The sequence below is a fragment of the Delftia sp. PE138 genome, from assembly GCF_018320755.1.
Taxonomy (GTDB): Bacteria; Pseudomonadota; Gammaproteobacteria; order Burkholderiales; family Burkholderiaceae_C; genus Comamonas; species Comamonas tsuruhatensis.
The window spans coordinates 1,628,830-1,739,077 of record NZ_JABEPN010000001.1; the positions used below are offsets into that span (position 1 = coordinate 1,628,830).

107 protein-coding genes, 1 tRNA gene and 1 pseudogene (1 of these 109 cut by a window edge) are annotated in these 110,248 nt (G+C 67.9%); 43 read left to right on the top strand and 66 right to left on the bottom strand.

All coding sequences use genetic code 11. From position 1 onward, the window contains the following. Positions 1-810: the 5' portion of a siderophore ABC transporter substrate-binding protein gene (locus HFGMBDPB_RS07305; protein ID WP_126311206.1), read on the bottom strand. Its footprint begins 135 nt before the window's first position; only the first 810 of its 945 coding nucleotides appear in the window; it begins with the start codon at positions 808-810; its stop codon lies beyond the left edge, outside the window. A gap of 121 nt (positions 811-931) precedes the next feature. Further along, positions 932-2,959, bottom strand: coding sequence for a ligand-gated channel protein (locus HFGMBDPB_RS07310; protein ID WP_046988412.1), 2,028 nt, complete (start codon positions 2,957-2,959; stop codon positions 932-934). Between HFGMBDPB_RS07310 and HFGMBDPB_RS07315 the strand changes: the two genes are divergently transcribed. Beyond that, a complete protein-coding gene (locus HFGMBDPB_RS07315) occupies positions 2,958-3,125 on the top strand; it encodes a hypothetical protein (protein ID WP_156815065.1) in 168 nt (55 codons plus the stop codon). The genes HFGMBDPB_RS07310 and HFGMBDPB_RS07315 overlap by 2 nt on opposite strands. A 166-nt stretch (positions 3,126-3,291) precedes the next feature. On the opposite strand, the gene HFGMBDPB_RS07320 is transcribed toward HFGMBDPB_RS07315, so the two are convergent. After that, entirely contained in the window at positions 3,292-4,596 is a 1,305-nt protein-coding gene (locus HFGMBDPB_RS07320; protein WP_212645140.1) for a DUF445 domain-containing protein, read from the bottom strand. 120 nt (positions 4,597-4,716) lie between these two features. Here HFGMBDPB_RS07320 and HFGMBDPB_RS07325 point away from each other — a divergent pair, with 120 nt between their 5' ends. Then, positions 4,717-4,974: a DUF3297 family protein gene (locus HFGMBDPB_RS07325; RefSeq protein ID WP_016446670.1), complete on the top strand. Its 258-nt coding sequence runs from the start codon at positions 4,717-4,719 to the stop codon at positions 4,972-4,974. A 123-nt stretch (positions 4,975-5,097) separates the two neighbouring features. On the opposite strand, the gene hmpA is transcribed toward HFGMBDPB_RS07325, so the two are convergent. Further along, complete coding sequence (hmpA, locus tag HFGMBDPB_RS07330; RefSeq protein ID WP_017407870.1) at positions 5,098-6,324, bottom strand: NO-inducible flavohemoprotein; 1,227 nt, start codon at positions 6,322-6,324, stop codon at positions 5,098-5,100. A 120-nt stretch (positions 6,325-6,444) separates the two neighbouring features. On the opposite strand from hmpA, the gene norR reads away from it, so the two are divergent. Next, complete coding sequence (gene norR / locus HFGMBDPB_RS07335; RefSeq protein WP_212645141.1) at positions 6,445-8,016, top strand: nitric oxide reductase transcriptional regulator NorR; 1,572 nt, start codon at positions 6,445-6,447, stop codon at positions 8,014-8,016. Between the two features lie 125 nt (positions 8,017-8,141). Then, positions 8,142-9,323, top strand: a complete 1,182-nt coding sequence (locus HFGMBDPB_RS07340; RefSeq protein ID WP_212645142.1) for a Fic family protein — start codon at positions 8,142-8,144, stop codon at positions 9,321-9,323. A gap of 9 nt (positions 9,324-9,332) precedes the next feature. On the opposite strand, the gene HFGMBDPB_RS07345 is transcribed toward HFGMBDPB_RS07340, so the two are convergent. The 5 genes from HFGMBDPB_RS07345 to HFGMBDPB_RS07365 all read right to left on the bottom strand — a co-directional run bounded on the left by HFGMBDPB_RS07345 (position 9,333) and on the right by HFGMBDPB_RS07365 (position 16,944). Then, positions 9,333-10,247, bottom strand: a complete 915-nt coding sequence (locus tag HFGMBDPB_RS07345) for a DMT family transporter (protein WP_212645143.1) — start codon at positions 10,245-10,247, stop codon at positions 9,333-9,335. 88 nt (positions 10,248-10,335) lie between these two features. Further along, complete coding sequence (locus tag HFGMBDPB_RS07350) at positions 10,336-10,755, bottom strand: FKBP-type peptidyl-prolyl cis-trans isomerase (RefSeq protein ID WP_047219586.1); 420 nt, start codon at positions 10,753-10,755, stop codon at positions 10,336-10,338. A 38-nt stretch (positions 10,756-10,793) separates the two neighbouring features. Beyond that, a complete protein-coding gene (locus HFGMBDPB_RS07355; protein WP_012203005.1) occupies positions 10,794-11,936 on the bottom strand; it encodes a pyridoxal-phosphate-dependent aminotransferase family protein in 1,143 nt (380 codons plus the stop codon). Positions 11,937-12,038: 102 nt separating this feature from the next. Next, positions 12,039-15,332: a carboxyl transferase domain-containing protein gene (locus HFGMBDPB_RS07360; protein ID WP_212645144.1), complete on the bottom strand. Its 3,294-nt coding sequence runs from the start codon at positions 15,330-15,332 to the stop codon at positions 12,039-12,041. Positions 15,333-15,348: 16 nt separating this feature from the next. Then, complete coding sequence (locus HFGMBDPB_RS07365) at positions 15,349-16,944, bottom strand: AMP-binding protein (protein WP_133072604.1); 1,596 nt, start codon at positions 16,942-16,944, stop codon at positions 15,349-15,351. Positions 16,945-17,103: 159 nt separating this feature from the next. Here HFGMBDPB_RS07365 and HFGMBDPB_RS07370 point away from each other — a divergent pair, with 159 nt between their 5' ends. Together HFGMBDPB_RS07370 and HFGMBDPB_RS07375 are read left to right on the top strand one after the other, a co-directional pair. Further along, positions 17,104-17,826 carry a TetR/AcrR family transcriptional regulator gene (locus tag HFGMBDPB_RS07370; RefSeq protein ID WP_016446678.1) on the top strand — a complete coding sequence of 241 codons (723 nt, stop codon included), beginning with the start codon at positions 17,104-17,106 and terminating at the stop codon, positions 17,824-17,826. Between the two features lie 26 nt (positions 17,827-17,852). Next, positions 17,853-19,136, top strand: a complete 1,284-nt coding sequence (locus tag HFGMBDPB_RS07375; RefSeq protein ID WP_212645145.1) for a branched-chain amino acid ABC transporter substrate-binding protein — start codon at positions 17,853-17,855, stop codon at positions 19,134-19,136. A 59-nt stretch (positions 19,137-19,195) separates the two neighbouring features. On the opposite strand, the gene HFGMBDPB_RS07380 is transcribed toward HFGMBDPB_RS07375, so the two are convergent. Beyond that, entirely contained in the window at positions 19,196-19,921 is a 726-nt protein-coding gene (locus HFGMBDPB_RS07380) for a YggS family pyridoxal phosphate-dependent enzyme (protein WP_212645146.1), read from the bottom strand. Positions 19,922-19,958: 37 nt separating this feature from the next. Here HFGMBDPB_RS07380 and HFGMBDPB_RS07385 point away from each other — a divergent pair, with 37 nt between their 5' ends. The 4 genes from HFGMBDPB_RS07385 to HFGMBDPB_RS07400 all read left to right on the top strand — a co-directional run bounded on the left by HFGMBDPB_RS07385 (position 19,959) and on the right by HFGMBDPB_RS07400 (position 23,944). Continuing rightward, positions 19,959-21,002, top strand: a complete 1,044-nt coding sequence (locus HFGMBDPB_RS07385) for a type IV pilus twitching motility protein PilT (protein WP_016450723.1) — start codon at positions 19,959-19,961, stop codon at positions 21,000-21,002. Between the two features lie 31 nt (positions 21,003-21,033). Next, positions 21,034-21,666, top strand: a complete 633-nt coding sequence (locus HFGMBDPB_RS07390) for a cyclic nucleotide-binding domain-containing protein (RefSeq protein WP_016450724.1) — start codon at positions 21,034-21,036, stop codon at positions 21,664-21,666. A gap of 129 nt (positions 21,667-21,795) precedes the next feature. Next, positions 21,796-22,932: a PilT/PilU family type 4a pilus ATPase gene (locus tag HFGMBDPB_RS07395; protein WP_016450725.1), complete on the top strand. Its 1,137-nt coding sequence runs from the start codon at positions 21,796-21,798 to the stop codon at positions 22,930-22,932. Between the two features lie 100 nt (positions 22,933-23,032). Next, on the top strand, positions 23,033-23,944 hold the full coding sequence (locus tag HFGMBDPB_RS07400; RefSeq protein WP_016450726.1) for an NAD(P)-dependent oxidoreductase: 912 nt from the start codon (positions 23,033-23,035) through the stop codon (positions 23,942-23,944). A 199-nt stretch (positions 23,945-24,143) separates the two neighbouring features. Here HFGMBDPB_RS07400 and HFGMBDPB_RS07405 read toward each other — a convergent pair whose 3' ends face one another. From HFGMBDPB_RS07405 to HFGMBDPB_RS07415, 3 genes are all read right to left on the bottom strand, one after another. Further along, a complete protein-coding gene (locus tag HFGMBDPB_RS07405) occupies positions 24,144-24,875 on the bottom strand; it encodes a BON domain-containing protein (protein ID WP_016451991.1) in 732 nt (243 codons plus the stop codon). Beyond that, positions 24,872-25,480, bottom strand: a complete 609-nt coding sequence (locus HFGMBDPB_RS07410; RefSeq protein ID WP_016451992.1) for an SIS domain-containing protein — start codon at positions 25,478-25,480, stop codon at positions 24,872-24,874. The genes HFGMBDPB_RS07405 and HFGMBDPB_RS07410 overlap by 4 nt, the downstream gene beginning before the upstream one ends. A gap of 73 nt (positions 25,481-25,553) precedes the next feature. Further along, a complete protein-coding gene (locus HFGMBDPB_RS07415) occupies positions 25,554-25,970 on the bottom strand; it encodes a YraN family protein (protein WP_043820402.1) in 417 nt (138 codons plus the stop codon). On the opposite strand from HFGMBDPB_RS07415, the gene rsmI reads away from it, so the two are divergent. After that, entirely contained in the window at positions 25,970-26,911 is a 942-nt protein-coding gene (rsmI, locus tag HFGMBDPB_RS07420) for a 16S rRNA (cytidine(1402)-2'-O)-methyltransferase (RefSeq protein ID WP_212645147.1), read from the top strand. The two genes, HFGMBDPB_RS07415 and rsmI, sit on opposite strands and share 1 nt — an antisense overlap. A gap of 167 nt (positions 26,912-27,078) precedes the next feature. On the opposite strand, the gene HFGMBDPB_RS07425 is transcribed toward rsmI, so the two are convergent. From HFGMBDPB_RS07425 to HFGMBDPB_RS07435, 3 genes are all read right to left on the bottom strand, one after another. Continuing rightward, positions 27,079-28,335, bottom strand: a complete 1,257-nt coding sequence (locus HFGMBDPB_RS07425) for an Hsp70 family protein (protein ID WP_016451995.1) — start codon at positions 28,333-28,335, stop codon at positions 27,079-27,081. Between the two features lie 116 nt (positions 28,336-28,451). After that, positions 28,452-29,291, bottom strand: coding sequence for a VOC family protein (locus tag HFGMBDPB_RS07430; RefSeq protein ID WP_212645148.1), 840 nt, complete (start codon positions 29,289-29,291; stop codon positions 28,452-28,454). 25 nt (positions 29,292-29,316) lie between these two features. After that, positions 29,317-29,868 carry an OsmC family protein gene (locus HFGMBDPB_RS07435; RefSeq protein ID WP_034400151.1) on the bottom strand — a complete coding sequence of 184 codons (552 nt, stop codon included), beginning with the start codon at positions 29,866-29,868 and terminating at the stop codon, positions 29,317-29,319. Between the two features lie 250 nt (positions 29,869-30,118). Between HFGMBDPB_RS07435 and HFGMBDPB_RS07440 the strand changes: the two genes are divergently transcribed. From HFGMBDPB_RS07440 to HFGMBDPB_RS07470, 7 genes are read left to right on the top strand one after another with little or no spacing between them, the layout of a single operon-like run. Next, entirely contained in the window at positions 30,119-31,792 is a 1,674-nt protein-coding gene (locus HFGMBDPB_RS07440; protein WP_212645149.1) for a TIGR04028 family ABC transporter substrate-binding protein, read from the top strand. A gap of 28 nt (positions 31,793-31,820) precedes the next feature. After that, entirely contained in the window at positions 31,821-32,768 is a 948-nt protein-coding gene (locus HFGMBDPB_RS07445; protein WP_047473056.1) for an ABC transporter permease, read from the top strand. After that, a complete protein-coding gene (locus HFGMBDPB_RS07450) occupies positions 32,765-33,727 on the top strand; it encodes an ABC transporter permease (protein ID WP_212645150.1) in 963 nt (320 codons plus the stop codon). Before HFGMBDPB_RS07445 ends, HFGMBDPB_RS07450 begins: the two co-directional genes overlap by 4 nt. After that, positions 33,724-35,415: a dipeptide ABC transporter ATP-binding protein gene (locus HFGMBDPB_RS07455; protein WP_212645151.1), complete on the top strand. Its 1,692-nt coding sequence runs from the start codon at positions 33,724-33,726 to the stop codon at positions 35,413-35,415. The genes HFGMBDPB_RS07450 and HFGMBDPB_RS07455 overlap by 4 nt, the downstream gene beginning before the upstream one ends. Then, complete coding sequence (locus tag HFGMBDPB_RS07460) at positions 35,396-36,508, top strand: putative FMN-dependent luciferase-like monooxygenase (RefSeq protein ID WP_212645152.1); 1,113 nt, start codon at positions 35,396-35,398, stop codon at positions 36,506-36,508. The genes HFGMBDPB_RS07455 and HFGMBDPB_RS07460 overlap by 20 nt, the downstream gene beginning before the upstream one ends. Continuing rightward, positions 36,505-37,197: a CMD domain protein gene (locus HFGMBDPB_RS07465; RefSeq protein WP_074920795.1), complete on the top strand. Its 693-nt coding sequence runs from the start codon at positions 36,505-36,507 to the stop codon at positions 37,195-37,197. The genes HFGMBDPB_RS07460 and HFGMBDPB_RS07465 overlap by 4 nt, the downstream gene beginning before the upstream one ends. After that, positions 37,194-37,781 carry an alkylhydroperoxidase domain protein gene (locus tag HFGMBDPB_RS07470; RefSeq protein WP_016449182.1) on the top strand — a complete coding sequence of 196 codons (588 nt, stop codon included), beginning with the start codon at positions 37,194-37,196 and terminating at the stop codon, positions 37,779-37,781. The genes HFGMBDPB_RS07465 and HFGMBDPB_RS07470 overlap by 4 nt, the downstream gene beginning before the upstream one ends. Before the next feature lie 12 nt (positions 37,782-37,793). Here HFGMBDPB_RS07470 and HFGMBDPB_RS07475 read toward each other — a convergent pair whose 3' ends face one another. Next, positions 37,794-39,299, bottom strand: coding sequence for a DASS family sodium-coupled anion symporter (locus HFGMBDPB_RS07475; RefSeq protein ID WP_212645153.1), 1,506 nt, complete (start codon positions 39,297-39,299; stop codon positions 37,794-37,796). Positions 39,300-39,593: 294 nt separating this feature from the next. Here HFGMBDPB_RS07475 and HFGMBDPB_RS07480 point away from each other — a divergent pair, with 294 nt between their 5' ends. Beyond that, positions 39,594-39,911, top strand: a complete 318-nt coding sequence (locus HFGMBDPB_RS07480; RefSeq protein ID WP_016449180.1) for a hypothetical protein — start codon at positions 39,594-39,596, stop codon at positions 39,909-39,911. Positions 39,912-39,993: 82 nt separating this feature from the next. On the opposite strand, the gene HFGMBDPB_RS07485 is transcribed toward HFGMBDPB_RS07480, so the two are convergent. The 25 genes from HFGMBDPB_RS07485 to HFGMBDPB_RS07605 form a co-directional block, all read right to left on the bottom strand. Then, positions 39,994-40,070, bottom strand: a tRNA-Met gene (locus tag HFGMBDPB_RS07485). A gap of 21 nt (positions 40,071-40,091) precedes the next feature. Then, positions 40,092-40,484, bottom strand: coding sequence for a 50S ribosomal protein L17 (rplQ, locus tag HFGMBDPB_RS07490; RefSeq protein ID WP_012202979.1), 393 nt, complete (start codon positions 40,482-40,484; stop codon positions 40,092-40,094). 186 nt (positions 40,485-40,670) lie between these two features. Continuing rightward, positions 40,671-41,669, bottom strand: a complete 999-nt coding sequence (locus tag HFGMBDPB_RS07495; RefSeq protein WP_012202978.1) for a DNA-directed RNA polymerase subunit alpha — start codon at positions 41,667-41,669, stop codon at positions 40,671-40,673. 112 nt (positions 41,670-41,781) lie between these two features. Next, positions 41,782-42,405: a 30S ribosomal protein S4 gene (rpsD, locus tag HFGMBDPB_RS07500; protein WP_012202977.1), complete on the bottom strand. Its 624-nt coding sequence runs from the start codon at positions 42,403-42,405 to the stop codon at positions 41,782-41,784. Positions 42,406-42,495: 90 nt separating this feature from the next. After that, positions 42,496-42,900, bottom strand: a complete 405-nt coding sequence (gene rpsK, locus HFGMBDPB_RS07505) for a 30S ribosomal protein S11 (protein WP_012202976.1) — start codon at positions 42,898-42,900, stop codon at positions 42,496-42,498. Between the two features lie 18 nt (positions 42,901-42,918). Next, on the bottom strand, positions 42,919-43,284 hold the full coding sequence (gene rpsM, locus HFGMBDPB_RS07510) for a 30S ribosomal protein S13 (RefSeq protein ID WP_012202975.1): 366 nt from the start codon (positions 43,282-43,284) through the stop codon (positions 42,919-42,921). A 22-nt stretch (positions 43,285-43,306) separates the two neighbouring features. Further along, complete coding sequence (rpmJ, locus tag HFGMBDPB_RS07515) at positions 43,307-43,420, bottom strand: 50S ribosomal protein L36 (RefSeq protein ID WP_003050535.1); 114 nt, start codon at positions 43,418-43,420, stop codon at positions 43,307-43,309. A 132-nt stretch (positions 43,421-43,552) separates the two neighbouring features. Further along, positions 43,553-44,872, bottom strand: coding sequence for a preprotein translocase subunit SecY (gene secY / locus HFGMBDPB_RS07520; RefSeq protein WP_012202974.1), 1,320 nt, complete (start codon positions 44,870-44,872; stop codon positions 43,553-43,555). Between the two features lie 24 nt (positions 44,873-44,896). Continuing rightward, positions 44,897-45,328, bottom strand: a complete 432-nt coding sequence (gene rplO, locus HFGMBDPB_RS07525) for a 50S ribosomal protein L15 (RefSeq protein WP_016449179.1) — start codon at positions 45,326-45,328, stop codon at positions 44,897-44,899. 11 nt (positions 45,329-45,339) lie between these two features. Then, entirely contained in the window at positions 45,340-45,522 is a 183-nt protein-coding gene (gene rpmD / locus HFGMBDPB_RS07530; protein ID WP_012202972.1) for a 50S ribosomal protein L30, read from the bottom strand. A gap of 14 nt (positions 45,523-45,536) precedes the next feature. Further along, positions 45,537-46,058: a 30S ribosomal protein S5 gene (rpsE, locus tag HFGMBDPB_RS07535; protein WP_016449178.1), complete on the bottom strand. Its 522-nt coding sequence runs from the start codon at positions 46,056-46,058 to the stop codon at positions 45,537-45,539. 15 nt (positions 46,059-46,073) lie between these two features. Beyond that, entirely contained in the window at positions 46,074-46,439 is a 366-nt protein-coding gene (rplR, locus tag HFGMBDPB_RS07540; RefSeq protein ID WP_012202970.1) for a 50S ribosomal protein L18, read from the bottom strand. An 11-nt stretch (positions 46,440-46,450) separates the two neighbouring features. After that, positions 46,451-46,984: a 50S ribosomal protein L6 gene (gene rplF, locus HFGMBDPB_RS07545; RefSeq protein WP_016449177.1), complete on the bottom strand. Its 534-nt coding sequence runs from the start codon at positions 46,982-46,984 to the stop codon at positions 46,451-46,453. 24 nt (positions 46,985-47,008) lie between these two features. Beyond that, the gene (gene rpsH, locus HFGMBDPB_RS07550; protein ID WP_016449176.1) at positions 47,009-47,404 is read right to left on the bottom strand and encodes a 30S ribosomal protein S8; all 396 of its coding nucleotides are present in this window, start codon (positions 47,402-47,404) and stop codon (positions 47,009-47,011) included. 20 nt (positions 47,405-47,424) lie between these two features. Beyond that, complete coding sequence (gene rpsN / locus HFGMBDPB_RS07555) at positions 47,425-47,730, bottom strand: 30S ribosomal protein S14 (RefSeq protein WP_012202967.1); 306 nt, start codon at positions 47,728-47,730, stop codon at positions 47,425-47,427. A gap of 8 nt (positions 47,731-47,738) precedes the next feature. Further along, complete coding sequence (gene rplE, locus HFGMBDPB_RS07560; protein ID WP_016449175.1) at positions 47,739-48,278, bottom strand: 50S ribosomal protein L5; 540 nt, start codon at positions 48,276-48,278, stop codon at positions 47,739-47,741. 10 nt (positions 48,279-48,288) lie between these two features. Next, positions 48,289-48,609: a 50S ribosomal protein L24 gene (gene rplX, locus HFGMBDPB_RS07565; RefSeq protein WP_016449174.1), complete on the bottom strand. Its 321-nt coding sequence runs from the start codon at positions 48,607-48,609 to the stop codon at positions 48,289-48,291. A gap of 10 nt (positions 48,610-48,619) precedes the next feature. Then, a complete protein-coding gene (rplN, locus tag HFGMBDPB_RS07570) occupies positions 48,620-48,988 on the bottom strand; it encodes a 50S ribosomal protein L14 (RefSeq protein WP_016449173.1) in 369 nt (122 codons plus the stop codon). Positions 48,989-49,667: 679 nt separating this feature from the next. Next, positions 49,668-51,257 carry a glycerol-3-phosphate dehydrogenase/oxidase gene (locus tag HFGMBDPB_RS07575; RefSeq protein ID WP_212645154.1) on the bottom strand — a complete coding sequence of 530 codons (1,590 nt, stop codon included), beginning with the start codon at positions 51,255-51,257 and terminating at the stop codon, positions 49,668-49,670. Positions 51,258-51,601: 344 nt separating this feature from the next. Then, a complete protein-coding gene (locus HFGMBDPB_RS07580) occupies positions 51,602-53,335 on the bottom strand; it encodes an ABC transporter substrate-binding protein (RefSeq protein ID WP_016449170.1) in 1,734 nt (577 codons plus the stop codon). 100 nt (positions 53,336-53,435) lie between these two features. Continuing rightward, positions 53,436-53,744 (bottom strand): DUF2160 domain-containing protein, encoded by a 309-nt coding sequence (locus tag HFGMBDPB_RS07585; protein WP_016449169.1) that lies wholly within the window; start codon positions 53,742-53,744, stop codon positions 53,436-53,438. Positions 53,745-53,911: 167 nt separating this feature from the next. Further along, complete coding sequence (locus HFGMBDPB_RS07590; RefSeq protein ID WP_013804448.1) at positions 53,912-54,727, bottom strand: carbohydrate ABC transporter permease; 816 nt, start codon at positions 54,725-54,727, stop codon at positions 53,912-53,914. 75 nt (positions 54,728-54,802) lie between these two features. Next, complete coding sequence (locus HFGMBDPB_RS07595) at positions 54,803-55,696, bottom strand: carbohydrate ABC transporter permease (protein WP_212645155.1); 894 nt, start codon at positions 55,694-55,696, stop codon at positions 54,803-54,805. Further along, complete coding sequence (locus tag HFGMBDPB_RS07600; RefSeq protein ID WP_016449167.1) at positions 55,693-56,775, bottom strand: ABC transporter ATP-binding protein; 1,083 nt, start codon at positions 56,773-56,775, stop codon at positions 55,693-55,695. Before HFGMBDPB_RS07600 ends, HFGMBDPB_RS07595 begins: the two co-directional genes overlap by 4 nt. Before the next feature lies 1 nt (position 56,776). Next, positions 56,777-57,856 (bottom strand): ABC transporter ATP-binding protein, encoded by a 1,080-nt coding sequence (locus tag HFGMBDPB_RS07605; protein WP_034363480.1) that lies wholly within the window; start codon positions 57,854-57,856, stop codon positions 56,777-56,779. Between the two features lie 278 nt (positions 57,857-58,134). Between HFGMBDPB_RS07605 and HFGMBDPB_RS07610 the strand changes: the two genes are divergently transcribed. The 3 genes from HFGMBDPB_RS07610 to HFGMBDPB_RS07620 all read left to right on the top strand — a co-directional run bounded on the left by HFGMBDPB_RS07610 (position 58,135) and on the right by HFGMBDPB_RS07620 (position 61,638). Continuing rightward, a complete protein-coding gene (locus tag HFGMBDPB_RS07610) occupies positions 58,135-58,899 on the top strand; it encodes a DeoR/GlpR family DNA-binding transcription regulator (RefSeq protein ID WP_016452008.1) in 765 nt (254 codons plus the stop codon). Positions 58,900-58,972: 73 nt separating this feature from the next. Beyond that, a complete protein-coding gene (glpK, locus tag HFGMBDPB_RS07615; RefSeq protein ID WP_212645156.1) occupies positions 58,973-60,469 on the top strand; it encodes a glycerol kinase GlpK in 1,497 nt (498 codons plus the stop codon). A gap of 11 nt (positions 60,470-60,480) precedes the next feature. Continuing rightward, positions 60,481-61,638, top strand: coding sequence for an esterase-like activity of phytase family protein (locus HFGMBDPB_RS07620; protein ID WP_209799252.1), 1,158 nt, complete (start codon positions 60,481-60,483; stop codon positions 61,636-61,638). Positions 61,639-61,645: 7 nt separating this feature from the next. On the opposite strand, the gene HFGMBDPB_RS07625 is transcribed toward HFGMBDPB_RS07620, so the two are convergent. Next, a complete protein-coding gene (locus HFGMBDPB_RS07625) occupies positions 61,646-62,341 on the bottom strand; it encodes a GntR family transcriptional regulator (RefSeq protein ID WP_016449162.1) in 696 nt (231 codons plus the stop codon). 95 nt (positions 62,342-62,436) lie between these two features. Here HFGMBDPB_RS07625 and HFGMBDPB_RS07630 point away from each other — a divergent pair, with 95 nt between their 5' ends. The 4 genes and pseudogenes from HFGMBDPB_RS07630 to proC all read left to right on the top strand — a co-directional run bounded on the left by HFGMBDPB_RS07630 (position 62,437) and on the right by proC (position 66,916). After that, positions 62,437-64,134 carry a thiamine pyrophosphate-binding protein gene (locus HFGMBDPB_RS07630; protein WP_209799254.1) on the top strand — a complete coding sequence of 566 codons (1,698 nt, stop codon included), beginning with the start codon at positions 62,437-62,439 and terminating at the stop codon, positions 64,132-64,134. Positions 64,135-64,199: 65 nt separating this feature from the next. Beyond that, positions 64,200-65,214, top strand: a pseudogene (locus tag HFGMBDPB_RS07635) (tripartite tricarboxylate transporter substrate binding protein). 38 nt (positions 65,215-65,252) lie between these two features. Beyond that, positions 65,253-66,044, top strand: a complete 792-nt coding sequence (locus HFGMBDPB_RS07640; protein WP_043789168.1) for a VOC family protein — start codon at positions 65,253-65,255, stop codon at positions 66,042-66,044. 32 nt (positions 66,045-66,076) lie between these two features. Further along, on the top strand, positions 66,077-66,916 hold the full coding sequence (proC, locus tag HFGMBDPB_RS07645; protein ID WP_046242070.1) for a pyrroline-5-carboxylate reductase: 840 nt from the start codon (positions 66,077-66,079) through the stop codon (positions 66,914-66,916). A 74-nt stretch (positions 66,917-66,990) separates the two neighbouring features. On the opposite strand, the gene ubiA is transcribed toward proC, so the two are convergent. The 6 genes from ubiA to recG all read right to left on the bottom strand — a co-directional run bounded on the left by ubiA (position 66,991) and on the right by recG (position 74,116). Continuing rightward, positions 66,991-67,860 carry a 4-hydroxybenzoate octaprenyltransferase gene (ubiA, locus tag HFGMBDPB_RS07650; RefSeq protein ID WP_016449157.1) on the bottom strand — a complete coding sequence of 290 codons (870 nt, stop codon included), beginning with the start codon at positions 67,858-67,860 and terminating at the stop codon, positions 66,991-66,993. A 126-nt stretch (positions 67,861-67,986) separates the two neighbouring features. Beyond that, positions 67,987-68,784 carry a phosphatase PAP2 family protein gene (locus HFGMBDPB_RS07655; RefSeq protein WP_016449156.1) on the bottom strand — a complete coding sequence of 266 codons (798 nt, stop codon included), beginning with the start codon at positions 68,782-68,784 and terminating at the stop codon, positions 67,987-67,989. A gap of 50 nt (positions 68,785-68,834) precedes the next feature. Beyond that, complete coding sequence (locus HFGMBDPB_RS07660; protein WP_016449155.1) at positions 68,835-69,422, bottom strand: Dps family protein; 588 nt, start codon at positions 69,420-69,422, stop codon at positions 68,835-68,837. A gap of 120 nt (positions 69,423-69,542) precedes the next feature. Beyond that, on the bottom strand, positions 69,543-70,508 hold the full coding sequence (locus tag HFGMBDPB_RS07665) for a LysR substrate-binding domain-containing protein (RefSeq protein WP_016449154.1): 966 nt from the start codon (positions 70,506-70,508) through the stop codon (positions 69,543-69,545). A 226-nt stretch (positions 70,509-70,734) separates the two neighbouring features. Beyond that, on the bottom strand, positions 70,735-71,508 hold the full coding sequence (locus tag HFGMBDPB_RS07670) for an MHYT domain-containing protein (RefSeq protein ID WP_043789162.1): 774 nt from the start codon (positions 71,506-71,508) through the stop codon (positions 70,735-70,737). Between the two features lie 343 nt (positions 71,509-71,851). Next, positions 71,852-74,116 (bottom strand): ATP-dependent DNA helicase RecG, encoded by a 2,265-nt coding sequence (gene recG / locus HFGMBDPB_RS07675; RefSeq protein ID WP_212645157.1) that lies wholly within the window; start codon positions 74,114-74,116, stop codon positions 71,852-71,854. 184 nt (positions 74,117-74,300) lie between these two features. Here recG and HFGMBDPB_RS07680 point away from each other — a divergent pair, with 184 nt between their 5' ends. Then, entirely contained in the window at positions 74,301-75,554 is a 1,254-nt protein-coding gene (locus HFGMBDPB_RS07680; RefSeq protein ID WP_016449151.1) for an HD-GYP domain-containing protein, read from the top strand. 97 nt (positions 75,555-75,651) lie between these two features. Further along, positions 75,652-76,752 (top strand): tRNA preQ1(34) S-adenosylmethionine ribosyltransferase-isomerase QueA, encoded by a 1,101-nt coding sequence (gene queA, locus HFGMBDPB_RS07685; protein WP_016449150.1) that lies wholly within the window; start codon positions 75,652-75,654, stop codon positions 76,750-76,752. A 68-nt stretch (positions 76,753-76,820) separates the two neighbouring features. On the opposite strand, the gene HFGMBDPB_RS07690 is transcribed toward queA, so the two are convergent. The 9 genes from HFGMBDPB_RS07690 to hpf form a co-directional block, all read right to left on the bottom strand. Further along, positions 76,821-77,579, bottom strand: a complete 759-nt coding sequence (locus HFGMBDPB_RS07690) for an iron ABC transporter ATP-binding protein (protein ID WP_034363473.1) — start codon at positions 77,577-77,579, stop codon at positions 76,821-76,823. Continuing rightward, positions 77,576-78,574 (bottom strand): iron chelate uptake ABC transporter family permease subunit, encoded by a 999-nt coding sequence (locus tag HFGMBDPB_RS07695; protein WP_016449148.1) that lies wholly within the window; start codon positions 78,572-78,574, stop codon positions 77,576-77,578. Before HFGMBDPB_RS07695 ends, HFGMBDPB_RS07690 begins: the two co-directional genes overlap by 4 nt. Beyond that, positions 78,571-79,554, bottom strand: a complete 984-nt coding sequence (locus HFGMBDPB_RS07700) for an ABC transporter permease (protein ID WP_212645158.1) — start codon at positions 79,552-79,554, stop codon at positions 78,571-78,573. The genes HFGMBDPB_RS07695 and HFGMBDPB_RS07700 overlap by 4 nt, the downstream gene beginning before the upstream one ends. Positions 79,555-79,600: 46 nt before the next feature. Beyond that, entirely contained in the window at positions 79,601-80,572 is a 972-nt protein-coding gene (locus tag HFGMBDPB_RS07705) for a siderophore ABC transporter substrate-binding protein (RefSeq protein WP_349305360.1), read from the bottom strand. Positions 80,573-80,625: 53 nt separating this feature from the next. Beyond that, on the bottom strand, positions 80,626-82,392 hold the full coding sequence (locus tag HFGMBDPB_RS07710) for an enterochelin esterase domain-containing protein (RefSeq protein WP_212645159.1): 1,767 nt from the start codon (positions 82,390-82,392) through the stop codon (positions 80,626-80,628). A 4-nt stretch (positions 82,393-82,396) separates the two neighbouring features. After that, positions 82,397-84,574 carry a TonB-dependent receptor gene (locus tag HFGMBDPB_RS07715; protein ID WP_212645160.1) on the bottom strand — a complete coding sequence of 726 codons (2,178 nt, stop codon included), beginning with the start codon at positions 84,572-84,574 and terminating at the stop codon, positions 82,397-82,399. Positions 84,575-84,820: 246 nt separating this feature from the next. Continuing rightward, positions 84,821-85,777 (bottom strand): HPr(Ser) kinase/phosphatase, encoded by a 957-nt coding sequence (hprK, locus tag HFGMBDPB_RS07720; RefSeq protein ID WP_016449143.1) that lies wholly within the window; start codon positions 85,775-85,777, stop codon positions 84,821-84,823. 32 nt (positions 85,778-85,809) lie between these two features. Beyond that, on the bottom strand, positions 85,810-86,283 hold the full coding sequence (locus HFGMBDPB_RS07725; protein ID WP_016452020.1) for a PTS sugar transporter subunit IIA: 474 nt from the start codon (positions 86,281-86,283) through the stop codon (positions 85,810-85,812). A gap of 155 nt (positions 86,284-86,438) precedes the next feature. After that, positions 86,439-86,798: a ribosome hibernation-promoting factor, HPF/YfiA family gene (gene hpf / locus HFGMBDPB_RS07730; RefSeq protein ID WP_016449141.1), complete on the bottom strand. Its 360-nt coding sequence runs from the start codon at positions 86,796-86,798 to the stop codon at positions 86,439-86,441. Between the two features lie 364 nt (positions 86,799-87,162). Between hpf and HFGMBDPB_RS07735 the strand changes: the two genes are divergently transcribed. Together HFGMBDPB_RS07735 and HFGMBDPB_RS07740 are read left to right on the top strand one after the other, a co-directional pair. Then, positions 87,163-88,086 carry a phosphoribosylaminoimidazolesuccinocarboxamide synthase gene (locus tag HFGMBDPB_RS07735; protein ID WP_016449140.1) on the top strand — a complete coding sequence of 308 codons (924 nt, stop codon included), beginning with the start codon at positions 87,163-87,165 and terminating at the stop codon, positions 88,084-88,086. 142 nt (positions 88,087-88,228) lie between these two features. Next, positions 88,229-88,813 (top strand): DJ-1/PfpI family protein, encoded by a 585-nt coding sequence (locus HFGMBDPB_RS07740; protein ID WP_016449139.1) that lies wholly within the window; start codon positions 88,229-88,231, stop codon positions 88,811-88,813. 29 nt (positions 88,814-88,842) lie between these two features. On the opposite strand, the gene HFGMBDPB_RS29675 is transcribed toward HFGMBDPB_RS07740, so the two are convergent. After that, complete coding sequence (locus tag HFGMBDPB_RS29675; protein WP_249343356.1) at positions 88,843-89,022, bottom strand: DMT family transporter; 180 nt, start codon at positions 89,020-89,022, stop codon at positions 88,843-88,845. Continuing rightward, positions 89,023-89,703: a DMT family transporter gene (locus tag HFGMBDPB_RS07745; RefSeq protein WP_249343357.1), complete on the bottom strand. Its 681-nt coding sequence runs from the start codon at positions 89,701-89,703 to the stop codon at positions 89,023-89,025. Positions 89,704-89,797: 94 nt separating this feature from the next. Here HFGMBDPB_RS07745 and HFGMBDPB_RS07750 point away from each other — a divergent pair, with 94 nt between their 5' ends. Continuing rightward, positions 89,798-90,694, top strand: coding sequence for a LysR family transcriptional regulator (locus tag HFGMBDPB_RS07750; RefSeq protein WP_212645161.1), 897 nt, complete (start codon positions 89,798-89,800; stop codon positions 90,692-90,694). A gap of 3 nt (positions 90,695-90,697) precedes the next feature. On the opposite strand, the gene HFGMBDPB_RS07755 is transcribed toward HFGMBDPB_RS07750, so the two are convergent. Next, positions 90,698-91,609 (bottom strand): LysR substrate-binding domain-containing protein, encoded by a 912-nt coding sequence (locus tag HFGMBDPB_RS07755; protein ID WP_212645162.1) that lies wholly within the window; start codon positions 91,607-91,609, stop codon positions 90,698-90,700. Between the two features lie 99 nt (positions 91,610-91,708). Between HFGMBDPB_RS07755 and HFGMBDPB_RS07760 the strand changes: the two genes are divergently transcribed. Then, positions 91,709-92,515: an aminotransferase class IV family protein gene (locus HFGMBDPB_RS07760; RefSeq protein WP_212645163.1), complete on the top strand. Its 807-nt coding sequence runs from the start codon at positions 91,709-91,711 to the stop codon at positions 92,513-92,515. A 63-nt stretch (positions 92,516-92,578) separates the two neighbouring features. Here HFGMBDPB_RS07760 and trxA read toward each other — a convergent pair whose 3' ends face one another. After that, on the bottom strand, positions 92,579-93,535 hold the full coding sequence (gene trxA / locus HFGMBDPB_RS07765; RefSeq protein WP_016449132.1) for a thioredoxin: 957 nt from the start codon (positions 93,533-93,535) through the stop codon (positions 92,579-92,581). A 268-nt stretch (positions 93,536-93,803) separates the two neighbouring features. Here trxA and HFGMBDPB_RS07770 point away from each other — a divergent pair, with 268 nt between their 5' ends. From HFGMBDPB_RS07770 to HFGMBDPB_RS07795, 6 genes are all read left to right on the top strand, one after another. Then, positions 93,804-94,790, top strand: coding sequence for an ABC transporter ATP-binding protein (locus tag HFGMBDPB_RS07770; RefSeq protein WP_209799267.1), 987 nt, complete (start codon positions 93,804-93,806; stop codon positions 94,788-94,790). Then, a complete protein-coding gene (locus tag HFGMBDPB_RS07775) occupies positions 94,787-96,175 on the top strand; it encodes a hypothetical protein (protein ID WP_203400087.1) in 1,389 nt (462 codons plus the stop codon). The genes HFGMBDPB_RS07770 and HFGMBDPB_RS07775 overlap by 4 nt, the downstream gene beginning before the upstream one ends. A gap of 83 nt (positions 96,176-96,258) precedes the next feature. Continuing rightward, positions 96,259-96,756 (top strand): 5-(carboxyamino)imidazole ribonucleotide mutase, encoded by a 498-nt coding sequence (gene purE, locus HFGMBDPB_RS07780; protein ID WP_016449129.1) that lies wholly within the window; start codon positions 96,259-96,261, stop codon positions 96,754-96,756. After that, complete coding sequence (locus tag HFGMBDPB_RS07785; protein WP_212645164.1) at positions 96,753-97,919, top strand: 5-(carboxyamino)imidazole ribonucleotide synthase; 1,167 nt, start codon at positions 96,753-96,755, stop codon at positions 97,917-97,919. The genes purE and HFGMBDPB_RS07785 overlap by 4 nt, the downstream gene beginning before the upstream one ends. Positions 97,920-97,930: 11 nt before the next feature. Then, positions 97,931-98,929 (top strand): L-threonylcarbamoyladenylate synthase, encoded by a 999-nt coding sequence (locus HFGMBDPB_RS07790; protein WP_070080716.1) that lies wholly within the window; start codon positions 97,931-97,933, stop codon positions 98,927-98,929. 214 nt (positions 98,930-99,143) lie between these two features. Further along, positions 99,144-99,833, top strand: coding sequence for an NYN domain-containing protein (locus HFGMBDPB_RS07795; RefSeq protein ID WP_227468504.1), 690 nt, complete (start codon positions 99,144-99,146; stop codon positions 99,831-99,833). A 36-nt stretch (positions 99,834-99,869) separates the two neighbouring features. Here HFGMBDPB_RS07795 and HFGMBDPB_RS07800 read toward each other — a convergent pair whose 3' ends face one another. Continuing rightward, positions 99,870-100,769, bottom strand: a complete 900-nt coding sequence (locus HFGMBDPB_RS07800; protein WP_212645165.1) for a MurR/RpiR family transcriptional regulator — start codon at positions 100,767-100,769, stop codon at positions 99,870-99,872. Between the two features lie 104 nt (positions 100,770-100,873). Here HFGMBDPB_RS07800 and HFGMBDPB_RS07805 point away from each other — a divergent pair, with 104 nt between their 5' ends. From HFGMBDPB_RS07805 to HFGMBDPB_RS07820, 4 genes are read left to right on the top strand one after another with little or no spacing between them, the layout of a single operon-like run. After that, positions 100,874-102,847 carry a bifunctional 5-dehydro-2-deoxygluconokinase/5-dehydro-2-deoxyphosphogluconate aldolase gene (locus tag HFGMBDPB_RS07805; protein WP_212645166.1) on the top strand — a complete coding sequence of 658 codons (1,974 nt, stop codon included), beginning with the start codon at positions 100,874-100,876 and terminating at the stop codon, positions 102,845-102,847. Then, positions 102,844-103,647 (top strand): 5-deoxy-glucuronate isomerase, encoded by an 804-nt coding sequence (gene iolB / locus HFGMBDPB_RS07810; RefSeq protein ID WP_061287269.1) that lies wholly within the window; start codon positions 102,844-102,846, stop codon positions 103,645-103,647. Before HFGMBDPB_RS07805 ends, iolB begins: the two co-directional genes overlap by 4 nt. Positions 103,648-103,691: 44 nt before the next feature. Further along, positions 103,692-104,711 (top strand): Bug family tripartite tricarboxylate transporter substrate binding protein, encoded by a 1,020-nt coding sequence (locus tag HFGMBDPB_RS07815; RefSeq protein ID WP_212645167.1) that lies wholly within the window; start codon positions 103,692-103,694, stop codon positions 104,709-104,711. Positions 104,712-104,757: 46 nt separating this feature from the next. Continuing rightward, positions 104,758-105,738 carry a tripartite tricarboxylate transporter substrate binding protein gene (locus HFGMBDPB_RS07820; RefSeq protein WP_212645168.1) on the top strand — a complete coding sequence of 327 codons (981 nt, stop codon included), beginning with the start codon at positions 104,758-104,760 and terminating at the stop codon, positions 105,736-105,738. Between the two features lie 10 nt (positions 105,739-105,748). Here HFGMBDPB_RS07820 and HFGMBDPB_RS07825 read toward each other — a convergent pair whose 3' ends face one another. Continuing rightward, a complete protein-coding gene (locus HFGMBDPB_RS07825; RefSeq protein WP_047217893.1) occupies positions 105,749-106,699 on the bottom strand; it encodes a LysR family transcriptional regulator in 951 nt (316 codons plus the stop codon). A gap of 82 nt (positions 106,700-106,781) precedes the next feature. On the opposite strand from HFGMBDPB_RS07825, the gene HFGMBDPB_RS07830 reads away from it, so the two are divergent. Further along, positions 106,782-108,320: a CoA-acylating methylmalonate-semialdehyde dehydrogenase gene (locus HFGMBDPB_RS07830; protein WP_133073068.1), complete on the top strand. Its 1,539-nt coding sequence runs from the start codon at positions 106,782-106,784 to the stop codon at positions 108,318-108,320. Between the two features lie 64 nt (positions 108,321-108,384). Here the strand turns inward: HFGMBDPB_RS07830 and HFGMBDPB_RS07835 are convergent, their stop codons facing one another. Together HFGMBDPB_RS07835 and HFGMBDPB_RS07840 are read right to left on the bottom strand one after the other, a co-directional pair. Then, positions 108,385-109,056 carry an OmpW/AlkL family protein gene (locus HFGMBDPB_RS07835; protein ID WP_016449118.1) on the bottom strand — a complete coding sequence of 224 codons (672 nt, stop codon included), beginning with the start codon at positions 109,054-109,056 and terminating at the stop codon, positions 108,385-108,387. A 31-nt stretch (positions 109,057-109,087) separates the two neighbouring features. After that, entirely contained in the window at positions 109,088-110,221 is a 1,134-nt protein-coding gene (locus HFGMBDPB_RS07840; RefSeq protein ID WP_047217891.1) for an SGNH/GDSL hydrolase family protein, read from the bottom strand. Positions 110,222-110,248 lie beyond the last annotated feature (27 nt).

Consider the following 110,248-nt stretch of genomic DNA (forward strand, 5'->3'; position numbering starts at 1 on the left):
CGTGGCGTGGATCCGCGTGTTGTCGAACACCTTGCGCGAAGCCATGATCTCGCCGCCGCCTGCCGCCTGGCCCGTGGCCGTGTTGCGGTCGATGACGTAGATCCACGCGGGGTCCAGCCGCGCCACATCATCGAAGCCGTAGGCGGTGCCGCGGGCTGGCAGTTGCGCGGCCGATAGCGCCGAGCGCGCGCCGAACACATCGAACAGAAAGCCGAAGCGCGATCCCGGCGCCTGCGGCAGGAGCTTGTCGTTCACGGCCATCAGCAGCAGGCCCGGCGCGGCCTGCGAGGCCTGGGCACGCAGGCCCTGCAGCTCGGCGTGGATGCGCTGCACCAGCGCACGGCCCTGCGCCTGGCGGCCGAACAGCAGCGCCAGCGTGGCGATGTTGCGTTCGATATCGGCCAGCATGTGCTTGCCGCTGACGCTCAGGTCCAGCGTGGGCGCGATGCGTCCCAGCACCTCGGCCTTGCCGGCCGAGCGCCCGCCCACGATGATCAGGTCGGGCGCCAGCCGGCTCAGCGCCTCGTAGTCGGGCTCGAACAGCCCGCCCGCCGCAGGCCGCTGCGCGAAGCTGTCCAGGTACCGGGGCAGCTGCGCCCGGGGCACGCCTGCGACCGCCGACGCGGGCACGCCCAGCGCATGCAGTGCATCCAGCGCCCCCAGGTCATAAACCACCGCGCGCCGGGGTGCGCCGGGCAGGCTGGCCACTCCCCCGGCATGCCGCACGGACAGCGGGGCCGCCACCGCAGTCCCCAGGAACAAGGCCGGCAGGGCCAGCGCCGCCGCGCGGCGCGTGATATCGAAGGTCATGGCAAAGAATCCCAGGAAAAAATGAAAGGAGTTCCGGCCTCCGGAGGCGGGTGCCGCGCCGGGAAGCGGCGCGGCCCGATCCGCAGGCCACGGGCAGCGGCCGCCCTTGCGGCCGGGATGCCTAGAACTTCACGTTCATGCCGATCCAGTAGCGCCGGCCGTCCTGCACCGTGGCGTAGTCCTCGTAGTACACGTCCTTGTCGAACAGGTTGTAGATGCCTGCGTAGAAGGTCACGTCCTTGCTGTAGTTGTAGGAGCCGCCCATGTCGAACATGGCATAGCTGCCGGCCACCCAGGTGCGCGCCGAACGGCCGCCCGTGGGCTGGCTTTCCTTGCCCCGGTAGGACAGCTTGGCCCAGCCCGCCCATTGCTGCGAAGGCTTCCAGTTCAGCGCCAGGTTGAGCATGTGGCGCGGCAGCTGGCTCAGCGGCTGCCCCGCGAACTCGCCGCTCTTTTGCTCGGACTTGGTGAAGGTGTAGCTGCTGCTCAGGTCCAGCGTGCGCGCCAGCGGGGCCTTGAACGTGGCTTCGACGCCGCGCGTGATGGCCTTGTCGATATTGACGTTGGTGGTGGGCGTGTTGCCCGAGGAATTGGCCGGTCCGCACTCCGGGCAGGCGATGCGCGTGATCTTGTCGTTGAACTCGTTGTCGAACACCGTCAGGCCTGCCGACAGGCCGGCGCCGTTGTTGTAGAGCACGCCCAGTTCCTTGCTCAGCGAGGTTTCGGGCTTCAGGTCGGGGTTGCCGTAGATGTTGCCGCCGCGGCTGGACTGGCCCCAGTCGCCCAGGGTCTGGCGCAGCGAGGGCGCGCGAAAGCCGGTGGACACGCCGCCCTTGACGGTCCATTGCGCGTCGAGGTTCCACACGCCGTACAAGCGCGGGCTCCATTGCGATCCGCCCTTGCTGTCGTGGTCGTAGCGCAGGCCGCCGGTCAGGGCGAAGTTCTCGCGCAGGCGCCACTCGTCCTCGGCGAACCAGGCGTACTGCGTGCGATCGGCCGTGGTGCGCGCCGAGCCCGGCAGCGTATTGGTCGTCGTGTCGCGCAGGTCCTGCTGGTTGTAGTACACGCCCGTGGTCAGCAGGTGCTGGCGGCCCAGCGGCGCCACCCAGCTGCTGTTGAACACCGTGTTCCTGATGGTCATGTCGCGCGACAGGTTGCGCGTTTCCTCGCGCTGCAGATAGGTGTCGGAGGAAGCCCAGCCCCAGCGGCCCTTGTGCTGCAGCGAGTAGTTCTCGCGCTCGAACTTGCGGTCGCTGGGCGCATCGGTGGGCAGCAGGGTCATGCCAGGCGACGAAACGAAGTGCTGGCGCGAAGTGCCGATCTCGGCGATCAGGTCGTGGTCCTTGCTGGGGGTCAGCGCCAGGCGCAGGTTCAGCGAACGGTTGTCGCTCTTGTTGTAGCCCTGGTAGATGCGGTCCTGGTCGCGCTTGCCGTAGTTGCCGTACAGGCTCAGGCCCAGCAGGTCGGTCTTGATCGGGCCTGACAGGTAGAAGTTGGTCTGGTAGGCATCGCCCGAGGTGGAGCGCTCCTGCAGCGTGGCGTCGGCGCGCACCGAGCCATGCCAGTTCTTCGCCACCTTGCGCGTGATGACGTTGATCACGCCGCCCATGGCGTCCGAGCCGTACAGCGAGGACATGGGGCCGCGCACCACCTCGATGCGCTCGATGGCCTCCAGCGGCGGAATCCAGCTCTGGTCCGTGCCCGTGCTGCCGTTGGTCTGGGTCTCGCGCGTGCTCATGCGCTTGCCGTCCACCAGGATCAGGGTGTAGTTGGCGCCCATGCCGCGCAACGAGATGTCGTTGGAGTTGTTGTCCGAGGGCGTGAGGATCACGCCGGGCACATCGCGCAGGGCATCGTGCAGGTTGCGGTAGGCGCCCTGCTCCAGTTCCTGGCGCGTGATCACCGAGATCGAGGCCGGCGCCTGGCTGATCTCCTGCTCGAAGCCGCTGGCCGTCACGACCAGGGTTTCCAGCGTCGCCCCGCCTGCTGCCTGGGCCAGCGCGCTGCCCGAGGCCAGCAGGCCCAGGCAGGCGCCCAGCGCGGTGCGGCGCAGGGGAACGACGGTGGAGGGAAACGAAGCACGCAGGGAGGTGCAAAGGGCGGACAGGGCAAAGCCACGGCCCGCCGCGGGGGCTGTGCAGTTGTGCATGGGAAAGCTCGCAAGAAGAATCACGGACGGTCGAACGACCGGGGTGCGCATCCGCTCTGTTGTTTTTGATGAGTGCGAATCGTTCTTATTTTATTTTCCCGCCGACAACGGCCTGGCCGACGGCAGCGCAGCTGCTGTTTTTCTTTACAAGCGGGCCGATCTGTGAGCAATTCATTCAGGATGCTGAATGTTGCCTTGTTCATCAATGACATGCAGGGCCGCCAGTGCCCGGGCACGTGCAGCGCCCGGCCCGATTCACGGCGTTCCGGCGAGCACGGCGGCTTTGTAAAGTTGGCCCGATGTGGCCGGCAGGCAACATCCTGATACGAAGATCAGGACCACAGCCGCCCCGCATTGGAGACCAGGAACAGCAGCAGCCCCACGGCACCGCCGACCACGGTGCCATTGATGCGGATGTACTGCAGGTCCTTGCCGATGTGCAGCTCGATCAGCTCGGACAGCTCGCGCGCATCCCAGCGCCGCACGGTGTCGGCGATGTGCTGGGCCAGGAACTGCGAGACATCGGGCGCCAGCGCCTGGGCCCAGCGCTTGAGGCGTTCGTTCATGGAGTGGCGCAGCGCCTCGTCGTGCGCCAGCGACTGGCCCAGCCAGCGGCCCATGGCCGCGGTCTTGCGCGCCACCTGCGAATGCTCGTTGGCCAGGTCCGCCTGCAGCCTGGCGCGCAGGCCCAGCCACAGCGCCCGCAGGTAGCCGGCCAGCTTCTCGTCGTGCAGCAGGTAGTCGCGCAGGCGCTCGGCGCGATCGGCCATGGCCGGGTCGGACTGCAGCCGGTCAATCAGCCGCTGCACGGAGGCATCGAACGCCTTGCGCATGTGGTGCCCGGGATCGTTGGCGATGTCCTGCAGCAGGCTGTCCAGCGCCCCGGCGATGGCCGTGGCACCCTTGTCGCCGAGCCAGTCCGTGGGCAGCATCTTTTCCTTGAGCGGATGCTCGCGCTTGAGCCACAGCACGATGGTCCGGGCGATCAGCACATGGGTCTCGGATTCGCGCAGCACGCCGCTGACGCGCGCCAGCACATCGTCGAGCACGGCCTGGTGGCGCCCGTCCTGGGTCAGGCCCGACAGCAGGTCCGCCGCCGCGCGCGGCAGGTCCAGATGCTCCAGCAAGGCCTTGAACGAGTGCGAGAGAAAGCGCTCCACCTGCCGGTCCTGCACCATCTCCAGCGCCGCCAGCGCCAGCCGCGCCACCTGCCGCCCCAGCAGCGTGCTGTTGGCCGGTGAGGTCAGCCAGCCCGCCAGCACGCGCGCGGGATCATGGCGCTCGATCAGCGCCACCAGCGAAGGCCCGTCCAGGAACTTGTCGCGCACGAAATTCGCCAGGTTCAGCCCGATGCGGTCCTTGTTGCGCGGAATGATGGCCGTGTGGCGCCCGACCACGGGCAGCGGAATGTGCCGGAACAGGGCAGACACCGCAAACCAGTCGGCCAGCGCGCCGACCAGCGAGGCCTCGGTCACGGCCTTGATGCAGGCCAGCCACAGCGGCACCTGCTGCCAGTGCGCTGCCGCCACCGACGAGGCCACGAAGCCCAGCGCCATGAGCAGCAGCAACGCCAACGGCAGGCGCTTGGCCGACTTCAATGTTTGACGTTGCTCTGGCGACAGCATGGAGCGCAGCATACGACGCCCGCCGGGCCCCGCGTGGCGATGCCTGCCGCCAATGCCTGTCAGCCAGCGCCTGACCCCGGATTGCGCGGACAATACCGGCTTTCTTCAGAACCCTCTTGCGAGAACAAGACCATGACCGACGCCAACGCATCCGCCGAGCGCCCCGCCCTGCCCGACCACCTGTCCATCGACCCGCGCAGCCCGCACCACGTGGCGGCCGTGTTCGAGCACGACATCGGCATCCGCTTCAACGGCAAGGAGCGGTTCGACGTGGAGGAGTATTGCGTGAGCGAGGGATGGATCAAGGTGCCCGCGGGCAAGACGGTGGATCGCAAGGGCAGGCCCTTGCTGATCAAGCTCAAGGGCACCGTGCAAGCCTTCTACCGCTGAGCCTTCGGACCTTGTCGCACCTCTTGCCACAGAGGTGCTACAAGGGGCGCGACAAGGGCGCGACAAAGGCATGCCAGGGGTGCGGCAGAGCCAGGAACCACCCAGGGCAGGCTCCGGCAAAGCCTACTGGAGCGCCTCGGCCGGCCCAAAAAACTCATACCGCACCTGCTCCTGCGGCACCCCCAGGGCCTTCAACGATTCCTTCACCGACCGCATGAACGGCCGAGGCCCCAGGAAGTAGACATCGGCATCCACGGCGGGCAGCCATTCACCCAGCTGGCGGGCGGTCAGCAGGCCCTGCGCATCGACCCCATCGCCCTCCTCCGCCCGGTCATAGCAGTAGTAACGGGTGAGCTGCGGATGCACGGCAGCCAGCGCATCCACATGCTCGCGGAAGGCATGCACCCCGCGCTCGCGTGCGCAGTGGATGAAGACCACGGGCCGCCGGGTCGGCAAGGCCGCGTCCAGCATGGGCAGGGTCGGCGTGATGCCCACGCCGCCGCTGATCAGCACCAGCGGGCGCTCGCCGGGCTGCAGCGTGAAGTGGCCTGCGGGCGGGAACAGCTGCAGCGTGTCGCCGACCCGGACCCGGTCGTGCAGGAAGTTGGAGACCTTGCCACCCGCCTCGCGCTTGACGCTGATGCGCAGGCTGCGCCCGTCTGCGGGAGCGGATAGGGAATAGTTGCGCCGCTGCTCCTGGCCGTCCACCACCAGGCGCAGGCCGATGTACTGGCCGGGCTGGTGGGCGATCACGGGGCCGCCGTCGGCGGGCACCAGGTAGAAGGACGTGATCTCGGCGCTTTCCTGCACCTTGTCCTCGACCACGAAGGCGCGCTCGCCGCGCCAGCCGCCTTCGGCCGCCGCCGTGCGGTCATAGGCCTGGCGCTCGGCGCCGATCAGGATGTCGGCCAGTTGCTGGTAGGCGGCGCCCCAGGCGGCTATGACCTCGTCGGTGGCAATCTCGGCGCCCAGCACTTCGCGGATGGCGCGCAGCAGGCAGGTGCCGACGATGGGGTAGTGCTCGGGCTGCACCTGCAGCGCAACGTGCTTGTTGATGATCTGCGCGGGCAGGTCGCCCAGGGCGTCCAGCCGGTCGATGTGCCTGGCGTACATGAGCACGCTGTAGGCCAGGGCACGCGGCTGGGCGCCGCTTTGCTGGTGGGCCATGTTGAACAGGGCGCGCACCTCGGGGTACTCGCCCAGCATGGTTTGGTAGAAATGCGTGATCAGCGCTTCGCCGCCGGTTTCAAGCAGCGGAACGGTGGATTGGACGATGGCACGTTGGCGGTCGGTCAGCACGGGAAACTCCTTGGGTACGGGGACGGACATGCCCGGTGCGATGCCGGACATGCCTTGGCAAAGGCAAGGGCCGTGCCAGTCCCGCGACCCTTGAAGAACAAGGGCTTGGCGTTTCATGCGTCAATATGACTCCCGTCAAATCGAGTCCTTTTGACAGCCATCGCAGTCTTTATGACCACATCCACCGCCCTGCACGCCCTCACCCCTCTGGTGGCCGACCTGGCCCAGGACCTGCCTGAGCGCGAGCGCTTTCGCCGCCTGCTGGCAGCCCTGCGCGCCGTGCTGCCGGCCGATGCCGCCGCCCTGCTGCGCCTGGAAGGCGAGTGGCTGCGGCCCGTGGCCATCGATGGCCTGGTGCCCGATGCGCTGGGCCGGCGCTTTCGCATTGCCGAGCACCCGCGCTTCGCCCAGCTGCTGGCCGCGGGCCAGGCCATGCGCTTTGCGCCAGACAGCCCGCTGCCCGATCCCTATGACGGCCTGGTGGCCCAGGGCCACGGGCCGCTGGAGGTGCACGACTGCATGGGCTGCGTGCTGCAGACCGGCGGCCTGCCCTGGGGCCTGCTCACGCTGGACGCGCTGGACCCGGGGCGCTTTGCCGACCCGGCCGCGCTGGCGGCGCTGCAGGCTTTCAGCAACCTGGCGGCGGCCACCGTGACCACGGCCGAGCGGCTGCGCCGGTTGGCGCGCAGTGCGCGCGCCCTGCCCGCACCCGGCGCCGCCCCGGGGGGCGATTCATCGCGTCCGCTGATCGGCCAGAGCCCGGCCATGCGCGCGCTGCAAAAGGACATCGCCCTGGTCGCGGCCAGCGACCTCAACGTGCTGATCACGGGCGAGACCGGCACGGGCAAGGAACTGGTGGCCCAGGCCGTGCATGCGCAGTCGGAGCGTGCAGGCCGGGCGCTGGTCAGCATCAACTGCGCGGCCCTGCCCGACAACCTGGTCGAAAGCGAGCTGTTCGGCCATGTGCGCGGCGCCTTCACGGGCGCGCTGTCCGAGCGCAGCGGCAAGTTCGAGCAGGCCGACCAGGGCACGCTGTTCCTGGACGAAGTGGGCGAGCTGTCCCTGCCCGTGCAGGCCAAGCTGCTGCGCGTGCTGCAAAGCGGCCAGCTGCAGCGCCTGGGTTCGGACCGCGAGCACCATGTGGACGTGCGCGTGATCGCCGCCACCAACCGCGACCTGGCCGCCGAGGTGGCGGCAGGCCGCATGCGCGCCGATTTCTTCCACCGCCTGAGCGTCTACCCGCTGCGCGTGCCCGCGCTGCGCGAGCGCGACAGCGACGTGCTGATGCTGGCCGGCTTCTTCCTCGAGGAAAACCGTTCGCGCCTGGGCCTGGGCGGACTGCGCCTGCACCCCGCTGCGCAATCGGCCTTGCTCGCCCAGGACTGGCCCGGCAATGTCCGGGAACTGGAGCACCTCATCAGCCGCGGCGTGCTGCGGGCGCTCAGCCGTGCGCCCTCCGGCACTCCGGCCGGTGGCCGGGCACGCATGGTCACGCTGGGGCAGGCCGATCTCTGGGATGACGCGCAGCCCCCGGCGACGGCCACCCCGACCCTGCCCGTCCCACAGGTCGCATCGCCCGGCGCCAGCCCCCAAGGCCTGCGCAATGCCGTGGAGAGCTACGAGCGCCAGCTGATCGAGGCCAGCCTGCAGCGCCACCACGGCAGCTGGGCCGCCGCCGCACGCGAGCTGCAGATGGACCGCGCCAACCTGCAGCGGCTGGCGCGGCGGCTGGGACTGGCATGAGGGGTCATGCGGCCGGCCCGCCGCCTTGAGACGAAGGCTTATTTAAGTCAGCTTAACTTGGCGCTCTCGTTATTTAAGAAAAACCGCATTTGCTTAAATAAGCGTCCAAAGCCATAGTCAGCCCCATGCCCGATTCCCCTACCAGCCAGCGGCTTGGCCGCTTCATCGAGACATCCGCAGCAGGCGAAAAGGTGCGCGCCTTCGTGCCGCCACCGCTGCCGCCGGAGCCGGCCATCGATGTGCTCGTCCTCCTGGAAAAGCTCAGCCTTGCCGAGCGTGCGCTGGGACGGCTCGATGGCATCACCATGCTGCTGCCCCGCCAAGAGCTGTTCCTCTACATGTACGTGCGCAAGGAGGCCGTGCTTTCTTCGCAGATCGAGGGCACGCAATCGACGCTGTCGGACCTGCTGCGCTTCGAAGCCGAGGTCCAGGCGGGCCAGCCCATCGACGACATCCGCGAAGTTTCGAACTATGTGGACGCGATGATGTACGGACTGGAGCGCCTGCGGGACCTGCCGCTGTCACTGCGCCTGATCCGCGAGATGCATGGCCGGCTGCTGCAAAGCGGACGCGGCGGCACCAAGAGCCCCGGCGAGTTCCGGCGCTCGCAGAACTGGATTGGCGGCACGCGTCCAGGCAATGCCTTGTTTGTGCCGCCGCCTGTCAACGAACTCGGCCCCTGCCTCGACGCCTTTGAACGCTTCATGCACGAAGATGCCTCCCGCCTGCCCGCCCTCATCAAGGCCGGCCTGCTGCACGTGCAGTTCGAGACACTGCATCCGTTCCTCGATGGCAATGGCCGTATCGGCCGCCTGCTGGTCACGCTGTATCTCTGCATCAACGGCGTGCTGAACAAGCCGCTGCTCTACCTCAGCCTCTTTCTCAAGACGCACCGGACCGAGTACTACCGGCTGCTCCAGGAAGTGCGCGAGAACGGCAATTGGGAAGCCTGGCTCGACTTCTTTCTCACCGGCGTGGCACAGACCGCGAACCAGGCCTTCGAGGCCGCCACGCATATCGTCGATCTGTTCAGGCAGGACCGCGAACGCATCGCGACCGAAGGCGAACGCGCCAGCTCCACGCTGCGCATCCACGACCTGTTCCAGCTCAACCCCTTCCTGACGTCCAACCAGCTGGTCCGGCAGACGGGACTGTCCTCGCCCACCGTCAACACGGCGCTCGCCGACTTGCAGCGCCTGGGCATCATCGAGGAAGTGACCGGCCGCAAGCGAGGCCGGGTCTTCAGCTATCAGCGCTATCTTTCCGTGCTCAACGAGGGCACGGATCCGCTACCCCGGCCGGCCTGATCCCCGGCCTCACCGCCTGAGCGACTTCAGCCACCCATACCCGCTCACCAGCAGCACCCCGGCCAGCACCATCAGTGCCCCGGCCAGGAAGTTGGGCTCGATGGGCTCGCTGAGCAGCCAGGCCCCGAAGACCACGCCGAAGATGGGCGTCATGAAAGAGAACACGCCCAGGCGCGAGGCCAGGTATTGCGTGAGCAGCCAGAACCAGACCAGGAAGCTCACGAAGCAGACCAGCACGGACTGGAAGGCCAGGCCGGCCCAGGCCAGGGGCGTGGGCTCGAAGCGGGTCTGGCCCAGCAGGAAGGCGGCGGGCAGCAGCAGCGCAAAGCCGGCGGCCAGCTGGTAGAGCAGGGTCTGCGCGGCGGGCAGCGATGCCAGCCGCGTGGTGCGGATGGCCACCGTGGTGGCGCCCCAGGCCACGCCGGCGGCCAGCGCCAGCAGGTCGCCCAGCAGCATGGCGGCGCCGGCTGCCTTCGAAGGCTTGCCGCCGCCCAGGAAGGCCAGCGCTATGCCGGCAAAGGCCAGTGCGATGCCCAGCCATTGCAGCGGCGCCAGGCGCTCCGAGGGCAGCTTCCAGTGCAGGCCCAGCGCCGCGAACACGGGAGCGGAATACAGGAAGACCACCACATGGGCGGCCGAGGTGTGGTTGATGCTCTCGCCCACCAGCAGGAATTCCAGCGCAAACAGCGTGCCCACGGCCAGGCCCGGGCGCCAGCTGCCGTCGCCCCACTGCACGCGCATGCCGCGCCAGCGCATGAACAGCCACACCAGCACGGCGCCCACGCCCGAGCGCAGCGCGATCTGCAGCGTGGGCGCAATGGCATCGGCCGTGGCCTTGAGCAGGATCTGCTGCAGGCTCCAGATCAGGCACAGCATGAGCATCAGCGCGGCGGCGCGCGCGTCCAGCGGTTTGCGTGGGTCCACGACGTCTTCCTTTCAGCGACCGTGAAAAAGCCGGCCCGCAGGCCGGCTTCGCATCAGGCGGGGGATGGCCCGGCCAGCGGGCCGGCCATCACTTGATGCCCAGCAGTTCCACCTCGAAGTTCAGCGTGGCGTTGGGCGGGATCACGCTGCCCGCGCCACGGCTGCCGTAGGCGATGGAGGGCGGGCAGGTCAGCTTGGCCTTGCCGCCGACCTTCATCTTCTGCACGCCTTCGGTCCAGCAGGGAATCACGCCGGTCAGGGGGAACTCGATGGGCTGGCCGCGCGTGATGGAGCTGTCGAAGTCCTTGCCCGTGTCGGGGAAGTAGCCGCGGTAGTGCACGCGCACCGTGTCGCTGGCCTTGGGGCTGGCGCCTGTGCCTTCCTTGAGGCTTTCATAGACCAGGCCGCTGGCCGTGGTGACGGGCTGGGCCGCATGGGCCGCCACGCCGGTCAGTGCGGCGAGCATCAGGCCGCAGGAGGCGGCCAGGGTGGTGAGGGTCTTGTTCATGAGGGCTCTTTCAATGCAATGTTTGCAGCGGGTTCGGTTCACGCCTTGGCGGGGACACCGATGTCGTCCAGCGCTTTGGCGATGTGGCCGACGGTGCGGTCCACGTTGTGCCATTTTTCCAGGCCGAACAGGCCGATGCGGAAGGTCTTGAAGTCCGGGCCTTCGTCGCACTGCAGGGGCACGCCCGAGGCGGTCTGCAGGCCGGCTTCCATGAACTTCTTGCCGCTCTGGATGCCGGGGTCGGTGGTGTAGCTGACGACCACGCCAGGGGCCTTCCAGCCTTCGGCCGCCACGCTGGGAAAGCCGCGCGACTCCAGCAGGGCGCGCACCTTGGCGCCCAGGGCGATCTGCTCGTCGCGCACCTTGGCGAAGCCGTAGGCGCGCGTCTCCAGCATCACGTCGCGCAGGCGGACCAGGGCGTCGGTGGGCATGGTGGTGTGGTAGGCGTGCTGGCCTTTTTCGTAGCCCTCGGCGATCTGCATCCACTTCTTGAGGTCGCAGGAGAAGCTGGAGCTTTGCGTGTGCTCGATGGCTTCGCGCGCGCGCTGCGAGAGCATGACCATGGCGCAGCACGGCGAGCTGCTCCAGCCCTTTTGCGGCGCGCTGATCAGCACGTCCACGCCGGTCTTTTCCATGTCCACCCACATGGCGCCCGAGGCCACGCAGTCCAGCACGAAGAGCGCACCCACCTCGTGCGCGGCATCGGCCACGGCGCGCAGGTAGCTGTCGCTGAGGATGATGCCGCTGGCCGTCTCCACATGGGGCGCGAACACGACCTTGGGCTTCTCGGTGCGGATGGCGGCGGCCACGTCCTCGGCCGCGCAGGGCGCCCAGGGGTCCTGGCTGCCCGGGCCCTGGCGGCGGGCCTTGCAGACCACGGCGCCACCGCCCAGGCCGCCTTCCTCGAAGATCTGCGTCCAGCGGTAGCTGAACCAGCCGTTGCGCACGATGAGCACCTTTTCGCGGTTGGCGAACTGGCGCGCCACGGCCTCCATGCCGAAGGTGCCGCTGCCCGGCACCAGCACGGCCGTGTGGGCGTGGTACACCTCCTGCAGCGTGGTGAGGATGTCCTGCATCACGCCCGCGAAGCGCTTGGACATGTGGTTGAGCGCGCGGTCGGTGTAGACCACCGAGAATTCGAGCAGGCCGTCGGGATCGATATCGGGCAGAAGTCCGGGCATGGGAAGGTCTCCAAAGGCAGCGGGGCCCGCTTGAGCGGGCCCGCCATCGTGTTCGTCGAAAAGAGGATCAGCTTAGCACGCCGCCTGCCGCGTTTTCAGGGCCTACCAGGTGTCCACGAAGCCCGCCTGGGCGGGTGCCACGCGCGCCCCCGCCAGGCCGCGCGACAGCCAGGCGCGCGTGTCGGCGGGGTCGATGACGGCGTCGATCTCCAGCGTGCCGGCCATGTGCATGGCCTCGCCGTGGGCGTACTGCTGGGCCAGCAGCCGGTCGAACAGGGCGTTGCGTTCGGCGCCCTCGGGCAGGGCCTGCAGTTCCTTGCGAAAGCCCAGGCGCACGGCGCCTTCCAGACCCATGGCGCCGAACTCGCCCGTGGGCCAGGCCACGTTGAACACCGGCGCATGGAAGCTGCCCGCCGTCATGCCCATGGCCCCCAGGCCGTAGCCCTTGCGCAGCACCACGCTGAAATACGGCACGCGCAGCTTGGCCGCCGTGACGAACAGGCGGCTGACATGGCGCACCTGGGCGGTCTTCTCGATCTCGGGGCCGACCATGAAGCCCGGCGTGTCCACCAGGCTCACGATGGGCAGGCCATGGGCGTTGCACAGCTGCATGAAGCGCGCGGCCTTGTCGGCCGCATCGGCGTCGATGGCGCCGCCCAGGTGGGAGGGGTTGTTGGCCATCAGCCCCACGGGCCGGCCTTCGATGCGCGCCAGCGCCGTGTGGATGCCTGCGCCAAAGCCCGTGCGCAGCAGCAGCAGGCTGCCTTCGTCCACCAGATGCGCCATGGCCGCACGCGTGTCATAGGCACGCAGCCGGTTCTCGGGCACCACATGGCGCAGGGCGCGCGTGTCGGGCGCGGTCCACTCCGTGGTGCGGCCCTGGAAGAACGAAAGATAGTGGCGCGCGGCGGCCACGGCCTGGGCCTCGTCCTCGACCAGCACGTCGATCACGCCATTGGCATGCTGGATGCCGCTGGGTCCTATCTCTTCAGGGCGGAACACGCCCAGGCCGCCGCCCTCGATCATGGCTGGCCCGCCCATGCCGATGGTGCTGGCGCGCGTGGCGATGATGACGTCGCTGCAGCCCAGCAGGGCTGCATTGCCCGCAAAGCAGCGGCCGTGTGCAATGCCGATCACCGGCACCTGGCCCGACAGCGCCGCATAGGCGGCGAAGGTGTGCACATGCAGGCCGGCGACCACGGGCGTGTCGGTATCGCCGGGCCGCCCGCCCCCGCCTTCGGCGAACAGCACCACGGGCAGCTTCTGGGCCAGCGCAATGCCCAGCATGCGGTCGGTCTTGGCATGGTTGCGCGCGCCCTGGGTGCCGGCCAGCACGGTGGCGTCATAGGCCATGACGACGGCGCGCGAGCGCTCTTGGCCGAACTGCGCGCCGTTGATGGAGCCCATGCCCGTGACCATGCCGTCGGCCGGCGTGTTGGCGATCAGGTCGTCCATGCTGCGTCGGCGCGTCTGCGCGGCAATGGCCAGCGCGCCGTACTCGATGAAGCTGCCCTCATCGCAAAGATCGGCGATGTTCTCGCGCGCGCTGCGGCCGCCCTGGGCATGGCGTTTGGCCATGGCCTCGGGGCGGGCGGTGTCCAGCGTGAAGGCATGGCGGTCGATGACGCGGCGCAGGTCGGCGCGGATGTGGTCCGGGTCCTGGGCGATCTGCTGCGCGCGTGCGTCGGCCTGCACGCCTTCGGCGGCGGCCAGCACCAGCAGGGGCTGGTCCTGGGCCACATAGGCACCGGCCTCGGCCAGCCGTTGGGTGATGGTGCCGGCCTGCGGCGCCAGCAGAACATGCTCCATCTTCATGGCTTCGAGCACGCCCAGTTCGGTGCCTGCGGCTACGACATCGCCCACGGCCACGCTCCACTGCACGATGCGCGCGGGCATGGGGGCCGTGATGGCGCCTTGGGGGACGGGCGCGCCAGCAGCCTCGGCCGCCGCCGGAACCTCGGCGGCCACGGCCGTGCGGCGCGCGCCTTCGGCCAGCGCCTGGGCGTCCGCCACCAATTCTGGAAGGGCCTCTTCAAGCCAGCGTGTGTGCACGGCCTGCGATGCCATCTCGGGCCGGCCGGCCAGCGCCTGCAGCAGCGGCAGGTTGGTGGCCAGCCCGTCGATGCGGCATTCGTCCAGTGCGCGGCGTGCGCGGCGCAGCACGTCTTCGAAGCGCGGCCCGCTGCTGTGCACGATGAGCTTGGCCAGCAGCGTGTCGTAGTGCGGCGAGGGGCTGGCGCCCGCCACCGCATGCGTGTCGATGCGGATGCCGGGGCCGGCCGGCCACTGCAATGCGCCTATGCGTCCGCTGCCGGGGCGCGAATGGCCTGCGGCATCCAGCGTCTCGGCATTGATGCGCCACTGCATGGCATAGCCGCGCGGCGCGGGGGGTGTCCTGGCATCCAGGCTCAGCTCGCGCAGGTGATCGCCCGCCGCAATGCGGATCTGGGCCTGCACCAGGTCGATGCCGAAGACTTCCTCGGTGATGGTGTGCTCGACCTGCAGGCGCGGGTTGGCCTCGATGAACACATAGGGCAGGGAGTCGGAGGCGGCATCGACCAGGAATTCGAAGGTGCCCAGGCTCTCGTAGCCGATCTCGGCGGCCATGCGCAGCGCGTCGCGCGTGATGCGCTCGCGCAGCGGCTGCGCCAGGCTGGGGCTGGGCGCGATCTCCACCAGCTTCTGGAAGCGCCGCTGCAGCGTGCATTCGCGCTCGCCCAGCGCGATGGGGCCTGCGCCGCCGTCGCCCAGGATCTGCACCTCGATATGGCGTGCGCCCGTCATCAGACGCTCCACATAGACACCGTCCACGCCGAAGGCGGCGCGCGCCTCGCTGCGGCAGCGCTCGTAGGCAGCGGGCAGGTCCTCGGCGCGCGCCACGGCGCGCATGCCGCGCCCGCCGCCGCCGCCGATGGCCTTGACCATGATGCCGCTGGCGCCCCCGGCCTGCTGCGCCTCGAAGAAGGCCTGGGCCTGTTCCAGCGTGACGGCCTCGCTGCTGCCCGGCATCAGCGGCACGCCGCAGCGGCGCGCCAGATCGCGTGCGCGGGCCTTGTCGCCCAGCAGCGCCAGATGGGCGGGTGCAGGGCCGATGAAGCGCAGTCCCGCGTCGGCGCAGGCGTGGGCAAAGCCGGCGTTCTCGCTGAGAAAGCCGTAGCCCGGATGGATGCCGTCGCAGCCGTGCTCGCGCGCAATGCGCAGCAGGTGGGCGCCGTCCAGGTAGGCCGAGGGGCCGCTGGCGCCGAGGGGCACGGCTGCATCGGCAGCGGATACATGGGGCGCCTGCGCATCGTCTGCGGCAAAGACGGCCAGGCTCGGCACACCCAGCTCGCGCAGCGCGCGCACGATGCGCAGCGCGATCTCGCCGCGGTTGGCTATCAGGATCTTCTGGAACATGGGACTTCGGTCTTTCTCATTGATCGCGCAGCAAGCGACGCAGCACCTTGCCTGCGCCGGTGGCAGGCAGCGCCTCGATGAAACGCACCTCGCGCGGCGCCTTGTAGCTGGCCATGTTCTCGCGCGACCACTGCACCAGGTCCTCCGCCGCGATCTGCTGGCCCGGCCGCGTGACGATGAAGGCGCGCACGACCTCGCCCTTTTGCGGGTCGGGCACGCCGATCACGGCGGCCTGGGCCACGGCCGGATGCTTGATGAGGATGGCCTCCACCTCCTCGGGGAAGACGCTGTAGCCCGAGACCTTGATCATTTCCTTGAAGCGGCCGATGAAGGTCAGGTAGCCATCGGCGTCCAAGCGGCCCATGTCGCCCGTGTGGACCCAGCCGTTCTTCAGGGTCCTGGCCGTGGCCTCGGGCTTGTTCCAGTAGCCCTTGAAGTTGCCGGGGCCGCGGATAGTGATCTCGCCCACTTCGCCGGCCGGCAGCGGCTCGCCGGTCTCGGGGTCGATGATGCGCACCTCGTTGCCGGGCAGCGGCTTGCCGTGCGTGCCCCAGCGGATGGCATCGCCGGGCATGGTGGTGTCCATGGTGTGGGTCTCGCTGAGGCCGTAGGCCGCCTCGCTGGAGATGCAGTTCGGGGTGAAGCGCCTCCACTGCCGCGCCAGCTCCTCGGTGTAGGCAATCCCGAAGCTGGTCACCGTGTTGCGGCGCAGCGCGGAAAAGTCCATGGCCTCCACGCCCGGCAGCTGCATCACGGCCACGTTCATGGGCGCGATGCTGTACCACCAGGTCACGCGGTAGCGCTCCAGCGCCTGGGCCACGGCCAGCGGGTCGAAGCGGTGCAGCAGCACGCAGGTGGCGCCGCTGTGCACGGGCATGTTCACGCCCATGGACATGCCGGCAATGTGATAGAGCGGCGCCACGGCCAGCAGCATGTCGCCGGCGTTCACGCCCGTGGCGCTGGAGGCGCCGGCCGTCTTGCTGGCCGCGTTGCCGTAGCTGAGCATGGCGCCCTTGGGCAGGCCCGTCGTGCCCGAGGTATAGGTCATCAGCGAGACATCGTCCATGGCGACATCGACGGGCACGGGCTTGGCGCCGCTGTGCATGACATCCCAGAACGATTCCACGCCCTCGGGCAGCGGCTGCACGGGGGCCTGCAGTTCGGGCGGCAGCGCCAGCGTGGCCGATTCAGGAAGCCAGTCGCCATAACGCACGGCCAGCACATGCCTGAGCGCCGTGCTGGCGCGCACCTTGTCCACCACGGGCAGCAGCACATCGGCCGCGACGATGACGCGGGCCTGGAGGTCATCGAGCTGGTACTGCAGCTCATGCTCCTTGTTCAGCGGCCCGCAAGGGCAGACGATGGCGCCGATCTTCTGGATGCCGTAGTGCGCCACGATGTACTGCGGGCAGTTGTTCATGAACAGCGCCACGGGCTCTCCCCGGCCCACGCCCAGCGCCTGCAGCCGCGCGGCAAAGGCGTCGCTGGCCGCATCCATCTCGGCCCAGCTGATGTGGCGGCCATACCAGATGTAGGCGTCGCGGCCGGGGTGGTTGCGCGCATTGCGGCGCAGGGCCTCATGCAGGGGAATGAGGGTCTCGGAATCCGCCATGCTTGTCTCCTGGGTGTCTGGCCACCCCGGAACCAGTCCTAAGGGATAGCCTTGATCTGATTTTTGGATCGGCGTCTTGCCAATATATACCCGCTGGTAGAACATTGCTACCCACCGGTATAACCATCGCAGCCACCGACGCGACACGAGATTTCCCGCATGCCCAAGCCCCCTGTCACCCCGCGCGGCCGCCAGCGCCTTCCCACGGCCGGCTCCGATGAAAAGCGCGAACGCATCCTCAAGGCGGCCGAGGCCCTGTTCGACCGCAACGGCTACGCCAACACCACGATGGAGCAGATCGTCCAGGCCCTGGGCGTAACCAAGCCCTTCGTCTACTACTACTTCCGCAACAAGCAGGAGATCTTCGAGACCCTGTGCTGGGCGCCCACCGAGGCCTGCTTCACGGTGCTGGACTTCGCAGCCGACGATCCGCGCGCCGCGCACGAGAAGGCCGTGGACGGCCTGCAGCGCCTGATCGCGGCCACCATTGCCCACTATCCGGCGGCCTTCTTTCCCTACCGCGAGCCCCAGGCGTTCAGCCCTGCATACATGAAGGCCTCGCGCACGCTGGCGCGCCAGTTCTACCGCCAGTTCTGCGCGCTGCTCGAAGAAGGCCGCGCCAGCGGCCACCTGGACTTTCGCGAGACACGCATCACCGCCCAGGCCGCCTGCAGCCTGCCGGGCTTTCTCTACAACTGGTACCGCCCCGGCGGCCGCCTGGGCACGGCCGAGATGGTGGCCGAGCTGACCGAGCTGGCCAGCCGCGTGCTGGGCCTGCGCACGGCGCCAGCCACCGCGCCCGAAGCCATTGCCGCATCCCCCGCGAAAAAGACGCCTGCACGGCGCAGCCGGCCCCGGGCCGAGCCGCCCGGCAAGGACTGACGACCATTCCTTCGAGGAGACAAGACATGCCGATCCGCCGCCATTGCATCCGACGATATTCCCAGCCATCCATGGCACTCGCCGCCGCCCTGCTGTGCAACACGGCCGCCCACGCCCAGGGAACCGACAGCTTCAAGATCGCCTTCATCGACCCGCTGTCCGGCCCCTTCGTCAGCACGGGCGAGCTGATGCGCGACCACGTGCAGTACGCGGTCGAGGACGTGAACGCCAAGGGCGGTCTGTTCAACGGGGCGAAGCTGCAGCTGCTGCAGTTCGACAGCAAGCTCTCGGCCCAGGAAAGCCAGGCCGCGCTGCAGGCGGCCCTAGACCAGGGCGCGCGCGTGGTGGTGACCGGGGGATCGGGCTCGTCGGTGGTGGCAGCCCTGGTGCAGGCGGCCTCGCGCCACAACCAGCGCAATCCGGGCAAGGAGGTGCTGGTGCTCAACCACTCCTCCATCGACCCCGAGCTGACGGGCAAGGCCTGCAGCTTCTGGCATTTCATGTTCGATGCCAACACCGCCATGCGCATGCAGGCGATTGCCAGCTACATCAAGACCCAGCCGGGCATCCGCAAGGTCTACCTGCTCAACCAGGACTACGCCCACGGCAAGCAGTGGGCGGCCTACGGGCGCCAGATGGTGAGCGCGGCCCGGCCCGATATCCAGTTCACGGGCGAGATGCTGCACCCCATAGGCCGCGTCAAGGACTTCGCGCCCTACGTGGCCAAGATCAAGGAAACGGGTGCGGACTCGGTGATCACGGGCAACTGGGGGCAGGACCTGACCCTGCTGCTCAAGTCAGCGGCCGACTCGGGCTATGACCTGCGCTACTTCAACCACAGCGCCGGCGGCATGCCGGGCACGGTGACATCCTTCGCCCAGACCCGCATCGGCCAGCTGACCTGGGTGGCCGAATGGCACCCGGGCCAGGCCGGCCGCCCGCTGGCCGACGCCCGCGCCCAGGAATACAAGGCCCGCATGGGCAAGGACTTCCTGGCCCCGCGCATGGACCTGGTGCCGCGCATGCTGGCCGCCGCCATGGCCAAGGCACAGTCCACCGAACCTGTGAAGATCGCGCTGGCCCTGGAGGACCTGCAGATGGACACCGTGGTCGGCCCCGTGCGCATGCGCGGCAAGGACCACCAGTTGCTGCTGCCCCAGGTGGTCAACACCATCGCGCCCGTGGATGGCAAACTGGTCAAGACCGGCTGGGAAGGCACGAACTACGGCTTTCGCACCGACGCCGTCTACACGCCCGAGCAGGTGGAGCTGCCCACGGACTGCCAGATGAAGCGGCCCGGCAGCCGCTGAGGCTGAGGCTGAGGCTGAGGCTGAGGCTGAGGCTGAGTATCCCGCCAGCTACGCCCCGCTCAGCGCGGGGCGTAGTTTCGTTGGCCGAAGATGCCGCTGCCCACGCGCACCATGGTCGATCCGGCGGCCACGGCCGCTTCCAGGTCGCCCGTCATCCCCATGGACACCGTGTCGAAGCGCTCCAGCCCCGGCAGGCCGCTGGCGCGGATCTGCGTGAACACGGCCGTGGCGCGGGCATGCACCTCGCGCTGGGCCTCGAAGCCCGGCACATCGTCGGGAATGCTCATCACGCCGCGCAGCACCAGGCGCGGCAGCTGCACGATGGCGGCGGCCAGCTCCAGCGCCTGCTGGGGCGCCACGCCGGCCTTGGTCTCGCCGCCATCCACGTTCAGCTGGATGCAGACCTGCAGCGGCGCCAGGCCTTCGGGGCGCTGGGCCGACAGGCGTTCGGCGATCTTCAGGCGGTCCACGGTCTGGGCCCAGTCGAAATGCTCGGCCACCAGGCGCGTCTTGTTGCTCTGGATGGGGCCTATGCAATGCCATTGCAGGGCCTCGCCGCCCGGCAGGCCCATGGCGCGCACGGCGGCGATCTTGTCCACGCCTTCCTGGATGTAGTTCTCGCCAAAGCTGCGCTCGCCGGCCAGCACGGCCTGGCGCACGGCGTCGGCGCCGAAGGTCTTGGAGACGGACAGCAACTGCACCGAGCCGGCCGCCCGGCCCGCCTGCGCGCAGGCCGAGGCAATCCGTTCGTGAATCTGTTGAAGCTTGTTTTCAATCGTCGTCATAATTGCCGCCAGCGTACCAAACGAGGGAGCGAACTCCGTGGACATCACCCAATTGCTGGCTTTCAGCGTCAAGAACAAGGCCTCCGACCTGCACCTGTCCGCGGGGCTTCCGCCGATGATCCGCGTGCACGGCGATGTGCGCCGCATCAATGTCGATCCGCTGGACCACAAGACGGTCCACGCCATGGTCTACGACATCATGAGCGACTCCCAGCGCAAGGCCTACGAGGAGTTCCTGGAGGTGGACTTCTCGTTCGAGATCGAGGGCCTGGCGCGCTTTCGTGTCAACGCCTTCAACCAGTACCGGGGCGCGGCCGCCGTCTTCCGTACCATTCCCAGCAAGATCCTGACGCTGGAGCAGCTCAACGCGCCGCGCATCTTCGCCGACCTGGCCCTGAAGCCGCGCGGCCTGGTGCTGGTGACCGGCCCCACGGGCTCGGGCAAGTCCACCACGCTGGCCGGCATGGTCAACCACCTCAACGAGACCGAGTACGGCCACATCCTGACGGTGGAGGACCCCATCGAATTCGTGCACGACTCCAAGAAGTGCCTGATCAACCAGCGCGAGGTCGGGCCGATGACACAGTCGTTCTCGGCCGCCCTGCGCTCGGCGCTGCGCGAGGACCCGGACGCCATCCTGGTGGGCGAAATGCGTGACCTCGAAACCATTCGCCTGGCCATGACCGCGGCCGAGACGGGCCACCTGGTCTTCGGCACCCTGCACACCTCCAGCGCCGCCAAGACCATCGACCGCATCATCGACGTCTTCCCGGCCGAGGAAAAGGAGATGGTGCGCGCCATGCTTTCCGAATCGCTGCAGGCCGTGATCTCGCAGACGCTGTGCAAGACCAAGGACGGCCAGGGCCGCATCGCGGCCCACGAGATCATGCTGGGCACCAGCGCCATCCGCAACCTGATCCGCGAGGCCAAGGTGGCCCAGATGTACTCCACCATCCAGACGAGTCAGAATGTGGGCATGCAGACGCTGGACCAGAACCTGACCGATCTGGTGCGGCGCAACCTGATCAGCCCGGCCGAAGCGCGCGCCAAGGCCAAGATACCGGACAACTTCCCGGGCTGACCGCCACCGGCCCAGCCTCTCGCCACGCGCCATGAAAAGCATTTTCCGCAAGCTGCGAAGCGGCCAGGACCCTTCGGCCCCGGCCTCCGAGTCGGCCTTCTTCACGACCACGCTGGCGGCGCATGGCTTCATGGACCCGCACACGCCTCCCGTTCCCTGGGAGGCGCGCGCCATCGAGGTGGGCGCCACGCGGCTGCCGCGCGGCAGCGTCACCCAGCTGGAGCAGCTGTGGTCGCGCGACCGTTACCTGGGCCAGCTTGACGCCGCCAGCCTGCACCGGCTGAGCGAATACTTCATCTACGCGGCCGTGGCGCCGCAGCGCGACGTGATCCGCCAGGAGGAGAACGGCAGCTTCATGGCGGTGGTGCTGTCCGGCCAGATCGCCGTGGAGCGCCAGCAGCCCTGGGGCGAGCGCATGCGCCTGGCGCAGACACGGCCCGGCGACATCCTCGGCGAGATGTCGCTGCTCGACGGCGGGCCGCGCTTTTCCAGCTGCACCACGCTGACCGACTGCGAGATCGGCGTGCTCAGCGCCGAGGCGCTGGACGAAATGATGGTCAAGGATGCCGCGCTGGCCGCCAAGCTGATGGCGCTGCTGGCGCGCAAGCTCTCGTTCCGGCTGCGTGCCATCAGCGTGCGCCTGGGCGAGGAGCAGCACACTTAGATGGCGAATGAGTCGGCGAATGAGTCGAATATGAGGACGCCTGGCCCATCCGGGCCGGACCGGACCACCTGCACATAACAAAACAACCTGCGCGCCACGACGGCGCGCAATGCCCGGGGGAATACGGCAATGGAAAGAGATCAGGCCACCAAGTTCATCAACGACCTGCTCAAGCTCATGGTCAGCCGCAACGGCAGCGACTTGTTCATCACGGCGGAATTCCCGCCGGCGATCAAGATCGACGGGCGCATCACCAAGGTGTCGCCGCAGCCGCTGTCGCCGGTGCACACGCTGACGCTGGCGCGCTCCGTCATGAGCGACAAGCAGATCGCCGATTTCGAGCGCACCAAGGAGTGCAACTTCGCCATCTCGCCGCCGGGCATCGGGCGCTTTCGCGTCAACGCCTTCATCCAGCAGGGCCGCGTGGGCATGGTGATGCGGACGATTCCGCTGGCCCTGCCCACCATCGACAGCCTGGGCGTGCCCCAGGTGCTCAAGGAAGTGACCATGACCAAGCGCGGCCTGTGCATCCTGGTCGGCGCCACGGGCTCGGGCAAGTCCACCACGCTGGCCGCCATGGTGGACTGGCGCAACGAGAATTCCTACGGCCACATCGTGACCATCGAGGACCCCATCGAATTCGTGCACCCGCACAAGAACTGCGTGGTCACGCAGCGCGAGGTGGGCCTGGACACGGACAGCTGGGAAGCAGCGCTCAAGAACTCCCTGCGCCAGGCACCGGACGTGATCCTCATGGGCGAAATCCGGGACCGCGAGACCATGGAGCACGCCATCGCCTTCTCGGAAACCGGCCACCTGTGCCTGGCCACGCTGCACGCCAACAGCGCCAACCAGGCGCTGGACCGCATCGTCAACTTCTTCCCCGAAGAGCGCCGCCCGCAACTGCTGATGGACCTGTCGCTGAACCTGCGCGCCATGGTCTCCCAGCGCCTGCTGCCCAAGCAGGACAGCAAGGGACGCGTGGCCGCCATCGAGGTGATGCTCAACTCGCCGCTGATCTCCGACCTGATCTTCAAGGGCGAAGTCACCGAGATCAAGGAGATCATGAAGAAAAGCCGCAACCTGGGCATGCAGACCTTCGACCAGGCGCTGTTCGACCTGTTCGAGTCCAACCTCATCACCTACGAGGATGCCCTGCGCAATGCGGACTCGGTCAACGACCTGCGGCTGCAGATCAAGCTGGGCAGCCAGCGCGCCAAGTCGCTGGACCTGGCGGCGGGCACCGAGCATTTCGCCATCGTCTGAACGCGCCTTCAGCGCGCCGAGCCGGGACACCGGCTCCTTCCAGGGCCGCACACCGCGCGCCCCTGCGCCACCCGCTCCCACCACCTCTCAGGAATCCCCCATGTCCGACTCCTCCATCGCCGCCCGCAGCTATGCGGCCATCGCTCCCCTCTCCGTAGCCTTCCTGGGGCTGGGCGTCATGGGCTATCCCATGGCCGGCCACCTGGCCACGGCAGGCCACCGCGTCACGGTCTACAACCGCACGCAGGCCAAGGCCCGCGCCTGGTGCGAGGAGTTCAACGGCGGCCATGCGGCCACGCCGCGCGAGGCCGTGGCCGGCGCCGACATCGTGTTCAGCTGCGTGGGCAATGACGATGACCTGCGCTCGGTCGTGCTGGGGCCGGACGGCGCCTTCGCGGGCATGCGCCGCGGCGCCATCTTTGCCGACCACACGACGGCATCGGCCGAAGTGGCGCGCGAGCTGCATGCGGCCGGGCTGGAGCTGGGCCTGCAGTTCATCGACGCACCCGTCTCGGGCGGCCAGGCAGGCGCCCAGAACGGCCAGCTCACCGTGATGTGCGGCGGTGACGAGGCCGCCTTCGCCACCATGCAGCCCGTGGCCATGGCCTTCTCGCGCGCCTGCACGCTGATGGGCGACAGCGGCGCCGGCCAGCTCACCAAGATGGTCAACCAGATCTGCATCGCAGGCCTGGTCCAGGGCCTGTCCGAGGCCATCGCCTTCGGCCAGCACGCGGGCCTGGACATTCCCGCCGTGCTCGACGTCATCGGCAAGGGCGCAGCCCAGAGCTGGCAGATGGACAATCGCGGCCGCACCATGGCCGAAGGCAAGTTCGACTTCGGCTTTGCCGTGGACTGGATGCGCAAGGACCTGGGCCTGGTGCTGGCCGAGGCCCAGCGCAACGGCGCCCGCCTGCCCGTCACGGCCCTGGTGGACCAGTTCTATGCCGATGTGCAGCAGATGGGGGGCAGGCGCTGGGATACCTCCAGCCTCATCAAGAGGCTCACCCCCTGAGCGGCTTACGCCGCTTCCCCCTCTCTACTTGTTTCGCAAGGGAGGGGGACGACACCATCGCTGCGGGGCGGCCCTTGCTTGGTGTCCCTGGCTTTAGGCCCTGCCAGATTCAAGTGCTATGCCCTGAGGAACGAGATCTTCCTATGTCCAAAACAAAAAGCCGGAACATGTTCCGGCTTTTGCTTTCAGGCGGCGGTGATCACTTCACCGGGGTGGCGGTGGCGCCTGCGGGGGTGGACAGGCTGCTTTCCGAGAGGCTGGTGGGAGCGCTGGCTGCGGCGGCCTTGCCGGAGTCGTCGGTGACCACGGGGGCGGACTGCGGCTGCATGCGGGCCAGTTCGTCCTCGGAGATGACTTCCACCACGCGCACGACCTTGGTCACGTCGTTGATGCCGCGGGCGATCTCGGCGCCGCGCTTGGCTTCGCGCGGGGTGACGATGCCCATCAGGAAGACGACCTTGTTCTCGGTCACGACCTTGAAGGCCGAGGCCTGGATGTCCTTGGCGTCCAGCAGGCTGGCCTTGACCTGGGTGGTGATCAGGGTGTCCTTGGAACGCTGGCTCAGCGTGGAAGTGAAGGGCGCCACCACCACTTCGTTGAAGACATTGCGCACCGTGGGCTGCTCGCGCACGAGCTTCTCGATGGTCTGGCGGTCGGCCTCGTTGCCGGCCTCGCCGGTCAGCAGCACCTGGCGGTTGTAGCTGGTGACGTTGACATGGGCCTTGTCGCCCAGCACTTCGGAGATGCGGTTGTTGGCGCGCAGCTCGATGCCCTGGTCTTCCACCTGGGTGCCGGTGGTGCGGCGGTCCGCCACCGACATGCCGGCCATCACGGCGCTGCCGCCCACCAGGGCGACGCAGCCCGACAGGGCGGCGCCCAGGGACGCAACAGCGAGCACACCGCAGGCGGCGCGGGACCAACGGAACTTCATAGAGGCATCTCCTGTTCACCAAGTAACTGGGCATCCACGCCGTCGCACAGGCAGTGCAGCACCAGCGTATGGGTTTCGCGCACGCGCGCCGCACGGTCGTGCGGCACGCAGATCAGAACATCGGTCTCGCGCACGCGGCCGGCCAGGGAGCCGCCCGTGCGGCCGGTCAGCACCACGGCCATCATGTCGCGCTCATGGGCGGCATCCAGGGCCTCCAGCACGGCCACGTCGTTGCCCGTGGCGGACAGCACCAGCAGCAGGTCGCCGGGCTGGCCCAGGGCGCGTATCTGGCGCGCCAGGTACTGGGTGGCGTTGCCGCCCGAGCCCGTGGCGCCCACGGTGCCCAGCAGGCCGCCGTCGGACACCAGGGCCACGGCGGCCAGCTCGGGCCGGTCGCGCTCGAAACCGGCCACGCACAGGGCGGCGAAGAGCTGGGCGTCGCTGGCCGAGGCGCCAGCGCCGCAGGCCAGGACCTTGCCGCCGCTGGTCACGCAGGCCAGCATGGCCTGTACCGCTGACGCAATGGGCTGGCTCAGCGCCTGGGCGGCCTGGTATTTCAGGTCGGCGCTGTCGATGAAATGCTGTTGGATACGTTGCTCAAGCATGGAGGCCCGATGATAACTGCCGCCCTTGAAGTCTTTCGTAGCCAGGCGTTATTTGTGCTGCAGCGGTAACGGATCAGGCGCCTTCGGCGTCAAAGGCGGCCTGCAGCCACTGCACGGAGGGCCCGGCGCCGGGCTCGACCAGCACCACGTCGAAGCGGCATGGCGGCGGCGCGGACCAGCGCATCAGGTAGTGGCGCGCCGCAAATACGATGCGCCGCTGCTTGGTGGCACCGATGCTGGCGCCGGCACCGCCGAAGGCGCGCGTGCCGCGGCTGCGCACCTCGACGAAGACCACGGTGCCGTCGCGCGCCTGCACGATGAGGTCGATCTCGCCGCCGCCGCGGCCAGGCGTCCGATAATTGCGCTCGACCAGACGCAGGCCGGCCGCCTGCAGATGGGCCAGCGCCGCATCCTCGGCCTGCTGGCCCCGATGCCGGGTCGTGAGGGCAGACGGCCCCGCGCCTGCCGGCTTTTTCGCAAGGAAACCCATTGACTACCTCTTTCGCCACCGCGCTGGGCGCAGCCAAGGATGCTGCGGCATCCCAGCATTATCCGCAGGGCGCCCTCTACGTGGTGGCCACTCCCATCGGCAACCTGGCCGACATCAGCCTGCGCGCCCTGCATGTGCTGCAGCTGGTGGACTGCGTGGCCTGCGAGGACACGCGCCACACGCAGGGCCTGCTGCGCTCCTATGGACTGGACCGGCCCGGCAGCCAGCTGCTGGCCGTGCACCAGCACAACGAGGCCGAGGCGGCCCAGCAGATCGTGGCGCGGCTGCAGCAGGGCCAGCGCATCGCCTATGTCAGCGATGCGGGCACGCCCGGCGTCAGCGACCCTGGCGCACGCCTGTGCGCCGCCGTGCAGGCCGCGGGCCTTCGCTGCATTCCGCTGCCCGGCGCCAGCAGCATCACGGCCGCCATCAGCGTGGCCGGTGCGGTCACGCCTTCGCAGGGCGAGGGAGGTTTCGTCTTCGCAGGCTTTCTGCCCACCAAGTCGGCCGAGCGCCTGGCCGCCGTGCAGCAACTGGCCCTGCAGCCGCGCTGCACCGTGCTGCTGGAGGCCCCCCACCGCATTGCCGACCTGGCCGCCGCGCTGGCCACGCTGGGCGAGCGCCCGGTGACGCTGGCACGCGAGCTCACCAAGCAGTTCGAGGACATTGCCACCATGCCCGCCAGCGCGCTGCCGGACTGGCTGCAGGCCGTGCCCCAGCGCAGCAAGGGCGAATTCGCCGTGGTGCTGCACCCGGTGGCCCTGGGCGGCGATGAGGCCGACGCCGACGCCCTGCGCGTGCTGCGCCTGCTGCTGGCCGAGCTGCCCACCAAGACCGCCGTGCGCCTGGCCGCCGAGATCACGGGCGCACCGCGCAACCGCCTCTATGACGCCGCGCTGGCGATCAAGCAGGCCGCCGAGGAGGACCCGATAGAGGATTAAGCCCAAGGCGGCAGCACCACAGTGGCCTTCACCCTCAGGGACACCGAGCAAGGGCCTACGCCGGCCGCGCCGCCCCGCCGCGAGGGTGTCGCCGGTTGCCCGTACGCCCCCCGCGTAGCGAGAGGGGGCGCCGTGCAACGGGAAGCGGCGCAGCCGCTCAGGGGGACTTATGCGTACGCCAGGCCGGTGGCCACGCCACCGAACAGGTCGCCCTCGACCTGCGGCACGCCGGGGAAGGCCTCGCGCAGCGCATCGCGCAGCGTGCGCAGGGCCGACGAGCCGCCCGTGAGGTAGATGGCGTCCAGCGCCTGGGGCGCCACGCCGGCCAAGCGCAGGCAATCCTGGGCACAGGCAACGACCTGCTGCAGCGGGCCTTGCAGCTGCTCGTGCAGCACCTCGGGCGAGATGGCGGCGGACAGGCCCGATTCCAGCCAGCCCAGCTCGATGGGCGACTCGGCATGGCGCGTGGAAGCCTCGATCTTGGCCTGCTCCACGACGGCGGCCAGGCGGTGGCCTTCGCGCAGTTCCAGCACGTCCATCAGGCGCTTGTGCAGGCGCTGGTCGCTGTAGTCGGTGCGCAGGTTGCGCGCCTCGGCCAGGGCCTTGGGCGAGTACAGCCACTGGATCAGGTGCCAGGTCGAGAGGTCGAAGAACACGCGGCTGGGCACTTCGCGGCCGCTGGGGCCGGTGTGGCGGTAGCCCAGCAGCGGCATGATCTGGGCCAGGTTGAGCCGGTGGTCGAAGTCCGTGCCGCCGATGTGCACGCCGCTGGTGGCCAGGATGTCGTCGCGGCGGTCGCGGCGGCCGGCCTGCTCGGGCCCCAGGCGCACGACGGTGAAGTCGGAGGTACCGCCACCGATGTCCACCACCAGCACCACGGATTCCTGCGTGAGGCGCTGCTCGTAGTCCAGCGCGGCGGCGATGGGCTCCATCTGGAAATCCACTTCGCCCAGGCCGGCGGCGCGCGCGGCGTCGGCCAGGGCCTGCTGGGCCTGGCGGTCGCGCTCGGGATGGTCATCCACGAAGTGCACGGGCCGGCCCAGCACCACGCGCTCGGGCAGGCGCCCGTCCAGCGAGGCACGCGCCCGGTCGGCCACGCGGCGAAGGAACAGTCCGATCACATCCTGGTAGCTGACCAGCTGGTCGTGCACGGCCGTCTTTTCCTGCAGCAGCGCGCTGCCCAGCAGGCTCTTGAGCGAGCGCATGAGCCGGCCCGGCTCGCCATCCAGGTACTGGGCCATGGCGTCGCGCCCGAAATGCGTGCTGTGCTCATCCGTATGGAAGAACAGCGCCGTGGGCATGCCGCAGGCATCGCCTTCCAGCGGCAGCAGGCGTGCGGGCTGGCCGGGCACGCGCCAGGCCATGGCGGAGTTGGAGGTACCGAAATCTATGCCCAGCGTGGCAGGAGAGGAAGCAGTCGTCATGGCAAGCGGCGCCGCGCCACGGCAGCCTGCGAAGGCTGCAGTGGCTGCAACGAAAACGCCCACCGGAGTGGGCATGGGTGTCAGCGGGGCGCCATTCTATCGCCCGCGCATTGCGCCTAGGCGGCAGCGGTTTCCCGGGGCAGGGAATCCTGGGCGAGCACGATGCGCACGCCATGCGTGGCGGCCTCGTCCAGTGCCCGTGCAGGCGCAGGCCGCCGCACGTCCAGCCCGATCGCATAAGGGCCTTCGCCGCGCGTGGCCAGCCGGTGGCCCAGGGCGCCCGTGGCCACGCCCTGGGCTGGGGCAGACAGCACCAGCTCGGTGGCGCCCGGCCCCGTGCCCCCCAGCTTCAGCGAGGCGCGATAGGCGCCGCCATCGGCCGACAGGCGGGCCTCGCCGATGTCGGCGCCCTCGCCCAGCAGCGCGCGCCAGCGCGCCAGGCTGGCCCGCAGGTCATGCACGGCCACGTGCAGCCGGGCCACGCCGGTGGCGCCGTTGGCATGCACGCGCGCATCGCCCTCAGGCACGCGCAGGGCGCGCGGCGTGAGGTCGCCGCAGAGAAAGGGCAGGTCCTGGCTGCGGGCGCGTGCGTTGCGCCAGCGCAGCTGCGCGCCGTCGGGGCGCAGGCGGCCGCCTTCGTAGGGCGCCTCGTAGTCCAGCCCGCGCGCCTGGGCTGCGGCGACCACGGCGCCGGTCTCGGTGGGCAGCAGCGCGAAATCGACAATGCCCTCGCCATGGCGCTGCAGCTGCTGCCACCAGCGTTCCTCGGGCGCGGGTGCGCGCCAGGCGATGAGTTCGAAATAGGCGCCGTCGGCAAACACCACCAGGGCGTTGTGCGTGGAACGGCCCGGGTGCTCGCCGCCGCGCAGCACGTTGAAGCCCAGCGCGGTGTAGTCGGCAATGGAGCGTTCCAGGTCCTGGACCGCGATGACGATGTGGTCGAGTGGCAGGGTCATGGCAGGGGTGCTTTCCGCACGGTGTTCAGGCCGCCAGGCGCGCGGCGGCGCTGGAGTCGGTGTGGCGCACTTCGGCGCGGATGTTCTGCGGATTGCGCAGCAGGTTGAGGATGGGGCAGGTGCGCTCCACGGCCTCGAACAGCGCATCGATCTCGGCGCGGCTGGCGGGCGAGTCGATGTGCACGGTGTAGCCGATCTCATGCGGCCAGATGGGCGTGGCCTCGTGGCCGGGCCTGCCGCCGCGCGGATCGATGATGCCCGTGACTTCGACCTCCAGGCTCTCCACGGGCACCTGGCGCTCGGCCGCCTGGATCAGAAAGATGTGGGTCACGCAGGTGCCCAGCACGCCCAACTGCAGCTCGGGCGAGCTGGGGCCGAGGTTGTAGCCCGCGAAGTCGGGCGGGCTGTCGCTGATGACCTGGTGCTCGCGTATGCGCAGGCGGCGCACGCCGCTGCGGCCCTCGGCACGCACATGGGCCTTGAGGTGGGCGGGCTGGGCCGTGCCGGCCGCGACGGCGGCGCTGCGGGCGAGCACGGCGGCGCGTTTTTCGGCGAGGTATTCGTTGAGATGGCTCATGGACTGGCTTTCGGTGAAGAAGTACCAGCCCATTGTTGGGACCGCCGCATGCGCGGCAAACAAACGAATCCGTCTGCGCTTATGCACTGGGCAGATATGCGGTGCCCCCATCCCTTAGTCGTTTTCCAAATAACGATGCAACTCGATATATGAGCGCAAATATTTGCCATCGATAGCATGAAAAACATGGAGCCGGTCCTGTGGCCGGCAGTCTTGTTTTTCAGCGCCCCAGCGGCGGCGAGGTACGAACGTGTTTTCCCAATCGAAGGCGGGTCAGGCGGCATGGAAGGCCGCGATAGCGGTATTGGCGGGCAGCAGCCTGCTGCTGGCGGCGTGCTCCAGGCAGGCCGATACGGCCCAGGCAGGCGCGGCTGCTGGCCCCGTGGAAGGCGGCACCCTGGTCTACCTGGAGCAGCAGGCCCATACCAACCTCTATCCGCCGGCCGGGGGCTTCTATCCCAACGGCGGCGTGCTCAACCAGATCACCGACAAGCTGACCTACCAGGACCCGAAGACGCTGGAGATCCAGCCCTGGATCGCCGAGTCCTGGACCGTGAATGCCGACGCCACCGAGTACCGCTTCAAGCTGCGGCCCGGCGTCACCTTCTCGGACGGCACGCCGCTGGACGCGGCGGCCGTGGCGCGCAACTTCGACACCTATGGCCTGGGCAACAAGGCGCTCAAGCAGCCGGTGTCCGAGGTGATCAACAACTACGAGCGCAGCGAGGTGGTCGACCCGCTGACGGTGAAGTTCTTCTTCAGGAAGCCTTCGCCGGGCTTTCTGCAGGGCACTTCGGTGATCGGCTCGGGCCTGGTCTCGCCGGCCACGCTGGACCGCCCCTTCGAGGAGCTGGGCGACGCCACGCGCATCATCGGCTCCGGCCCCTTCGTGGTGGCCAGCGAGACGCTGGGCAAGGAGCTGGTGCTCAAGGTGCGCAAGGACTACGCCTGGGGTCCCGCCAAGCTGGCCCACCAGGGCCGCGCGCGGCTGGACGAGGTGAAGTTCATCGTCACGCCCGAGGACAGCGTGCGCATCGGCGCGCTGCTGGCCGGCCAGGCCGGGCTGATCCGCCAGATCCAGGCCTATGACGAAAAGCGCGTCGAGGACCAGAAGTTCAACATCTACGCCCCGCCCACGCGCGGCGTGAACAACAGCGTGGCCATCCGCCCCGACAACGCCCTGGTGGCCGACCTCAGGGTGCGCCAGGCCCTGCTGCATGGCACCAACGCCAAGGAGATCGTGGAGACGCTGTTTTCGCCGCGCTATCCGCAGGCACGCTCGGTGATTGCCTCCACGGCGGCCGGCTTCGTGGACCTGTCGGCCAAGCTGGCCTATGACGAGGCCAAGGCGAAACAGCTGCTGGACGAGGCCGGCTGGACGCTGGGCGCCAACGGCCTGCGCCAGAAGGACGGCCGCGATTTCGTGCTCTCCACCTACGAGTCCCTGCCCCAGCCGCAGAACAAGGAGACGCTGCAGCTGGTGGCCCAGCAGTGGGCCCGCCTGGGCATCAAGCTCAACGTGCTGTCGGGCGACGCGGGCAGCCGCGCGGTGGACACGCTGGACCCCGACAAGACCGGCGTGCTGCCCGGCATGGTGGGCCGCGCCGATCCCGACGTGATCAAGAGCAACTACTACCCGACCAACCGCAACGTGCTGCTGCAAAAAGGCGGCGTGAGCCAGAAGGTCAAGTCCTTCGAGGACACCAGGCTCAACGGCCTGTTCGACGCCATCGCGGCCGAGACCGATGCCGCCAGGCGCCTGGCGCTGGCCGGCGAGGTGCAGAACTACCTGATCGACCAGGCCTATGTGATCCCCATCTTCGAGGAACCCCAGGCCTTTGCGGGCGCAGGCTGGGTGCGTGACGTGGGCTTCGAGGCCGTGGGCCGGCCCAGCTTCTACAGCACCTGGCTGGCCAGGCGCTGACCGGAACGCTTCCTGAGGAACCGCTCCCATGCCGCGCCGCTATCTGCTCAGCCGCATCGCCCAGGCCGCCCTGGTGCTGTGGGCGGCCTTCACGGTCTCGTTCATCCTGCTGCAGCTGCTGCCGGGCGATGCCGTGCTGATCAAGTTCCTGAACCCCGAGCTGGGCCTGGGCCCGCAGGAGATCGCCGACATCCGCGCCGCCTACGGCTCGGACCAGCCCGTGTGGCAGCAGTACCTGCACACGCTGGGCCAGTTCCTCACGGGCCATTTCGGCTATTCGCTGCAGGCCGGCGTGCCGGTGAGCCAGGGCCTGGCCACCAGCCTGCCGCCCACGCTCAAGCTCGCGGCCCTGGGCTTTGCCGCAGCCGCGCTGCTGGCCGTGGCGCTGGCGGCGGCTGCCAGCCTGGCGCCCTTTGTCTGGCTGCGCAACGCGCTGTATTCGCTGCCTTCGGTCTTTGTCTCGGTGCCCGTGTTCTGGCTGGGGATCATGCTGATCCAGGTGGTGTCGTTCCGCCTGGGCTGGATCGCCGTGATCAATCCCGGCCCCTGGGAAGGACTGGTGCTGCCCACGCTGACCCTGGCCGTGCCGATCTCGGCGCCGCTGGCCCAGGTGCTGCTGCGCAATATCGACGCCGTGCTGGCCCAGCCCTTCGTGGCCGTGGCACGGGCCAAGGGCGCCTCGCGCCGCTGGGTGCTGCTGCGCCATGTGGCACGCAATGCCCTGCTGCCCACGCTGACCATTGCCGGCGTGCTGTTCGGCGAGCTGCTGGCCGGCGCCGTGGTGACGGAGGCCGTGTTCGGCCTCAACGGCCTGGGCACGCTGACCCAGCAGGCCGTGGGCAACCAGGACACGGCCGTGCTCCAGGCCGTGGTGGTCGTCTCGGCCGCCGCCTTCGTACTCATCAACCTCGCCGTGGACCTGCTGTACCCGCTGCTTGATCCGCGCCTGCGCCATTCCGTGGAGAACCGGCCATGAACACTGCCGTCTCAAGCGCTCTTTCCCCGGCCCTGGATGCCCAGGCCGCGCCCGCCACTCCCACTCCCACTCCCATTCCCACGGCGCTGCCAGCGTCGTCCCTGGCCCCTGCGCCAGCCGCCCCGCGCCGCAGCTTCGCCTTGCCGGCCCGCCTGCAATCCCTGAAGCGCCTGCCGCCCACGCTGGCCCTGGCCTGGCTGGTGATTGCCGTGGCCGCGCTGTGGGCGCTGGCGCCCGGCTGGTTCGCCCACCAGAACCCGATCGCGGGCCAGGCCGGCCAGCAGTTGCTGGCGCCCGGCGCCGCGCACTGGCTGGGCACGGACGCGCTGGGACGCGACCTGTGGGCGCGCGTGGTGCATGGCGCCGTACATTCGCTGTCGGGCGCCTTCGTGGCCGTGGGCGTGGGCCTGGCCGTGGGCACGCTGATCGGCCTGCTGGCCGGGGCCACGGGCGGGCGCACGGAAGATGCGCTGATGCGCCTGGTCGATGTGCTGCTGGCCGTGCCTTCGCTGCTGCTGTCGCTGACCATCATCATCGTGCTGGGCTTTGGCACCATCAACGCGGCCATTGCCGTGGGCGTGGTCTCGGTGGCCAGCTTCGCGCGCCTGGTGCGCTCGGAGGTGGTGCGCGTGCACCGCTCCGACTACGTGGAGGCCGCTTTCGGCAGCGGCGGGCGCTTTGCCGCCGTCCTGTGGCGCCATGTGCTGCCCAACTCGCTGACCTCGGTCATCGCCATGGCGGCGCTGCAGTTCGGCTCGGCGATCCTTGCGATTTCCACCCTGGGTTTTCTGGGCTACGGCGCGCCGCCGCCCACGCCCGAATGGGGGCTGCTGATCGCCGAGGGCCGCAACTACATCGCCACCGCCTGGTGGCTGACCACGGCGCCGGGCCTGATCGTGGTGGCCGTGGTGCTGGCGGCCAACCGCATCGCCACGGCCTTCGCACGGAGGCCTGCATGAGCGCCGCCATCGAGGAACGCATCCACGCCGCACCAGCGGTGGCAACCACCGCCCCCGTGCTCGAAGTGCAGGACCTGGCCGTGGCCTACCGCGATGCCGCAGGCCAGGCGCAGCGCGTGGTGCACGGCGTGTCGTTTTCCGTGGCGCCAGGCGAGGTGGTGGCCCTGGTCGGCGAGTCGGGCTCGGGCAAGACCACCACGGCGCAGGCCGTGATCGGCCTTTTGGCCGACAACGGCCGGCGCGAGCACGGCAGCATCCGCCTGCAGGGCACCGAGGTCTCGGGCTGGCCGGCCGCACGCTGGAACGCCATCCGCGGCCGCGTGGTCAGCCTGGTGCCGCAAGACCCCACCATGTCGCTGAACCCCGTGCGCACGGTGGGCGACCAGGTGGGCGAGATCCTGCGCATCCACGGACTGCGCGACCGCACGGCCGTGCAGGCGCGCGTGCTGGAGCTGCTGGCCCGCGTGGGGCTGTCCCAGCCCGCGCTGCGCGCACGCCAGTATCCGCACGAACTGTCGGGCGGCATGCGCCAGCGCGTGCTGATCGCCATTGCGATTGCGCTGCGGCCCGCCCTCATCATTGCCGACGAGCCCACCAGCGCGCTGGACGTGACCGTGCAGCGGCGCATCCTGGACCTGATCGACGCGCTGCGCCGCGAGACCGGCACGGCCGTGCTGCTGGTCACGCATGACCTGGGCGTGGCGGCCGACCGCTCGCACCGCCTGGTCGTCATGCAGGGCGGCCGCATCCAGGAGCAGGGCCCCACGCTGGAGCTGCTGCGCAATCCGCAAAGCGCCTATACGCGGCGGCTGCTGGCCGATGCGCCTTCGCTGGCGCCCGCACCGCGCCGCACGCCCAGGCCCGCCACCACCGATGACTGGGCCATCGAGGTCGAGGACCTGGTGCACGAGTTCGCGGCCCCCGGCCATGCCTCGGCCCACGGGCGCGGCATCTTCCGCGCCGTGGACGGCGTGTCGCTGCGCGTGCGCCGGGGCAGCACGCATGCCATCGTGGGCGAGTCGGGCTCGGGCAAGACCACCACCATCCGCGCCATCGTGGGCCTGGGCCGGCCCACGGCGGGCCGCATCAGCATCGAAGGCACCGAGGTCACGGGCCTGCGCGGCGAGGCCCTGCGCCAGCTGCGCCGCCGCGTGCAGCTGGTCTACCAGAACCCGTTCAGCTCTCTGGACCCGCGCCAGAGCGTGTTCGACATCATCGAGGAGCCCCTGCTGAACTTCGACCCGCTGCCGGCCGATGAGCGCCGCCGGCGCGTGCACGACATGCTGGAGCGCGTGGGCCTGCCGGCCGCCGTGCTGCAGCGGCGCCCGCATGCGCTGTCGGGCGGCCAGCGCCAGCGCGTGGCGATTGCGCGCGCCCTGGTGCTGCAGCCGCAGGTGCTGGTGCTGGACGAGGCCGTATCGGCCCTGGACGTGACGGTGCAGGCGCAGATCCTGGCCCTGCTCGCCCAGCTGCAGCAGGACCTGGGGCTGACCTATCTCTTCATCTCGCACGACCTTGCCGTGGTGCGCCAGATCGCCGACACGGTATCGGTGCTGCGCGCGGGCCAGGTGGTGGACGCGGGCAGCGTGGAGGAGGTGTTCCAGCGCCCCACCAGCGACTACACGCGTGAACTCATGGACGCCATTCCCGGCAAAAGGAGCATTGATTTTGTCCCTCACCCCGCCTGATACCAACCGTGGCCACGGCTCCCGCACCGGCCCGCGCCTGGGCTTCTTCAGCCGCCTGCTCGACGATGCGCCGGCCGGCGAGCGCTACCGCCTGGTGGCCGAGCAGATCGCCCATGCCGAGGCCCAGGGCTTCGACTCGGCCTGGGTAGCCCAGCACCATTTCCATGAAAGCGAGGGCGGCCTGCCCTCGCCCTTCGTCTTCCTGGCCCATGTGGCGGCGCGCACGCGGCGCATCCGCATCGGAACGGGCGTGATCACGCTGCCGCTGGAAAACGCGCTGCGCGTGGCCGAGGATGCGGCCGTGCTGGACCTGCTGACCGGCGGCCGCCTGGAGGTGGGCCTGGGCACGGGCGGCACGGCCGAATCCTTCGAGGCCTTTGGCGTGCAGGGCGCCGAGCGCGGCGCCGTCTTCGCGCGCAACTTCGGCGTGCTGCAGGACGCCTGGGCCGGGCGCGCGCTGGCCGGTGGCGTCCACCTGTACCCGGCCGCGCCGCAGCTGCTGGAGCGCGTCTGGCAGGCCACGTTCTCGGCCGAGGGCGGCGCGCGGGCCGGGGCCAACGGCGACGGCCTGATGCTGTCGCGCACCCAGCCACGGCCCGAAGGCGCGCCGCAGGCCACGCTGTCCGAGATCCAGAACCCCATCATCGACGCCTACCTTGCCCGCCTGCCCGCGGGGCGGGCGCCGCGCATCCTGGGCTCGCGCACGCTGTTCGTGGCCGACCGCCGAGACGAGGCGCTGCGCTGGGCCGAGGCCGGCCTGCGCCGCGTGGCCCGGCGCCATGCCGCCCAGCCCTCGCAGTGGGCGGCCCGCGTCGATCCGCAGGCGCCGCTGGCCGATCTCATCGCCGCCTACGACGTGCATGTGGGCACGCCCGACGAGGTCATCGCCTCGCTGCGCGCCGACACGGCGCTGGCGCGCGTGAGCGACATCGTCTTCCAGGTGCATTCCATCGACCCGCCGCACGACGCCATCCTGCGCTCCATCGAGCTGACGGCCGCCCATGTGGCACCAGCCCTGGGCTGGCGCCGTGCAGATCTGCAGGCACCCTCTTCCCTCCCCGCAGCCCGGGCCGGACTGCTGCAAGCCGCATGACCATGAACACCACCGTACAGCCCCGTTTTCCGGACGACGTCATCGACCACCTCGCCGGCATCACCCCCGGCAGCGCCCTGGACCGCGTGCGCCGCCACCGCACCGAGGCGCGCACGCAGGCCCAGCAGAGTTTTGCCGCCCTGTTCACGCCCGCCGAGCCCGTGCCCGGCACGGTCTCGCTGCGCGAGCGGCTGGCCCTGGCAGCCTTCACGGCCGGGCTGCATGGCGAGCCGCGCAGCGCCGTCTTCTATGCGAAGGCGCTGGCGGCCGAAGAGGCGGAACTGGCTGCCGCCGTGGCATCCGAAGTCGTGCGGGGCCGTGCACAAAGCCTTCAGCCCGGCAGCGGCCCGCACGGGCCGTACGGCCGCTACCCGGCAGGCCCGCTGAGCCGCGAAGACCAGAGCGGCCCCGCCTATGCCGTGGACCCGGCCCATGCCGCGCTGCTGGGCGCGCGCCTGGCCGCGGCGCTGGCCCATGCGCACCTGCTGGCCTACCACCCGCGCGACGCCAGCGCCGGGGCCCTGCAGGCGCTGCAACAGGCGGGCTGGAGCGAGACGGACATCGTCATCGTGTCCCAGCTGGCGTCCTTCCTGTCCTTCCAGATCCGCGTGGTGGCGGGGTTGCGCGTGCTGGCTGCACGCCCCGCGTCCCCGGCAGCCCATCAACCCACCCTGCAAGCCCAGCCATGACCTCAACGAACTCCGCCGCTCCCCAGGTCTTCACCCAGGAACAGCTCGACTGGCTGCCATGGATTGAGCCGCTGGACGAAAGCGAGCTGACCGAACGCCACCATGCAGGCCTGGTCGATGCCTCACGCGCGCAGTCCCCCTACTTCCGCCTGCTGGCGCGCGACCCCGACACGCTGGGCGCACGCACGCGCACCGACAAGGACATCTTCTACAACCCCGACGCCGGCCTGCCGCGTGCCGAGCGGGAGCTGGCGGCCGCTGCCACTTCGCGCGCCAATGGCTGCATCTACTGCGCCTCGGTCCATGCGCGCTTTGCCACGCACTTCTCGCGCCGGGGCGGCGACGTGCAGCGCCTGCTCGACGAGGGTCCGGGCACGGACCTGGGGCCGCGCTGGAACGCCATCGTCACGGCGGCCGTGGCGCTGACCCAGACGCCGCCTGCGCTGGAGCCCGCCCACATCGATGCGCTGCGCGCCGCCGGCCTGGACGATGCCGCCATCTCCGATGTGCTGCACGGCACGGCCTTCTTCAACTGGGCCAACCGGCTCATGCTGTCGCTGGGCGAGCCACGGACCACCGCATGAGGGCTTTCGCCCTCACCACAGGCCCAGCAGCTTCCACCAGGCGCTGCCGACCACGGCAAAGACCAGCAGCTCGATCACGCACATGGCCGCGCCCACGCGCCACCAGTTGCCCAGCGTGACATAGCCGCTTCCGAAGATGATGGGCGAAGTGCCGGTGGCGTAGTGGGTCAGCGTCATCATGATGGCCGAGCCGGCCGTCATCATCAGCATGAAGGGCACGACATAGTCGGCAGGAATCAGCTGGGCGCCCACGGTCAGGAAGGCCAGCATCATGGCGCTGATGTGGGCCGTGGTGCTGGCGAACAGGTAGTGCGAGAACACGAACACGCCCACCAGGATGGCCGCCACCGGCAGCCAGTCCAGGCCGCTGGCGACGATGGCGTTCTTCATGCCCACGGCAAACCAGGACACCACGCCCAGCTTGTTGAGCTGCTCGGCCAGCATGACCAGGGCGCCGAACCACACCAGCGTGTCCCAGGCGCTTTTCTCGGACAGCACGTCATCCCAGTCGATGGTGCCCGTGATGATCAGCACGAACAGGCCCAGGAAGGCGACCACCGTCGGGTCCAGCGTGAAAGCAGGCCCGAACAGCATCTGCGGCACGTTGGCCCACAGCAGCAGCATCAGGCCGAAGGTGCCCAGCATCACGCGCTCCTTGCCCGACAGCGGCCCCATGCGGGCCATCTCGCTGCGCGCGTACTCCACGGCATTGGGCGTGGCCTTGAGTTCGGGAGGCGACAGCAGGTAGATCACCAGCGGCATCAGCAGCAGGCACAGCAGGCCCGGCAGCAGCATGTACAGCGCCCAGGTGGTCCAGCTCAGGTGCAGCGCCTGGCCCGTGGCCTGGGCCACGAAGTCCACCACCAGCGGATTGGGCGCCGTGGCGGTCAGGAACATGGCCGAGGTGATGGGATTGGCGTGGTAGTTGACCAGGGCCAGATAGGTGCCCACCTTGCCCTGCGTACCCTTGGCCGGGTCCGACTCGAAGGCATTGGCGATGGACTTCATGATGGGGTGCACGATACCGCCGCCGCGCGCCGTGTTGCTGGGCGTGAACGGTGCCAGCACCAGCTCGCAGATCGCCAGGCCGTAGCCGATGCCGATGGTCCGCTTGCCCAGCAGCGCGATGAACATCAGTCCGATGCGGTTGCCCAGCCCCGTCTTCTTGAGGCCGCGCGAGATCAGGATGGCCACCACGATCAGCCAGATCAGCGGGCTGGAAAAGCTGCTCAGCGCATCGGTGACTGCGCCCTTGGACGAGCCTGACGTGACCTGGGACAGCGAGACGATCACGATGGCCATCAAGGCCATCACGCCAATGGGCATGACCTTGAGGATGATGGCCACGATGGTGGTCAGGAAAATGGCCACCAGCTGCCAGGCCTTGGGCGTCAGCCCCTCGGGCACGGGCACCAGCAGCAGCCCGAACAGCACGGCGGTGGCGATCAGCGCCGGCACCAGCCGGAACGGCACGGCCGACTTGAAGTAGCGGAACAGCGAGGCAATCTTCTCGAGCATGTGGATCCTTTGCGTTGCCGGAGCGGCGCCGAGAGAGCATGGCCTGCCGGGAGCAAAAGCCCACCAGCCTGCACGGGCACTGGCGGCCGCGCCGCATGACTGACATCATGATGCAGTGCAGCATGAGCCCGGCTTCCAGCGGGCGCCTGCGCCACCGAAGTTTGACAGGCATCAAGGCCGGGCCAGTAAACCTGGCGACCCAGGCCACCGAGCCCCGCTCACATGACAGCATCCCCAGACCGGGTGCCTTTCGCCCCGGTGTACCCATGCAGTGAAAAAAGGAGAAAAGCCGACATGCCAGCCAACCGATTCTTGCCCGAGGAATGGGAATGCCGGCTCCAGGAGATCGACCTGGAGATCGCCCGCCACGCCGTCATCTGCAAGATCCCGCTGCTGCAGGCCGGCGTGGTGGAGCGCGTGCTGGCCGATGACGCCAGCGTCTGCGGCGGCGACCACGAGGCCGCTTTCAAGACCCTGCGCGGCCTCTTGTACATGCACTACACCGAGCTGCTGCACATCAGCGAGGTGCTCAGCCCCGATGCCGCCCAGGAAATCGCCCACCGCGTGCGCCTGCGGCTGGGCCAGCGCATCGGCAACCAGCTGGGCGGCTGATGCCGGGCTGTCTGCCTGGCCTTTGCCCTGGCGCGAGGGCATGAAAAAAGGGCTACGACAGTTGTCGTAGCCCTTTTCAATTTGGTTGCGCGAGAAGGATTTGAACCTCCGACCTTTGGGTTATGAGCCCAACGAGCTACCAGACTGCTCCATCGCGCGGTATTCCAAAATTATAGCAGATTATTCAGCTGCCTTGGCTTCGGCGGCGCCTTCTTCAGCGCGCTCGACCAGTTCCACGAAGGCCATGGGGGCGTTGTCGCCCACGCGGAAGCCCATCTTCAGGATACGGGTGTAGCCACCAGGACGCTTTGCGAAGCGGGGGCCCAGCTCGTTGAAGAGCTTGGTCACGCTGTCGCGGTCGCGCAGGCGGTCGAATGCCAGGCGGCGGTTGGCAACGGTGTCGACCTTGGCCAGGGTGATCATGGGCTCGATCACGCGGCGCAGTTCCTTGGCCTTGGGAACGGTGGTCTTGATGGCTTCGTGCTCGATGAGCGAATTCATCATGTTCTTCAGCATCGCCAGGCGGTGCGAAGAGGTGCGATTGAGTTTGCGGAGGCCGTGACCGTGACGCATGGTGCTTTATTCCTAAAATATGTAATTAGGGCTTGCGCAAACAAGGATGCAAGCCTGGACCCGTTACCGGATCTGCAGCTTGCCTCAACCGAATTTGCGCAAGTTGTTGATTAATTCGGGCAGCCGTATCAGGTACTGCCCGAGGCACTGAGGCTCTCCAAAAAGGAGAGCCCGCAATTATAGTGCTTAGCGCTTTTCCAGGCCAGCAGGCGGCCAGTTCTCCAGCTTCATGCCCAGCGTCAGACCGCGGGAAGCCAGGACTTCCTTGATCTCGTTGAGCGACTTGCGACCCAGGTTGGGGGTCTTGAGCAGCTCGTTTTCGGTACGCTGGATCAGGTCGCCGATGTAGTAGATGTTCTCTGCCTTGAGGCAGTTGGCCGAACGCACGGTGAGTTCCAGCTCGTCCACGGGACGCAGCAAGATGGGATCAAAGGCGGTTGCGGCACCACGGCCACCGGCCGGAGCATCGAAGACGCTGGCGATATCGCCGCCGTCCAGCTGAGCGAACACGGCGAGCTGTTCCACCAGGATCTTGGCGGAGGCGCGCACGGCGTCCTCGGCAGTGATCGCACCATTGGTTTCGATCTCCACCACCAGCTTGTCGAGGTCGGTGCGTTGTTCAACGCGGGCCGATTCGACGGCGTAGCTCACGCGCTTGACGGGCGAGAACGAAGCGTCCAGCACGATACGGCCGATCGACTTCGTGGACTCGTCGCCATAGCGGCGCACATTGCCGGGCACATAGCCGCGGCCCTTCTCGACCTTGATCTGCATGTCCAGCTTGCCGCCTTGCGACAGGTTGGCGATGACATGATCAGGGTTGATGATTTCCACGTCGTGGGGCGTCTGGATGTCGCGCGCCGTCACGACGCCTTCGCCATCCTTGCGCAGGGAGAGCGTGACCTCGTCGCGGTTGTGCAGCTTGAACACCACACCCTTGAGGTTCAGCAGGATGTTGACCACATCTTCCTGGACACCGTCAATGGACGAGTACTCGTGCAACACACCAGCAATCGTCACTTCCGTCGCTGCGTAACCCACCATGGACGAGAGCAGGACACGGCGCAGGGCATTGCCCAGCGTATGGCCGTAGCCACGCTCAAACGGCTCCAGAACAACTTTGGCGCGATTGTGGCCAAGCTGCTCGACATTGATCGTCTTGGGCTTCAGCAAATTGGTTTGCATGCAGACTTCCTCTCAATACCCCCGGCTCGTTACACCGGTAAGGCTGGTGAAGCACCCCAGCGCGATGCCTCGCGGCTGGGGGACGGTTTTACAGAAATGTCGCTGCGCGGAATTAACGCGAGTACAACTCAACGATCAGGGATTCGTTGATGTCTGCACCGAACTCGTCGCGGTCAGGCGACTTCTTGAACGTGCCTTCAGCCTTGTCGGCCGACACTTCCACCCATGCGGGGAAACCGACTTGACCAGCCAGTTGCAGGGCTTCGACGATGCGGGCCTGCTTCTTGGACTTTTCACGCACGGCGACCACGTCACCCACCTTCACCATGTAGGAAGGGATGTTGACGGATTGGCCGTTGACCGTGATGGCCTTGTGCGACACCAGCTGACGCGCTTCCGAGCGGGTCGAGCCGAAGCCCATGCGGTACACCACGTTGTCCAGACGCGACTCCAGCAGCGACAGCAGATTGGCACCGGTGTTGCCCTTCTTCTTGTCGGCGGCTTCGAAGTAGCGGCGGAATTGCTTTTCCAGCACGCCGTACATGCGCTTGACCTTCTGCTTTTCACGCAGCTGCAGGCCGAAGTCGGAAGTACGCTGACCGGAAGTGCGGCCGTGTTGGCCGGGCTTGGTGTCGAACTTGGACTTGTCGGCGATCGAGCGACGTGCGCTCTTCAGGAACAGGTCAGTGCCTTCACGGCGGGAGAGTTTGGCCTTGGGGCCGATATAGCGTGCCACTTGATTTCCTTTGTGTCATCTGCCGTGCACAAGCACGGGAGCCGCCCGCGATGTTACACATCTGGGCGGCGGTGGGCTTGGTGAAAAAGCTTAGATACGACGGCGCTTTTGAGGGCGGCAGCCGTTGTGGGGAACCGGCGTCACGTCCGCGATGGAAGTGATGCGGATGCCCAGGGCGCCCAGGGCGCGAACCGAGGATTCACGGCCAGGACCGGGACCCTTGATTTCGACGTCCAGGTTCTTGATGCCCTGTTCGATGGCAGCACGACCAGCCACTTCCGAAGCCACCTGGGCAGCGAAGGGAGTCGACTTGCGCGAACCCTTGAAGCCCTGGCCACCCGACGAGGCCCACGACAGAGCGTTGCCTTGGCGGTCGGTGATGGTGATGATCGTGTTGTTGAACGAAGCGTGCACGTGGGCAATGCCGTCCGAAATGTTCTTACGGACTTTCTTGCGAACGCGCTGTGCAGCGTTGTTTGCGGGAGACTTAGCCATAGTGATCTTTCAATCTCTTTATTTCTTCAAAGCCGCGGCACCCTTGCGCGGACCCTTGCGGGTACGTGCATTCGTGCGGGTACGCTGACCACGCATGGGCAGGCCACGACGATGACGGAAACCGCGATAGCAACCGATGTCCATCAAACGCTTGATGTTCATCGTTGTTTCGCGACGCAGATCACCTTCCAGCGTCAGGGAAGTCAGCTGATCGCGGATCTTTTCCAGATCGCCGTCAGTCAGTTCCTTGATTTTCTTGGAATATGCGATGCCAGCGGCTTCGCAGATCTTGCGTGCAGTGGTGCGACCGATCCCATAGATAGCGGTCAGGCCGATTTCAGCGTGCTGATGCGGCGGGATGTTAATGCCAGCGATACGTGCCATTATTCGTCCTCAAACTTTCCTATCAACCCTGGCGCTGCTTGTGGCGCTGGTCCGTGCAGATCACTCGCACCACACCCTTGCGGCGGATGATCTTGCAGTTACGGCAGATTTTTTTGACCGAAGCCGAAACTCTCATTTCATTCTCCTAAAACTCTACATCCGTTACGGCCTATCGACCGGGAAACATGCCCGCGATGGATAGATCGAATGGGCGTCTACTAACTCTTACTGGACCCGCCGGCACCGCCGGCCAGGCCCATCACTTAGTTCAATTGCCAAGTGTCGCTTTGAAGTTCGCCTTTTTGAGGAGCGATTCGTACTGTTGCGACATCATGTAGTTCTGCACCTGGGCCATGAAGTCCATGGTCACCACCACAATAATCAGCAGTGATGTACCACCGAAGTAGAACGGGACGTTGTACTTCAGGATCAGGAACTCGGGCAACAAGCACACGAATGTGATGTACACCGCACCAGCCAGGGTCAGGCGAACCAGGATCTTGTCAATGTAGCGGGCCGTCTGGTCACCGGGACGGATCCCGGGGATGAAGGCACCACTCTTCTTCAGGTTGTCGGCGGTTTCCCGGCTGTTGAACACCAGGGCCGTGTAGAAGAAGCAGAAGAAGATGATGGCGGTGGCGTAGAGCATCACATAGATCGGCTGACCGGGGGTCAGCGTGCTAGCAATGTCCTTCAGCCAGCGCATGGATTCCCCTGCACTGAACCAGTTCACAACGGTCGCCGGCAGCAAGATGATCGAGGAAGCGAAGATGGGAGGAATGACCCCCGCCATGTTCAGCTTCAGCGGCAAGTGCGAAGACTGACCGCCATACACCTTGTTACCCACCTGACGACGCGCATAGTTCACCAGGATCTTGCGCTGTCCCCGCTCGACAAACACGACGAAGTACGTCACGGCTGCCACCACGAGAACGATGAAGATCGCGGCCAGGATGCTCATGGCACCGGTGCGCACCAGCTCCAGCAGACCACCGATGGAGCTCGGCAGACCTGCGGCGATACCTCCAAAGATGAGGATCGAAATGCCGTTGCCCAGACCACGTTCCGTGATCTGTTCACCGAGCCACATCAGGAACATGGTGCCGGCCGTCAGGCTGACCACCGCCGTGAGGCGGAAGCCGAAACCGGGGCTCAGAACCAGACCTGCGGAGCTTTCCAGAGCCACGGCAATTCCCAGGGACTGAAAAATCGCCAGGCCCAGAGTGCCATAGCGGGTGTACTGGGTGATCTTGCGACGACCCGATTCACCTTCCTTTTTCAGCTGCTCGAATGTAGGGACCACATAGGTCATGAGCTGCATGATGATCGATGCCGAGATGTACGGCATGATCCCCAGTGCGAACACCGTGAAGCGCGACAGCGCCCCACCCGAGAACATGTTGAACAGATTGAGAATGCCGCCCTGCTGGCCATTGAACAGCTGCTGCAGCTGCGCTGGATCGATGCCCGGCACGGGGATATGAGCCCCGATGCGGTAAACGACCAGCGCGAGCAACAGAAAAACCAGACGGCGGCGAAGATCGCCGAATTTTCCGGTTTTTGCAATTTGAGCTGCGCTAGTAGCCACGGATGTCTTCTTTCAGATCATTAATCAGGCGATGCTGCCGCCGGCAGCTTCGATGGCAGCCTTGGCGCCGGCGGTAGCGCCGATGCCGTTGAGCTTGACAGCCTTGCTGATTTCACCGCTCTTGATGATCTTGACCACCTTTGCGATTTCACCAACCAGACCGGCTTGCTTCAGAGCTGCCAGATCGACTTCGGCCAGGCCCAGCTGTTCCAGAGCGGACAGGGTCACTTCTGCGTTGAACTTCAGCAGATGCGACTTGAAGCCACGCTTGGGCAGACGGCGCTGCAGAGGCATTTGACCGCCTTCGAAGCCCACCTTGTGGTAGCCACCCGAACGCGACTTCTGGCCCTTGTGACCACGGCCGGCAGTCTTGCCCAGGCCGGAGCCGATGCCGCGGCCGACACGGCGCTTGGCATGCTTGGCACCTGCTGCAGGCTTGATGCTATTGAGTTCCATCATCAATCCTTTCAGAGGACTTTGACCAGATAGCTGATCTTGTTGATCATGCCGCGCACAGCAGGCGTGTCCTGCAGTTCGCTGATGCTATTCAGCTTGCGCAGGCCCAGGCCACGGACGGTGGCGCGGTGCGATTCCTTGGTGCCAATGGGGCTGCGCACCAGTTGCACCTTCACGGTTTGTTGCGTTGTCATGTGATTGACTCCGATCAGGCGGTGAAGATGTCTTCAACCGACTTGCCGCGCTTGGCTGCCACTTCCGAAGGGGTCGTGGAGTTCTTCAGAGCGTCAAAAGTCGCGCGGACCATGTTGTAGGGATTCGACGAGCCATGGCTCTTGGCCACGATGTCGGTGATGCCCAGCACTTCGAAGACGGCGCGCATCGGGCCGCCGGCGATGATGCCGGTACCCTTGGGAGCGGGGTTCAGCATCACGGATGCTGCGCCATGCTGACCCATCACGGTGTGATGGATCGAGCCGTTCTTCAGGGACACCTTGATCATGTTGCGACGGGATTCTTCCATCGCCTTTTGCACGGCTGCAGGCACTTCCTTGGACTTGCCCTTGCCCATGCCAACACGGCCATCACCGTCGCCAACCACGGTCAGTGCAGCGAAGCCGAGGATACGACCGCCCTTCACAACCTTGGTGACGCGGTTCACCGCGATCATTTTTTCGCGCAGACCGTCGTCACGACCTTCGTCTTGCACCTTGGGAGAAAACTTTGCCATTTCTATCCGCTCCGCTTAGAACTGCAGGCCGGCTTCACGAGCGGCTTCTGCCAAAGCCTTCACGCGGCCGTGGTATGCGAAACCAGCGCGATCGAAAGCCACTTTCTCCACGCCTGCAGCCTTGGCCTTCTCGGCAATGCGCTTGCCGATCAGCGTAGCGGCAGCCACGTTGCCACCCTTGCCGATGGCGCCCAGTTGGGTGCGCACTTCGGCTTCGGCAGTCGAGGCCGAAGCCAGCACCTTGGTGCCGTCTTCCGACACCACGCTTGCGTAGATGTGGAGGTTCGTACGGTTCACGCTCAGACGTGCCACGCCTTGCTGTGCAATGCGGATGCGGGTCTGGCGGGCACGACGGAGACGCTGCTCTTTCTTGGTCAACATAATGCAGCTCCTTACTTCTTCTTGGTCTCTTTGATCACGACCTTCTCATCCGAGTAACGGATGCCCTTGCCCTTGTAGGGCTCGGGAGGACGAACGGCACGGATCTCAGCAGCCAGTTGGCCAACGGCCTGGCGGTCAGCACCCTTGACCACGATTTCCGTGGGCGTGGGGGTGGCAACAGTGATGCCGGCCGGCATTTCGAAGTTCACCGGGTGCGAATAGCCGATCGCGAGGTTCAGCTTGGCGCCAGAGGCCGAAGCCTTGAAGCCCACGCCGACCAGCGACAGCTTCTTCTCGAAGCCCTTGCTCACGCCCACCACCATGTTGTTCACCAGCTGACGCATGGTGCCGCTCATGGCGTTGGCTTCGCGCGAGTCGTTGACGGGCTCGAAAGACAGCTTGCCTTCGTTGTTGGAGATCTTCACCAGAACGTTCTGGGCCAGCGACAGCGTGCCGCCGGTGCCCTTCACATTGATCTGGTCAGCCTTGATGGACACATCCACGCCTGCGGGGATGGCCACGGGAGTCTTTGCTACGCGAGACATTTCAGTATTTCTCCTTAATGTCCGTTAGGCCACGTAGCACAGCACTTCGCCGCCCACGCCGGTGGCGCGTGCCTTGCGATCCGTCATCACGCCCTTGGGAGTGGTGACGATGGCCACGCCCAGACCGTTCATGACCTGGGGGATTGCGTCGCGGCCCTTGTACACGCGCAGGCCGGGACGGCTCACGCGCTCGATGCGCTCGATCACCGGACGGCCGGCGTAGTACTTCAGGGTAATTTCGAGTTCGGACTTGCCAGCGTCGGTCTTCACTTGGAAGCCGTCGATGTAGCCTTCATCCTTCAGCACCTGGGCGATGGCAACCTTGACCTTGGAGGAAGGAGCCGTCACGGTGGTCTTGGAGACCATTTGTGCATTGCGGATGCGGGTCAGCAAGTCAGCGATGGGATCACTCATGCTCATGTTTAATCTCTCCTGCTTGCTTACCAGCTGGCCTTGGTGACACCGGGGATGTCGCCAGCGAAGGCCAGTTCACGGATCTTGGCGCGGCCCAGACCGAATTGACGGAAGGTGCCACGGGGACGACCCGTGATCTCGCAGCGGTTGCGCTGGCGAGTGGGGTTCGCGTTACGGGGCAGCTTCTGCAGGCCCAGGCGAGCGGCGTCGCGCTCTTCGTCGCTGCGCTTTGCGTCAGCGGCGATTGCCTTCAGTTCTGCGTACTTGGCAGCGTACTTGGCCGCCAGCTTTTCGCGCTTGAGTTCGCGCTGAATCAATGCAACTTTAGCCATGCGCCACCTCAGTTCTTGAAGGGGAAACGGAAAGCGGCGAGCAGTGCCTTGCACTCGTCGTCGGTCTTTGCCGTAGTCGTGATGCTGATGTTCAGACCACGCAGAGCGTCCACCTTGTCGTACTCGATTTCGGGGAAGATGATCTGTTCCTTGACGCCGACGTTGTAGTTGCCGCGACCGTCGAACGAACGGCCGGAGATACCACGGAAGTCACGCACGCGGGGCAGAGCCACGGTGACGAAACGGTCCAGGAATTCATACATCTGAACGCCACGCAGGGTCACCATGCAGCCGATGGCCTGGCCTTCGCGGATCTTGAAGCCGGCGATAGCCTTCTTGGCCTTGGTCACCACGGGCTTCTGACCAGCAATCTTGGTCAGGTCGGCCACGGCGTTGTCCATCACCTTCTTGTCGGCCACGGCTTCGCTCACACCCATGTTCAGGGTGATCTTGGTCAGGCGGGGCACTTCCATGGTGGAGGTGTAGCCGAACTTTTCCTTCAGTTCAGCCGCGATCTTTTCGCGATACAGTTTTTGCAGTCGTGCCATGTGTTACCCCTTAGGCCGCCTTGATTTCGGCGCCGTTGGACTTGAACACGCGAACGCGCGTGCCGTCGGCTTGCACCTTGATGCCCACGCGATCGGCCTTGCCGGTCGCTGCATTGAAGATGGCCACGTTGGATTGGTGGATAGGCATGGCCTTTTCCACGATGCCGCCGGTGGTGCCCTTCATGGGGTTCGGCTTGACGTGCTTCTTCACCAGGTTGATGCCGTCGATCAGCAGGTGGGAGTCGTCCTTGCGAGCCGAGACCACGCCTTGCTTGCCCTTGTCACGGCCGGTCAGCACGATGACTTGGTCGCCCTTGCGAATCTTGTTCATGGTGCTTCCTTTAGAGAACTTCAGGTGCCAGGGACACGATCTTCATGAACTTTTCGTTGCGCAGTTCACGAGTCACGGGGCCAAAGATGCGGGTGCCGATAGGCTCCAGCTTGGCGTTCAGCAGCACGGCGGCATTGCCGTCGAACTTGACGAGCGAGCCATCAGCACGGCGAATACCCTTCGCCGTGCGCACCACGACCGCGCTGTAGACCTCGCCTTTTTTGACGCGTCCACGCGGTGCAGCTTCCTTGATGCTCACCTTGATGATGTCACCAACACTCGCATAGCGACGATGAGAACCGCCCAGCACCTTGATGCACTGAACAGACTTCGCGCCGGTGTTGTCGGCAACCTCTAACCGAGATTCTGTTTGGATCATTTCAATATTCCCAACTTGCTCCAGCAAACACCCGACAGCCCCAGAGTCTTCTCAAGGGCCGCGAGCAGCCAGTCAGTCTTGGGCCCGTCGTCCACACCGAAAACCATTTCTCGGCGCTTCCACTGGGCAGATAACTTCACGATTTTCACGTGAAGCATGGGATTGTCCCAGAAATTCCTTTGCGCGTCAAACCCTTAGCGACTTTTCCCGCCCCTGCCCGGCAGCGTTGCGCAACGCCCACAAGGGCGCCGGCAACCGAGGGGCCGCCCGGGCCTCCCGATCGGCCCATGCCACCGGAGACGCCCATAAAAAAGCCGAGCCACGCGGGCTCGGCAAAGGGTGGCAGACTCAACGCAATTGTTGGCTGCGGACGGACCGCGCCGACGACGGCACAGACCGCGCAGCGGCTTTGGGGCCACCGCGTCGGGCTTGGGCGCGGCCCTTGCCCTGCGGAAAACGCACTTTCAAGCGCTTTCTTTCTTGCTTCCCTCCCTCGTCAGCCTTGTGCTGGCTGCTGTTCACTGGCACTGAAGCTGGGCGCCATGAACCGCATTCTCATTCATAAAACCAATCGAGTACATATATTCATCAATTTTGACAATCATGCGTGGCGCAATCGTCTTACGCAGAAAGCACAACGCCCTGCGTTGCAGGGCGTTGTGCATGGAGATGGACAGGATCAGGCAGGCAGGTACTGCGCCGCCAGCGGCATGAAGTCCGCCAGGCCGGCGTCGTGTCCCAGCTCCTCCTGGAGGATGGCGGCCACGCGCGGCGCCACCTCGGCGGCCTTGCGCGCGTCGAGGAACAGCAGGCGGCTGCGGCGCGCCAGCACGTCTTCCACGGTGCGCGCGTATTCGAAGCGCGCGGCAAAGCGCACCATGGCTTCGTTCAGGCCGTCGGCCAGCCATTCGTCGTTGCCCGGCAACGCCTGCACCGCCGAGGCTTCCGTGCCGTAGGAATGCAGGCCCTGGATCTGGTTCATGCGGTGGTGCACGGCGGACTCGCCCGGGGCGCCGGCCAGCGGCAGGCGGGCCGTGACACCACCGGGGCGGTGCGGCAGGCGGCCGATGGCAAAGCATTCGGAGAGCACGTCTTCGGCCATGGCGCGGTAGGTGGTCCACTTGCCGCCCGTGACGGTCACCAGGCCGGTGCGGCTGGACATGACGGTGTGCTCGCGGCTGATCTTCTTGGTGTTTTCGCCATCGTCGTCCTGGGGCTTGACCAGCGGGCGCAGGCCCACCCACATGCTGCGCACGTCGGCCAGCGTGGGCTGGCGCGTGAGGTAGCGGCCTGCCTCGGTGAGGATGAAGTCCAGTTCTTCGGGGAAAGGCAGGGGCTCGCGCGCCAGGTCGTTGCGCGGCGTGTCGGTGGTGCCCAGGATGACCTTGCCCAGCCAGGGCACGGCAAAGAGCACGCGGCCATCGGCCGTCTTGGGCACGAGCAGGGCATGGTCGCTGGGCAGGAAGTCGCGGTCCACGACCACGTGCACGCCCTGGCTGGGCGCGACCATGGGCTTGACGGGACGGCCCTGGGCCTCGGCGTCCTGCTGGCGGAACAGGTCCACCCAGGGGCCGGTGGCGTTGACCACGCACTTGGCGCGCAGCGTGAAGCGCTGGCCGGATTCCGAGTCTTCGCAGATCAGGCCGGCAACCTTGCCGCCTTCGTGCAGCAGTTCACGTGCGGGGCAGTAGTTGACCAGCAGCGCGCCCTTGGCAGCGGCCGTGCGGGCCAGCGCCAGCGCCAGGCGGGCATCGTCGAACTGGCCGTCCCAGTATTTGACGCCGCCCTTGAGGCCCTGCTGCCGCACGGTGGGCAGGCACTTCACGGTGCTGGAGCGCGAGAGGAATTCCGTGGCGCCCAGGCCTGCCTTGCCGGCCAGCGCGTCATACATCTTGAGGCCGATGCCGTAGAACGGCGTGTCCAGCAGCTTGTAGGACGGCATGACGAAGGCCAGCGGCTGCGCCAGGTGGGGCGCGTTGTGCAGCAGCGTGGTGCGCTCATGCAGCGCTTCCCGCACCAGGGCGATGTTGCCCTGCGCCAGGTAGCGCACGCCGCCATGGACCAGCTTGGTGGCACGCGAGGACGTGCCCTTGGCGAAGTCATGCGACTCCACCAGCACGACCTTGAACCCGCGCGCCGCCGCGTCCAGGGCCACGCCCAGGCCGGTGGCACCGCCGCCGATGATGGCCAGATCGTAGGTTTCAGGCTGGGCCAGGCGTTCCAGCAGGGCGGCGCGGCCGGTGGGCAGAGGGGAAGCAGCGAGGGACATGGATCTTCGACGAAGGAATGTGGGGCAAGTTAACAGGGCGCCATGTAGCCGCCATGTCAGCACCCGGGACGCCACGCCTGCGCCCAATGCGAAGGGGACGGAATCGGGTTTTCCGCTATTTTCGCTCGTTTTTGTATTTTTTTCTTCGCTATCTTTCGTTTCGTGTTTTTTGCAGTCAACGAATTTGGCGATAGGCCGGGAGACCAGCACAGGGCATGTTGTCCAAAGCCGACACGGCCCAACTCAGGGACGCCGAGCAAGAGCCGCCTCGCGGCGAGGGCGTCGTCCCCCTCCCTTGCGAAGCAAGTAGAGAGGGGGAAGGCGCGCAAGCGCCTCAGGGGGTGCTAACGCACCTTGCCGTTTTTCCAGGCATTGAGCAGCGTGTCATACGCAATCGTCTCGCCCTTGGGCTTTTCATTGGCCAGCTTCTTCCACGGCGCCTGCTTGTCGCTGAGCCACTTGGCCGGGTCGCCCTTGGGGTTGAGCTTGGGCGCGCAGTGCGCCATGCCTGCGCGCTGCAGGCGGGCCATGACCTGGTCCATTTCCTCGGCCAGGTTGTCCATGGCGCCCTGGGGCGTCTTCTCGCCGGTGACGGCCTGGGCCACGTTCTTCCACCACAGCTGTGCCAGCTTGGGATAGTCGGGCACGTTGTTGCCGGTGGGCGTCCAGGCCACGCGGGCGGGGCTGCGGTAGAACTCGACTAGGCCGCCGAGCTTGGGCGCCATGTCCGTCATGGCCTTGGAGCGGATGTCGCTTTCGCGGATGGGCGTCAGGCCGACGATGGTCTTCTTGAGGCTGGTGGTCTTGGCGGTGACGAACTGCGCGTAGAGCCAGGCGGCGGCCGTGCGGTTGGCGTCATGGTCCTTGAAGAAGGTCCAGCTGCCCACGTCCTGGTAGCCGTTTTGCATGCCGTCCTTCCAGTAGGGGCCGTTGGGGCCGGGCGCCATGCGCCATTTGGGCGTGCCGTCGGCATTGACCACGGGCAGGCCGGGCTTGGTCATGTCGGCCGTGAAGGCGGTGTACCAGAAGATCTGCTGCGCGATATGGCCCTGGGCCGGCACGGGGCCGGACTCGCCGAAGGTCATGCCCATGGCTTCCTTGGGCGCGTACTTCTTCATCCAGTCCACGTACTTGGTGAGCGCGAACACGGCGGCCGGCGAGTTGGTGGCGCCCCCGCGCGAGACCGAGGCGCCCACGGGCGTGCACTTGTCGTCGGCCACGCGGATGCCCCACTCGTCCACGGGCATACCGTTGGGAATGCCCTTGTCGGCCGCGCCGGCCATGGACAGCCAGGCATCGGTGAAGCGCCAGCCCAGCGAGGGGTCCTTCTTGCCGTAGTCCATGTGGCCGTAGACAGGCTTGCCGTCGATCTGCTTGACGTCGTTGGTGAAGAACTCGGCGATGTCCTCGTAGGCGCTCCAGTTCAGCGGCACGCCCAGCTCGTAGCCGTACTTGGCCTTGAACTTGTCCTTGAGGTCCTTGCGCTCGAACAGGTCGGCGCGGAACCAGTAGAGATTGGCGAACTGCTGGTCGGGCAGCTGGTAGAGCTTGCCGTCGGGCGCGGTGGTGAAGCTGGTGCCGATGAAGTCCTTGATGTCCAGGCCCGGATTGGTGAAGTCCTTGCCGGCGCCGGCCATGTAGTCGGTCAGGCTCATGATGCGGCCGTAGCGGTAGTGCGTGCCGATCAGGTCGGAGTCGGAGATCCAGCCGTCATAGATGGACTTGCCCGACTGCATCGAGGTCTGCAGCTTCTCGACCACGTCGCCTTCCTGGATCAGGTCGTGCTTGACGGTGATGCCCGTGATCTCGGTGAAGGCCTTGGCCAGCGTCTTGCTCTCGTACTCGTGCGTGGTGATGGTCTCGGAGACCACGGCGATCTCCTTGACGCCCTTGGCCTGCAGCTTCTTGGCCGCCTCGATGAACCACTTCATCTCGGCCATCTGCTGGTCCTTGGACAGCGTGCTGGGCTGGAACTCCGCGTCGATCCACTTCTTGGCTTCCGCCTCTCCGGCCCAGGCCGCTTGCCCCGCCGCCAGCAGGGCCGCCGCGAGGGCGATGGTGTGAAGTCGTTGTTTCATCTGCCGTCTCCTAGATTCTTGCTGTCTCCCCGACATGCACATGCACCAGCGGGTCCCGGGGGAGCTTCGGACCCGGCTGTCGATAAATGGAATGAAGTGATCAGCCTTTGCGCATCACGACGGCCAGCACGAGCATGGACAGCACGAAACTGATCCACACCGAAGGCTCGGCCTCCAGCGAGAACCACTGCGCCATCTTCTCGCCCAGCCCCACCCAGGCCAGATTGACATAGGCCGCCAGCAGCAGCCCGATGAACAGCCGGTCCCCGCGCGTCGTCGCCATCGGCAGCCAGCCCTTGCGCATCACGGTCGGGCTGCGCAACTCCCACAGCGTCATGCCCACCAGCATCAGCACGATGCAACTGAAGAACACCGCCACCGGCAGCGTCCAGGCCATCCAGGAAAACATTGACGAGTCCTTTCAGAAATCCAGCATCAATACCGCAGCTTCTCGAAACCGGCAGAGCCCAGCCCAGGGACACCGAGGAAGGGCCGCCCCGCCCCGAGGGTGTCGTCCCCCTCCCCCGCGCAAGCGGGTAGAGAGGGGGAAGCGGCGTAAGCCGCTCAGGGGGTGCCTCACACCCTCCCCATTGCGAACCCCTTGGCGATGTAATGCCGCACGAACCAGATCACGATGGCGCCCGGCACGATGGTCAGCACGCCGGCCGCCGCCAGCGTCGCCCAGTCCATGCCCGAGGCCGAGACGGTGCGCGTCATGGTCGCCACGATGGGCTTGGCGTTCACGCTGGTCAGCGTGCGCGCCAGCAGCAGTTCCACCCAGCTGAACATGAAGCAGAAGAAGGCCGCCACGCCCACGCCGGCCTTGATCAGCGGCAGGAAGATGGTGAGGAAAAAGCGCGGGAAGGAGTAGCCGTCGATATAGGCCGTCTCGTCGATCTCGCGCGGGATGCCGCTCATGAAGCCCTCCAGGATCCAGACGGCCAGCGGCACGTTGAACAGCAGGTGGGCCAGGGCCACGGCGATGTGCGTGTCCATCAGGCCCACCGTGGTGTAGAGCTGGAAGAAGGGCAGCAGGAAGACGGCCGGCGGCGTCATGCGGTTGGTCAGCAGCCAGAAGAACACATGCTTGTCGCCCAGGAACTGGTAGCGCGAGAACGCATAGGCCGCCGGCAGCGCCACCGTGAGCGAAATCACGGTGTTGATGGCCACGTAGATCAGGCTGTTGATGTAGCCCGAGTACCAGGAGGCGTCAGTGAAGATGGTTTGGTAGTTGGCCCAGGTGAAATGCTGAGGCCACAGCGAGAAGCTCGACAGGATCTCCTCGTTGGTCTTGAAGCTCATGTTGACCATCCAGTAGATGGGCAGCACGGCGAACAGCAGGTAGGCGACGAGGAACAGCGTGCGCTTGTGGAAACGGCGGTCTTCAGTCATGTCCGGCCTCCCGCAGGGCCACCCCAAGGCAGGCCGAGCCCCCTCGGGGGGCAGTGAACGAAGGGAGCGTGGGGGTCATTCTCTTGCCCCTTCCTTGTCTGCCGTGCCCACGCGCTGCATCCAGTTGTAGAGGATGAAGCACAGCAGCAGGATGATGAGGAAATAGATCAGCGAGAAGGCCGCCGCCGGCCCGAGGTCGAACTGGCCCACGGCCTTTTGCGTCAGGTACTGCGACAGGAAGGTGGTCGCATTGCCGGGCCCGCCGCCCGTGAGCACGAAGGGCTCGGTGTAGATCATGAAGCTGTCCATGAAGCGCAGCAGCACGGCGATCATCAGCACGCCGCGCATCTTGGGCAGCTGGATGTAGCGGAACACCGCGAACTTGCTTGCGCCGTCGATGCGCGCGGCCTGGTAGTAGGCGTCGGGAATGGAGCGCAGGCCCGCGTAGCACAGCAGGGCCACCAGCGGCGTCCAGTGCCAGACATCCATGACCAGCACGGTGAGCCAGGCATGGGTGGCATTGCCCGTGTAGTTGTAGTCCACGCCCAGCGCGTTGAGCGCCGCGCCCAGCAGTCCGATATCGGCGCGGCCGTAGATCTGCCAGATGGTGCCGACCACGTTCCACGGAATCAGCAGCGACAGCGAGACCACGACCAGCACCGCCGAGGCCTTCCAGCCCTGGGCCGGCATGGACAGGGCCAGCGCGATGCCCAGCGGAATCTCCACCACCAGCACGGCCAGCGAAAAGCCGATCTGGCGCAGCAGGGCCGAGTGCAGTTCCTCGTCGCGCATGACCTGGGCAAACCATTCCGTGCCCACGAACACGCGCCGGTCGGGACTGATGATGTCCTGCACCGAGTAGTTCACCACCGTCATCAGCGGGATGATGGCCGAGAAGGCCACGCAGATGATGACCGGCAGGATCAGCAGCCAGGCCTTCTGGTTGACGGGCTTGATGGTCTGGCTCATGCCTGCAGCTCCTCGTTGACGTAGTAGCAGGTGTGGGGGCCCTGCAATTGCACCCAGACGGTCTGCCCTGCGGCGGGCAGGAAGGCGTCGGCGCCGCAGCGCAGCTTGAGAAGCCGCTCGCCCAGGCGCGCCACCAGCAGCTGGTGCGTGCCCACATCCTGCACGCGCTCCACCGTGCAGGCCACGGCACCGGGCGCGTCGGCCGAGGCCAGTGCCAGGTACTCGGGGCGTATGCCCAGGCTCAGGGGCAGGCCGGGCGCCACGCTGGCCAGTGCGGCGGGCAGGGACAGGTACTGGCCCTCGGCCAGCAGCCGGCCGCCGTCCTGCTGCAGCGGCACGAAGTTCATGCCCGGCGAGCCGATGAAGTGGCCGACGAAGGCGTGGCTGGGCCGCTCGAAAAGCTGGGCGGGCGTGCCCACCTGCACGGCACGGCCACGCGTCATGACCACGACCTGATCGGCAAAGGTCAGGGCCTCCACCTGGTCGTGCGTCACATAGATCAGCGTGAGCCGCAGCTCGTGGTGGATCTGCTTGAGCTTGCGGCGCAGCTGCCACTTGAGCTGGGGGTCGATCACCGTGAGCGGCTCGTCGAACAGCACGGCCGAGACATCGGGCCGCACCAGGCCCCGGCCCAGCGAGATCTTCTGCTTGGCGTCGGCCGACAGGCCCGCCGCGCGCTGGTCGAGCTGGCCGCTCATCTCCAGCATCTCGGCGATCTGGCCCACGCGGGCGCGGATGCGGTCGGCAGGCATGCGGCGGTTCTTCAGCGGAAAGGCCAGGTTCTCGGCCACGGTCATGGTGTCGTAGATCACCGGGAACTGGAACACCTGGGCAATGTTGCGTTCCTGGGGCGTGGCGCGCGTCATGTCGCGGCCGTCGAACAGCACCTTGCCCTGCGAGGGGACCAGCAGGCCCGACATGATGTTGAGCATGGTGGTCTTGCCGCAGCCCGAGGGGCCGAGCAGCGCATAGGCGCCGCCGTCCTCGAAGACCATGCTCAGCGGCAGCAGCGCATAGTCGCTGTCCTGCTGCGGGTTCGGCTTGTAGGAGTGGGCCAGATCGAGTTCTATGCGGGCCATCTCATCGTCCTCCGGGCCGCGCCGGCGCCAGCAGCAGCGCGCCGTCCGTGCCGAACACGTAGGCATGGGCCGGGTCCAGGTGCAGCGTGACCGCGCTGCCCAGGTCCAGGTGGTGCACGCCCGTGACCTGGGCCACCAGCTCGCCCCAGGGCGTGGTGGCATGCACGAAAGTGTCCGACCCCGAGATCTCGGCCAGTTCCACCACGCCTTGCAGCGCCACATCCCCGGGCCGGGCCTGCAGGCGCAGCGCGCTGGCGCGCAGGCCCAGGGTCAGGGGGCCGGCAGCGGCCAGGCCCACCGGCAGTGCCATGGGCAGCCGCGCGCCGCCGGGCAGCTCCAACCCGGTGTCCACGGCCTGCGCGGGCACCAGGTTCATGGGCGGATCGCTGAAGGCCCGCGCCACGCGCAGCGAATTGGGTCGGTGGAACACCTCCGCCGTGGGGCCGTACTGCAGCAGCTCCCCCTCGTGCAGCACGGCCGTGTGGCCGCCCAGCAGCAGGGCCTCGCCGGGCTCGGTGGTGGCGTAGACCACGGTGGAGCTGCCGGTGGCGAACAGCTGGGTCAGCTCCTCGCGCAGTTCCTCGCGCAGCTTGTAGTCGAGGTTGACCAGCGGCTCGTCCAGCAGCATCAGCGGAGCGCCCTTGGCCAGCGCCCTCGCCAGGGCCACGCGCTGCTGCTGGCCACCCGACAGCTCGGCCGGATAGCGGTCCAGGAACATCTCGATGTGCAGCCGCTCGGCCAGGGCGCGCACGCGCTGCGCCACGTCGCGATCGCCGCGCAGCTTCAGCGGCGAGGCGATGTTGTCCGCCACCGTGAGCGAGGGATAGTTGATGAACTGCTGGTAGACCATGGCCACATTGCGCTCGCGCACGGGCATGCCGGTCACATCGACGCCATCGACGCGCACCCGGCCTTCGGTGGGCACGTCCAGGCCGGCCATGATGCGCATCAGGCTGGTCTTGCCGGCCTGCGTGGCGCCCAGCAGCACGGTCACCGCGCGGCTTTCCAGTTCCAGGTGCATGGGGTGCAGCCAGGTCTGGCCGCCCACACGCTTGCTGATTCTCTCCAACACCAGTTCCACGACTGCCCTCTTTTTGGCGAGGCCGCCACCGGGGCAGCATTTGAACAAGGAGAAAGGCGGGCCTCCAAAGCGCGTTTGAAGGCCCGAACGTCTTCATTTTTGTTCTTTCCGGATCGCAGCCCATCAACACATACCCTAGGTGCTGTTCCTTTTTCTTCGTTTTAAAGTTCCCCAGCCCACGGCTGGCCGCGTCAAATGCGCTATAAACCCGTCGCCCGGCCCGATTGACTGCCCGACCATCCACCCGCCCCCCCGATCGCCCCTCCGATGGATTTGCCGTGAACACCAACCCCCGCCAACTACAGCTGCTGGACGAAGTCCGCAGCCGCCAGTCCACCACGGTGGAGCAGCTGGCCGAGATCCTGGGCGTGACGCTTCAGACCGTGCGCCGCGACATTCAGAAGCTGGCAGATGCCGGGCTGATGGTGCGCTTTCACGGCGGCGTGCGCGTGCCCAGCGCCACGGTCGAGAACCTGGGCCACCCCCAGCGCCAGGTGCTGCATGCCGAAGGCAAGTCGCGCATTGCGCGCGCCGTGGCCGAGGCCATTCCCAACGGCTGCTCGCTGATCCTGAACATCGGCACCACCACCGAGGCCGTGGCCCAGGCCCTGCTCAAGCACCGGGGCCTGCGCGTGATCACCAACAACCTCAACGTGGCGGCCATCCTCAGCTCCAACGCCGACTGCGAAGTCATCGTGGCCGGCGGCGTGGTGCGCACGCGCGACCGGGGCATCGTGGGCGAGGCCGCCGTGGATTTCATACGCCAGTTCAAGGTGGACATCGCCCTGATCGGCATCTCGGCCATCGAGCCCGATGGCAGCCTGCGCGACTTCGACATGCGCGAGGTCAAGGTGGCCCAGACCATCATTGCCCAGTCGCGCGAGGTCTGGCTGGCCGCCGACCACAGCAAGTTCCACCGCCAGGCCATGGTGGAGCTGGCACGCCTGGACCAGATCGACCGCCTGTTCACCGATACCGCGCCCCCTGCGCCCTTCGACGCACTGCTTCGCGAAGCCGAGGTGCAATGCGTGGTGGCGCAATAAGTTTTCCGCAGCCGCTGCGCCACCGCCCGCACAGGACACGCGCACCGGCCCTGCTTTTCCTGGATACCGCACCATGACCTATCTGCTTGCCCTGGACCAGGGCACCTCCAGCTCGCGCAGCATCGTCTTCGACACCCAGGGCCGCATCGTGGCCTCTGCCCAACTGGAGCTGCCGCAGATCTATCCGCGCCCCGGCTGGGTGGAGCACGATCCGCGCGAGATCTGGCGCACCCAGCTGGCCACGGCGCGCGAGGCCCTGACCAAGGCCGGGCTGGCGGCGGCCGACATCCGCGCCCTGGGCATCACCAACCAGCGCGAGACCACCGTGGTCTGGAACCGCGCCACGGGCCAGCCCCTGCACCACGCCATCGTCTGGCAGGACCGCCGCGCCGAGCCGCTGTGCGCCCAGCTGCGCGAGGCCGGCCATGCCGACACCATCCAGCGCAAGACCGGCCTGCTGATCGACGCCTATTTCTCGGGCACCAAGCTGCGCTGGATCCTGGACAACGTCAATGGCGCACGCGCCGCCGCCGAGCGCGGCGAGCTGGCCTTCGGCACCGTGGACAGCTGGCTGATCTGGCAGCTCACGGGAGGACGCCGCCATGTGACCGATGTCTCCAACGCCAGCCGCACCATGCTGTTCAACGTCCACACCAACCAGTGGGACGACGATCTGCTGGCGCTGCTGGAGATTCCGCGCGCGCTGATGCCCGAGGTGCTGCCTTCCGCCGCCGATTTCGGCCGCACGGCAGCCGAGGTGCTGGGCGGCGAGATCGCCATCGGCGGCGTGGCCGGCGACCAGCAAAGCGCCCTCTTCGGCCAGGCCTGCTTTTCCGCCGGCATGGCCAAGAACACCTATGGCACGGGCTGCTTCATGCTCATGCACACGGGCGGCGTGTTCCAGACCTCCGCCAACGGCCTGCTGACCACCGCTGCGGCACAGCCCAGCGCTGCGCCGGCCTATGCGCTGGAAGGCAGCGTCTTCGTGGGCGGCGCCGTGGTCCAGTGGCTGCGCGACGGGCTGCGCGCCATCGAGCACAGCGGCCAGGTGCAGCAACTGGCCGAGAGCGTGCCCGACTCGGGCGGCGTGATGATGGTGCCGGCCTTCACCGGACTGGGCGCCCCCTACTGGAAGCCCGATGCGCGCGGCACCATCACGGGCCTGACGCGCGGCACCACCATGGCCCACATTGCGCGGGCCGCGCTGGAATCCATCGCCTTCCAGAGCGCCGCCCTGCTGCTGGCCATGAGCCGCGATGCGGTGGCCAGCGGCGGCGCGCCGGTGAGCGAACTGCGCGTGGACGGCGGCGCCTGCGTCAACAACCTGCTCATGCAGTTCCAGGCCGACCTGCTGGGCATTCCCGTCGTGCGCCCGGCCTGCGTGGAGACCACGGCCCTGGGCGCTGCCTACCTGGCGGGCCTGTCCTCCGGCGTGTACCAGAGCACCGAGGAACTGTCGGCGCTGTGGAAGGCCGAGCGCCGCTTCGTGCCCACGCTGGACAAGCACCGCGCCGACGAGCTGATGGCGCGCTGGGAGCATGCGGTGGCCCAGACCGCGCTGGCGGCCTGAGGCTGACTGTCTTGCGCCGGCTTGCCAGCCTGGTTGCTTGCGGCCTGTGGCTGGCAGGCTGTGCCGCGCCACCGCAGGCGCTGCCGGTCCCGCAGCCCACCGCCTGCGCACGCCTGCAATGGCTGGGCAGCACCACGATTGCGCGCGATGAGCCCATCCATGGCGCCACCACCGGCGGCATCTCGGGCCTGGACTACGACACGCAGCGCGGCGACTACGTGGCCATCAGCGATGACCGCTCGGCCCGCGGGCCCGCACGCTGGATGCGGCTGCGCATAGAGCCGCTGGACGCCGGCCAGCGCGCCGGCCCCAACCCCTGGCAGGCGCAGGTCACCGAGGTGCACCCGCTGCGGGATACCGAAGGCCACTGGCTGCGCCCGCGCCATGCCGCGCCCGCCACCCAGCCCGTGCCCGACCCCGAAGCCATCCGCCTGCTGCCGGACGGCGGCCTGCTGTGGACCGACGAAGGCGACCCGGGCCGGGGCTTTGGCACCTCGCTGGTGAGGACCGACGCCACGGGCCGCCAGATCGCGCGGTGGTTCTACGCATTCAAGGACAAGGACGGCAGGCCGGGCCTGCGCTCGAACTTCGGCTTCGAGGGGCTGGCCGTCACGCCGGACGGACAGCAGGCCTGGCTGGCCCTGGAGGCGCCGCTGCGCCAGGACGGCCCGCGCGCCAGCGCCGCCACGGCAGGCGCGCCCGTGCGCATCAGCCTGGTCAGCCTGGACGACGGCCGGCTGCTGCGCCAGATCGCCTACCAGCCCGATGCCGTGCCGGCCGCCAGCTGGGCCCTGCCCCAGCGCGAGGTCAACGGCATCAGCGAAATCCTGCCGGACGGTCCCGACCATCTGCTGGTACTGGAGCGCTCCTACAGCCCGGGCCACGGCTTTGGCGCGCGGCTGTACCGCATCGGCCTGCAAGCGCCCGATACGCTGGCCATGGACAGCTTCATGCGCAACCCGCCGCAGGTGGCAGCCAAGCAGCTGATTGCCGACCTGTCCACGGTTCAGCGCGGCCGGCTGGACAACATGGAGGCCATGTCCTGGGGCCCGCCGCTGCCCGATGGCACGCGCGTGCTGGTGTTCGCCAGCGACGACAACTTCAACCCGGCGCAGGCCAACCAGATCCTGGTCACCGCCTACCGGCCCTCGACGCCCTGCGCCCCCTGAAGGCGCTTCAGGGCGTGGCCTGCACCTGCTCCTGCGGCAGGTAGATGCGCGTCAGACCGCGCGCAATCGCCTCCACGATCTGCTCGCGCCGCAGGCCGATGTGCTCGGCCATCAGGCGTTCGCTGGCCTGGGCGTCGCGGTCGCTCAAGGCCTGCAGGATTTCCAGGTGCTCGTGCTGGGTGGAGGCGCGCCCCACGTTCTCCATGTCGATCCACCGGATGAAGCGGATGCGCTCGTTCAGGCTCACCAGCATGCGCCGCAGCTCGGCATTGCCGGCCATGTCGGCAATGCGCAGATGGAATCCCTCGTCCAGGTCCACCAACTGCCGCACCGGCGTATCGGAGGCCACGCGCTGGCTCTGCTCCAGATAGGCCCGCGCCTCGTCGATCTGGGCATCGGTGGCGCGCTCCACGGCCAAGCGCACGCATTCGCGCTCCACGGCCACGCGGGCCTCGTACAGGTCCAGTGACTCCTTCACGTCCAGCTCGCGCCGCATGTAGCCGCGGCTGGCGGGCAGCAGAAAACCGTCGGCCACCAGCCGCGTCAGTGCCTCGCGCACGGGCGTGCGGCTCACGCCCAGGCGCAGCGCCAGTTCGCTCTCGCTCAGGCGCTCGCCCGGTTTGAACTCGTAGGAAATGGCCATGTCACGCAGCGTGCTGTAGACGCTGGAGCCCCGTTCGTGGCGGATGTTGGAGATTTTCATGGCGCCATTGTGCCCTCTGGCGCTTTGGATACTTTTAAGTATACTGAAATGGATTCTTAAAAACCCCTCAGCCAACCTGCCCGGAGACTCCCGACATGACCACCGCTTTCAATGGCGCCGACGCCATGGTCCGCATGCTTCAGCTCAACGGCGTCAAGCACATCTTCGGCCTGTGCGGCGACACCAGCCTGCCCTTCTACGACGCCATGGCGCGGCTGGACCACGGCATGGACCACATCCTCACGCGGGACGAGCGCAGCGCCGGCTACATGGCCGACGCGTATGCGCGCGTCACCGGCAAGGTGGGCGTGTGCGAAGGCCCCAGCGGCGGCGGCGCCACCTACCTGCTGCCCGGCCTGGCCGAGGCCAACGAGTCCTCGGTGCCCGTGCTGGGCATCACCTCGGACGTTTCCGTGGGCGCGCGTGGCAAGTTCCCGCTGACCGAACTGGACCAGCAGGCGCTGTACAGGCCGCTGACCAAGTGGAATACCACCATCGACCGCGTGGACCAGATTCCGCATGCCGTGCGCAGCGCCTTTCGCGCCATGACCACGGGCCGGCCCGGCGCCACCCATATCTGCCTGCCCTACGACGTGCAAAAGCACGCGCTGGATCCGGCCGATGTCTGGGCCCAGCCAGGGCATGGCCACTATCCGGCCTACCGGTCCACGCCCGATCCGGCAGCCGTGGCCGAGGCTGCCGACCGCCTGGTGGCGGCACGCTGCCCCGTGCTGATCTGCGGCGGCGGCGTGCTGATCGCGGGCGCCAGCGCCGCACTGGATGCGCTGGCCACCCTGCTCAATGCGCCCGTGTGCTCCAGCGTCAGCGGCCAGGGCAGCCTGGCGGGCAGCCATCCGCTCAATGCCGGCGTGGTGGGCACCAATGGTGGCGTGGAGGCCACGCGCGCCGTGGTGGCGCAGGCCGATCTGGTGATGTTCATCGGCGCCCGGGCCGGCTCCACCACCACCGAGCACTGGCAGATGCCCTCGCGCAAGGTGACCATCGTCCATCTGGACGTGGACGCCATGACCATAGGCACCAACTACCGCACCGACGTGGCCCTGGTGGGCGACGCCCTGCTGGGCCTGCAGGCGCTGCACGCGGCCGTGCAGCAGCGCATCGCCCGCCGCCCCGCCGATGCCGCGGACGGCGCCGCGCTGGCGGCCACCGCGCGCGCCGCCAAGCAGGCCTTCTTCGCGCCGCTGGCGGCCTCGCTGGAGCGCCCCATCAAGCCCGAGCGCGTGGTGGACACGCTCAACCGCCTGCTGCCCGCGCGCGCCATCGTGGTGGCCGACCCCGGCACGCCCTGCCCCTACTTCACGGCCTATTTCGACGCGCCCCAGGCCGGCCGGCACTTCATCACCAACCGCGCGCACGGGGCGCTGGGATTTGCCATGTCCGCCGGCTTTGGCGCAGCCATCGGCCAGCCCGATTCCGTGGTCGTCGCGGTCATGGGCGACGGCAGTTTCGGCTTCACCTGCGGCGAGCTGGAAACCATCGTGCGCCGCAACGTGCCGCTGAAGATGATCGTGTTCTCCAACAGCGTGTTCGGCTGGATCAAGGCCAGCCAGAAGTCCGGCTACGATGAACGCTACTTCTCCGTCGACTTCAACCGCACCCACCATGCCCGCGTGGCCGAGGCCTTCGGCGTCAAGGCGTGGCGCGTGGAGGACCCGGCAGACCTCGAAGCCGCGCTCAAGGCTGCGCTGATGCACGACGGCCCGGCGCTGGTGGATGTGATCTCGCAAGAGCTCCAGGACACGGCCGTGCCGGTGAGCCAATGGATGGGTTGACGCCAGGCCCCACGCACAGACCCCCTCTCCCCTCTGCCCGTCAATGCGCTTGAAAAGGAGTTTCCATGCCCTGCCGCCCTTCACGCAGCCCTTCACGCAGCCCTTCACGCCACCTCTACCGCCGCCAGCTGCTGCTGGCCATGGCCGCCGCATCCCTGCTGGGGCCGGCGGGCACGGCGTTCGCGCAGGGTGCCGCCCCGCTCAAGCTGGTCATCACCTTCCCGCCAGGGGGCAGCACCGACATCGCCGCGCGCATACTGCAGCCGCGCCTGGGCGAGGTGGCCGGGCGGTCGGTGATCGTCGAGAACCGCCCCGGCGCCGCCAGCCAGATCGCCACCCAGTACGTGGCCAAGTCCGCCCCGGACGGCAACACCCTGCTGTTCAGCTTCGACACCCATGCCATCAATCCCATCGCCAAGTCCCGGCTGCCCTACGACACCTTCAAGGACTTCACGGGCGTGTCGCTGGCGCTGCGCTTTCCGCTGGTGATCGGCGCTTCGGCCTCGGTGCCCGCCAAGGACCTGGCCGGCTTCCTGGAGCTGGCGCCGCAACCCGGGCAAATACAGCTACGCATCGACCGGCCTGGGGTCCATGAACCACCTGGTGATGGAAGACATCAAGCGCCGCTCGGGCACCTACGTGCTGCACGTGCCCTACGGCGGCGGCGGCCCGGCCGTGCAGGCCGTGCTCGGCAATGTGTCCGACCTCACCCTGCTCAGCTACGCGGCGCTGCGCGGCCAGATTTCGGCGGGCAAGATCAAGCCGCTGGCGGTGACCGGCCTCAAGCGCCTGCCCGAGCTGCCCGACGTGCCCACCGTGGCCGAATCGGGCTTTGCGGGCTTCGAGGCCTATTCGTGGATCGGCGTGTTCGCGCCTTCCGCCACGCCGGCCGCCACGGTGCACAAGCTCACCGAAGACTTCCAGGCCACGCTGAACACGCCCGACATCCGCAGCAAGCTCATGCAGTCGGGCTTCGAAGTCATGGCCACGGACGGACCCGCCCTCGACCGCTGGGTGCGCCAGGAATATGAGCGCTGGGGCCGCTTCGTGCGGGACAACAAGATCCAGCTCGAAGACTGAGAATCCGGACGGCACCCCCTTACAACACAGGAGCATTCATGGCACTTCCGCTGGACCACATCGTCATCGCCGTGCAGGACCTCGAGGCCGCCGTGGCGGACTACCGCGCGCTGGGCTTCCAGGTCGCCATCGGCGGCCGCCATCCGGGCCGCACCTCGCACAACGCGCTGGTCGTCTTTGCCGATGGCGCCTACCTGGAGATCATTGCCTGGACCGCACCGGCCCCCGAAGAGCGCTGGTACCGCACGCTGCGCGACCATGGCGAAGGGCTGGTGGACTTCGCCCTGCTGCCCGGCAGCACCTCCCAGGCCCTGGCCGAGGCGCGCGGGCGGGGGCTGGACACCCTGGTCGGCCCCGTGGATGGAGGCCGCGTACGCCCCGACGGCGCGCAACTGCTGTGGCAGACGGCGCGCCACGCCACGCCCGACCTGCCCTTCCTGTGCGGCGACGTCACGCCGCGCGCGCTGCGCGTGCCCGAAGGCAGCGTGCGCGAGCATCCCAACGGCGCGCTGGGTGTGGCCTCGCTGACCGTCGCCGTGCACGATCTGGACGCCAGCCTGGACCGCTACCGGGCGCTGCTGGGCCCGGGCCTGCCGCTGGAGAAGCTGGACAACCAGGGCGCGCGGCTGGCATTGCCGGGGTTCGACCTGCTGCTGCAAGGTGCGCAGGCACTGGCGGCCTGCGACGCACTGCGCCAGCGCCTTGCCACGCGCGGAGAGGGCCCTTGCGCGCTCACCCTGCGCCAGCGGCCCGGCGCCCCGGCACAGCCCCTGGACCTGGCCGCCAGCCATGGCGTGGACATGCGCTGGCACGGTGGGAACACGCTCTAAACTCTTCGTTTTCCTTCTCCACCGCCACCAGCATGAACACCGTTTCCACAGCCTCCCCTGTCATCGCCTTCATCGGTGGCGGCAACATGGCCAGCGCCATCATCGGCGGACTGATCGGCCAGGGCCAATCCGCAGACCGCATCGTCGTCGTCGAACCCTTCGAGGCTGCACGCGACGCGCTGCGCACGAACTTCGGCATCACGGCACATGCCGATGCCGCGGCCGCCGCCAGCGCGCTGGACGGTGCCGGCATCGTGGTCTGGGCCGTCAAGCCCCAGACCTTCAAGGAAGCCGCCCAGGCCGTGGCGCCGCATACCGCCCAGGCCCTGCACCTGAGCGTGGCCGCCGGCATTCCCACGGACGCCATCGCCCAGTGGCTGGGCACGGGCCGTATCGTGCGCGCCATGCCCAACACGCCCGCCCTGGTGGGCAAGGGCATGACGGGCCTGTTCGCATGCGCCCAGGTCGATGCCGCAGGCAAGAGCGCCATCGAGCAGGTGGTGGCCACCACGGGCCAGTTCGTCTGGGTCGACCAGGAAGCGCACCTGGACGCCGTGACCGCCCTGTCGGGCTCGGGCCCGGCCTATGTCTTCCTGTTCCTCGAAGCCATGACACAGGCTGGCGTGGACATGGGCCTCACGGCCGAGCAGTCCTACCGCCTGGGCGTGGCCACCTTCCAGGGCGCCTCGGAGCTGGCCGCCCGCTCCAGCGAAAGCGCCGAGGTGCTGCGCCAGCGCGTCACCAGCAAGGGAGGCACCACCCACGCCGCCATCACGCACCTGCAGGCGCAGCAGGTGCCCGAGCATTTCGTGGCCGCCATGCGGGCGGCGGAAACACGGGCCAAGGAGCTGGCCGCCGAATTCGGCCGCTGAGCCAGGCGCAGCGCGCCCCAGGCACCATGCAAAAGGGAGGCACCGGCCTCCCTTCTTTTTTCAGCGCTGAGCCCTCAGCGCAGCGCAAACCCCAGCGCCACACCCGCGAACAGACTGGCACCGATCCAGTGGCTCTTGCTGAATGCCACGAAGCAGCCTTCGCGCGTGCGGTGGCGGATCAGGGTGAAGTGCCAGATCACCTGGGCCGCAGCCACGGCCAGGCCCAGCCAGAAAGGCCAGGCCAGGCCGAAGGGTGCTAACGCCCAGACCGTGAGCAGGCCGCAGAGCACGAAGAAACCCATGACGGCCACCACGTCGAAGCGGCCCAGGGTGATGGCCGAGGTCTTCATGCCGATCTTGAGGTCATCGTCGCGGTCCACCATGGCGTATTCGGTGTCATAGGCAAGCACCAGGAACATGTTGGCCAGCCACAGAATCCAGGCCGTGGCCGGCACCTGCCCCTGCACGGCGGCGAAGGCGATGACGATGCCGAAATTGAAGGCAATGCCCAGGAAGGCCTGGGGCATGGCGAAGAAGCGCTTGGTGAACGGGTAGAGGATGGTGAACAGCACGGCGGGCACGGACCAGGCCACGGCCTCCCAGCGAGTGGTCAGCACCAGGCCCAGCGAAACCAGGGCCAGGGCCGCGCCCAGCAGCGCGGCCTCCTTCACCGAGACCAGTCCCGAGGTGATGGGGCGCTGCGTGGTGCGCTTGACGTGGCGGTCGAAGTCGCGGTCGGCGATGTCGTTGATGCAGCAGCCGGCGCTGCGCATCAGCACCGTGCCCAGCACGAAGACCACCAGCAGATGCCAGCCCGGAAAGCCGCCCGCCGCCACCCACAGTGCGGCCAGCGTGGGCCAGACCAGGACCAGCCAGCCGGCCGGCCGGTTGAAGCGGACCAGGTCCAGGTAGAGCGACAGTTTGCTGCGCCGGGGCGCAGGCATGGGCGTAGAGGAGGAGGTAGGCATGGCGTCTGGGCGCCGATGGCGGCCGTGGGCCGACCATCGCACGCATCACATTCGAAAATGCCCGCATTGTCGCCGCTGGGCGGGCGGGCTCGGCGGCGCGCCTCAGCCGCGCCTGCCGGCAACGCGGGTTTGCGCCCACTCCACGGCACAGATCACCAGCGCCATCCAGGCCAGGCCCAGCAGCCAGCCAGCCAGCACATCGCTGGCATAGTGCACGCGCAGCACGACGCGGCTGGCCCCCACGCCCAGGGCAACGGCCAGGGCCGCCAGGCCCACGCACCAGCGCCAGGCAGGCCGCAGGTACGGCAGCAGCAGCCAGGCCAGCATCAGATAGAGCACGAAGGTGCCGGCGCTGTGGCCGCTGGGGAAGCTGAAGCCGCCCTCGGGCACCCAGCCGCCCACGGGGCGCGGGCGGCCCACGCTGGTCTTGATGGCGCGTATCCACAGGCCGACTCCCGCCGTGGCCACCACCCAGGCGGCCGCATGCAGCCAGTCGCGGCGCCACAGCAGCAGCGCCAGCACGGCAACAGACAGCGACACCATCCAGCCCACATGGCCCAGCTGGGTGAAGGCGACCACGGGGCGCACCCAGGCATCGGTGGCATGGCCAGCAAGCCACTGGTGCAGGGCATCGTCCAGCACCGGCCAGTCGGTGCAGGAGTCGCAGCCTGCGGGCTGGCCCAGGCCCAGCATGTCGCGCACCATCACGCCCAGGGCCAGCGCGGCCAGCAGGCCCGCCGCCACCAGGCCCTGCCATGCGGCGCGTGGCATCGGCAGGCCTGCATGGCGCAGCCGCGCGGCGGCGGGCAGGCGCAGGTAGAAAAAAAGGCCGCCCAAGGCGGCCAGTACCAGGCACAGGCCGCTCGTGGCGGCGTGTGCGTCAATCCAGGTCCGGAGCATGCGCGGTCATCACTCCCGGGCCGTGGCAGGTGCTTGGGACATGTGCAGCATCACTCTTCAAGCAGGGCACGCAGCATCCAGGCGGTCTGCTCATGCACGGTCAGGCGCTGGGTCAGCAGGTCGGCCGTGGGCTCGTCGCTGGCCTTGTCGGCCAGCGGGAAGAGGCTGCGCGCCGTGCGTGCCACGGCTTCATGGCCTGCCACCAGGATGCGCACCATCTCCAGGGCCTTGGGCGGATCGTGGGGCACGTCGGCCAGGCTGGTGAGCTTGCCGAAGTCGGCATAGGAGCCCGGTGCGAAATGGCCCAGGGCGCGGATGCGCTCGGCGATGGGATCAACGGCGTTCCACAGTTCCGTGTACTGCCCCATGAACATGGTGTGCAGTGTGTTGAACATCGGGCCCGTGACGTTCCAGTGGAAGTTGTGCGTTGTCAGATAGAGCGTGTAGGTGTCGGCCAGCAGGGCCGACAGGCCCTTGGAGATGGCGGCACGGTCCTTGTCGCTGATGCCGATGTGGATGGCGCTGGAGCGCACGGACACCGGTGCGACATCGGCCGTCGCTGCCTGCACGGTCTTGGCGGCCTGCACGGCCTCTGGCTTCTTTGCACCGGACTTGTCTTTGCTGGCATTTTTGGCCATGGGATCCCTTTCAACTTCGTACGGATGGAATATGCCCCGGGCAGACCGCCCGGAGACCGAAAGCAACGATAACGCAAGCGCGGTGGCCCTGGAGGCACGGCCCGCGCAGCGGTGCAGTCATCAGGACAGGCGTTTGACGCCGGGCAAGGCGCAGGCGTAGACCGCGTTGCGCAGGGCGGCGATGGCCTCGTAGCGCGTGAAGCTGCGGCGCCAGGCCAGGACCACGCGGCGCGTGGGCGGGGCCGAGCCGTCGTCCTCGAGGATGGGCAGGTAGCGGATGTGCGGCTCGTCGGTCTTGCGGCGGCGCGCCGTGGTCTCCAGCGCATCGGCGGGCACGGACAGGCGCGGCACCAGGGTCACGCCCATGCCGGCGGCCACCATGTGCTTGATGGTCTCCAGCGACGAACCCTCGAAGGTGCGGCGAATGCCTTCGGCATTGCTGGCATAGCGTGCGAACTCGGGGCAGACCTGGAGCACATGGTCGCGGAAGCAGTGGCCCGAGCCCAGCAGCAGCATGGTCTCGTTCTTGAGATCGCTGGTGGAGACATGGTCCTTCTGGGCCAGCGCATGGGTGCTGGGCACGGCAGCCATGAAGGGCTCGTCATACAGCGGCGCCAGCGCCAGACCGGTGTCGGGGAAGGGCTCGGCGACGATGGCGCAGTCGATCTCGCCCGTGCGCAGCATCTCCAGCAGCTTGATGGTGTAGTTCTCCTGCAGCATCAGCGGCATCTGCGGCGTGCGCAGAATGGAGTTGCGCACCAGATCGGGCAGCAGGTAGGGGCCGATGGTGTAGATCACGCCCAGCGTGAGCACGCCCGACAGCGGGTCCTTGCCGCGCTTGGCGATTTCCTTGATCTCGGCGGCCTGCTCCAGCACGCTTTGCGCCTGCCGGATGATCTCCTCTCCCAGCGACGTGACCGACACTTCGCCGGCGCTGCGCTCGAAGAGCTTGACATCGAGCTCCTCCTCCAGCTTTTTGATCGCCACGGACAACGTGGGCTGGGACACATAACAGGCTTCGGCGGCGCGGCCAAAATGCTTTTCACGTGCCACGGCCACGATGTATTTGAGTTCGGTAAGTGTCATTGGCGAGCTGTGTCTGGGAGGGAACCTCGGGAAATACGATGGTCTTAGACCTGGAACCTGGGCCGAAACCTTTGTGCAACCAGGCCTTGCGGCCCGGTTGCCGGGGTGCTCCCCTCAAAAGTTCCTGTGCAGACTCTAGGATTTGTCCTATTTCGATTGTGCCAGTCCTCGTCCACGCATGACCACTGCGCGCTCCCCGACCTGCCGGCTTTTTGCATTTATCCACCTAGTGCAGCGGCCGGCGCATCCGGTCGCGCTGCTGCATGAGCTGGTCCATGCCTATCAATGCTGCCAGGCCTATGGCCACGATCACGGTAAAGACGGGAAGGTCCAAAGCGCTGATCACGGCAAAACCTTGCGGCCGAGCATACCGCTGTGTCTCGGAAATGCATACAAAGTCTGCTGCGGCCATGCCCGTGTAATGCATGGAGCATACTGCCGCCCCCATCACGGCAGCCGCCAGCGCCCGCATGCCCAGCGAGCCGGTGCGAAACGACAGCCAAAGAGCGGCGCTGGCCGCCACCACGGCAATGGCCACGGACAGCACCACGGTGGGAACGGACCAGACGATGAAGCCCGGAAAGCGCATGCCGTACATGCCCAGGTAATGCATGAAGGCCACGCCCAGGCCCAGCAGGGTGCCGGCGCCCAGCACGCGCAACCCGCTTTCGGGCCGCCGCGCGACAAAGGCCAGCGCCACCGAGGTCGCAGCGACGGCAGCCACCAGGGACACCAGGGTTTCGACCATGGAGTAGCCCGAGCCCATGCCCAGGTTCAGCGCCAGCATGCCCGTGAAATGCATGGACCACACGCCTATGCCGCCCAGCGCCGTGCCGGCCGCCAGCAGATTCAGCCAGCTGATTCCCGTGCGCCCGCGGATGCGCTGCGCCGCCGTGAGGGCCACGAAGGAGCCCAGCACGGCAATGCCATAGGACAGGGCCACCAGGCCCATGCGCCAGGAGGTCTCGACGAGTTCATTCGCTTGAACGGCTTCATTCATGTGGACGGCTCCTCATTCTCAGAAAGATGGGACAACACAAGAGTGATCACGGCCGTCCTCCCCGTGGGGAAGCGTGGGGAGGAGTGGCAGGCCATCCCCTCCCGGATGGACCTACCCTGTTTTTTGCGACTCAATGTACCAAAATGTCACAAATACTCAATGCCGTCGCCGCGCGCAGATGTCACCGCCAGGACCGCATGAAGCGCTCCCTACCGACAGCTACAACGCACACGCAAACCTTGCCTGGCGCGGGCTGCAGGCCTGCGGAGCAGGCCGCCACCGGGCAGCGCCCGTGCGCGTAAAAATACGTAACAGGAACATCCCGCAAGCAGGTGCCGGCCCATCAGGCCTTGAGGAATTCGGCCTTGCCGCCCAACCAGCGGTCCACATGCCGCTGGGCCAGTTGCGGGTGCTGCTCCAGCATGCGAGGCGCCAGCTCGCGGGCCCAGTCGAGCAGCATCAGGTCCTGCTCCAGATCGGCAAAGCGCAGCATGGGAGCGCCTGATTGGCGCGCACCCAGGAATTCGCCCGGACCGCGAATCTCCAGGTCGCGCCGCGCGATCTCGAAGCCGTCGTTGGTTTCGGCCATGGCACGCAGCCGGTCCTTGGCCGTCTCGCCCAGGCGGCCGCTGTCTCCCACCGAATACAGCAGCACGCAGGCCGAAGCTGCAGCGCCCCGTCCCACGCGCCCGCGCAGCTGGTGCAGCTGCGACAGGCCAAAGCGCTCCGCATGCTCGATCACCATGAGCGAAGCGTTGGGCACATCCACGCCCACTTCGATCACCGTGGTGGAGACCAGCACGCCCATGACGCCGGCCGAGAACAGCTCCATCACCGCCTTCTTCTCGGCCGTGGGCATGCGCGAATGCAGCAGGCCGACCATGACATCGGGCAGCATCTCGCTGAGGTAGGCGTGGGTGGCCGTGGCGTTGGACAGGTCCAGCGCCTCGCTTTCCTCGATCAGCGGACACACCCAGTAGACCTGGCGCCCCTGGGCGACCTGGGCGCCGATGCGTTCGATGACTTCGTCCTTGCGGCTGTCGGCAATGAGCTTGGTGACGATGGGCGTACGCCCAGGCGGCAGCTCGTCGATGGTGGAGACATCCAGGTCGGCGTAGTAGCTCATGGCCAGGGTGCGCGGGATCGGGGTGGCGCTCATCATCAGCAGATGGGGCTCCATGCCCGAGGCTGCGAGTTTCTGGCGCAGCGCCAGCCGCTGGGCCACGCCGAAGCGGTGCTGCTCGTCGATGACGGCCAGCGCCAGGTTCTTGAACTCCACCTGGTCCTGGATGACGGCATGCGTGCCCACCACCAGGGCCGCCTCGCCGCTGCGGACCAGCTCCAGCATGGCGGTGCGCTCCTTCTTCTTCTGCGCGCCGGCCAGCCAGGCCACGCGCTTGCCCAGCGGGGCCAGCAGCGGCTCCAGCCAGCCGACCAGCTTGCCGAAATGCTGCTCGGCCAGGATTTCGGTGGGCGCCATCAGCGCGCACTGCCAGCCGGCCTCGATGCAGGCCACGGCCGACAGCGCCGCCACCACCGTCTTGCCCGATCCCACATCGCCCTGCAGCAGCCGGTGCATGGGCATGCGGCGCTCCATGTCGGCGAGGATCTCGCCCACCACGCGCTGCTGGGCACCGGTCAGGCCAAAGGGCAACTGGTCGAGAAACTGGCGCGCCAGTCCCTGGGCGCTGTCCATGGGCAATGCGCGCAGCACGGGCGCCCTGAGCCGCGCGCGCTCGCGCTTGGCCTCGTATTGCGACAGTTGCTGGGCCAGCAGTTCCTCGGCCTTCAGGCGCTGCCAGGCCGGATGCGAATGGTCTTCCAGCGTGGCCAGGGCCACATCGGGCGTGGGATGGTGCAGGAACTGCAGCGCGTCACGCAGGCTGAACAGCGGCGGCAGCCCGCCGTTGCCGTGGAAATGGGCCACGGGCGGGTGCTCTCCTGCGGGCAGCGTATCGGAGAGGTCGGCCCGCAGCATCGCCGTGGCCGCTGCGCGGCGGATATAGGCCTGGGGCAGTCCTGCCGCCACCGGATAGACGGGCGTGAGCGCCGTGGGCAGATCCCCCCCGGCCGCGCGGAACGCGGGGTGCAGCATCTGCCGTCCCCAGAAGCCGCCCTTGACCTCGCCGCGTATGCGCAGCCGCGCGCCCACGGACAGGGTTTTCTGGTGCGAAGGGTAGAAGCTGAAGAAGGTCAGCACGCATTCGGCCGTGCCGTCGTCCACCGTGACCTTGAGCATGCGGCGAGGGCGCAGCTGCACTTCGCTGTGGGTGACCGTGGCCTCGATCTGCACCGTATCGCCTTCGCGCGCATTGCGCAGCGCGGTGATGCGGGTCTCGTCCTCATAGCGCAGCGGCAGGTGCAGCGCCAGGTCGATGTCGCGCACCAGTCCCATTTTCTGCAGCGCCTTCTGCGCGGGACTGGCGGCAGGCCTGGCGGCGGGCTGTGCAGGCGTGGCGGCCTTGTCGCCCGAAGTGGCCGAGGCCTTGCCGGCCTTCCTGGCGCCGCCCTTGCCTGCGCCAGCCTTTGCCTTGCTGGCGCGCGCGGCCTTGCCACCAGGGGCGTCGCGCCCCAGGTCGGGAAAGGCAGAGGAGACGTTCAGGGGCATGGGCTTTCCTGTTTCAGAACATGCGCGTTGGCTGGCAGCATAGTGTATGAATATACAGGTGTAGGCAACACGCCACGTTCATGCCGGCCGGCCCTGCCCAAAGCACCCTTGACGCCCCGGGTCTCTGGGGAAGCCGCTACCATGCACGCTGACGTTACGTAGTGTTACCCCGCCACCGAATGCCATGTTGAAGCGTATCAATGTCCAGCATGTCACTCTGGGCATGTTCCTGCACGAGTTCTGCGGCTCCTGGATGGAGCATCCCTTTTGGCGAACCCGTTTCCTGCTTCGCTCCGAGGCCGATCTCCAGCGTCTGCGCGCCACCTCCATCCAGGAGGTCTGGATCGATGTGCGCAAAGGCCTGGACGTGGGCGTGCAGGTGCCCTGCCTGCGCTTCGACCCGCAGGACGAGCTTCGCCACCAGATCCCCGACAACGCCCGCCCTGCGTCCGAGCAGAGCACGGCCCCCATCTCCACCGCCACCGAGCTGCGCCGCGCGGCCCAGACCTGCGCCCAGGCCAGGCAATTGCTGAGCCGCCTGTTCAGCGATGCGCGGCTGGGCCGGCCCGTGGACGCCTCGGCCGCCGGACAGCTGGTGGACGATGTGACAGCCTCCGTGGCACGCAATCCCCATGCGCTGATCGGCCTGGCCCGCCTGAAGACCGCCGACGACTACACCTACATGCACAGTCTGGCCGTGTGCGCGCTGATGGTGGCCCTGGCCAAGCGCATGGGCCTGGACGACCACAGCCTGCGCAAGGCCGGCATGGCCGGCCTCATGCACGATCTGGGCAAGACCGCCATTCCGGTGACCGTGCTCAACAAGCCCGGCCCGCTGGACGACGCCGAATGGGCGCTGATGCGCGCCCATCCACGCCACGGCGAGCAGCTGCTGCGCCCGCTGGGCCTGGACGACGAGGTCATCGATGCCTGCCTGCACCACCATGAAAAGGTGGACGGCAGCGGCTACCCCGACGGGCTGCAGCAGGGCGACATCGGCCTGCTGGCGCGCATGACGGCGATCTGCGACGTCTACGATGCCATCACCTCGGACCGGCCCTACAAGAAGGGCTGGCCGCCTTCGGAGGCGCTGCGTCGCATGGCCGAGTGGAGTCCGCGCCATTTCGACAAGCGGCTGTTCGAGCAGTTCGTGCAGACCGTGGGCATCTACCCGCTGGGCTCGCTGGTGCGCCTGCATTCGCAGCGTCTGGCGGTGGTGGTCGATGCCTCGCCGGCCAGCCTGCTGGCGCCGCGCGTCAAGGTCTTCTATTCGCTGCGCCAGTCCTGCCGCATCACGCCGGAGATCGAGGACCTGTCCGAAAGCCAGGGCAACGACCGCATCATCGCGCGCGAAGACCCTGCGGACTGGGACTTCCCCGATCTGGAATCGCTGTGGCTGGAGTTCGAGCGCCAGCCCCAGGCCGCCATGGCCAGGTGATCGCCGGCAATTCCGGGGATGACCCCAGGGTTTGCGACAATTGCCAGCTTCCGTTCAACGAACTTGGAACGGGCCATGTCCGGCCCTCAAGCACTGCATGTCCTCCCTGTCCCGTGTGTTCTCGCTCAGCGATTTCGACTTCGAGCTTCCCGAGAAGCTGATTGCCCAGCATCCTGCCGCCCAGCGCAGTGCCTCGCGCCTGCTCGACGGCCGCGACGATGCCAACCCGCCCGCCGACCGCATCTTCCACGAGCTGCCCGATCTGCTGCAGCCCGGCGACCTGCTGGTGTTCAACGACACGCGCGTGATCAAGGCGCGCATCTTCGGCGAGAAGGCCAGCGGCGGCCGGCTGGAGCTGCTGGTCGAGCGCGTACTGGAAGGCAACGACGTCGTGGCCCACATGCGCGTCAGCAAGAAACCCCTGCCCGGCTCGCGCATCCACCTGTGCGGCGGCAAGAACGGTGGCGGCTTCGACGCCGTGCTGCGTGGCCGCTGGCCCGACGAGAACGGCCCGCTGTTCCACCTGAGCTTTGAAGGCCCGCGCGGCGAGACGCCCCATGAGCTGATGGAGCGCTTCGGCCATCTGCCGCTGCCGCCCTACATCGAGCGCCACCAGGAAACCGGCAACGACCCCGATGCCGCCGAAGACAGCGAGCGCTACCAGACCGTCTTCGCGGCCCGCCCCGGCGCCGTGGCCGCACCCACGGCCGCCCTGCACTTCGACGACGCCGTGCTGGCCCGCCTGGCCGAGCGCGGCATCGAACGCGCCAGCGTCACGCTGCACGTGGGCGCCGGCACCTTCCAGCCCGTGAAGACCGAGAACCTGGCCGACCACCAGATGCACAGCGAGTGGTACGAAATCCCGCTGGCCACCCTGGCCGCGCTGGAACGCTGCCGCCAGCGCGGCGGCCGCATCATCGCCGTGGGCACGACCACGGTGCGCACGCTGGAGTCCTGGGCCCAGACGGGCAACTTCTCAGGCGATACGCGCATCTTCATCACACCGGGCTTCGAGTACCAGGTGGTCGATCTGCTGATCACCAACTTCCACCTGCCCAAGAGCACGCTGATGATGCTGGTCAGCGCCTTCGCCGGCTACGAGCAGGTGATGGCGCTGTACCGCCATGCGATCGCGCAGGAGTACCGCTTCTTCAGCTATGGCGACTCCATGCTGTTGAAGAAGAAAAGCACCCCCTGAGCGGCTGGCTTAGGCCCTTGCTTGGTGTCCCTCGCCTCAGGCCGCGCCAAGCCCGAAACGCCGCATGTTCAGCCAAAGTAATGGCAGAGCCTGCGGCCCTTGACCTCGTGCACGCTGACGGGGATGCCGTAGAGGGTGCTGAGGACCTCGTCCTGCACGACCTCGGCCGGCGTGCCCGCCACGGCCAGGCGGCCGTCCTTGAGCGCGATGATGTGGTCGGCGTAGCAGGAGGCGAAGTTGATGTCGTGCAGCACCATGACCACGGTCTTGCCGCGTTCGGTGACGGCGCGGCGCAGCAGGCCCATCATGCTGACGGCATGGGCCATGTCCAGGTTGTTCAGCGGCTCGTCCAGCAGGATGAAAGGCGTGTCCTGGCACAGCACCATGGCGATGTAGGCGCGCTGGCGCTGGCCGCCTGACAACTCGTCGAGAAAGCGCTCGGCCAGCGGCGTGAGCTGCAGGTACTCCAGCGCCTCGTCCACATGGCGCACATCCTCGGGGCCCAGCCGGCCCTTGCTGTGCGGAAAGCGGCCGAAGCCCACCAGGTCGCGCACCGTCAGGCGCAGCGTGCTCTGGTTGTCCTGGCGCAGGATGGCCATGATGCGCGCCAGCGCCTCGGTGGGCGTGGTGGCCACGTCGCGGCCAGCCACCAGCACCTGGCCTTCCGTGATCGGCATGAGGCGGCTGACCAGGGACAGCAGCGTGGATTTGCCGGCCCCGTTGGGGCCGATGATGGCCGTCAGCGCCCGCTCGGGCACGTTGAAGTTGAGCTCCTGCAGCACGGTCGTGCCGCCATGGCGCTTGAGCAGATCACGCACCTCGATCATTGGGTCCCCTTGCGCATGAGCAGCACGATGAAGACGATTCCACCCAGGAACTCCACCACGATGCTCAGCACGGTATTGAATTGAAAAAGCTGCTCCAGCAGCACCTGGCCGCCCATGAGCAGCACGCAGCCCCAGAGCACGGCCGCAGGCAGCACCCAGGCATGGCGGCGCGTGCCCATGGCGTGATACGCCATGTTGCTGACCAGCAGACCGAAGAAGATGACAGGCCCGACCAGGGCCGTGGACACGGCCACCATGCAGGCCACCACGGCCAGCAGCCGCAGCACGCGGCCATCGTAGTCCAGGCCCAGGCCGATGGCGGCATCGCGCCCCAGCGAGATCACGTCCAGCACGTGGCGCTGGCGCCAGATCCAGGCGCTGCCCAGCGCGATCAGCAGCAGCGACGGCACCAGCAGCTGCAGGTTCACCGCGTTGAAGTTGGCGAACATGCGGTCCTGCAGCGCCGTGAACTCATTGGGATCGAGCACGCGCATGGCCAGCCCCGCCAGGCTGCGAAAGAAGATGCCACCCACCATGCCCACCAGCAGCATCAGGTGCAGGCTGCTGGCATGGCCCACGAAGAGCCAGCGCATCAGCAGCACGCTGAAGCCCACCATCAGCACGATGTTGAGCGCATAGCGCCCGACCTCGCCCATGGCGGACACGCCTGCCGCGCCCAGCATCAGCACCATGGCCGCCTGCACGAACAGGTACAGCGCATCCAGCCCCATCACCGAAGGCGTGAGGATGGTGTTGTGCGACACGGTCTGGAACACCACGGTGGACAGGCCGATGGCGCAGGCCACCAGGGCCATGGTCAGCACCTTGGCGCCCCGGTGCTCCAGCACGAAGGCCCAGTCGGTCCTGACGCCCACGGTCATGAAGGCCAGCAGGCACAGCAGCGCCAGCCCTCCCAGCAGCGCCAGGCGTCGGCCCCGGCCCCAACTGCGCGCAGACGGATCGGCGCAAGCAACGGATTGCGGCAGGCTGCTCATGCACGGTCCTTGCGGCGGCGCAGGATGAGCGCCAGGAACAGGGCACTGCCCAGCACGCCCAGCACGGTGCCCACGGGGATTTCATAGGGCGCGATCAGCAGCCGCCCGACCAGATCGCACAGCAGAGTCAGGCCCGCGCCGATCAGCGCCACCCACAGCACGCTGCGGCGGACGTTGTCACCCAGGACCAGGCGCACCACGTTGGGCACGATCAAGCCCACGAAGGGCAGGCTGCCGGCCGTGACCACCACGGCGGAAGTGGCCACGGCCACCACCACCAGCCCCTGCCAGACCAGGCGCCGGTAGTTCAGGCCCAGATTGGTGGCAAAGCTCTCGCCCAGGCCGGCGACGGTGAAGCGGTCGGCCGCCAGGCAGGCCAGGGCGGTGACGCCCAGCGACAGCCACAGCAACTCGTAGCGGCCCTGGACCACCAGCGAGAAATCGCCGTTGGACCAGGACTTGAGCGCCTGCATCATGTCGAACTGCAGCGCCAGAAAGCTGGCGGCTGCCTCCAGCACGCCGGCCAGCACCAGGCCGACCAGGGGCACCATCCACGACGAGCGCAGCCGGATGCGCGAGAGCACGGCCAGGAACAGCGCCGTGCCCAGCAGTGCCGCCACGGCCGAAATTCCCATCTTGGCCATCACCGGCCAGTGCGGCACCCAGAGGAACGCAGCCAGCATGCCCAGGCTGGCCGACTCCACCGTGCCCACGGTGGAAGGCTCCACGAAGTGGTTGCGTGCCAGCATCTGCATGAGCAGTCCGCAGACCGCCATGGACGCGCCGGCCAGCAACAGGGCCAGGGTGCGCGGCACGCGGCTGTAGACCAGCACCTGGCTGGCCAGGTCGTCCTCGCTGCGCGACCACAGCACGCTCCAGTGCATGTCGCCCGCGCCCACCATCAGGCTGGCCAGCGACAGCGCCAGCAGCAGGCCCAGCGCGAAAAGCCAGGCAAGGGCCTGGCGAGAGGGGCGTGACATGGGCACGGCGTGCGCGGTGGCGACAGGCGGGCTCAACGCTTTGGCGTCATGTGCGGGCAAAGGCATCCGACAGTTGCTGGATATTGGCCTTCAGCGCGCCTGGCCCGGCGTTGGACAGGGTGTACCAGTTGGCTGCGTTCAGATAGACCACCTGCTTACCGCGCCAGGCCTTGGTGGCGCGCACCAGCGGGTTGTCCAGCAGTTGCTGGGCGGTCTTGCCATCCTGGCCGATGGCCACGTCGCGGTCGATGACGAACAGCCAGTCGGGATTGGTCTTGAGCAGGAACTCGAAGGAGACCACCTGCCCATGGCGCGCCACCGTCAGGTTGTCGATGGCCGGTTTCACGCCAAACACATCGTGCAGCATGCCGAAGCGCGAGCCCGGACCGTAGGCGCTGAGCTTGCCGCCCGAGGTCAGCAGCACCAGCCCCTTGCCCGCGTTCTGCGCCTTGCCATGCAGCGCGGCGATGGCCTGCTCCACGGCCCGGACCTCGGCCTCGGCCTTGTCCTGCAGGCCGTAGACGGCGCCCAGCGTGCGGATGTTGCGGTAGATATCGGCCATCTGGTGCTGGTCGCTGACGCTCAGGTCCAGCACGGGGGCGAAGCGCGACAGCTCCTTGTACTTGGCCTCGGAGCGGCCGCCCACGATGATGAGGTCGGGCGACAGCGCCTTGACGGCCTCGTAGTCGGGCTCGAACAGGCTGCCGATGCGCGCATACCTGGCATCGGCATAGCGGGCCAGCAGCGGCGGCATCTTGAACTCGGGCACGCCACGCACCTCGCCGCCCAGCGCCTGCAGCGTGTCCAGCGCCGCCAGCTCGAACACCAGCACGCGCACGGGCTTGAATGGCACCTGGACCTCGCCCTTGGCGTGCGGCACGGTCACGGTCTTGCCGACCGCTGCCGTCTGTGCATGGGCCATGGACAGTGCCAGAGGCAGCGTGACCAGCATGCCCGCGCCCTGGCCCATCGTCGCCAGGATGTGGCGCCGGGAATGATTTGCATTCAAGGTGTTCATTCTTTCAATGATTGCTGTATCGCCAGGAAGTTCAAACATTGGCCTTGGCGGCCTCAGGGAAGTGCGGACGTGCTGTCCGGCATGCGCTCGCAGGCCGGCAGGCCCTGGGCAAAGCGCCCGGGGTTGAGCAGGGCCACCAGGCCGCAGGCCAGCGATCCCTGCCATTGCAGGTAGTCATGGCTGGTTTCATGCTCGGCCTGCGTGACCTCGTAGCCCTTGGCGCGCAGCACGTCGGCCAGGTGGCGGTTGGTTTCCAGGATGCCGTCCTGCCCGCCGCGTGCACGCTCGTAGCGGCCTGCATCCAGATAGAAGCGCACGGGCTGGCGCGGCTCCTGGGCATAGCGGCGCTGCACCCAGCCCGGCACCTCGCCGGCCGGCGACCACCAGAACGATCCCGACATGCTCAGCACGTTGCCGAACCAGCGCGCATTGACCAGGCCCGCATAGGCCGAGGCCAGGCCGCCGAAGCTGGAGCCGCCGATCACCGTGCGCACCGCAGGCTGGCCCAGGCCCTGCTCCCCCACCCAGGGCATCAGCTCCTCATCCAGAAAGCGCGCGAAGGCGGTGTTGGGCGGCAATTCCCTGCCGCGTGCCTGCGGGCTGGCGTTGTCCACCAGGACCACGGCCGTGGGCGGGATCAGGCCGTCGGCCATGAGGTTGTCGATGAGGGTGGGCGTGGACACCTGCTTTGCATAGGCATTGCCGTCGAACAGCACCAGCAGCGCCTCGGGCGCCTGGCCGCCTGCGGGAAGGTAGGTCCAGACATCGCGGCTGTTGCCCAGCACGCGACTGGACAGGCGGTGCTGCACCAGCGCCCCCTGGGCCACGCCCGCGCGCGGCGCCATCCAGGGCTGGGGTGGGGCCTTGTGCAGCTCCAGCACGGAGGCGCCCTGGAAGACATCGATGAAGCCGCCCTCGGGCGGCTGCGGGAAGGTCTTGGGATTGAGCGGATCGCGCTGCGCCGTGGCCAGCAGGGCGCGGCGCTGCTCCATGGCCGAGCCTTCGATCAGCGGCACATCGGGCGCCAGCCGGTAGCTGAGCCTGGCGTTGTCCGCCATGCGGAAGCTGGCCCACCACACATCGCTGCCGGGCAGATGCTGCAGCGGATCATGGTTGCCGGCCGGGCTGCCGAACAGGCGCACGCCCTGCATGCCCGCACGCGGCTGGCCGCGCCACAGGAAGGTGACCAGGGAGTGCCCCTCGGACAGAGGCTCGACCATGGGTGTTCCTTCCTCCTGCACGCGCCGCCAGAAGGCGTCGGCAGCCACACCAGCCCCCGCGCCGCGCTGGATTGCCTGCGCCAGAGCCCTCAGCCGCGGGCTTTGCAGTGCCGGAGGCTCGGAGGTGGCCGAGGCCTTGTTGCCGGCAGGCGCCAGGCTGGAGGTCAGCCGCAGCGCGAAGCGCCCCGCTTCTTGCGCCTCACCGCCGGAACCGGGGTCAGCCAGGGCCACGCGCCTGGCCACCAGCCGCTGCCGTCCGGCTCCCTCCGTGACCCACATCAGCGACTGGGCGCCGCCATCAGGCCTGGCCAGGCGGCGCAGGTGCCGGCCCTGGGCATCCTCCAGGTCCAGGGCCACGCCCTGCCCCTCGAATTCACCCTGGACCACGTGGCCGGCAGGCAGATCGACGCGCCAGAACTCGCGCCCACCGGCAGCCAGGACCCCTGTGGCCGCCTGGCCCGGCGCCAGCGTGCCCGGCCGTGCGGCCAGGGCCTGCCGCGATGCGGCTGCCGTCATGTCTTCACCGGCATGGACGGCTGCGCCCAGCAGGCACAGCAGCGAGGCGGCCACGCACAGGCCTTGTCGTGCAGCTTGCGCCATGGCGTCAGAAGTCCACCGTGGCCGAGACACGCACCGTGCGCGGGCCGCCCGTGGTGGCGAAGTTGTCGTTGAAACTGCCGGCCCAGTAGGACTTGTCGAACAGGTTCTCCACCGTGGCGCGGAAGGTGACGGGTTTGGCCGCGATGCGGGTGGCATAGCGCGCGCCCACGTCCACGCGGGTCCAGCTGGGCATCTTCAGCGTGTTGGCCGAATTCACCCATTGCGCGCCCGTGTAGATCAGGCGGCCGGTGAGCGTGGCGCCCGGCAGCGCGGGCACATCCCACTCGCCGCCCAGGTTGGCCGTCCAGCGCGGCACGCCGTAGACGCCGTAGCCGTCGCGCGCGCCGCCCTGGGTCTTGCTCTGGATGGCCTGCGTATAGGCCAGGCCGCCCAGCACGCGCGTGCCGCGCAACGGCTCGCCGAACACATTCCACTCCAGGCCCCGGTTGCGCTGCTCGCCATCCATCAGCAGGCGGTTGGTCGCGGTCTCCACCACGGACGAAGGCCGCTCGATCTGAAACAGCGAGACCGTCTGCGTGAAATCACCCGTGCGCCACTTGGCGCCGATCTCGAACTGCTTGGTCTTGTAGGGCGCGAACACTTCGCCGGCATTGGCGTAGGTGGCGCCGACGATGGAGCCCGCGCTCAGGCCCTGCACATGGTTGGCGTACAGCGAGACCGTATCGCCCCAGGGCTTGACCACCAGGCCCAGCGCGGGCGAGATGGCATGTTCGTCATAGCGCGCCATCTTCTGGTTCACGCGCTGCAGGCGCGCGCCCACGGTGAGCTGTACGGTGTCGCCACCCCAGCTCAGCGTGTCGGCCAGGGCCAGGCTGCTGAGCACGTCGTCGCGCTCCTGCTTGATGGCGCCGTAGGGGCCGGCCAGCGTGATGGGCGCAGGGTCGTAGATGTTGGTGATGTAGCTGGCGCTGGTGGCCACGGCCGCGCGGCCGCCCTTCTGGTTCATCCAGTTCACGGAGGCGACCAGCAGATGGTTCACGCTACCCGTGCGCAGGCGCCCGCGCACGCCGAACTCGGCCGCCATGCTGTCGGTGTAGCCGTACTGGTTGTAGGTCTGGCCCACGGCCGAGCCGTCGCCCTGGGCGCGCAGCACCACGCGCGTGCCGTTGAGCATGCCGTCATAGGAATGCTTGCCGCTGCCCACCGAGCCGAACAGCGTCCAGTCCGCCCCCAGGTCCACCGAGCCGCGCAGCATCAGCGCATCGCTTTGCTGCTGGGCACGTATGCCCGGGAAGAGATTGGTCTTGGCGTCGGGCGCTGCAATCACCTGCTTGAGGTTCTGCATGCTGACCATCATCGGGCTGCCGTCACGGATGTTGGAGCGGTAGCTGTAGGCATCCAGCCCCAGCGTGAAACCGTCGCCCTGGTAGTCGAGCGCCAGTGCGCCCAGGCCATGGCGGCGGTTCTGGCCGTCGATCTCGGTATCGCCGCCCGAGGTGCTGCCGTTGATGCGTATGCCCAGGCGGCGTTCCGGGCCGAAGCGGCGCGACACATCGGCCTGCAGGCCCAGCTGCGAGGAGCTGCTGAGCATGGTGGTCACGCGCGTGAGGTCCCGGGCCAGCGGGCGCTTGGTCACCAGGTTGATGGTGCCGCCCACGGCGCCGCCCGGCGTCATGCCGCTCAGCAGCGCACCCGGGCCCTTGAGCACTTCCACGCGCTCGATCATCTCGGTGGGCACATGGCCATCGGGCGCCAGGCCGTACAGGCCGTTGAAGCCCAGTTCCGAGGCATTCACACCCAGGCCGCGGATGGTGAAGTTCTCGTAGGCGTGGCCGGTGTTGGTGGTGAAGCGCACGGAGGGGTCGTTTTCCAGCACCGACATCAGCGTGGTCGCGTGCTGGTCGGCAATGCCTTCGGCCGTGTAGGAGGTGATGTTGAACGGCGTATCCATCACATCGCGCTGGCCCAGCACGCCCAGGCCCGCGCCCTTGGCCACCTGGCCGCCCGGCGCCACGGTGGGCAGTGCCTGGGGATCGGTGGTGCTGCGCACCGTGATCTCGCCCAGTTCGGCGTCGGCCGCCCAGGAGGCGGCGGGCAAAGCGGCAGCGGCAACCATGGCGCAGACACGGGCGATGGTGCCCAGGCCGTGGAACGGTAAAACGGGGGCGAAGGGGCTGACAGCGCCTGCGCGCGGCAGGCCGGTGCGGGAACGAGAGGACATCCGGGAGGGCTTTCAAGGCGGAAGAAAATGCGCCGCATCCAGGCCCGCAGCCCGTCGGGACACAGGCCGGATACGGCATCTGCCCGAATTATAGAAAATGAGAATTATTCTTATTTGAGAAAACAACGACAACGCACCGCGCGCAAACATGGGCGCACGGTCCGCAAACAATCCCGGGGAAAACAGTGGGGCCCAGGCAACAGGCCGCCGGCAACAGGCAGCCGGACGCCACGACGGCGCAGACCGCTAGAAGGTGTCGCCGCGTTCCATGGCGCGGCGGTGGCGCTGCACGAATTCCTGGTAGGTGTCGATGCCGCGCAGCTGCAAGATGGCATTGCGCACGGCCGCCTCCACCAGCACGGCGATGTTGCGGCCCGCCACCACCTGGATCACCACCTTGCGCACGGGCACGCCGAGCACGTCCTGCGTCAGCGGCTCGGCTGGCAGCCGCTCGTATTCGCGCTCCATGGTTTCCTTGCGCACCAGGTGCACGATGAGCTTGAGACGCATCTTGCGGCGCACGGCCGTCTCGCCAAAGATGGCGCGGATATCGAGCAGGCCGATGCCGCGCACCTCCAGCAGGTTCTGCAGCAGCTCGGGGCACTTGCCTTCGATCGTGGTCTGGTTGATGCGGTACAGGTCCACGGCATCGTCGGCCACCAGGCCGTTGCCGCGCGTCACCAGCTCCAGCCCCAGCTCGCTCTTGCCCAGGCCCGATTCGCCCGTGATCAGCACGCCCATGCCCAGGATGTCCATGAACACGCCATGCATGGTCGTGCGGTCGGCGAAATGCTTGGCCAGGTAGGCACGCAGCACATCGATCACGAAGGCCGACTGCTCGCGCGTGGCGAACATGGGAATGTGGGCGCGCTCGCACATGGACAGCAGCGCCTCGGGCGCCGTCTGGCCATCGGCCAGCACCAGCACGGGCGGCTCCAGCGTGACGATGCGTGCCACGCGGCGCTGGCAGTCCTGCGGCGTGGCGTTGGTCAGATAGGCGATCTCACGCTCGCCCAGCACCTGCAGCCGGTAGGGATGGATGTAGTTCAGGTAGCCGACGAGATCGGCGCCCGAGCGCGCCGAGCGCACGGCCATCTCGTCGAAACGGCGCTCCGAGGCCCCCAGGCCCGCCACCCACTCCCAGCGCAGGCTGGAGCGGAACTCCTCGAAAAGGACGTCGGCGCTGATGGCACTGGGTCTCATGGCAAGGCCCGTGAAAAGGGGAAGACGAAAGTCTAGACCAGCGGAGCGGCGGAAGACTGCCAGCCGGCAATCATTCCATGCAGCCGGGCCGCATCGCCGCAGGACTTCAGCCGCTCGCGCAGCTGGCTGTCGCTGAGCAGTTCGGCGATTTCAGAAAGGATTTCCAGATGCTTTTGCGTCGCCGCTTCGGGCACCAGCAAAAAGATCAGCAGGCCTACGGGCTGCTCATCGGGCGCATCGAAGCCAATGGGATGGTCCAGCTGGAACACGGCTGCCATCGGAGCGGTCAGCCCCTTGATGCGACCGTGGGGAATGGCCACGCCATGGCCCAGCCCCGTCGAGCCCAGGCGTTCACGCGCGAAGAGGCTGTCGGTGATGAGTGCGCGGGACAGGCCATGCAGGCTCTCGAATAGCAGACCTGCTTCTTCGAAAGCGCGCTTTTTGCTGGTGACGTCGACGCTCACGAGCACTTGAGCGGCGGGCAGGATGGAGGCAAGACGGTTCATGGTTCGGGAAACAATTATGCACCGCAGTGCCGGAAACCGTGGGGAAACCCTGACCCCCATCAAAAACCGCCCCGAAGGGCGGTGGTCGTGCGTGGCACATCAGCCACAAAAACGCAGGTATTGTAAGCGCCCGCACAGGGCCGGCGCCTTACCTGTCACCCGACTGACGCCAGGGTCAGTCCAGCATCATCGAGCCGCTTGGCCGTGCCGTAGCGGCTGCCCTGCTGGCGGGTCTTGTAGCGCACCACGAGACGGTCCAGCTTGTCAGCCAGCGCGTCAACGGCGGCATAAAGGTCGAAGTGAGAGGTTTCGACAAAGAGATCCTGGCCCTTGACGCGCAGCGTGCAACCGGCACGTTGGCGCTTTTCCTTCTCCTTCTGGTTATGAACGGTCAGCAAGACCTTGACATCCACCACCTGGTCAAAGTGTCGAAGAATGCGTTCGAGCTTGGCCATGACGTAACTGCGCAGCGAGGGAGTGACCTCCAGGTGATGCCCACTAATCGTCAGATTCATATCTAAACACTCCTTGCTCTGGATGGAAACAGCCCGGTCCACCGGGGGACGATCCGCCGGGACAGGTGCTTGCAGGCCGGAATGCGCATTCGTTTGCTTGCGAATCCACTATGCGCCCGGGTCGGGTCAAAAGCAACGCCGCAAGCCGATAGCGCAGGACGGTGCAGGGCCTTGGAGGCGGGTTTTGCGCGCCATGCGATTGGGCGCACAATCGGCGGGTTTGCCAGGCTGCGCCCCTGGGGTGGGGGTGGCCACAGGCCGTCCGTCACCGTGAGGCGCCGTTGGGTAGAATCGCGCTCCTGCGCGTGCCGCTTGCAGCCCTCCGGCCCCTGCAGCCTCTTTGCCAGATTGCCCCTTGCCTCACATGACCACCCAGTCCCGTCCCTCCGCCCTGCACACTTCCAACATTGCCTCGCTGCCGCTGCTCGCGCGCGGCAAGGTGCGCGACAACTATGCCGTGGGCGATGACCGCATCCTGATGGTGGCCTCGGACCGCCTCTCGGCCTTTGACGTGATCATGGGCGAGCCCATCCCCGGCAAGGGCGAGCTGCTGACGCAGATGGCGCTGTTCTGGTTCGACAAACTCGGCCACATCTGCCCCAACCACCTGACCGGCGAAGCGCCCGAATCCGTGGTCACGCCCGCCGAAGTGCCCCAGGTCACGGGCCGCTCCATGCTGGTCAAGCGCCTCAAGCCCGTGCTGATCGAGGCCGTGGTGCGCGGCTACCTGGCCGGCAGCGGGTGGAAGGAATACCAGGAATCGCGCTCGGTCTGCGGCGTTCCCCTGCCCGAAGGCCTGACCAACGCCGCCAAGCTGCCCGAGCCCATCTACACGCCGGCCGCCAAGGCCGAGATGGGCGACCATGACGAGAACATCACCTACGAGCGCACGGTGGAGATGGTCGGCGAGAAGCTGGCCTCCCAGATCCGCGATACAGCCATCCGCATCTACAAGGAAGCTGCGGCCATCGCCCTCGAAAAGGGCATGATCATTGCCGACACCAAGTTCGAATTCGGCCTGGACGAAAACGGCGAACTGGTGCTGATGGACGAGGTGCTCACGCCCGACAGCTCGCGCTACTGGCCCGTGGAAGGCTATGCCCAGGCGCTGGCCAAGGGCGAGAACCCGCCCAGCTACGACAAGCAGTTCGTGCGCGACTGGCTGGAGCAGGCCCAGGTCAACGGCAAGCCCTGGGACAAGAGCGCCCCGGCGCCCCGCCTGCCCCAGGAGGTGACCGAGAAGACGGCCGCCAAGTACCGCGAAGCGCTGCAGCGCCTGACGGCCTGAGCTGCCGCCTGCCTGTCCCCGCAAAAGAGAGCTTCGGCTCTCTTTTTCATTGCGCGGGCCCGTTTCTGCAGCCGGTCACGCCGGCGTCACCGACACTGCCACAATGCTTGTTCCCTCTGACTTTTTTCGAAGGAGCAAGCACATGGCCGGCAAGAAGATTCTGATGATCTGCGGAGACTACTGCGAGGACTACGAAACCATGGTCCCGTTCCAGGCCCTGCAGGCCGTGGGACACACGGTGCACGCGGTCTGCCCCGACAAGAAGGCGGGGGACCACATCAAGACGGCCATCCATGATTTCGAGGGCGCCCAGACCTACAGCGAAAAGCCCGGCCACAACTTCACGCTCAACGCCAGCTTCGCCGACATCAAGCCCGAGCAGTACGACGCCCTGGTGATCCCCGGCGGACGCGGCCCCGAATACCTGCGCAACTACGATGCCGTGCGCGCCGCCGTGCGCCACTTCTTCGACAACAACAAGCCCGTGGCCGCCGTCTGCCATGGCGCCCAGCTGCTGGCCGGCGCCGGCGTGCTCAAGGGCCGCACCTGCTCGGCCTACCCGGCCTGCCGTGCCGAGGTCGAACTGGCCGGCGGCACCTACGCCGACATCGGCGTGGACCAGGCGCACACCGAAGGCAACCTGGTCAGCGCCCCCGCCTGGCCGGCCCATCCGGCCTGGATCGCACAGTTCCTGTCCCTGCTGGGCACGCGCATCAGCCACGGCTGAGCACGCAGCCGCCGTTGGCGCCGGGCGGATCAACCGCCCCAGCGCACCAGCACGATGCCGCCGAACACCAGGGCCGAGGCCAGCATGCGCACGCGGCCCAGGCGCTCGCGCATCAGCCAGGCGGCAATCCAGCCTGCAAACAGCACGCTGCTTTCACGCAGTGCAGACACAAGCCCCATGGGCGCCTGCGACAGCGCCCAGGTCGCCATTCAGCTGGCGCTCAGCTGCATGGCGGCGGCCAGGGCGCACAGGCGCCAGGTGCGTGCATCGGCGCGCAGCACGGCAGGACCGCGCCGCCAGGCAACGATCAGCACCGTGGCCAGGCCATCGCCCAGCGTGAGCAGGGCCGCATAGAGCAGCGCGGAACCGGATGCGCGCGCACCCAGCCCGTCGATGACCGTGTAGCAGGCAATCATGGCGCCCGTGGCCAGCGCATAGCCGCTGCCGCCATAACCGCTGGCCGCGCCGCTGTGCAACGACAGCGCCAGCACGCCCAGCGACAGGCACAGCACGCCGGCCAGCCCGGTCGCGCCCGGCCACTCACCGGCCAGCAGCGCCGCGCCCAGCGTGACGAACAGCGGCGCACTGCCCCGCGCCACCGGGTAGACCACGCCGAACTCGCCATGCTGGTAGGCGCGCGGCAGCACGAAGTGGTAGACGGTGTGCACGGCCACCGAGGCCGCCAGCCACCACCACACCGATGCGTCCCACAGCGCCGCCGCACGCCAGTCCAGCCAGGGCAGCACCAGCAGCGACCACAGGCTGGCCAGCCCCGTGGTCAGCGCCATGGCGACCATCTTGTCGCCGCCCACCTTGATGGCGCTGTTCCATCTCGCATTCATCAGCGCGGCCCCCAGGGCCGCGGCCAGCACCGCATTGCTCAATTCCATTCCATGGCCTCGTTCCTGATACGGGACGGGATGATGGATTCGCACCCAGATTAGATAAAGTCGAATCTTCGGAACCTTATCTTCAGGAAACCTGATGCGACGCCTGAACCTCGACCAGCTCCAGACCCTGGTGGCCGTGGCCGACCTGGGTACCCTGGCCGCCGCCGCCCAGGCCCTGCACCTGTCGCCGCCTGCCGTCAGCCTGCACATCCAGGAGCTGGAAGCGCGCCTGGACACACCGCTGCTGGTGCGCGGCAAGCGCCAGGCGCAGCTGACGCCTGCGGGCGAACTGCTGGCCGAAGGCGGACGCCGCCTGCTGGCAGACAGCGAATCCCTGCTGCGCCAGGTGCGCAAGCGTGCCGAGGGCTTTGGCGCCAGCGTGCGCATAGGCGCCTCGGCCGGCGTCAGCCCCCTGCTGCTGCCCGAACTGCTGCAATGGCTGGCCGAGCACGCACCGAGCGTGGAGCTGCGCCTGGAAGTCGTGAGCTCGGCCCAGGCCATGCAGCGCCTGGCGGCCGGCAGCCTGGACCTGGCCCTGGTCGGTCTGCCCCAGCCCGTGGCTGCGGGGCTCGAGGTGCTGGCCTGGCGCAACGACCCCATGGAGCTGTTCGCGCCGCCGCAGATGCCGCTGCCCGACCAGATCACGCCCGAATGGCTCAACGCCCAGCCCTGGATAGGCTTTGCCGCCGGCACCCAGATGCACCGCCTGCTGTCGCAATGGTTTGCCCAGGCCGGCCTGCTGCCCCAGCCGCGCATGGAGATGAGTTATCCCGAAGGCATACGCGCCCTGGTCGCCGCAGGCCACGGTCCCACCGTCCTGCCACGCGAGGAGCCCATGGACGCCGTCAGCCGCACCCTTCAGCAGCGCGGGCTGAGTCCCGCCCTGACACGCCCGCTGGGTCTGGCCTGCCGCAGCGCCTCGCAGCAAGACCCGGCCGTGCAGGCCGTGGTGCGCGGGTTGATGCGATTTGCCGATCCCGTACGACAGTAGGCGCTAGAGCCCAGCCTCATCGAGCACCCACGCACGCAGCGCCTCGATGGCCGGCTGGCCCTGGCTGCGCCGGGGGTAGAGCAGGTGGTAGGCATAGGCCGGGCCCAGGCCTACGGCGATGTCGAACAGGCGCACCAGGCGGCCGCGGGCCAGGTCTTCGGCCACCAGGTCCTGCTCGACCAGGCCCACGGCGCCGCCGTCCAGCACGGCCTGCACGACATGGCTGGAGTCGGTGAAGGCGATGCAGCGGCCTGCGTCCAGGCCCTCCACGCCGGCCGCCGCCATCCACATCGGCCAGTTCGGCCAGACCTGGCCGTCCACCCTGCAATCGACATGGCACAGCGTGTGCGCCAGCAGGTCAACGGGCCGCGCCAGCGGCGGGCCGGACTGCAGCAGGGCCGGGCTGCAGACGGGGATGACCCTGGCGTCGAACAGGCGCACCGCCAGGGTGTGCGGATCACGGCCGGTGCCGAAGCGGATGCCGGCATCAATGTCATCGGCGTCGAAGTCGCGCACCTCGTCGCTGATGTCAAAGCTCAGTTCGATCTGCGGATGCGCGGCGCGAAAGCGCGGCAGCCGGGGCAGCAGCCACTGCGTGGCAAAGCGCGCGCCCAGCGACAGGCGCAGCCGCGTCTCGCCCCGGGCCAGCTGGCGCGCCCGGGCGGTGGCGCGCCGCAGCAGGCCCAGCGCCTCGGCCGTGGCCTCCAGCAGCACGCTGCCTGCGGGCGTGAGCTGCATGCTGCGGCTGTTGCGCGTGAAGAGGACGAGGCCCAGCTGTTCCTCCATCTCCTTGATCTGGTGGCTGACCGCCGCCGGGGTCAGTCCCAGTTCGTCGGCCGCACGCGTGAAGTTCAGGTGGCGCCCTGCGGCCTCGAAGCTGCGCAGGGCGCGCGTGCCGGGTGGAAGCTGGCGCATGGATCTTCAAATTTTTCTTGATGGAGCATCGAATACTACTTGCTTCCTCTTTTGGATCCGCCATCGAACAATCAAGAAAACTTGTTGATGGATGAATCCATGGAAACCGCCTCTTTCTTCACCAGCCTTATCGATGGGCAGCCCGCTACGGCGGCCGAACTCGCCGCCCTGGCCTTTGCCGGCCATGCCCATTTCACGGCCATGCAGGTGCGCGGCGGCAGGCTGCGCGGGCTGGACCTGCATCTGCAGCGCTTGCGCCAGGCCTCGCTGGAGCTGTTCGGCCAGGCCTTGTCCGATGACCATGTCCAGGCACAGCTGCGGGCGGCGCTTGCCAACGGCCCGCAGGATGTTTCGCTGACCGCCACGGTGTACTCGCCTGCCGGGGAATTCACGGCCGCCGATGCGCGGCCGCGCATGCTGGTGCGGACCTCGGCACCCGCCTCGGGCCCTACCGGGCCCTTGAGCCTGGCGCTGTTCGAGCATGAACGCATGCTGCCCCACCTCAAGCATGTGGGCGAGGTGGCGAAGACGCATCTGCTGCGTCGCGCCGTAGCCCAGGGCTTTGACGATGCCGCCTTTGCCGATCGCCACGGCCGTATTGGCGAGGCCTCCATCTGGAACCTGGCCTTCTGGGATGGAGATGCCGTGGTCTGGCCGCGCGCCCAGGTGCTGCAGGGCACGACCGAGTCCATGCTGCGGCGCCAGTTGCAGCGCCTGGGCGTGGCGCAGCGCGAGGCCGTGCTGACCCTGGCCGACCTGCCCGACATGGCCGGCGCCGTGGTGATGAATTCATGGTCCCCCGGCATTGCTGTCAGGCGCCTGGCCGATGTGCATCTGCCGGATGCGCCCGGCTTCGTGCAGTTGCTGCACCGCGCGCATGCGGCCGAGGAGCCGGTTGCACCCTGAGCCCTCGCCATGAAAAAAGGGAGCCGCAAGGCTCCCCGTCTCTTCACCGGCGTGCGGCAGGACTCAGTTCAGCGCCATGCTGAGCTTGCGGCGGTAGCCGTTGACCAGCTGCGTGGCCTCGTCCTGCTCGGCCGCGCCCTTGCCCAGCAGTTCGATGCCGCCGCTGCTCTTGCCGGGGATGGCGTCCTGCTTCTTGGGCTTCGGGGGTGTGAGCAGTTCCAGGATGCCCACATAGAGCTTGCGCGCGGCCTGGCCGTTCCATTCCTTGTCGCGCATGATGATTTCCAGCAGCTCGTCCATGCTGGCTGCCCACTGGCCTTCGGCGGCCAGGGCCTGGGCCTTGCCGAAGCGGGTGTCGAAGTCGCGCTTGTTCTGTGCGATGACGGCATCGAACTGGGCAAACTCCCAGTTGCCGCGATCGTCGTTGTGCACGAAGAGCATGCACTGCAGCCATTGGTTGAGCGCCTCGAAGCGCGTGGGCTGGGGAATGCGCTTGAGCGGCTCGGTCAGCAGGGCGCCGGCCTCTTCGTAGCCGCCCGTGGCGATCAGCAGGCGCACGTAGTCGAAGCGCGCATCGTCGTTGGCCGGGTCGGCGGCCAGCGCATCGGCCAGCTTTTGCAGGGCGGCCTGCGTGTCGCCGGCTTCCAGCAGCTGGTGGGCCTCGTCGGCTTCGGCCTCGGCCGCCAGCTCGCCTTCGGAGGGCAGGTGCTTGTCCAGGAACTCGCGCAGCTTGCCTTCGGGCTGGGCGCCCATGAAGCCGTCCACGGGCCGGCCGCCCATCATCAGGATGCAGGTCGGGATGGAGCGGATGCCGAACATGCCGGCCAGCTGCTGCTCCTGGTCGGAATCGATCTTGACCAGCTTGAAGCGGCCTTCGTAGGCCACTTCCAGCTTTTCCAGGATGGGGCCCAGCGTCTTGCACGGGCCGCACCAGGGCGCCCAGAAGTCGACGAGCACCGGCACCTGCATGGAGGCGGCGACGACTTCGGCTTCGAAATTCTCAATGGTGACATCAATCATGTGATCAGACCCTGTGGCAAGGCGCGCGGCCAGGGCGCGCGAACTGTGGCGGTTCGGAGTTCGGCGGCCGGATGCCTCCGATGCGGACCGTGTGATTCTCCAGCAATTCCATGGCGTGGGCGCCATGGACGGCAACCACCCTAGTTGGGAGCCGGCTGCGTGCATTTCAAGCCGCCCGGCCGGGGACGAGGCGCGGCAGCGCTGGGCTATATTGGCGCGCTGAGCCGCCATTGCGGCCTGCCATCAACACAATGAGGGAGGGCTCGCCTTGATCAAGGTTTCGCAGCTGGTGTTCGAGTACCCGGGCCACCGCGCGCTGGACGGCGTCAGCGTCCATATCGCCGCAGGCACCGTTACGGCCCTGGTAGGCCCCAACGGCGCCGGAAAATCCACGCTGATGCGCTGCATCGCCGGGCTGGACCAGCCGCTGTCGGGCCAGGTCGAGGTGCATGGCATTGCCGTGCAGGAGCAGCCCCGCGAAGTGCACCGGCACCTGGGCTATCTGTCGGATTTCTTCGGCCTCTATGACCGCCTGAGCGTGCGGCGCTGCCTGCAGTACGCAGCCCTGTCCATGGGCGTGCCCCCGTCCGAGGCGCCGCAGCGCGTGGCGCACGTGGCCGGGCAGCTGGGCCTGGCCGACCTGCTGGAGCGCCTGCCCACCGAGCTGTCTCGCGGCCAGCGCCAGCGCGTGGCCATCGGCCAGGCCATCGTCCACCAGCCGCGCGTGCTGCTGCTGGACGAGCCGGCCAGCGGCCTGGACCCCGAGGCACGCGCCAGCCTGTCCCGGCTGATGCGTGCGCTGCAGGCCCAGGGCATGACCCTGATCGTCTCCAGCCACATCCTCAGCGAACTGGACGAGTACTGCACCCACATCCTGAGCCTGCGCGGCGGCCGCGTGGAAAGCCACGAGGCCCTGCACGGCGGCATTCAGGCACCTGCCGCCGGCGACGATGCCCCGCTGGCACTGTACGCGCTGGAGCTGGCGCCGCCCCCGGGTGCCTCGGCCGGGTCGCTGGCACGGCAGCTGCATCTGGTCCTTCCCGACACCCCTGTGCCGCCGCCCGATGACCAGGGCCTGGTGCATCTGCAGCTGTGGCTGCCCACCCTGCCGCGCGAGCGCGCCGATCTGCTGGCCCGCCTGGTCGGTACCGGCCTGCCCGTGGCCAGCCTGGCCCCGGTGCGCGAGCGCCTGCAGGACCGCTATGCGCGCGGCCTGCAGAACGCAGCACCCCCCACCCCTGCGGAACAGCCATGACGCACAACCCCGAATTCCAGCGCCAGCTCTGGCTCAACTGGCGGCCGTCCCAGCTGGGCTGGAGCCTGCTGCTCACCGCCTTGCTGCTGGCCACGCCAATGGCCCTGGTCCAGCCCGACCGCCGCCTGCACACGCTGCTGATCGCCGCCCTGGTCGGCATGTGGATCGCCGCGGCCGGCCTGGGCAGCGTGCTGGCCGGCCGCGGCCTCAACGAGGAAGCGCGCCAGCACACCTGGGACTGGCAGCGCCTGTCGGCCCTCACGCCCTGGCAGATGGCCTGGGGCAAGCTGCTGGGCGCCCCGCTGCCGGCCTGGCTGTACATGCTGTGGTGCGCGCTGGCCGTGCTGGCCACCTCGGCAGGCCAGCCGGGCGGGCTGGCCTGGGGCGTGCACGCCGTGCTGCAGGCCGTGCTGTGGGGCCTGGCCCTGCAGGCCTGGAGCATGCACTCCGTGCTCATGGGCTGGGGGCCGAAGGAGCAGCCCGCGCGCCGCATCCGCTTCGTGCTGGTGCCGCTGCTGTTCGTGATGGTGCTGCCCGGCCCCATCCTGGGCCGGTTGACCGAGCAGCTGGGCCGCGAGGAAGGCCGCCCTGTGCTGTGGTGGTCCGTGCCGCTGCACGGGCGCGGCGCCATCTACCTGTTCGGCGCCATCGCGCTGGGGCTGGGCCTGCTGGCCCTGTGGCGGCTGCTGTGCACGCGGCTGGATGTGCGCACCCTGCCCTGGGCCTGGCCGCTGGGCCTGTGCGTGGCGGGCCTGGCCTTTGGCGGCATGCACCTCGATGCAATGCAGTTGCAGGGCCCCGGTCCGGCCTCCTTCTTCGCATGGACCACGGGGCTGGCGCTGGCGGGCACGGCCTATGTCTGCCTGCACGGCATGGACGAAGGCCTGCGCAGCTGGCGCCAGGTGCAATGGTGCGTGTTGCAGGGGCGCTGGCGTGGCGCGCTCGAGGCCCTGCCGCTGTGGCCTGTGAGCTGGCTGCTGGCCGTGCTGGCCTGTGCGCTGTGGCTGCTGTGGCCCGCAGGCGGCCAGCCCATCCTGCCCGGTATAGCCCAGTTGGCGGCACTGGCAACGGCGCAGTTGCTGCGTGATGCCGCGCTGGCCACGGGCTTTTCCCTGCTGGCCGGGCGCATCAAGTCGCCGCTGGCCGCGTTCGCCGTCACCTGGCTGCTGGTCAACATCGTGCTGCCGCTGCTGGCCTTTGGCCTGGCCGGGGCCGATGCCGCCATGCTGGCCCAGCCGCTGGCAGCCGGCCTGACCAAGCCCGTCACCAGCGGCATGTGGCTGTCGCTGGCCGCGCAGGTGGCGGTGGCCCTGGCCTGGCTGGCCCATGTGTTTCGCCAGCGTGTGCTGGGTTTTGCGCGCGAGCAGCACACGGCTGTGCGGTGATTTGCAGGGGGATGCGGGCCGATCCGGACTAAAAAAGTAAAATCGCGGGTTCCACTAGGCCGGGCCGCAGGCGCCCTCACGACATGAACTCCATCCAGATCGGTGTGGTCATGGGCTCCAGCAGCGACTGGGAGACCATGCAGCACGCAGTTGCCATTCTTCAGCAATTTGGCATCGCCCATGAAGCCCAGGTCGTCTCGGCCCACCGCATGCCCGACGACATGTTCGCCTATGCCGAGGCCGCCGCAGGCCGGGGCCTGAAGGCCATCATCGCGGGCGCCGGCGGCGCCGCCCACCTGCCCGGCATGATCGCCGCCAAGACCGTGGTGCCCGTGCTCGGCGTGCCGGTGGCCAGCCGCCACCTGCAGGGCGTGGACTCGCTGCACTCCATCGTGCAGATGCCCAAGGGCGTGCCCGTGGCCACCTTTGCCATCGGCGCGGCCGGCGCGGCCAATGCGGCCCTGTTCGCCGTGGCCCTGCTGGCCAATGAGGACCCGGCCCTGCGGGCGAAGCTCGAAGCCTTCCGCGCCGAGCAGACCGCCGCCGCGCGTGCCATGACGCTTCCCTCGGTGGCCGCATGAGCGCCGCTGAAGTGATCCTGCCCGGCGCCACCCTGGGCGTTCTGGGCGGCGGCCAGCTCGGCCGCATGTTCGTGCAGTCGGCCCAGGCCATGGGCTATTTCACGGCCGTGCTCGACGCCGACCCGACCAGCCCCGCGGGCCTGGTAAGCCACCACCACATACGCACCGCCTACGAGGACCCGCAGGGTCTGGCCGAGCTGGCGCGCCTGTCGGCCGCCGTCACCACCGAATTCGAGAACGTGCCCGCTGCGGCGCTGAACCTGCTGGCCGCCCAGCGGCCGGTCTCGCCGGCCGGCTCGTCCGTGGCCATTGCCCAGGACCGCGCCCAGGAGAAGGCCCACTTCGTGCGCTGCGGCGTGCCCTGCGCGCCCTACGCGGTGATCGAGACGCCGGCCCAGCTGGCCGCCGTGCACGCCAGCCTGCTGCCCGGCATCCTCAAGACCGCGCGCATGGGCTACGACGGCAAGGGCCAGGTGCGCGTGAAGAACGCCGCCGAGCTGGCCACCGCCTGGGAGCAACTGGGCCGCGTGGCCTGCGTGCTGGAAAAAATGCTGCCGCTGGCCCATGAATGCTCGGTCATCGTGGCGCGCGGCCGTGACGGCTCCATGGTCAACCTGCCCGTGCAGCGCAACCTGCACCGCGAGGGTATCCTCTCCGTCACCGAGGTCTACGAAGGCAACCTGCCCCAGGCACAGGTCGAGCAGGCGCTGGCCGCCGCACGTTCCGTGGCCGACGGCCTGGACTACGTGGGCGTGCTCTGCGTCGAATTCTTCGTGCTGCAGGACGGCATGCTCGTGGTCAACGAGATCGCGCCGCGCCCGCACAACAGCGGCCACTACAGCCAGAACGCCTGCGATGTCTCGCAGTTCGAGCTGCAGGTGCGCTGCATGACCGGCCTGCCGCTGACACAGCCGCGCCAGCACAGCCCATCCATCATGCTGAACCTGCTGGGCGACCTGTGGTTCAAGGACGGCGAACAGGCCCAGGCGCCGGCCTGGGACCAGGTCCTGGCCCTGCCCGGCTGCCACCTGCACCTGTACGGCAAGCACGACGCCAAGCGCGGCCGCAAGATGGGCCACCTGAACGTCACCGGCCCCACGCCCGAGGCCGTGCGCTCCACCGCCCTGCAGGCCGCTGCCATCCTGGGTATAGAGCCGTTCTGAAGGCCCGCGCGATGATTCTTGATGGAACGCTGGCGGCCTCTGTCCAGGCCGCCGCACAGGCGCTGCAGCGCGGCGAACTGCTGGGCCTGCCCACGGAAACCGTCTACGGCCTGGCGGCCGATGCCGACAACGACGCGGCCGTCGCGCAGATCTTCACTGCCAAGGGCCGGCCGCCCAACCATCCGCTCATCGTGCATGTGGCCGACAGCGGCGCCATCACGCGCTACGCACGTGAAGTGCCGCTGTTCGCGCAGCAGCTGATCGACGCCTTCTGGCCCGGCCCGCTGACCCTCATCCTGCCGCGCCTGCCCCAGGCCGCCCGGGCCTCGACCGGCGGCCAGGACAGCGTGGGCCTGCGCTGCCCCTCCCACCCCGTCGCCCATGCCGTGCTGGCCGCCTGCCAGCAGTTGCAGCCGCCCGTCTGGGGCGTGTCGGCGCCCAGCGCCAACAAGTTCGGCCGCGTCAGCCCCACCACGGCGGCCCATGTGGCCGACGAGTTTGGTGACGCGCTGCTGGTGCTGGACGGCGGCGCCTGCGAAGTGGGGATTGAATCGACCATCGTGGACTGCACGCGCGGCGTGCCCGTGCTGCTGCGCCCCGGCGCCATCACGCGCGACGACATCGAGCGCGCCTGCGGCCAGCGTCCCCTGTCCAAGGACGAGCTGCTGGAGAACACGCCACGCGCCTCCGGCACGCTGCTGGCCCACTACGCGCCCAACGCCAAGGTCCGGCTCATGGATGCAAGGCAGCTGCAGGCCGGGCTGGACGTGCTGGGCGCCGACGCCCGGAACCTGGCCGTCTACCACCGCACACCGCTGCGCACCGCCTCGCGCGCCGTCACGCTGCGCGCCATGCCCGCCGACGCCGCCGCCACCGCGCGCGAGCTGTTCGGCGCCCTGCGCGACTTCGATGAAGTCGGCGCCCAGCTGATCTGGATCGAGACCCCGCCCGACACGCCGGACTGGGAAGGCGTGCGCGACCGGCTGCTGCGCGCGGCGGCTGCGGGGTAGAAGAGGTCCCCCCGGGACTGCAGTGCCGCATCGGGCATCAACCCGCGCGCCTGTCCAACGGCGTGCGGCGCAGGAACAGGCGCAGTTCCAGGCCTTTGAATGGCAGGAGTTGCTAGAATCGCGCTACACAATCCCTTCGCGGTGTCATTCAGTTGGCTCAGGCTTAGGGCGAAAAGGCCACCGCAAGGTGGTCTTTTCATTGGTGGCTTGGACATTGACCAGAACAACCATCTACATCGACGGCTACAACCTCTACTACTCGCGGCTCAAGGGCACGCCGTACAAGTGGCTGGACATTGCTGCGCTGTTTCGTGATCGCATCCTGCTGCCGCAAGACCCTGGCGCAGAGGTTGTCGCCATCAAGTACTTCACGGCCCCCGTCAAAGCCTCGTACGCCCGGCATGGCGAGGCATCGGTCCAGGCACAGACCCAGTACCTTCGCGCCCTGCGGGCACGAGACCCTGGCCTGATCCAGATCGTCAACGGCTTCCACGTCTTCGAACCCACATCCCTGCCGAGCTACCAAGCGGGCGCCAACCCGAGCAAGAACAACGTGTCGCGCGTCTGGATGATCGAAGAAAAGCAGACCGACGTGAACCTTGCGCTGCACGCCTACCGTGATGCAGTACGTGGCGAATGCGACCAGTTGGTGATCTGCTCCAACGACAGTGACGTGGAACCCGCACTGCGCATGCTGCGCGAGGACGTGCCCGCCGCCAGGCTGGGGCTGGTCATGCCATTGCGCGACAGGACCGCAGCAGACGGCAAAGTGCCCAACAAGCGCTTGACGGCGTTGGCGCACTGGGTTCGCCATCACATCAGGGACGACGAGCTGGCGCAATCGCAGTTGCCGCTGAACGTGCAGACGCGGAAAAAACCAGCCGGCAAGCCTGCGCATTGGTGAACCCCCACAAAGCGGCCCTGGGCGGAACGCTGCCGCCTAAGACCTCTTTACCGACGGCTCGTACGCCAGCTCCATCCGGTAGGCCAGCGCCAGGAACAGCGACTGCGCCAGGGTCAGCGTGCTGGTCAGGGAGCGAAAGCCGAAGGTGGCTGCGTCCTGGGCCAGCAGGGTGACGGTGGCGCGGGATGCCAGGGGGCTGAGCTGGCTGTCGGTCAGCGCCAGCAGGCGCGCGCCGCGTGCCAGGGCCGCGTCCACCACCTCCAGCGTTTCGGGCGCATAGGGCTCGAAGGAGACGGCCAGCATCACGTCGCCGGGCGACAGCGCGCGCAGCTCGCCCTTTTGCATGGCGCCCAGGCCGTGCAGCCAGTGCACGGGCTTTTCGGTGTGCTGCAGCGCATAGGCCAGGTAGGCGCCCACGGGGAAGGCCCGGCGCGAGGCGGCCAGCCACAGCGAGGGGGCATCCAGCATGAGGTCCACCGCCGCCTCGAACTGCTCGGGCGGCAGGCCACGCTGCAGGGCCTGCAGGCTTTCGATGCTGCCTTCGATGACCTCGTGCGCCAGGCGCGCGCTGCTGCGTGGCTCGTTGCCCGAGGCGATCAGGCCCCGGATGCGGTCCTGGTAGTCATGCTGGGCCGAGAGCTGGCGCGCCGCATCGGCGCGGAACAGCGCCTGCAGTTCCGAGTACCCCGAGAACCCGAAATGCTTGGCAAAGCGCACCACGGCAGAAGGCTGCACACCGCACTGTTCGGCCGTGGCCTGGATGCCGTCGAAGGCCAGGCGGTCGCCCTGCATCTCCACATGCCGGCCTATGGCCTTGAGCTGGCGGCTCAGCGCCTCGAAGCCCTGGCGCAGCACGTCCAGGAAGGCAGCGCGGTCGGCGTAAGGGCCGCAGGCCGCAGTGGCGCCCGCATCGGCCAGTGTTTTTCTATTTTTCATATTTGTGGAAAATATTTTCTATTTCGATCTATGATCTCACGAACGCAACGATTATGGGGAGGCCCGCACGCCCCGGGCCCCTCGCAACGCACGGGCCTATGACCATGAGCATGCTGAACTTTCCCTCCGACCGTCCGCTGGACGTGGCCTGCCTGGGCCGTCTGGCCGTGGACCTTTACGCGCAGCAGATAGGCTGCAGCCTGGAGGAGGCCGGCAGCTTTGCCAAGTACCTGGGCGGCTCCTCCGGCAACATGGCCTTCGGCACGGCGCGCCTGGGGCTGCGCTCGGCCATGATTTCGCGCGTGGGCAATGAGCACAACGGCCGCTTCCTGGTCGAGACGCTGCAGCGCGAGGGCTGCGACACCAGCCAGGTGCAGGTCGATGCCCGGCGCCTGACCGGCATGGTGCTGCTGGGCATCAAGGACCAGGAGACCTTCCCCCTGCTGTTCGCCCGCGAGGACTGCGCCGACATGGCGCTGGACGCCGCAGCCATCAGCGAGGAATTCCTGGCCCGCTGCCGCTGCCTGGCCATCACGGGCACCCACCTGAGCGCGCCCGGCGTGCTGGCCGCCAGCCGCAGGGCGCTGGAGATCGCGGGCCGCCACGGACTGGTGCGCGTGCTGGACATCGACTACCGGCCCGTGCTGTGGGGCCTGACCGGACGGGGCGACGGCGAGACACGCTATGTCGCCAGCGCCGAGGTCAGCCGCAGGCTGCAGGCCGAGCTGGGCCCGTTCGAACTCATCATCGGCACCGAAGAGGAATGGCTGATCGCCGGCGGCGTGGAGGGTGACCTGATCGCCAGCCTGCGCCGCGTGCGCGAATGCAGCCGCGCCGTCTTCGTGGTCAAGCGCGGGCCGCTGGGCTGCTCGCTGATCGAAGGCGCGGTGCCCGATGCCATCGACCAGGCGCCCACGGTGCCGGGCGAACGCGTGGAAGTGCTCAATGTGCTGGGCGCGGGCGATGCCTTTGCCTCCGGCCTTCTTTCGGGGCTGCTGCGCGGCAAGAGCCTGGCCGAATCTGCGGCGATTGCCAACGCCTGCGGCGCCATCGTGGTCTCGCGCCATGGCTGCGCGCCGGCCATGCCCACGCAGGCCGAGCTGGCGCACTGGTTCTCGGGCCACCGCCATCCGCGTCCCGACCAGGACCCCGAGCTGTCCCACCTGCACCGCGTCAGCCGCGCGCGGCCGCAGTGGCCCGCGCTGTGCGTGCTGGCCTATGACCACCGCAGCCAGTTCGACGATCTGGCGCGCGAGGCCGGCGCAGCGCCCGCGCGGCTGCGCCCGCTCAAGCGGCTGATCAACGAGGTGGTGGCCCAGGTCGAGCGCGATCCGGGCAACGCGGGCCGCATGGGCGTGCTGATCGACGGCCGGCACGACCTGGGCGAGGCCGCGCTGCACGACGCCACGGGACGCGGCTGGTGGATAGGCCGGCCCATCGAGCTGCCGGGCTCGCGCCCGCTGCGCTTCGACGGCACGGACTCGCTGGCCTCCGAACTGCTGCACTGGCCGCAAAGCCATACCGTCAAATGCCTGGTTTTCTACCACCCCGACGACACGCCCGCACTGCGCGCCGAGCAGGATGCCTGGCTGCAGCAGGTCTGGACCGCCACGCGCGCCAGCGGCCATGAGCTGCTGCTGGAAGTGATCCCGCCAAAGGACACGCTGGCGCCCGACGACCGGGGCGAGGCCGTGCTGCGTGCCATACGCCACTTCTACGACCTCGGCCTCAGGCCCGAATGGTGGAAGGTCGGCACCATGGCGCGCGAAAACTGGGAGGCGCTGGACGCCCTGGTGAACGAACGCGACCCCTGGTGCCGGGGCGCCGTGATCCTGGGCCTGTCCCAGCCCGTGGAGCAACTGGTGCAGGGCTTTGCCCAGGCGCAGGCGCCCGTGGTCAAGGGTTTCATGATCGGCCGCAGCGTCTGGGCTGGACCCGCGCTGCAGTGGCTGCGCAACGAGCTGGACGATGCCGGCCTGCGCGATGCCGTCGCCGCCAACTTCCGTGCGCTGATCGCCGGCTGGGATGCCAGCCGCGTGGAAACCTCCCAGGACATCACCGAAGGAGCTGCAGCATGAGCCTGCTCGTCAAGGCCGCGCCCGGCCGCATCGTCACCGACATCACGCCGGCCAGTGCGGGCTGGAAGCACATCCACTTCAAGGCCCTGAGGCTGCAGGCAGGCGAGCAGGAGGAGTTTTCCACGGGACCGCTTGAATACTGCATCACCGTGCTCACCGGCCAGGTGGATGTGCAGGTCGGCAGCCAGGCGTTCAGCGCCCTGGGCAGCCGCGCCAGCGTGTTCGAGGAGAGTGCGCCCACGGCCGTGTACGTGCCGCCCGGCCAAAGCCTGCGCATCACGGCGCGCAGCCCAGCCGACGTTGCCTTGAGCGCCGCACCCGCCACGGGCCGCCATGCCACGCGCGTGATCGCGCCCGAAAGCATGCGCCGCAGCGTGCGCGGCCAGGGCAGCAACACGCGCCATGTCTGCGACATCCTGCCCGAGACCGAGGCGGCCGAGTCCCTGCTGGTGGTCGAGGTCATCACGCCGGCGGGCAACTCGTCCAGCTACCCGCCGCACAAGCACGACAGCGCCGACCCCGCCGCGCCGGACGCCGAGACCGTGCTGGAGGAAACCTACTTCCACCTGCTCAACCCCAGCCAGGGCTTTGCCTTCCAGCGCGTCTACACCGATGACCGCAGCATCGACCAGGCCATGGCGGTGGAGCATCGCGACACCGTGATGGTGCCGCGCGGCTACCACCCCTGCGTGGCCCCGCACGGCTACGACCTCTACTACCTCAACACCATGGCCGGGCCCGAGCGGCGCTGGGCCTTTCGCAACGACCCCGCGCATGAATGGATGCTGCGGCCGCGCTGACGCACGGCGCAACAGACACCCATAAAAACCACCGGAGACAAAAAATGCTGTTCAACCCAATGGCCCTGCACCGCCAGGCCTGGCTTTCCTGCGCCCTGCTGACGCTGGGCATGGGCACCGCCCAGGCGCAATCCACCCCAGCCCCGTCCTCCCAGGGTGCGCCAGCCTGGCCCACCCAGCCCGTCAAATGGGTGGTGCCCTACGCACCGGGCGGCACCACAGACGTGATCGCGCGCCAGCTGGCCGTGCAGATGGGCAAGGACCTGGGCCAGCCCGTGGTCGTGGACAACCGTCCCGGCGCGGCCAGCATCATCGGCGCCACGCTGATCGCACGCGCCCCGGCCGATGGCTACACGCTGGGCACGGCCGACTCGGGCACGCTGGCCTTCAACCCCGCCATGTATGCGCGCCTGAGCTATGACGCGGGCAAGGATTTCAGCTACATCGGCGGCCTGGGCCGCATGCCGCTGGTGCTGGCCGTGCATCCGTCCTTCCCCGCGAAGAACGTGCAGGAATTCCTGGCCATGGCGCGCAAGGAGCCGGGCGGCATCTCCTCGGCCTCGTCGGGGCCGGGCTCGCCGCTGCACGTGGCGCTGGAGCTGTTCAAGCAGCGCACGGGCACCCAGATCCTGCACGTGGCCTACAAGGGCTCGGCCCCGGCGCTGCAGGACCTCATGGCCGGCCAGATCCAGTCCATGTTCGTGGACCTGCCGCCCAGCATCTCGGCCATCCGCGCGGGCAAGCTGCGCGTGCTGGCCGTGGCCACGCCCCAGCGCCTGCCCATCCTGCCCGACATACCCACCATGGCCGAGGCCGGCGTGCCCGGCTTCGAAGCCTATGCCTGGCAGGGCTTTGTCGGCCCCGCCCACCTGAGCCCTGCGCTCACCGAGCGCCTGAACAAGAGCCTGGCCACCGCCCTGCGCCACCCCGAGACGCGTGCAAAGCTCGAAGAGATCGGCATACAGCCCATGGAGATGACGCCGCAGCAGTTCGCAGGCTTCGTGCGCTCGGAACAGGCGCTGTGGAGCGGCGTGATCAAGGCGGCCCAAATCAAAATGGATTGAAGCGCAGCAGCGACAAAAGACACTTAGAACAGATTCCGGAGACAACATGACCACCGCATCCCGCCGCTATTTCATCCGCTCACTCGGCGCCCTGGCCGCAGCGCCCGTCCTGCCCGCCGTGGCACAAGCGCCTGCCGGCGCCTGGCCCCAGCGCCCCATCGAACTCATCGTGCCCTTCGCTGCAGGCGGCGGCACCGACGTGCTGGCACGCGCGCTGGCCGAGGTGGCGCGCAAGCACCTGCCGCAGGACCTGATCGTGCTCAACCGCGCAGGCGCCAGCGGCGCCGTGGGCTGGACCGAACTGGCCAATGCCCGGCCGGACGGCTACAAGATCGGCATCATCACCGTCGAGCTGACCATGATCCCGCACATGGGGCTGACCAAGATCAGCTCCGACGCCCTGCTGCCCGTGGCCCGCCTGAACGCCGACCCCGCCACCATCGCCGTGCGTGCCGACTCGCCCTATCGCAGCATCGAGGAACTGATCGCCGCCGCGCGCAAGGACGAGGCAGCGGTGCGCATCGGCAATGCCGGCCCGGGCTCGCTGGGCCACCTGGCCGCCGCCGCGCTGCAGGACAAGGCGGGCGTGAAGTTCAACCACGCGCCCTACCGCGGCGCCAACCCCGCCGTGCTCGACCTGCTGGGCGGCCACATCGAGGCCGTGGCCGTCACGCCCGTGGAGGTGGCCACCTATGTGGCGGCCGGCAAGATCCGCCCGCTGGCCATCATGGCCGAGCAGCGCATACAGGCCGGCTGGGAAGCCGTGCCCACGCTCAAGGAGCGCGGCATCGACCTGCTCATCGGCGGCTGGCGCGGCCTGGCCGTGCCCCGCAATACGCCCGACGCCGTGGTCCAGACCCTGCGCAAGGCCATGGCCCAGACCCTCAAGGACCCCGTCCTGCGCGAAACAATGGCCAAGCAGAACATGGGCGAGGGCTACCTGGACCAGCCCGAATTCAAGGCCGTGATCGACCGCGACAACGCGGTGTTCAAGCAATTGGTGGACAAGCTGGGGATCAAGGCCTGAGGGCTCGCCCTCAGCGGATGAACCCTGCCGCAAACGACTCCCGCAGAAAGTCCACGAACACCGCCACCGCGCGCGGGACATGGCTGGCGTAGGGGCGGATGGCGAACAGCTGTTCGCCGAAGGCGTCGACGGGCCGCCAGCCGGGCAGGACTTCGCTCAGGTGGCCGGAGGCCAGGCCCGATTGCGCGCTGAAGTCCGGAACCAGGGCGATGCCCAGGCCGGCCAGTGCCGCGTCGCGCAGGATTTCGCTGTTGTTGGCGGCAAAGCCGCCGGTCACGGGAACGACGACGCGCACGCCGTCCACGCTGGCGTCGCGGGGAACGAAGCTCCAGGCCGGGGCACCCTGGGTGCGCGGATAGTGCAGGCAGTGGTGCGCGGCCAGGTCCTGCGGCGTGGACGGGGTGCCGTGCGCGGCCAGGTAGTCCGCGCTGGCCACGAGCAGCGAGCGCGTGGGCGCCAGCGCCCAGGCCACATGGGTTTCGGGCGGCGCCGTGACGTGGCGTATGGCCAGATCAAACCCTTCCAGCGCCAGCGAGCGTATCTGGTCCGACAGGTCCAGCTCCAGCCGGATCTGCGGATGTGCGCGCAGGAAGGCCGGCAGGCGCGGCATGAGTTGCTGGCGCGAAAAGGCCAGCGGCGCCGTCACGCGCAGCAGGCCGCGCGGTGCGGCAGCCAGGTCGCGCACGCCGGAGAAGCTGTGGGCAATGTGCTCGAAGGCACCGCGCGTGTCGTCCACCAGGCGCTGGCCCGCTTCGGTCAGGCGCACGCTGCGCGTGGTGCGGGTGACCAGGGCGATGCCGGCCGCGCGCTCCAGCTCTGCCACGCGCTGGCTCATGGCCGCCTTGCTCACGCCCAGGCGCGCGGCGGCCGAGGTGAAGCTGCCCTGCTGCTCCAGCACGACCAGCCAGTGCAGGTGGCTCCACAAGGCCTCGGCCTTGGCATCGGGTTTTTCATTTGCCATGCATGGATTGTTCAGCAAATTGAACAATCAATTCAAGCGCAGCGCCTAGGCAGGCAGAAAGCGCACTTCTAGACTGCCTGGCATGAACACCGCAAACACCTCCTTCGCTTCCATCGTCCACTACGTCAACGGCCAGCGCACGGCAGGTGCCAGCGACCGCGGGCAGGACGTGACCAACCCGGCCACCGGCCAGGTCACGGGCCGCGTGGCCCTGGCCTCGCGCGCCGATGTCGATGCCGCCGTGGCGGCGGCCAAGGCGGCCTTCCCGAAGTGGGCCGATACGCCGCCCATCCGCCGTGCACGCGTGCTGCTGCGCTTCCTGGAGTTGCTCAACCAGCACAAGGACGAGCTGGCCCATGCGATCACGGCCGAGCACGGCAAGGTCTTCACCGATGCGCAGGGCGAAGTCAGCCGCGGCATCGACATCGTGGAATTCGCCTGCGGCATTCCGCAGCTGCTCAAGGGCGATTTCACCGACCAGGTCTCCACCGGCATCGACAACTGGACGCTGCGCCAGCCCCTGGGCGTGGTCACGGGCATCACGCCCTTCAATTTCCCGGTGATGGTGCCGATGTGGATGTTCCCGGTGGCCATTGCGGCGGGAAATACCTTCGTGCTCAAGCCCAGCCCCATCGATCCCACGCCGTCGCTGCTGATCGCCGACCTGCTCAAGCAGGCGGGCTTGCCTGACGGCGTGTTCAACGTGGTGCAGGGCGACAAGGAGGCGGTGGACGCGCTGATCGAGCATCCCGACGTGAAGGCCGTGAGCTTCGTGGGCTCCACGCCCATTGCCAACTACATCTACGAGACGGGCGCGCGCCACGGCAAGCGCGTGCAGGCCCTGGGCGGCGCCAAGAACCACATGGTGGTCATGCCCGATGCCGATATCGAGCAGGCCGTGGACGCGCTGATCGGCGCCGGCTACGGCTCGGCCGGCGAGCGCTGCATGGCCATCAGCGTGGCCGTGCTCGTGGGCGACGTGGCCGACCAGCTGCTGCCGCGCCTGATCGAGCGCACCAAGGCGCTGAAGGTGCTGGACGGCGAGGACCTGGCCGCGGAAATGGGCCCCATCGTGACCCGCGCCGCACACGAGCGCATCAGCGGCTACATCGACCTGGGCGTCAAGGAAGGCGCGCAGTTGCTGGTCGATGGCCGGGGCTTCGACGGCAAGGCGGCCGGCGCCTCCACAGGCACGGACACCTCGGGCGGCTTCTGGCTGGGCGGCACGCTGTTCGACCATGTCACGCCCGACATGCGCATCTACAAGGAAGAGATCTTCGGCCCCGTGCTGGCCGTGGTGCGCGCCAAGGACTTCGCCGAGGCCGTGCAGCTGGTCAACGACCATGAGTTCGGCAACGGCGTGGCCTGCTTCACGCGCGACGGCAATGTGGCGCGCGAGTTCGGCCGCCGCATCGAGGTCGGCATGGTCGGCATCAACGTGCCGATTCCCGTTCCCATGGCCTGGCACGGCTTCGGCGGCTGGAAGCGCAGCCTGTTCGGCGACATGCACGCCTATGGCGAGGAAGGCGTGCGCTTCTATACCCGCCAAAAGAGCATCATGCAGCGCTGGCCCGAGAGCACGCCCAAGGGCGCGGAATTCGTGATGCCCACGGCCAAGTAGGCGCAGTCCCCCTCCATGAAAAAACCAGCCCGCGGGCTGGTTTTTCTTTGGGGACTGCGACCTGTCAGAAGCGGTATCCGATGCCGATGGCGTAGACGTTCGGATTGAGCTTGAGCGACACGCTCTGGCCCGAGGACAGGTGCGCCGTGGTCTTCAGGAAGCTCTTGTAGTAGGCCACGTCCAGGAACCAGCGCTCGTTGAAGTTGTAGACGAAGCCGATCTGGGGCGTCAGGCCCCATTTGCTGTCCACCGAGGCCGTGGTCGGGTTGGCCAGCGTGCCGCCGGTCAGGCCGTTGAGGGAGGCCGTGGTGCGCTCGCCGAAGAACTTGGCATAGGTCACGCCCAGGCCCAGGTAGGGGCGGAAGGCGGAGTTGGCCTCGCCGAAGCGGTACTGCGCGAACACGGTGGCGGGCAGCACCTTGGTGCGGCCGAGCTTGCCCGTGCCGGAGATGGCGCCATTGCCCACGAAGTCATGCTTGAACGGCAGGCCCATGGGCACGTCGATGGCCCAGTTGTTGGTGACCATGTAGGTCACGCCGCCCGTGAGCTGGCTGTTGGCCTTCACGTCCACGCGGGTGTCGGGGAAGCTGGGTGTGCTCAGCCAGCCGCTGCTGGTCTGGGGATCGATGCGCGTGGCGCCCAGGCGCACGCTCCAGGTGCCGGCGGACTGGGCGGTGGCGGCCATGCAGGCCGTGGCCATGGCCACGGCGGCGGTGATGCGCAGGAATGTCTTCATGGATGTGTCTCCTCGTGCTGCATGACTGCGATCACAGCCAGCCGGCACGGGCCAGGGTGCGGGAGGCCAGCTGGCTCATCTGCTGATGGCCATAGGGCGTGGGGTGGAAGCTGTCGGCAAAAGCATAGCTCTTCCACCAGTTGGCGCTGGTCTCGCCCACGGGAATGGAGGCGGACAGCGCGGCCTCGGTGCAGGTCGGGAAGCTGTAGGTGGGCAGGCCGTCGGCGCCCACGCCGGTGGCAGGGCAGGCCGCCTTTTTCACGTTGGTGTAGGCGTACTGGGCGGGGTCGGCCATCTGCTGGCGGAACTCGCTGTAGAAATCGATGATGGCCACGCGGCTCTCGCCCGCGAAGCCGGTGGCAACCTGCTGGTTGAAGGCCTTGACCCAGCCGTCGAACACGGTCTCCAGCTGGGCGGCGGCGGCCGAGCCCTGCTGCTGGGCCACCGACTGCAGTACCAGCTGGAAGCGCGGCGTCAGCGTGATGGCCGGCACGTTGAGGATGGCCACGCGCGTGGCGCCCTTGCCCAGCACATTCGCCTGGATGGTGGACACATAGCCCTTGGCCAGGTTCTGCATGTACAGGCCGCCGGCCTGGGCCATGCCGGCCTGGCCCTGCTGCAGCAGCGCACCCAGCGTGGCCGCGTCGATCTTGGTGGACAGCAGTGCCTTGAAGTTGGCGCCCTGGTCCCTGGAAGCGGCCAGGAAGGCGCCGATCACGTCGGCCGCGTCATTGGCGCCGCCGTCGATCACGGCCAGGTCATCGGCCGTGAAGCCAGCCGCGCCGGCCAGCAGGATCTGCTGCGTGATGGAGATGGGCGCCGTGGGCGCGCTGGTGTAGTTGATGCGGCCGCCGCCCACGGCGTAGTTGTTGCACGAGGTGTTGGGCGTGAAGGCCGTGCCGTTGAAGCGCGGGCACAGGGAGATGTTGTACAGGCCCGCCACGCGCTCGGCCCAGACCTGGTTGGAGCCGGCGCCTGTCAGCGTGGCGTTCTGCACGGTGAACTTGTAGCCGAAGGTGCCGCTGTCGGAGAGGCTGTCGCCCATCACCTTGACGGAGGTGATCTTGGCACGGGGGGTGGTGTCGGCGCCGCTGCCGCCACCGCAAGCGGCCAGCAGGCCGGCCGTGGCCAGGGAGGCCGCGAGGATTCGATAACGATTTGCCAAGGTGTGATCTCCGTGAAGTGTTGTGAA

Bases quoted from the DNA above. Each gene is read 5' to 3' on its own strand.
- HFGMBDPB_RS07315 (WP_156815065.1), top strand. From the start codon at position 2,958: ATGGGAAAGCTCGCAAGAAGAATCACGGACGGTCGAACGACCGGGGTG.
- HFGMBDPB_RS07310 (WP_046988412.1), bottom strand. From the start codon at position 2,959: ATGCACAACTGCACAGCCCCCGCGGCGGGCCGTGGCTTTGCCCTGTCC.
- HFGMBDPB_RS07320 (WP_212645140.1), bottom strand. From the start codon at position 4,596: ATGCTGCGCTCCATGCTGTCGCCAGAGCAACGTCAAACATTGAAGTCG.
- HFGMBDPB_RS07325 (WP_016446670.1), top strand. From the start codon at position 4,717: ATGACCGACGCCAACGCATCCGCCGAGCGCCCCGCCCTGCCCGACCAC.
- hmpA (WP_017407870.1), bottom strand. From the start codon at position 6,324: ATGTCCGGCATCGCACCGGGCATGTCCGTCCCCGTACCCAAGGAGTTT.
- norR (WP_212645141.1), top strand. From the start codon at position 6,445: ATGACCACATCCACCGCCCTGCACGCCCTCACCCCTCTGGTGGCCGAC.
- HFGMBDPB_RS07340 (WP_212645142.1), top strand. From the start codon at position 8,142: ATGCCCGATTCCCCTACCAGCCAGCGGCTTGGCCGCTTCATCGAGACA.
- HFGMBDPB_RS07350 (WP_047219586.1), bottom strand. From the start codon at position 10,755: ATGAACAAGACCCTCACCACCCTGGCCGCCTCCTGCGGCCTGATGCTC.
- HFGMBDPB_RS07355 (WP_012203005.1), bottom strand. From the start codon at position 11,936: ATGCCCGGACTTCTGCCCGATATCGATCCCGACGGCCTGCTCGAATTC.
- HFGMBDPB_RS07360 (WP_212645144.1), bottom strand. From the start codon at position 15,332: ATGTTCCAGAAGATCCTGATAGCCAACCGCGGCGAGATCGCGCTGCGC.
- HFGMBDPB_RS07365 (WP_133072604.1), bottom strand. From the start codon at position 16,944: ATGGCGGATTCCGAGACCCTCATTCCCCTGCATGAGGCCCTGCGCCGC.
- HFGMBDPB_RS07370 (WP_016446678.1), top strand. From the start codon at position 17,104: ATGCCCAAGCCCCCTGTCACCCCGCGCGGCCGCCAGCGCCTTCCCACG.
- HFGMBDPB_RS07375 (WP_212645145.1), top strand. From the start codon at position 17,853: ATGCCGATCCGCCGCCATTGCATCCGACGATATTCCCAGCCATCCATG.
- HFGMBDPB_RS07380 (WP_212645146.1), bottom strand. From the start codon at position 19,921: ATGACGACGATTGAAAACAAGCTTCAACAGATTCACGAACGGATTGCC.
- HFGMBDPB_RS07390 (WP_016450724.1), top strand. From the start codon at position 21,034: ATGAAAAGCATTTTCCGCAAGCTGCGAAGCGGCCAGGACCCTTCGGCC.
- HFGMBDPB_RS07395 (WP_016450725.1), top strand. From the start codon at position 21,796: ATGGAAAGAGATCAGGCCACCAAGTTCATCAACGACCTGCTCAAGCTC.
- HFGMBDPB_RS07400 (WP_016450726.1), top strand. From the start codon at position 23,033: ATGTCCGACTCCTCCATCGCCGCCCGCAGCTATGCGGCCATCGCTCCC.
- HFGMBDPB_RS07405 (WP_016451991.1), bottom strand. From the start codon at position 24,875: ATGAAGTTCCGTTGGTCCCGCGCCGCCTGCGGTGTGCTCGCTGTTGCG.
- HFGMBDPB_RS07410 (WP_016451992.1), bottom strand. From the start codon at position 25,480: ATGCTTGAGCAACGTATCCAACAGCATTTCATCGACAGCGCCGACCTG.
- HFGMBDPB_RS07415 (WP_043820402.1), bottom strand. From the start codon at position 25,970: ATGGGTTTCCTTGCGAAAAAGCCGGCAGGCGCGGGGCCGTCTGCCCTC.
- HFGMBDPB_RS07425 (WP_016451995.1), bottom strand. From the start codon at position 28,335: ATGACGACTGCTTCCTCTCCTGCCACGCTGGGCATAGATTTCGGTACC.
- HFGMBDPB_RS07430 (WP_212645148.1), bottom strand. From the start codon at position 29,291: ATGACCCTGCCACTCGACCACATCGTCATCGCGGTCCAGGACCTGGAA.
- HFGMBDPB_RS07435 (WP_034400151.1), bottom strand. From the start codon at position 29,868: ATGAGCCATCTCAACGAATACCTCGCCGAAAAACGCGCCGCCGTGCTC.
- HFGMBDPB_RS07445 (WP_047473056.1), top strand. From the start codon at position 31,821: ATGCCGCGCCGCTATCTGCTCAGCCGCATCGCCCAGGCCGCCCTGGTG.
- HFGMBDPB_RS07450 (WP_212645150.1), top strand. From the start codon at position 32,765: ATGAACACTGCCGTCTCAAGCGCTCTTTCCCCGGCCCTGGATGCCCAG.
- HFGMBDPB_RS07455 (WP_212645151.1), top strand. From the start codon at position 33,724: ATGAGCGCCGCCATCGAGGAACGCATCCACGCCGCACCAGCGGTGGCA.
- HFGMBDPB_RS07465 (WP_074920795.1), top strand. From the start codon at position 36,505: ATGACCATGAACACCACCGTACAGCCCCGTTTTCCGGACGACGTCATC.
- HFGMBDPB_RS07470 (WP_016449182.1), top strand. From the start codon at position 37,194: ATGACCTCAACGAACTCCGCCGCTCCCCAGGTCTTCACCCAGGAACAG.
- HFGMBDPB_RS07475 (WP_212645153.1), bottom strand. From the start codon at position 39,299: ATGCTCGAGAAGATTGCCTCGCTGTTCCGCTACTTCAAGTCGGCCGTG.
- HFGMBDPB_RS07480 (WP_016449180.1), top strand. From the start codon at position 39,594: ATGCCAGCCAACCGATTCTTGCCCGAGGAATGGGAATGCCGGCTCCAG.
- rplQ (WP_012202979.1), bottom strand. From the start codon at position 40,484: ATGCGTCACGGTCACGGCCTCCGCAAACTCAATCGCACCTCTTCGCAC.
- HFGMBDPB_RS07495 (WP_012202978.1), bottom strand. From the start codon at position 41,669: ATGCAAACCAATTTGCTGAAGCCCAAGACGATCAATGTCGAGCAGCTT.
- rpsK (WP_012202976.1), bottom strand. From the start codon at position 42,900: ATGGCTAAGTCTCCCGCAAACAACGCTGCACAGCGCGTTCGCAAGAAA.
- rpsM (WP_012202975.1), bottom strand. From the start codon at position 43,284: ATGGCACGTATCGCTGGCATTAACATCCCGCCGCATCAGCACGCTGAA.
- rpmJ (WP_003050535.1), bottom strand. From the start codon at position 43,420: ATGAGAGTTTCGGCTTCGGTCAAAAAAATCTGCCGTAACTGCAAGATC.
- rplO (WP_016449179.1), bottom strand. From the start codon at position 45,328: ATGGAACTCAATAGCATCAAGCCTGCAGCAGGTGCCAAGCATGCCAAG.
- rpmD (WP_012202972.1), bottom strand. From the start codon at position 45,522: ATGACAACGCAACAAACCGTGAAGGTGCAACTGGTGCGCAGCCCCATT.
- rpsE (WP_016449178.1), bottom strand. From the start codon at position 46,058: ATGGCAAAGTTTTCTCCCAAGGTGCAAGACGAAGGTCGTGACGACGGT.
- rplR (WP_012202970.1), bottom strand. From the start codon at position 46,439: ATGTTGACCAAGAAAGAGCAGCGTCTCCGTCGTGCCCGCCAGACCCGC.
- rplF (WP_016449177.1), bottom strand. From the start codon at position 46,984: ATGTCTCGCGTAGCAAAGACTCCCGTGGCCATCCCCGCAGGCGTGGAT.
- rpsH (WP_016449176.1), bottom strand. From the start codon at position 47,404: ATGAGCATGAGTGATCCCATCGCTGACTTGCTGACCCGCATCCGCAAT.
- rpsN (WP_012202967.1), bottom strand. From the start codon at position 47,730: ATGGCTAAAGTTGCATTGATTCAGCGCGAACTCAAGCGCGAAAAGCTG.
- rplE (WP_016449175.1), bottom strand. From the start codon at position 48,278: ATGGCACGACTGCAAAAACTGTATCGCGAAAAGATCGCGGCTGAACTG.
- rplX (WP_016449174.1), bottom strand. From the start codon at position 48,609: ATGAACAAGATTCGCAAGGGCGACCAAGTCATCGTGCTGACCGGCCGT.
- rplN (WP_016449173.1), bottom strand. From the start codon at position 48,988: ATGATCCAAACAGAATCTCGGTTAGAGGTTGCCGACAACACCGGCGCG.
- HFGMBDPB_RS07575 (WP_212645154.1), bottom strand. From the start codon at position 51,257: ATGTCCCTCGCTGCTTCCCCTCTGCCCACCGGCCGCGCCGCCCTGCTG.
- HFGMBDPB_RS07580 (WP_016449170.1), bottom strand. From the start codon at position 53,335: ATGAAACAACGACTTCACACCATCGCCCTCGCGGCGGCCCTGCTGGCG.
- HFGMBDPB_RS07585 (WP_016449169.1), bottom strand. From the start codon at position 53,744: ATGTTTTCCTGGATGGCCTGGACGCTGCCGGTGGCGGTGTTCTTCAGT.
- HFGMBDPB_RS07590 (WP_013804448.1), bottom strand. From the start codon at position 54,727: ATGACTGAAGACCGCCGTTTCCACAAGCGCACGCTGTTCCTCGTCGCC.
- HFGMBDPB_RS07595 (WP_212645155.1), bottom strand. From the start codon at position 55,696: ATGAGCCAGACCATCAAGCCCGTCAACCAGAAGGCCTGGCTGCTGATC.
- HFGMBDPB_RS07600 (WP_016449167.1), bottom strand. From the start codon at position 56,775: ATGGCCCGCATAGAACTCGATCTGGCCCACTCCTACAAGCCGAACCCG.
- glpK (WP_212645156.1), top strand. From the start codon at position 58,973: ATGACCTATCTGCTTGCCCTGGACCAGGGCACCTCCAGCTCGCGCAGC.
- HFGMBDPB_RS07625 (WP_016449162.1), bottom strand. From the start codon at position 62,341: ATGAAAATCTCCAACATCCGCCACGAACGGGGCTCCAGCGTCTACAGC.
- HFGMBDPB_RS07630 (WP_209799254.1), top strand. From the start codon at position 62,437: ATGACCACCGCTTTCAATGGCGCCGACGCCATGGTCCGCATGCTTCAG.
- HFGMBDPB_RS07640 (WP_043789168.1), top strand. From the start codon at position 65,253: ATGGCACTTCCGCTGGACCACATCGTCATCGCCGTGCAGGACCTCGAG.
- proC (WP_046242070.1), top strand. From the start codon at position 66,077: ATGAACACCGTTTCCACAGCCTCCCCTGTCATCGCCTTCATCGGTGGC.
- ubiA (WP_016449157.1), bottom strand. From the start codon at position 67,860: ATGCCTGCGCCCCGGCGCAGCAAACTGTCGCTCTACCTGGACCTGGTC.
- HFGMBDPB_RS07655 (WP_016449156.1), bottom strand. From the start codon at position 68,784: ATGCTCCGGACCTGGATTGACGCACACGCCGCCACGAGCGGCCTGTGC.
- HFGMBDPB_RS07660 (WP_016449155.1), bottom strand. From the start codon at position 69,422: ATGGCCAAAAATGCCAGCAAAGACAAGTCCGGTGCAAAGAAGCCAGAG.
- HFGMBDPB_RS07665 (WP_016449154.1), bottom strand. From the start codon at position 70,508: ATGACACTTACCGAACTCAAATACATCGTGGCCGTGGCACGTGAAAAG.
- HFGMBDPB_RS07670 (WP_043789162.1), bottom strand. From the start codon at position 71,508: ATGAATGAAGCCGTTCAAGCGAATGAACTCGTCGAGACCTCCTGGCGC.
- recG (WP_212645157.1), bottom strand. From the start codon at position 74,116: ATGCCCCTGAACGTCTCCTCTGCCTTTCCCGACCTGGGGCGCGACGCC.
- HFGMBDPB_RS07680 (WP_016449151.1), top strand. From the start codon at position 74,301: ATGTTGAAGCGTATCAATGTCCAGCATGTCACTCTGGGCATGTTCCTG.
- queA (WP_016449150.1), top strand. From the start codon at position 75,652: ATGTCCTCCCTGTCCCGTGTGTTCTCGCTCAGCGATTTCGACTTCGAG.
- HFGMBDPB_RS07690 (WP_034363473.1), bottom strand. From the start codon at position 77,579: ATGATCGAGGTGCGTGATCTGCTCAAGCGCCATGGCGGCACGACCGTG.
- HFGMBDPB_RS07695 (WP_016449148.1), bottom strand. From the start codon at position 78,574: ATGAGCAGCCTGCCGCAATCCGTTGCTTGCGCCGATCCGTCTGCGCGC.
- HFGMBDPB_RS07700 (WP_212645158.1), bottom strand. From the start codon at position 79,554: ATGTCACGCCCCTCTCGCCAGGCCCTTGCCTGGCTTTTCGCGCTGGGC.
- HFGMBDPB_RS07705 (WP_349305360.1), bottom strand. From the start codon at position 80,572: ATGAACACCTTGAATGCAAATCATTCCCGGCGCCACATCCTGGCGACG.
- HFGMBDPB_RS07710 (WP_212645159.1), bottom strand. From the start codon at position 82,392: ATGGCGCAAGCTGCACGACAAGGCCTGTGCGTGGCCGCCTCGCTGCTG.
- HFGMBDPB_RS07715 (WP_212645160.1), bottom strand. From the start codon at position 84,574: ATGTCCTCTCGTTCCCGCACCGGCCTGCCGCGCGCAGGCGCTGTCAGC.
- hprK (WP_016449143.1), bottom strand. From the start codon at position 85,777: ATGAGACCCAGTGCCATCAGCGCCGACGTCCTTTTCGAGGAGTTCCGC.
- HFGMBDPB_RS07725 (WP_016452020.1), bottom strand. From the start codon at position 86,283: ATGAACCGTCTTGCCTCCATCCTGCCCGCCGCTCAAGTGCTCGTGAGC.
- hpf (WP_016449141.1), bottom strand. From the start codon at position 86,798: ATGAATCTGACGATTAGTGGGCATCACCTGGAGGTCACTCCCTCGCTG.
- HFGMBDPB_RS07735 (WP_016449140.1), top strand. From the start codon at position 87,163: ATGACCACCCAGTCCCGTCCCTCCGCCCTGCACACTTCCAACATTGCC.
- HFGMBDPB_RS07740 (WP_016449139.1), top strand. From the start codon at position 88,229: ATGGCCGGCAAGAAGATTCTGATGATCTGCGGAGACTACTGCGAGGAC.
- HFGMBDPB_RS29675 (WP_249343356.1), bottom strand. From the start codon at position 89,022: ATGGCGACCTGGGCGCTGTCGCAGGCGCCCATGGGGCTTGTGTCTGCA.
- HFGMBDPB_RS07745 (WP_249343357.1), bottom strand. From the start codon at position 89,703: ATGGAATTGAGCAATGCGGTGCTGGCCGCGGCCCTGGGGGCCGCGCTG.
- HFGMBDPB_RS07750 (WP_212645161.1), top strand. From the start codon at position 89,798: ATGCGACGCCTGAACCTCGACCAGCTCCAGACCCTGGTGGCCGTGGCC.
- HFGMBDPB_RS07755 (WP_212645162.1), bottom strand. From the start codon at position 91,609: ATGCGCCAGCTTCCACCCGGCACGCGCGCCCTGCGCAGCTTCGAGGCC.
- HFGMBDPB_RS07760 (WP_212645163.1), top strand. From the start codon at position 91,709: ATGGAAACCGCCTCTTTCTTCACCAGCCTTATCGATGGGCAGCCCGCT.
- trxA (WP_016449132.1), bottom strand. From the start codon at position 93,535: ATGATTGATGTCACCATTGAGAATTTCGAAGCCGAAGTCGTCGCCGCC.
- HFGMBDPB_RS07775 (WP_203400087.1), top strand. From the start codon at position 94,787: ATGACGCACAACCCCGAATTCCAGCGCCAGCTCTGGCTCAACTGGCGG.
- purE (WP_016449129.1), top strand. From the start codon at position 96,259: ATGAACTCCATCCAGATCGGTGTGGTCATGGGCTCCAGCAGCGACTGG.
- HFGMBDPB_RS07785 (WP_212645164.1), top strand. From the start codon at position 96,753: ATGAGCGCCGCTGAAGTGATCCTGCCCGGCGCCACCCTGGGCGTTCTG.
- HFGMBDPB_RS07790 (WP_070080716.1), top strand. From the start codon at position 97,931: ATGATTCTTGATGGAACGCTGGCGGCCTCTGTCCAGGCCGCCGCACAG.
- HFGMBDPB_RS07800 (WP_212645165.1), bottom strand. From the start codon at position 100,769: ATGAAAAATAGAAAAACACTGGCCGATGCGGGCGCCACTGCGGCCTGC.
- HFGMBDPB_RS07805 (WP_212645166.1), top strand. From the start codon at position 100,874: ATGAGCATGCTGAACTTTCCCTCCGACCGTCCGCTGGACGTGGCCTGC.
- iolB (WP_061287269.1), top strand. From the start codon at position 102,844: ATGAGCCTGCTCGTCAAGGCCGCGCCCGGCCGCATCGTCACCGACATC.
- HFGMBDPB_RS07815 (WP_212645167.1), top strand. From the start codon at position 103,692: ATGCTGTTCAACCCAATGGCCCTGCACCGCCAGGCCTGGCTTTCCTGC.
- HFGMBDPB_RS07820 (WP_212645168.1), top strand. From the start codon at position 104,758: ATGACCACCGCATCCCGCCGCTATTTCATCCGCTCACTCGGCGCCCTG.
- HFGMBDPB_RS07825 (WP_047217893.1), bottom strand. From the start codon at position 106,699: ATGGCAAATGAAAAACCCGATGCCAAGGCCGAGGCCTTGTGGAGCCAC.
- HFGMBDPB_RS07830 (WP_133073068.1), top strand. From the start codon at position 106,782: ATGAACACCGCAAACACCTCCTTCGCTTCCATCGTCCACTACGTCAAC.
- HFGMBDPB_RS07835 (WP_016449118.1), bottom strand. From the start codon at position 109,056: ATGAAGACATTCCTGCGCATCACCGCCGCCGTGGCCATGGCCACGGCC.